The sequence below is a fragment of the Friedmanniella luteola genome (assembly GCF_900105065.1).
GTDB classification, from domain to species: domain Bacteria; phylum Actinomycetota; class Actinomycetes; order Propionibacteriales; family Propionibacteriaceae; genus Microlunatus; species Microlunatus luteolus.
In genome coordinates this window covers 4588869-4704211 of sequence record NZ_LT629749.1, presented here as the reverse complement: position 1 = coordinate 4704211, position 115343 = coordinate 4588869, and the positions used below count along the sequence as shown (strand labels likewise).

General features: G+C 74.1%; 102 protein-coding genes, 1 tRNA gene and 1 pseudogene (2 of these 104 cut by a window edge). 51 read left to right on the top strand and 53 right to left on the bottom strand.

All coding sequences use genetic code 11. The features are described from left to right. Positions 1 to 691: the 3' portion of an MATE family efflux transporter gene (locus BLT72_RS21930; RefSeq protein WP_091408350.1), read on the top strand. 635 nt of this gene lie to the left of the window's left edge; only the last 691 of its 1326 coding nucleotides appear in the window; its start codon lies off the left edge, out of view; its stop codon occupies positions 689 to 691. A gap of 32 nt (positions 692 to 723) precedes the next feature. On the opposite strand, the gene BLT72_RS21925 is transcribed toward BLT72_RS21930, so the two are convergent. The 7 genes from BLT72_RS21925 to BLT72_RS21895 all read right to left on the bottom strand — a co-directional run bounded on the left by BLT72_RS21925 (position 724) and on the right by BLT72_RS21895 (position 5621). Continuing rightward, on the bottom strand, positions 724 to 1281 hold the full coding sequence (locus BLT72_RS21925) for a hypothetical protein (RefSeq protein WP_091416314.1): 558 nt from the start codon (positions 1279 to 1281) through the stop codon (positions 724 to 726). A 127-nt stretch (positions 1282 to 1408) separates the two neighbouring features. After that, the gene (gene rplI, locus BLT72_RS21920; RefSeq protein WP_091416310.1) at positions 1409 to 1858 is read right to left on the bottom strand and encodes a 50S ribosomal protein L9; all 450 of its coding nucleotides are present in this window, start codon (positions 1856 to 1858) and stop codon (positions 1409 to 1411) included. Positions 1859 to 1872: 14 nt separating this feature from the next. Further along, positions 1873 to 2109, bottom strand: coding sequence for a 30S ribosomal protein S18 (gene rpsR, locus BLT72_RS21915; RefSeq protein WP_091416307.1), 237 nt, complete (start codon positions 2107 to 2109; stop codon positions 1873 to 1875). 102 nt (positions 2110 to 2211) lie between these two features. Beyond that, positions 2212 to 2817, bottom strand: a complete 606-nt coding sequence (locus BLT72_RS21910; protein ID WP_091416304.1) for a single-stranded DNA-binding protein — start codon at positions 2815 to 2817, stop codon at positions 2212 to 2214. Positions 2818 to 2991: 174 nt separating this feature from the next. Then, complete coding sequence (gene rpsF / locus BLT72_RS21905; protein WP_091416301.1) at positions 2992 to 3282, bottom strand: 30S ribosomal protein S6; 291 nt, start codon at positions 3280 to 3282, stop codon at positions 2992 to 2994. Positions 3283 to 3453: 171 nt separating this feature from the next. Further along, positions 3454 to 4668, bottom strand: coding sequence for an alpha/beta hydrolase-fold protein (locus BLT72_RS21900; RefSeq protein ID WP_231930223.1), 1215 nt, complete (start codon positions 4666 to 4668; stop codon positions 3454 to 3456). Then, on the bottom strand, positions 4665 to 5621 hold the full coding sequence (locus tag BLT72_RS21895) for a hypothetical protein (protein WP_091416298.1): 957 nt from the start codon (positions 5619 to 5621) through the stop codon (positions 4665 to 4667). The genes BLT72_RS21900 and BLT72_RS21895 overlap by 4 nt, the downstream gene beginning before the upstream one ends. A gap of 106 nt (positions 5622 to 5727) precedes the next feature. Between BLT72_RS21895 and BLT72_RS21890 the strand changes: the two genes are divergently transcribed. After that, entirely contained in the window at positions 5728 to 6003 is a 276-nt protein-coding gene (locus BLT72_RS21890; RefSeq protein WP_091416295.1) for a DUF4190 domain-containing protein, read from the top strand. 114 nt (positions 6004 to 6117) lie between these two features. After that, a complete protein-coding gene (locus BLT72_RS21885) occupies positions 6118 to 6918 on the top strand; it encodes a deoxyribonuclease IV (RefSeq protein WP_091416292.1) in 801 nt (266 codons plus the stop codon). 85 nt (positions 6919 to 7003) lie between these two features. On the opposite strand, the gene BLT72_RS21880 is transcribed toward BLT72_RS21885, so the two are convergent. Beyond that, the gene (locus BLT72_RS21880) at positions 7004 to 8521 is read right to left on the bottom strand and encodes a serine/threonine-protein kinase (RefSeq protein ID WP_172826154.1); all 1518 of its coding nucleotides are present in this window, start codon (positions 8519 to 8521) and stop codon (positions 7004 to 7006) included. A 113-nt stretch (positions 8522 to 8634) separates the two neighbouring features. Between BLT72_RS21880 and pta the strand changes: the two genes are divergently transcribed. The 5 genes from pta (at position 8635) to BLT72_RS21855 (ending at position 15333) form a co-directional block, all read left to right on the top strand. Beyond that, complete coding sequence (gene pta, locus BLT72_RS21875; protein WP_091416286.1) at positions 8635 to 10761, top strand: phosphate acetyltransferase; 2127 nt, start codon at positions 8635 to 8637, stop codon at positions 10759 to 10761. Then, positions 10758 to 11918 carry an acetate kinase gene (locus tag BLT72_RS21870; RefSeq protein WP_091416283.1) on the top strand — a complete coding sequence of 387 codons (1161 nt, stop codon included), beginning with the start codon at positions 10758 to 10760 and terminating at the stop codon, positions 11916 to 11918. Before pta ends, BLT72_RS21870 begins: the two co-directional genes overlap by 4 nt. A 108-nt stretch (positions 11919 to 12026) precedes the next feature. Next, on the top strand, positions 12027 to 12794 hold the full coding sequence (locus BLT72_RS21865; protein ID WP_091416280.1) for an SDR family NAD(P)-dependent oxidoreductase: 768 nt from the start codon (positions 12027 to 12029) through the stop codon (positions 12792 to 12794). Positions 12795 to 12882: 88 nt separating this feature from the next. Next, positions 12883 to 13563, top strand: coding sequence for a lysophospholipid acyltransferase family protein (locus BLT72_RS21860; protein ID WP_091416279.1), 681 nt, complete (start codon positions 12883 to 12885; stop codon positions 13561 to 13563). Between the two features lie 78 nt (positions 13564 to 13641). Further along, positions 13642 to 15333, top strand: coding sequence for an FAD-binding oxidoreductase (locus tag BLT72_RS21855; protein ID WP_091416276.1), 1692 nt, complete (start codon positions 13642 to 13644; stop codon positions 15331 to 15333). Positions 15334 to 15449: 116 nt separating this feature from the next. Here BLT72_RS21855 and BLT72_RS21850 read toward each other — a convergent pair whose 3' ends face one another. Next, the gene (locus tag BLT72_RS21850) at positions 15450 to 16367 is read right to left on the bottom strand and encodes a LysR family transcriptional regulator (RefSeq protein WP_231930222.1); all 918 of its coding nucleotides are present in this window, start codon (positions 16365 to 16367) and stop codon (positions 15450 to 15452) included. Between the two features lie 73 nt (positions 16368 to 16440). On the opposite strand from BLT72_RS21850, the gene BLT72_RS21845 reads away from it, so the two are divergent. The 6 genes from BLT72_RS21845 (at position 16441) to BLT72_RS21820 (ending at position 25110) form a co-directional block, all read left to right on the top strand. After that, complete coding sequence (locus tag BLT72_RS21845; protein WP_091416273.1) at positions 16441 to 17397, top strand: EamA family transporter; 957 nt, start codon at positions 16441 to 16443, stop codon at positions 17395 to 17397. Continuing rightward, positions 17387 to 19006, top strand: coding sequence for an FG-GAP-like repeat-containing protein (locus BLT72_RS21840; protein WP_091416270.1), 1620 nt, complete (start codon positions 17387 to 17389; stop codon positions 19004 to 19006). The genes BLT72_RS21845 and BLT72_RS21840 overlap by 11 nt, the downstream gene beginning before the upstream one ends. Positions 19007 to 19078: 72 nt before the next feature. Further along, positions 19079 to 19885 (top strand): FAD binding domain-containing protein, encoded by an 807-nt coding sequence (locus tag BLT72_RS21835; protein ID WP_091416268.1) that lies wholly within the window; start codon positions 19079 to 19081, stop codon positions 19883 to 19885. Beyond that, positions 19882 to 22674, top strand: a complete 2793-nt coding sequence (locus BLT72_RS21830; protein ID WP_091416266.1) for a molybdopterin-dependent oxidoreductase — start codon at positions 19882 to 19884, stop codon at positions 22672 to 22674. Before BLT72_RS21835 ends, BLT72_RS21830 begins: the two co-directional genes overlap by 4 nt. A gap of 85 nt (positions 22675 to 22759) precedes the next feature. Beyond that, complete coding sequence (gene pucL, locus BLT72_RS21825) at positions 22760 to 23668, top strand: factor-independent urate hydroxylase (RefSeq protein ID WP_091416263.1); 909 nt, start codon at positions 22760 to 22762, stop codon at positions 23666 to 23668. After that, positions 23665 to 25110: an amidohydrolase family protein gene (locus BLT72_RS21820; protein ID WP_091416261.1), complete on the top strand. Its 1446-nt coding sequence runs from the start codon at positions 23665 to 23667 to the stop codon at positions 25108 to 25110. Before pucL ends, BLT72_RS21820 begins: the two co-directional genes overlap by 4 nt. A 151-nt stretch (positions 25111 to 25261) precedes the next feature. On the opposite strand, the gene BLT72_RS21815 is transcribed toward BLT72_RS21820, so the two are convergent. The 6 genes from BLT72_RS21815 to BLT72_RS21790 form a co-directional block, all read right to left on the bottom strand. Continuing rightward, on the bottom strand, positions 25262 to 27010 hold the full coding sequence (locus BLT72_RS21815; RefSeq protein ID WP_091416259.1) for a peroxidase family protein: 1749 nt from the start codon (positions 27008 to 27010) through the stop codon (positions 25262 to 25264). A 384-nt stretch (positions 27011 to 27394) separates the two neighbouring features. Next, the gene (locus BLT72_RS21810; protein ID WP_091416257.1) at positions 27395 to 28063 is read right to left on the bottom strand and encodes a response regulator transcription factor; all 669 of its coding nucleotides are present in this window, start codon (positions 28061 to 28063) and stop codon (positions 27395 to 27397) included. 69 nt (positions 28064 to 28132) lie between these two features. Beyond that, complete coding sequence (locus tag BLT72_RS21805) at positions 28133 to 29122, bottom strand: hypothetical protein (RefSeq protein WP_091416255.1); 990 nt, start codon at positions 29120 to 29122, stop codon at positions 28133 to 28135. A gap of 284 nt (positions 29123 to 29406) precedes the next feature. Then, positions 29407 to 29886: a signal peptidase I gene (gene lepB, locus BLT72_RS21800; RefSeq protein WP_091416253.1), complete on the bottom strand. Its 480-nt coding sequence runs from the start codon at positions 29884 to 29886 to the stop codon at positions 29407 to 29409. A 12-nt stretch (positions 29887 to 29898) separates the two neighbouring features. Continuing rightward, the gene (locus BLT72_RS21795; protein ID WP_091416250.1) at positions 29899 to 31569 is read right to left on the bottom strand and encodes a multicopper oxidase family protein; all 1671 of its coding nucleotides are present in this window, start codon (positions 31567 to 31569) and stop codon (positions 29899 to 29901) included. Between the two features lie 308 nt (positions 31570 to 31877). After that, a complete protein-coding gene (locus BLT72_RS21790) occupies positions 31878 to 32291 on the bottom strand; it encodes a response regulator (protein ID WP_157720598.1) in 414 nt (137 codons plus the stop codon). Positions 32292 to 32612: 321 nt separating this feature from the next. Between BLT72_RS21790 and BLT72_RS21785 the strand changes: the two genes are divergently transcribed. Further along, positions 32613 to 33368, top strand: a complete 756-nt coding sequence (locus BLT72_RS21785; RefSeq protein WP_091416245.1) for a YcnI family copper-binding membrane protein — start codon at positions 32613 to 32615, stop codon at positions 33366 to 33368. A 1-nt stretch (position 33369) separates the two neighbouring features. Further along, entirely contained in the window at positions 33370 to 35055 is a 1686-nt protein-coding gene (locus BLT72_RS21780; protein ID WP_091416243.1) for a copper resistance CopC/CopD family protein, read from the top strand. Between the two features lie 8 nt (positions 35056 to 35063). Here the strand turns inward: BLT72_RS21780 and BLT72_RS21775 are convergent, their stop codons facing one another. From BLT72_RS21775 to BLT72_RS21765, 3 genes are read right to left on the bottom strand one after another with little or no spacing between them, the layout of a single operon-like run. Continuing rightward, positions 35064 to 36458 (bottom strand): sensor histidine kinase, encoded by a 1395-nt coding sequence (locus BLT72_RS21775; protein ID WP_091416241.1) that lies wholly within the window; start codon positions 36456 to 36458, stop codon positions 35064 to 35066. Continuing rightward, entirely contained in the window at positions 36455 to 37144 is a 690-nt protein-coding gene (locus tag BLT72_RS21770; RefSeq protein WP_091416238.1) for a response regulator transcription factor, read from the bottom strand. Before BLT72_RS21770 ends, BLT72_RS21775 begins: the two co-directional genes overlap by 4 nt. A gap of 52 nt (positions 37145 to 37196) precedes the next feature. After that, positions 37197 to 37766: an adenylyl-sulfate kinase gene (locus BLT72_RS21765; protein ID WP_091416235.1), complete on the bottom strand. Its 570-nt coding sequence runs from the start codon at positions 37764 to 37766 to the stop codon at positions 37197 to 37199. 77 nt (positions 37767 to 37843) lie between these two features. Here BLT72_RS21765 and BLT72_RS21760 point away from each other — a divergent pair, with 77 nt between their 5' ends. Continuing rightward, positions 37844 to 38947 carry an NADH:flavin oxidoreductase/NADH oxidase gene (locus BLT72_RS21760; RefSeq protein ID WP_091418127.1) on the top strand — a complete coding sequence of 368 codons (1104 nt, stop codon included), beginning with the start codon at positions 37844 to 37846 and terminating at the stop codon, positions 38945 to 38947. Between the two features lie 138 nt (positions 38948 to 39085). Here BLT72_RS21760 and BLT72_RS23410 read toward each other — a convergent pair whose 3' ends face one another. Together BLT72_RS23410 and BLT72_RS21750 are read right to left on the bottom strand one after the other, a co-directional pair. Beyond that, complete coding sequence (locus BLT72_RS23410; RefSeq protein ID WP_280949237.1) at positions 39086 to 41104, bottom strand: ABC transporter ATP-binding protein; 2019 nt, start codon at positions 41102 to 41104, stop codon at positions 39086 to 39088. Between the two features lie 194 nt (positions 41105 to 41298). Continuing rightward, on the bottom strand, positions 41299 to 42768 hold the full coding sequence (locus BLT72_RS21750) for a metallophosphoesterase (protein ID WP_091416232.1): 1470 nt from the start codon (positions 42766 to 42768) through the stop codon (positions 41299 to 41301). Positions 42769 to 43241: 473 nt separating this feature from the next. Here BLT72_RS21750 and BLT72_RS21745 point away from each other — a divergent pair, with 473 nt between their 5' ends. Beyond that, a complete protein-coding gene (locus BLT72_RS21745; RefSeq protein ID WP_091416230.1) occupies positions 43242 to 44123 on the top strand; it encodes an ABC transporter permease in 882 nt (293 codons plus the stop codon). Continuing rightward, positions 44098 to 44922, top strand: a complete 825-nt coding sequence (locus BLT72_RS21740) for an ABC transporter ATP-binding protein (protein ID WP_231930220.1) — start codon at positions 44098 to 44100, stop codon at positions 44920 to 44922. Before BLT72_RS21745 ends, BLT72_RS21740 begins: the two co-directional genes overlap by 26 nt. Positions 44923 to 44976: 54 nt before the next feature. Here BLT72_RS21740 and BLT72_RS21735 read toward each other — a convergent pair whose 3' ends face one another. The 3 genes from BLT72_RS21735 to BLT72_RS21725 are packed head-to-tail and all read right to left on the bottom strand — an operon-like array spanning position 44977 to position 46140. Beyond that, on the bottom strand, positions 44977 to 45414 hold the full coding sequence (locus BLT72_RS21735; protein ID WP_091416227.1) for a VOC family protein: 438 nt from the start codon (positions 45412 to 45414) through the stop codon (positions 44977 to 44979). Further along, positions 45411 to 45710 (bottom strand): ArsR/SmtB family transcription factor, encoded by a 300-nt coding sequence (locus tag BLT72_RS21730; protein WP_091416224.1) that lies wholly within the window; start codon positions 45708 to 45710, stop codon positions 45411 to 45413. Before BLT72_RS21730 ends, BLT72_RS21735 begins: the two co-directional genes overlap by 4 nt. Positions 45711 to 45750: 40 nt before the next feature. After that, the gene (locus BLT72_RS21725; RefSeq protein ID WP_091416221.1) at positions 45751 to 46140 is read right to left on the bottom strand and encodes a hypothetical protein; all 390 of its coding nucleotides are present in this window, start codon (positions 46138 to 46140) and stop codon (positions 45751 to 45753) included. Between the two features lie 181 nt (positions 46141 to 46321). Between BLT72_RS21725 and BLT72_RS21720 the strand changes: the two genes are divergently transcribed. Next, positions 46322 to 47359 (top strand): LCP family protein, encoded by a 1038-nt coding sequence (locus BLT72_RS21720; RefSeq protein ID WP_091416217.1) that lies wholly within the window; start codon positions 46322 to 46324, stop codon positions 47357 to 47359. 1 nt (position 47360) lies between these two features. Continuing rightward, entirely contained in the window at positions 47361 to 48683 is a 1323-nt protein-coding gene (locus tag BLT72_RS21715; protein WP_091416213.1) for an MFS transporter, read from the top strand. 53 nt (positions 48684 to 48736) lie between these two features. On the opposite strand, the gene BLT72_RS21710 is transcribed toward BLT72_RS21715, so the two are convergent. Together BLT72_RS21710 and BLT72_RS21705 are read right to left on the bottom strand one after the other, a co-directional pair. Beyond that, a complete protein-coding gene (locus BLT72_RS21710) occupies positions 48737 to 49645 on the bottom strand; it encodes a type IV toxin-antitoxin system AbiEi family antitoxin domain-containing protein (RefSeq protein WP_091416209.1) in 909 nt (302 codons plus the stop codon). A gap of 135 nt (positions 49646 to 49780) precedes the next feature. Next, the gene (locus BLT72_RS21705; protein WP_231930710.1) at positions 49781 to 51193 is read right to left on the bottom strand and encodes a CCA tRNA nucleotidyltransferase; all 1413 of its coding nucleotides are present in this window, start codon (positions 51191 to 51193) and stop codon (positions 49781 to 49783) included. 161 nt (positions 51194 to 51354) lie between these two features. Here BLT72_RS21705 and BLT72_RS21700 point away from each other — a divergent pair, with 161 nt between their 5' ends. The 7 genes from BLT72_RS21700 to trxA all read left to right on the top strand — a co-directional run bounded on the left by BLT72_RS21700 (position 51355) and on the right by trxA (position 60783). After that, positions 51355 to 53508, top strand: coding sequence for a DUF6049 family protein (locus tag BLT72_RS21700; protein WP_157720597.1), 2154 nt, complete (start codon positions 51355 to 51357; stop codon positions 53506 to 53508). Between the two features lies 1 nt (position 53509). After that, positions 53510 to 57238: a murein biosynthesis integral membrane protein MurJ gene (gene murJ / locus BLT72_RS21695; RefSeq protein WP_091416199.1), complete on the top strand. Its 3729-nt coding sequence runs from the start codon at positions 53510 to 53512 to the stop codon at positions 57236 to 57238. A gap of 51 nt (positions 57239 to 57289) precedes the next feature. Further along, positions 57290 to 57895, top strand: a complete 606-nt coding sequence (gene sigM / locus BLT72_RS21690) for an RNA polymerase sigma factor SigM (RefSeq protein WP_231930219.1) — start codon at positions 57290 to 57292, stop codon at positions 57893 to 57895. Further along, on the top strand, positions 57895 to 58374 hold the full coding sequence (locus tag BLT72_RS21685; protein ID WP_091416197.1) for a hypothetical protein: 480 nt from the start codon (positions 57895 to 57897) through the stop codon (positions 58372 to 58374). Before sigM ends, BLT72_RS21685 begins: the two co-directional genes overlap by 1 nt. A gap of 135 nt (positions 58375 to 58509) precedes the next feature. After that, a complete protein-coding gene (locus BLT72_RS21680) occupies positions 58510 to 59211 on the top strand; it encodes a cupin domain-containing protein (RefSeq protein ID WP_091416194.1) in 702 nt (233 codons plus the stop codon). A gap of 141 nt (positions 59212 to 59352) precedes the next feature. Continuing rightward, the gene (gene trxB, locus BLT72_RS21675) at positions 59353 to 60357 is read left to right on the top strand and encodes a thioredoxin-disulfide reductase (RefSeq protein WP_091416191.1); all 1005 of its coding nucleotides are present in this window, start codon (positions 59353 to 59355) and stop codon (positions 60355 to 60357) included. Positions 60358 to 60459: 102 nt separating this feature from the next. Then, on the top strand, positions 60460 to 60783 hold the full coding sequence (gene trxA, locus BLT72_RS21670; protein WP_091416188.1) for a thioredoxin: 324 nt from the start codon (positions 60460 to 60462) through the stop codon (positions 60781 to 60783). 81 nt (positions 60784 to 60864) lie between these two features. On the opposite strand, the gene BLT72_RS21665 is transcribed toward trxA, so the two are convergent. From BLT72_RS21665 to BLT72_RS23405, 5 genes are all read right to left on the bottom strand, one after another. After that, positions 60865 to 62112: a GNAT family N-acetyltransferase gene (locus tag BLT72_RS21665; RefSeq protein WP_091416183.1), complete on the bottom strand. Its 1248-nt coding sequence runs from the start codon at positions 62110 to 62112 to the stop codon at positions 60865 to 60867. 109 nt (positions 62113 to 62221) lie between these two features. Then, positions 62222 to 62704 carry an OsmC family protein gene (locus tag BLT72_RS21660; RefSeq protein WP_091416179.1) on the bottom strand — a complete coding sequence of 161 codons (483 nt, stop codon included), beginning with the start codon at positions 62702 to 62704 and terminating at the stop codon, positions 62222 to 62224. 20 nt (positions 62705 to 62724) lie between these two features. Then, positions 62725 to 63960: a saccharopine dehydrogenase family protein gene (locus BLT72_RS21655; RefSeq protein ID WP_091416176.1), complete on the bottom strand. Its 1236-nt coding sequence runs from the start codon at positions 63958 to 63960 to the stop codon at positions 62725 to 62727. Positions 63961 to 64072: 112 nt separating this feature from the next. Further along, positions 64073 to 64735 carry a GNAT family N-acetyltransferase gene (locus tag BLT72_RS21650; RefSeq protein WP_091416173.1) on the bottom strand — a complete coding sequence of 221 codons (663 nt, stop codon included), beginning with the start codon at positions 64733 to 64735 and terminating at the stop codon, positions 64073 to 64075. Next, entirely contained in the window at positions 64735 to 64866 is a 132-nt protein-coding gene (locus BLT72_RS23405) for a hypothetical protein (protein WP_280949236.1), read from the bottom strand. The genes BLT72_RS21650 and BLT72_RS23405 overlap by 1 nt, the downstream gene beginning before the upstream one ends. 98 nt (positions 64867 to 64964) lie before the next feature. On the opposite strand from BLT72_RS23405, the gene BLT72_RS21645 reads away from it, so the two are divergent. The 4 genes and pseudogenes from BLT72_RS21645 to BLT72_RS21630 form a co-directional block, all read left to right on the top strand. Continuing rightward, positions 64965 to 66362, top strand: a complete 1398-nt coding sequence (locus BLT72_RS21645; RefSeq protein WP_091416170.1) for an aminotransferase-like domain-containing protein — start codon at positions 64965 to 64967, stop codon at positions 66360 to 66362. A gap of 74 nt (positions 66363 to 66436) precedes the next feature. Then, the gene (locus tag BLT72_RS21640; protein ID WP_091418115.1) at positions 66437 to 67426 is read left to right on the top strand and encodes a D-alanine--D-alanine ligase family protein; all 990 of its coding nucleotides are present in this window, start codon (positions 66437 to 66439) and stop codon (positions 67424 to 67426) included. A 19-nt stretch (positions 67427 to 67445) separates the two neighbouring features. After that, a complete protein-coding gene (locus tag BLT72_RS21635) occupies positions 67446 to 68174 on the top strand; it encodes an SURF1 family protein (RefSeq protein ID WP_091416167.1) in 729 nt (242 codons plus the stop codon). A gap of 9 nt (positions 68175 to 68183) precedes the next feature. Next, positions 68184 to 68555: pseudogene (locus BLT72_RS21630) on the top strand (DUF3817 domain-containing protein); the annotation flags it as partial. A 2-nt stretch (positions 68556 to 68557) separates the two neighbouring features. Here BLT72_RS21630 and BLT72_RS21625 read toward each other — a convergent pair. The 10 genes from BLT72_RS21625 to rpmH all read right to left on the bottom strand — a co-directional run bounded on the left by BLT72_RS21625 (position 68558) and on the right by rpmH (position 77151). Beyond that, positions 68558 to 69526: a ParB/RepB/Spo0J family partition protein gene (locus BLT72_RS21625; RefSeq protein ID WP_091416161.1), complete on the bottom strand. Its 969-nt coding sequence runs from the start codon at positions 69524 to 69526 to the stop codon at positions 68558 to 68560. After that, on the bottom strand, positions 69523 to 70479 hold the full coding sequence (locus tag BLT72_RS21620; protein ID WP_425349252.1) for a ParA family protein: 957 nt from the start codon (positions 70477 to 70479) through the stop codon (positions 69523 to 69525). The genes BLT72_RS21625 and BLT72_RS21620 overlap by 4 nt, the downstream gene beginning before the upstream one ends. A gap of 477 nt (positions 70480 to 70956) precedes the next feature. Beyond that, entirely contained in the window at positions 70957 to 71565 is a 609-nt protein-coding gene (rsmG, locus tag BLT72_RS21615; RefSeq protein WP_091416157.1) for a 16S rRNA (guanine(527)-N(7))-methyltransferase RsmG, read from the bottom strand. Beyond that, entirely contained in the window at positions 71562 to 73013 is a 1452-nt protein-coding gene (locus tag BLT72_RS21610) for an aminobutyraldehyde dehydrogenase (RefSeq protein ID WP_091416154.1), read from the bottom strand. The genes rsmG and BLT72_RS21610 overlap by 4 nt, the downstream gene beginning before the upstream one ends. Further along, on the bottom strand, positions 73010 to 74383 hold the full coding sequence (gabT, locus tag BLT72_RS21605; RefSeq protein ID WP_172826152.1) for a 4-aminobutyrate--2-oxoglutarate transaminase: 1374 nt from the start codon (positions 74381 to 74383) through the stop codon (positions 73010 to 73012). The genes BLT72_RS21610 and gabT overlap by 4 nt, the downstream gene beginning before the upstream one ends. 99 nt (positions 74384 to 74482) lie before the next feature. Beyond that, positions 74483 to 75037 carry a Jag family protein gene (locus BLT72_RS21600; RefSeq protein ID WP_091418103.1) on the bottom strand — a complete coding sequence of 185 codons (555 nt, stop codon included), beginning with the start codon at positions 75035 to 75037 and terminating at the stop codon, positions 74483 to 74485. A 217-nt stretch (positions 75038 to 75254) separates the two neighbouring features. Beyond that, the gene (gene yidC, locus BLT72_RS21595; RefSeq protein WP_197677451.1) at positions 75255 to 76256 is read right to left on the bottom strand and encodes a membrane protein insertase YidC; all 1002 of its coding nucleotides are present in this window, start codon (positions 76254 to 76256) and stop codon (positions 75255 to 75257) included. A gap of 17 nt (positions 76257 to 76273) precedes the next feature. Further along, positions 76274 to 76648: a membrane protein insertion efficiency factor YidD gene (gene yidD, locus BLT72_RS21590; protein ID WP_091416149.1), complete on the bottom strand. Its 375-nt coding sequence runs from the start codon at positions 76646 to 76648 to the stop codon at positions 76274 to 76276. Next, positions 76645 to 76992 (bottom strand): ribonuclease P protein component, encoded by a 348-nt coding sequence (gene rnpA / locus BLT72_RS21585; RefSeq protein WP_091416146.1) that lies wholly within the window; start codon positions 76990 to 76992, stop codon positions 76645 to 76647. The genes yidD and rnpA overlap by 4 nt, the downstream gene beginning before the upstream one ends. 21 nt (positions 76993 to 77013) lie before the next feature. Further along, the gene (rpmH, locus tag BLT72_RS21580) at positions 77014 to 77151 is read right to left on the bottom strand and encodes a 50S ribosomal protein L34 (protein ID WP_091416143.1); all 138 of its coding nucleotides are present in this window, start codon (positions 77149 to 77151) and stop codon (positions 77014 to 77016) included. 586 nt (positions 77152 to 77737) lie between these two features. Here rpmH and dnaA point away from each other — a divergent pair. The 8 genes from dnaA (at position 77738) to BLT72_RS21540 (ending at position 86177) form a co-directional block, all read left to right on the top strand. After that, positions 77738 to 79312 carry a chromosomal replication initiator protein DnaA gene (dnaA, locus tag BLT72_RS21575; RefSeq protein WP_197677450.1) on the top strand — a complete coding sequence of 525 codons (1575 nt, stop codon included), beginning with the start codon at positions 77738 to 77740 and terminating at the stop codon, positions 79310 to 79312. Positions 79313 to 79997: 685 nt separating this feature from the next. After that, the gene (locus BLT72_RS21570) at positions 79998 to 80390 is read left to right on the top strand and encodes a hypothetical protein (protein ID WP_091416138.1); all 393 of its coding nucleotides are present in this window, start codon (positions 79998 to 80000) and stop codon (positions 80388 to 80390) included. Between the two features lie 151 nt (positions 80391 to 80541). Beyond that, positions 80542 to 81699, top strand: coding sequence for a DNA polymerase III subunit beta (dnaN, locus tag BLT72_RS21565; RefSeq protein WP_091416136.1), 1158 nt, complete (start codon positions 80542 to 80544; stop codon positions 81697 to 81699). Positions 81700 to 81833: 134 nt separating this feature from the next. Next, on the top strand, positions 81834 to 83006 hold the full coding sequence (recF, locus tag BLT72_RS21560; RefSeq protein WP_172826150.1) for a DNA replication/repair protein RecF: 1173 nt from the start codon (positions 81834 to 81836) through the stop codon (positions 83004 to 83006). Beyond that, a complete protein-coding gene (locus tag BLT72_RS21555) occupies positions 82999 to 83607 on the top strand; it encodes a DciA family protein (RefSeq protein ID WP_091416129.1) in 609 nt (202 codons plus the stop codon). Before recF ends, BLT72_RS21555 begins: the two co-directional genes overlap by 8 nt. Beyond that, positions 83600 to 85036, top strand: a complete 1437-nt coding sequence (locus tag BLT72_RS21550) for a hypothetical protein (protein WP_091416127.1) — start codon at positions 83600 to 83602, stop codon at positions 85034 to 85036. The genes BLT72_RS21555 and BLT72_RS21550 overlap by 8 nt, the downstream gene beginning before the upstream one ends. After that, complete coding sequence (locus BLT72_RS21545) at positions 85033 to 85608, top strand: hypothetical protein (protein ID WP_091416124.1); 576 nt, start codon at positions 85033 to 85035, stop codon at positions 85606 to 85608. The genes BLT72_RS21550 and BLT72_RS21545 overlap by 4 nt, the downstream gene beginning before the upstream one ends. After that, the gene (locus BLT72_RS21540) at positions 85605 to 86177 is read left to right on the top strand and encodes a hypothetical protein (RefSeq protein ID WP_091416121.1); all 573 of its coding nucleotides are present in this window, start codon (positions 85605 to 85607) and stop codon (positions 86175 to 86177) included. The genes BLT72_RS21545 and BLT72_RS21540 overlap by 4 nt, the downstream gene beginning before the upstream one ends. A gap of 7 nt (positions 86178 to 86184) precedes the next feature. Here BLT72_RS21540 and BLT72_RS21535 read toward each other — a convergent pair whose 3' ends face one another. Beyond that, positions 86185 to 86862, bottom strand: coding sequence for a hypothetical protein (locus tag BLT72_RS21535; protein WP_091416117.1), 678 nt, complete (start codon positions 86860 to 86862; stop codon positions 86185 to 86187). A 539-nt stretch (positions 86863 to 87401) separates the two neighbouring features. Here BLT72_RS21535 and gyrB point away from each other — a divergent pair. The 4 genes from gyrB to BLT72_RS21515 all read left to right on the top strand — a co-directional run bounded on the left by gyrB (position 87402) and on the right by BLT72_RS21515 (position 93840). Next, a complete protein-coding gene (gene gyrB, locus BLT72_RS21530) occupies positions 87402 to 89429 on the top strand; it encodes a DNA topoisomerase (ATP-hydrolyzing) subunit B (RefSeq protein WP_091418100.1) in 2028 nt (675 codons plus the stop codon). Positions 89430 to 89603: 174 nt separating this feature from the next. Beyond that, positions 89604 to 92261, top strand: a complete 2658-nt coding sequence (gene gyrA / locus BLT72_RS21525) for a DNA gyrase subunit A (protein ID WP_091416114.1) — start codon at positions 89604 to 89606, stop codon at positions 92259 to 92261. A 51-nt stretch (positions 92262 to 92312) separates the two neighbouring features. Beyond that, positions 92313 to 93671: a DUF3566 domain-containing protein gene (locus BLT72_RS21520; RefSeq protein ID WP_091416111.1), complete on the top strand. Its 1359-nt coding sequence runs from the start codon at positions 92313 to 92315 to the stop codon at positions 93669 to 93671. Positions 93672 to 93766: 95 nt separating this feature from the next. Then, positions 93767 to 93840, top strand: a tRNA-Ile gene (locus BLT72_RS21515). 89 nt (positions 93841 to 93929) lie between these two features. On the opposite strand, the gene BLT72_RS22855 is transcribed toward BLT72_RS21515, so the two are convergent. From BLT72_RS22855 to BLT72_RS22445, 3 genes are all read right to left on the bottom strand, one after another. Beyond that, positions 93930 to 94256: a hypothetical protein gene (locus BLT72_RS22855; RefSeq protein WP_197677137.1), complete on the bottom strand. Its 327-nt coding sequence runs from the start codon at positions 94254 to 94256 to the stop codon at positions 93930 to 93932. A gap of 257 nt (positions 94257 to 94513) precedes the next feature. Then, complete coding sequence (locus BLT72_RS21505) at positions 94514 to 95347, bottom strand: aldo/keto reductase (protein WP_091416107.1); 834 nt, start codon at positions 95345 to 95347, stop codon at positions 94514 to 94516. Positions 95348 to 95425: 78 nt separating this feature from the next. Continuing rightward, the gene (locus BLT72_RS22445; protein WP_231930218.1) at positions 95426 to 96532 is read right to left on the bottom strand and encodes a LuxR C-terminal-related transcriptional regulator; all 1107 of its coding nucleotides are present in this window, start codon (positions 96530 to 96532) and stop codon (positions 95426 to 95428) included. Positions 96533 to 97541: 1009 nt separating this feature from the next. On the opposite strand from BLT72_RS22445, the gene BLT72_RS21495 reads away from it, so the two are divergent. From BLT72_RS21495 to BLT72_RS21485, 3 genes are all read left to right on the top strand, one after another. Next, positions 97542 to 97814 carry a hypothetical protein gene (locus BLT72_RS21495; RefSeq protein WP_091416101.1) on the top strand — a complete coding sequence of 91 codons (273 nt, stop codon included), beginning with the start codon at positions 97542 to 97544 and terminating at the stop codon, positions 97812 to 97814. A gap of 378 nt (positions 97815 to 98192) precedes the next feature. Next, the gene (locus BLT72_RS21490) at positions 98193 to 100055 is read left to right on the top strand and encodes a putative bifunctional diguanylate cyclase/phosphodiesterase (RefSeq protein WP_157720595.1); all 1863 of its coding nucleotides are present in this window, start codon (positions 98193 to 98195) and stop codon (positions 100053 to 100055) included. Positions 100056 to 100154: 99 nt separating this feature from the next. Continuing rightward, positions 100155 to 101138: a magnesium transporter CorA family protein gene (locus BLT72_RS21485; RefSeq protein WP_091416094.1), complete on the top strand. Its 984-nt coding sequence runs from the start codon at positions 100155 to 100157 to the stop codon at positions 101136 to 101138. Positions 101139 to 101165: 27 nt separating this feature from the next. Here the strand turns inward: BLT72_RS21485 and BLT72_RS21480 are convergent, their stop codons facing one another. Next, a complete protein-coding gene (locus BLT72_RS21480; RefSeq protein WP_091416092.1) occupies positions 101166 to 102224 on the bottom strand; it encodes a DNA topoisomerase IB in 1059 nt (352 codons plus the stop codon). Between the two features lie 261 nt (positions 102225 to 102485). Between BLT72_RS21480 and BLT72_RS21475 the strand changes: the two genes are divergently transcribed. From BLT72_RS21475 to BLT72_RS21460, 4 genes are all read left to right on the top strand, one after another. After that, positions 102486 to 103652, top strand: a complete 1167-nt coding sequence (locus BLT72_RS21475) for an ice-binding family protein (protein WP_197677136.1) — start codon at positions 102486 to 102488, stop codon at positions 103650 to 103652. 298 nt (positions 103653 to 103950) lie between these two features. Then, complete coding sequence (locus BLT72_RS21470) at positions 103951 to 104490, top strand: matrixin family metalloprotease (protein ID WP_091416087.1); 540 nt, start codon at positions 103951 to 103953, stop codon at positions 104488 to 104490. Positions 104491 to 104558: 68 nt separating this feature from the next. Further along, positions 104559 to 104819, top strand: coding sequence for a DUF3072 domain-containing protein (locus BLT72_RS21465; protein ID WP_091416083.1), 261 nt, complete (start codon positions 104559 to 104561; stop codon positions 104817 to 104819). Between the two features lie 25 nt (positions 104820 to 104844). Next, positions 104845 to 105819: a TIGR03557 family F420-dependent LLM class oxidoreductase gene (locus BLT72_RS21460; RefSeq protein WP_091416080.1), complete on the top strand. Its 975-nt coding sequence runs from the start codon at positions 104845 to 104847 to the stop codon at positions 105817 to 105819. A 579-nt stretch (positions 105820 to 106398) separates the two neighbouring features. Here the strand turns inward: BLT72_RS21460 and BLT72_RS21455 are convergent. From BLT72_RS21455 to BLT72_RS21420, 8 genes are all read right to left on the bottom strand, one after another. Continuing rightward, positions 106399 to 107061 (bottom strand): pyridoxamine 5'-phosphate oxidase family protein, encoded by a 663-nt coding sequence (locus tag BLT72_RS21455; protein WP_091416076.1) that lies wholly within the window; start codon positions 107059 to 107061, stop codon positions 106399 to 106401. Positions 107062 to 107100: 39 nt separating this feature from the next. Then, a complete protein-coding gene (locus BLT72_RS21450) occupies positions 107101 to 108561 on the bottom strand; it encodes a glycoside hydrolase family 130 protein (RefSeq protein ID WP_091416073.1) in 1461 nt (486 codons plus the stop codon). Then, complete coding sequence (locus BLT72_RS21445) at positions 108558 to 109589, bottom strand: glycosyltransferase (protein ID WP_091416070.1); 1032 nt, start codon at positions 109587 to 109589, stop codon at positions 108558 to 108560. Before BLT72_RS21445 ends, BLT72_RS21450 begins: the two co-directional genes overlap by 4 nt. Then, the gene (locus tag BLT72_RS21440; RefSeq protein ID WP_091416066.1) at positions 109586 to 110746 is read right to left on the bottom strand and encodes a glycosyltransferase; all 1161 of its coding nucleotides are present in this window, start codon (positions 110744 to 110746) and stop codon (positions 109586 to 109588) included. The genes BLT72_RS21445 and BLT72_RS21440 overlap by 4 nt, the downstream gene beginning before the upstream one ends. 155 nt (positions 110747 to 110901) lie before the next feature. Continuing rightward, positions 110902 to 113361, bottom strand: coding sequence for an ABC transporter permease (locus BLT72_RS21435; protein WP_091416064.1), 2460 nt, complete (start codon positions 113359 to 113361; stop codon positions 110902 to 110904). A 1-nt stretch (position 113362) separates the two neighbouring features. Continuing rightward, positions 113363 to 114151, bottom strand: coding sequence for an ABC transporter ATP-binding protein (locus tag BLT72_RS21430; protein ID WP_091416061.1), 789 nt, complete (start codon positions 114149 to 114151; stop codon positions 113363 to 113365). Positions 114152 to 114257: 106 nt separating this feature from the next. Further along, a complete protein-coding gene (locus BLT72_RS21425) occupies positions 114258 to 114920 on the bottom strand; it encodes a response regulator (protein ID WP_091418097.1) in 663 nt (220 codons plus the stop codon). Then, on the bottom strand, positions 114920 to 115343 hold the 3' end of the coding sequence (locus tag BLT72_RS21420) for a sensor histidine kinase (RefSeq protein WP_091416058.1). 797 nt of this gene lie beyond the right edge of the window; 424 of the gene's 1221 nt are visible here — the last part of the coding sequence; its start codon lies beyond the right edge, outside the window; it ends in the stop codon at positions 114920 to 114922. The genes BLT72_RS21425 and BLT72_RS21420 overlap by 1 nt, the downstream gene beginning before the upstream one ends.

Genomic DNA, 115343 nt, shown 5'->3' with positions numbered 1-115343 from the left:
CCGCCGGATGCGGGCGGTGCACGCCCGGCCCCGCTTCGCGCCCGGCGGCGTGCTGCGGGCGGCCCGGTCCGGGACCTGGCTCGTGCTGCGCACCGCGACCCTGCAGGGCGCGGTCACCCTGACCACCCTGGTCGCCACCACGAGCGGGACCGTCGCGCTGGCCGCGCACCAGGTGGTCAACAGCCTCTGGGTGCTGCTGGCCTTCGCCCTGGACGCCCTGGCCATCGCCGGCCAGGCGATCATCGGGCGGGCGCTGGGCGCGGGCGAGGCGGAGCTCGGCCGGGCGATGACGCGGCGGATGGTCGGCTGGGGCGTGCTCGCCGGGGTGGTCTTCGGCCTCCTCGTCTGGGCGGCCCGCCCGCTCTACGTCGGGTTCTTCTCCCCCGACCCGCAGGTGCAGCAGCTGGTCGGCGCCGTGCTGCTGGTCGTCGCGGTGGTCACCCCGGTGGCCGGGGTGGTCTACGTCCTCGACGGCGTGCTGATCGGTGCGGGCGACAGCCGCTACCTGGCCCTCGCCGGGTTGCTCGCCCTGCTGGCCTACGCACCGCTGGCGCTGCTGGTGCGTGCGGAGGGCGCCGGTCTGGTCTGGCTCTGGGCCGCGTACGGGGTCTTCATGCTGGCCCGGATGACGACGCTGGTGCTGCGGGTCCGCACCGGTGCCTGGGTGCGGACCGGCGCGGCCGTCCGGTAGGTCGCCGGTCGGCAGGCCCCGGGACCCGCCGGTCAGCCGTTGAGGTCCGGCTTGGTCCAGTACCAGGTGCTGTCGAGCCGCTTCCGGGCCTCCAGCGCCCCGAGGACCATGACCACCCCGGCGACCAGCGCGAACACCCAGGCGACGCCCAGCCGGGAGGGGACGCCGGCCGCCTCGAGCTGGTTGTAGCCGGTGACCACGAGCACGGCGCTGGCGGCCAGCAGCCACCCGGACAGCAGCGCCAACCGGCGGACCCAGCGGCCCAGCGTGGCCGCGGCCAGCGACCAGAACGAGCCGAGCCCGGCCAGCAGGCCGATCTGCTGGGCAGCCAGCCCCAGGTAGGTGATGTCGAGGCCGAAGGCGAGCCGGCCGCGGTGGACCGCGCCGAAGCCCTCGGCGTCCGGCTGGGCGGCGACGAAGAAGCGGGTGGCGCCGATCAGCCCGCGCCCGTAGGCGTCGAAGGCCTGGATCCCGACGTGCGGGAGGACGGCGCTGAGGACCATGGACACCGCCGCGATGCCGGCGACCACGCCGCGGCGCTGGTAGCCACGGCGGCGGCGGAGGCGGGCCTCCTCGGTGGGCAGGATCACGGGCCGACCCTACGTGACGCGCAGCGGCGTCCACCGGACCCGGCGCCGCGGCCGGTACCCGCCCGCGGACAGCACGACACCCCGGGGCGCAGGGCCCCGGGGCGTCGTGGTCGAGCAGGTGCGTCGCTCAGGAAGCGGCGACGACGGCGAGCTGGACGTGCGCGGTGACCGCGTCGTGCAGCTTCACGCCGACGGTGTGGTTGCCGATCGACTTGATCGGCTTCCGGATCTCGACCGAGCGCTTGTCGACCGAGACGTTGCCGACCTTCTTGATGGCCCCGGCGATGTCGGCCGCCGTCACGGCGCCGAACAGCTTGCCGGTGTCACCGGCCCGCACCGGGAGCTCGACGCTCAGGCCCTCGAGCTGCGTCCGCACCTCCTGGGCGTGGTCGATGCCGCGGATCTCGCGGGCCGAACGGCTCCGCTTGATGCCGTCGATCTGCTTCTCGCCGCCACGGGTCCAGCGGATGGCGAAGCCACGCGGCAGGAGGTAGTTCCGGCCGTAGCCGTCCTTGACCTCGACCACGTCGCCGGCGCCACCGAGGTTGTCCACGGCAGCCGTCAGGATGAGCTTCATCTGGGCTTCCCTCCTCAGCGAGCCGTCGAGGCGTACGGCAGCAGCGCAACCTCGCGGGCGTTCTTGATGGCGATGGCGACCTTGCGCTGCTCCTGCACGGAGAGCCCGGTCACCCGGCGGGCGCGGATCTTGCCGCGCTCGGAGATGAACTTCCGCAGCGTGGCGGTGTCCTTGTAGTCGATGTGCTGGCCCTTGCGCAGCGGGTTCGACTTCTTCTTCGGTGCCCGCTTGGCGGGTGCGGTGCTGGCCATTGTGGTGCTCCTCTCGAGCCCGGCGCGAGTCTGTGCTCGATGGCCGGAATGTGCCGGATGGGGTGTGGGGTCCTGGATCGGCTCAGCGGGGAGCCGGGCCGATCAGAACGGGGGCTCGTCGCTCTGGGGCGTCGCCCAGGGGTCGGAGCCTTGGGTGCGGTTTCCGCCGCCGCCGCCGCCGCTGCCGCCGGTGGCCCAGGGGTCCTCGCCCCCGCCGCCGCCGGCGTTGCCGCCGCCGCCGCTGCCGCCGTAGCCGCCGCCCCCGGAGGGTCGGCTGCCACCGCCGCCACCGGCTCCGCCGCCGTAGCCGCCACCGCCGCCCTGGCCGCCGCCGCCACCACTGCTCGTGGTGCGGGTGACCTTCGCGGTCGCGTAGCGCAGCGCCGGGCCGATCTCGTCGACGTCGACCTCGAACACGGTGCGCTTCTCACCCTCGCGGGTCTCGTAGCTCCGTGACTTCAGGCGGCCCTGGACGATGACCCGCATGCCCTTCTGGAGCGACTCGGCGACGTTCTCCGCAGCTTGGCGCCAGACGGCGCAGTTGAGGAACATCGCATCGCCGTCACGCCACTCGTTCGACTGGCGGTCGAAGGTGCGCGGTGTGGACGCGACGGTGAAGTTCGCGACCGCGGCACCCGAGGGGGTGAAGCGCAGCTCCGGGTCGGCGGTGAGGTTGCCGACCAGGGTGATGGGTGTTTCGCCTGCCATGGGGTCTCCTGGGTTGAGATGCGACGTACGAGCGAGCGGTGGGCGGAGGTCCTCAGCGGTCCCGGTCAGCCACGGCGACCACCTTGCCAGCCCGGGCTGACAGGCCCGAGAGCCGAGGGCGGGCTGTGGACGCAGCCGCGGACGAGGACGAGCCTGTGGACGGCCCGCGCCTGCTCAGTGGGCGTCGGTGCGGATGACCTTGGTGCGCATGATCGACTCGTTGATCGAGAACTGGCGGTCCAGCTCCTTCACGTCGACCGGGTTGGCCTGCATCGTGATGACGGCGTAGATGCCCTCGGACTTCTTCTGGATCTCGTACGCCAGCCGGCGACGACCCCAGATGTCCAGGTTCTCCACGGTGCCGCCACCCTTGGTGATGACGGTCAGGAACTGCTCGAGCGTGGGTTGGACGGAACGCTCATCGGTCTCAGGGTCGAGGATGACCATGACCTCGTAAGGGCGCATGCGCGAACTCCACCTCCTCTGGTCTCAGCGGCTGCAGGCGGGTCCCGCAACAGGAGGGCGAATGCCGGCCGGTCCCACACGGGTGGGTCCGACCTGGGCTGCGGCCGGAGCCGCAGCACAGCGCGCCACTCTACCCGGCCCGCGGCGCCCCGGGCCAATCCGCCGCCGGGCTCACTCGTAGACGAACATCGCCTCACCGGGCAGCACCCAGCTGAGGCCGTCCTGCAGCCGGTCCCGCCAGGACTCCCAGTTGTGGCCGTCGCGGGACTCCACGTACTCCACGTCCATCCCGGTGGCACCGAAGACGGGGACCATCGACCGGTTCGCGACGATGAGGTCCTCGTAGACACCGCAGGAGACGAACAACCGGTCGGCGACCCGGGTGGGTCGGGCCCGGTAGCGGTTGACGAAGCGGACGACGGGGTCGAAGGCCTTGTCCTCACCGTGGTCGGCGCCGATGTCGGTGAACACGAAGGACCCGGACTGCAGCAGCAGCGAGCCGAAGGTGCCGGGGTGGCGGACCGCGGTGGACAGCGCGGCCACCGCGCCGAAGCTGGAGCCCATCAGGGCGCGCGCGGCCGGCCCCGGGGCCAGCGGCAGCTCCTGCTCCAGGTGGCCGAGCAGCTCGGTGGCCACCCAGCGGGCGTGGGCGCTGGAGTTCGGGTACTCCACCAGCCGGTCCCCGGGGTGGGTGAAGGCCACCACCGTCTCGGCGACGTCGAGCCGGTGGATGAGGTTGTCCAGCACCGTCTTCATGGCGGCGTACTCGAGGTAGTCGCCGCCGTCGTGCACGACCAGCAGCGGGTAGCGCGCGGACCGCCGGAAGCGCGCCGGCAGGTAGAGGGTGACGCGGTTGTCGCGTCGCTGCGCCGTGCTGCGCACCCAGGTCTCCACGAGCTCGCCGGGTCGGGCGTCGGGGTCGGGCACGGCCCAGGCGGGGGTCGTGTAGCCCGCGCTGTGCAGGACCGAGGAGCTGCCGAAGGGTCCGCGCGCCTGGTGCGGGTTGCCCGGGTCGTTGAAGCGCTCGTGGCTCTCGCCCCGGCGGACCTCGAACTGGTACTCCACCCGGGAGTCGGGCGGGATCTCCACGACGACGTACCAGACGTCGGTGCCGGCGAGCCGGCGCAGGGCCAGCGGGTCGGCCAGCCCGACCACCCGGTGCCGCAGCGTGACGGCGTCGGCGTCGGCGACCCGGACGGCGAAGGTGCACCGCAACCCCTCCACCACGGGGAAGTCCTGCCGGTCGAAGAAGCCCTGCACGACGGCCTCGGGCGGCTCGCCCTCGGCCGCCGCGCGGCGGATGCGGTCCCGCAGCCGGTTGACCGGCAGCCGGCTGCGCCGCCCCCCGGGCCCGGCTCCGGAGCCCGCGGTGCCGGGGGTGCTCACCCGGCCACCCCCGTGCCGACCAGCCCGGTCGCGTCCAGCCGGGGCGCCGAGCGCGGCAGCACGCCGTGGCCGAGGTCGAACCGGGCGCCGTCGGGGAGCAGGACGGCCCGGGACGGGGCCAGCCGACGGGCGAGCAGGGCCATCCGCTCGGGCTCGTCGAGGCGCAGCCGGCGGCGGGCGTGCGGGAAGGGCACCACGCCGGCGTAGAGGCCGAGCCCGTCGGCGTGCACCTCGGGCGGGCGCTCCCCGCGGGGCGGGTGGTCGTGGAAGAGGACGACGCGCTCGGCGAGCGCCATGGCTCCCGCGGACCAGGTGATGACCGGTCCGGTGACCACGTCGGCCACCGCGAACAGCTCCAGCACGTGCAGCAGGACGCCGACGTGCCCGCCCGTCACCACCAGGCCGGCGCTGTCGGCGAGCAGCCCGGCCACCTCCGAGCGGTGCTGCGCCACCGCCGGGTGCCGGGCCAGCCCCACGTCCTCCTGGTGCTCGACGCGCAGCTGCCGGCCCCGGGCCAGGTGCCACCCGTCCAGGGCCCGGAGGGCCGCCAGGGCGTCGGCGTCCGCCTCCTCCGCGACGGAGGCGTCCCGCACCTGCCGGCGGACCGCCCGGACCGCGTCCAGGGCCGGGCGGAGCCGCACCCGGTAGGCGGTGCGGAGCGCGTCCAGCCGGTCGGCCAGCCGCTGCTCCGCCTCGGCCAGGGCGGGGTCGGTGTCGAGCAGCTGCTGCCAGCGACGGTGCAGCTCCAGGTTGACCAGCCGGCCCCCCAGCACGTCGTCGAGCTCGCCGGTGTCGGACTCCCGCTCGCGCCAGCCCGCGTTGACCGCGGCGACCGGGCCGTCGGGGATGATCTCGGCCACCGCCGTGCGGGCGCCGGCCGCAGCGCGCTGGGGACCCAGCAGCGTCACCCGGACGGCGTCGCCCGGAGCGCCCGGACCTGCGCGCCGCTCCACGCCCGGATGCTACCGACACGGTTGCGTCACGAAGACCCGACTCTGGCCTGGGCGGAGGCTACGCTGCCTGCGCCATCGACCTCGGGCCACCGCAAGGAGAAACCCCATGTCCCAGTACCCGCCCGGCGCCTACCCGTCCGGACCGGCGCCCCAGGCCGGTCCGCTGCCCGGCAAGACCCTCGGCATCGTCGGGCTGGTCCTCGCGATCTTCTGCAGCCTGATCGGCGCCATCGTCAGCTTCATCGCCTACCGCCAGTCCGCGGCGGCCGGGTGGAAGAACAACGTGGCCCTCGCCGGCATCGTCGTCGGCGTCGTGCTGTTCGTCCTCAGCATCGTCTACAACGCCTCGACCGGCACCTTCGGCCGGCTCGCGAACATGTGACCTGAGCGCTCCCCGAGGGGGCACCGACCAACCGGTCGGTGCCCCGTCGCACGTCCGGCCCCGGCGCGCGGCGGCGCCGGTGCGCTGTCAGCGGTCGTCGCTAGGGTCACGGGCATGACGACGACGCTGGCGATCGGTGGGCACGGCGAGCAGGCGGACCCGGTGGCGGAGGCCCGGGCCCGCGACGCGACCCTCGCCCAGTTCTTCCTCGGCGACCCCCAGGGCTGGAAGGGCCCCGAGTTCGCCCACCCCGGCGGCGCCGCCGGTCTGCGGGCGGACGCCGAGGAGGCCGGCATCGCCCTCTACGTGCACGCGCCGTACGTGCTGAACGTGGCCACCAGCAACAACCGGATCCGCATCCCCAGCCGCAAGTTCCTCCAGCAGTACCTGCACGCCGCCGCCGAGGTGGGCGCGGCGGGCGTGGTGGTGCACGGCGGGCACGTGCTCAAGGACGACGACCCCGAGACCGGCTTCGACAACTGGCGCAAGTGCGTCGAGCGGCTGGAGATGCCGGTGCCGCTGCTGATCGAGAACACCGCGGGCGGGGACAACGCGATGGCCCGCCGGCTGGAGCGGGTGGCGCGGCTGTGGGAGGCCGTCGGCGACGCCCCCGGCGGGGACACCGTCGGCTTCTGCCTGGACACCTGCCACGCCCACGCCGGGGGCGAGGAGCTGGTCGGCCTCGTCGACCGGGTCCGCGCGATCACCGGCCGGATCGACCTCGTGCACGCCAACGACTCCCGCGACGGCTTCGACTCCGGCGCCGACCGGCACGCGAACTTCGGGGCCGGCCAGGTGGACCCCGAGGCCCTCGCGGAGGTGGTCCGGGTCGCCGGCGCCCCGGTCGTCGTCGAGACACCGGGCGGCCGGGAGGGCCAGGCCGGCGACATCGCCTGGCTCCGGGAGCACGTCTGACCGGAGGACCGGCCGTGCTCGGCCGAGGCCGGCGCACCGCACGAGCCCGCGGGTGCCGAGCCACCCCCCGAGCTGACCCGGGGCCTCAGCCCGCGGTGAGCTCCACCGGGGCGTCCCGGTCGCCGCGGCCGAACAGGCAGCGGTAGACCCGGTCGCTGCCGTCGGCCTCCTGCGGCGGCAGGGCCAGCACCTCCCAGTCGGTCTCGCGGTCCGCGTCGGTGAGCCTCCGGTCGAGCACGTCGGCGTCGCAGATCTGCCGGACCGCCCGCAGCTCCTCCAGCTGGGACTGCCGGCGCACCTCGACGTCCAGCGGGCCCGCCGCGAAGGTCTGGTAGACGTGCGTCTCGTCGCAGTCCCGGGGGGTGCCCAGGGAGGGCAGGTCGAACACCGAGATGATGCCGGCCCAGCACTCCGGCTCGGTCGGGCAGTAGCTGGTCCCCCCGAGCTCCGCGGAGCAGTCGTCGTAGCCGGCGGGCAGCGCCGCGCCCCGGGTCGGTCCGGCCGTCGTGGGCGACGGGGACGGGTCCGCGCCCGGCGGGGTGGAGGAGCCGTCGGTCGTGGGCTCGGGCGCCGCGCTCGAGCCGACCGGGGGCGGGGTGGCGGCCGGTGCGGCGGTGCCGGGACCGCGGTCGACCAGCAGCAGCCCGGCCACCAGCAGCGCGACCAGCACCAGACCGACGAGCGGCAGCACCAGGGCGCGCGTGCGGCGGCGGCCGCTGTCCGGTTCGGTGCCGGTGTCGGCCTGGGCGACGACGGCGCTCGGCTCGTCCCCGTCGGGGGTGTCCCCGCTGAGCGGCAGGGCGGCCAGCCGGTCCCGCAGCCCGGCGGCCGTGGGCCGGGCGGCGGGATCGAGGTCGAGGGCCTCGCCGAGCACCGCCATCAGACCGGGGTCGACGTCGGGCAGCGGCGCCAGCGGTTCGCGCTGCGCCGCGACGACGTCGGCGAGCCCCGGGGTGGGGCCCGCGGGCCAGCGCGGCGGCCGGCCGGCGAGCAGGGCGTAGAGCGTCGCCGCGAGGGAGTAGACGTCCCCGGCGGGCGTGGGCGGCCGCCGCAGCAGCGCCTCGGGGGCGGTGTAGGCGGGCGTCACGCCCTCGAACGCCTCGGCGCGGGACGTGTCGGGGCCGGGCAGCGCGGCCAGCCCGAAGTCGGCCAGGCCCACCCGGTCGTAGGCGTCGACGAGGATGTTGGCGGGTTTCACGTCGCGGTGCAGCACGCCCCGGGCGTGGGTGGCGGCCAGGGCGTCGGCGATCCGCACGCCGATCTCGCGCACCCGCTCCTCCGACGGCCGGTCCGCCGCCGCGAGGTAGCGGGTGAGGGAACCACCCGGGCAGAGCTCCATGACGATGTAGGGCCGGTCGTCGGCCAGGATGCCGGCGTCGTGCACCGTGACGATCCCCGGGTGCGCCGACATCTGCCCGGCGGCCCCGGCCTCGCGGAGGAACCGCAGCCGCTCCGACTCGACGTCCAGCCGGCGCTGGTCCACCTTGACCGCGACCAGCCGGTCCAGGGTCGCCTGCCGCGCCTCCCAGACCACCGCGAAGCCACCCCGGGCGAGCGGACGCCAGTCCGTGAGCCCCGGGATCTGCGGGGGTTCGATCGCCACGCCCACACCCTAGGCGGGCGGGCCGAACCCTGCGGGGGAACGGGTGCACCGGCGAGCGTCGCGGCCGGGGCGACGGCCGTCGCGCCGTCGCCGTCGGCCGCTACCCTGCCCGCATGAGCCGGAGCGTGTACGTGGCCTCGCCCGAGGGCCTGACGGGCAAGTCGGCGGTGGCCCTCGGCCTGCTGGACGCCCTCGTCCGGGAGGTCGGCTCGGTCGGGGTCTTCCGGCCGGTGACCACCGCCTTGCACTCCGGTGACGACGACGTCGACCTCATCGTCGACCTGCTGGTCAGCCAGCCGGGCGTCGAGCAGGACTACGCGGAGGCCCTCGGGGTGACCTACGACGCCGCCCGCACCGACCCCGACGAGGCGCTGCACGTCATCGTCGAGCGCTTCGGGCACCTGGCCGACCGCTTCGAGGTCATCCTGGTGCTGGGTTCGGACTACACCGACGTCTCCACCGGCACCGAGCTCTCGCTGAACGCCAAGATCGCGGCGAACCTCGGCTCCCCCGTCGTGCTCGTGGTGCACGGCCGCGAGCGGACGCCGGAGCAGATCCGCGCGGCCGCCGACGGCGCCATCGCCGAGCTGCGCGCCAACCACGCCCAGACGGTGGCCGTCATCGCCAACCGGGTCGAGCCGCCCGAGATCGAGGCCACGATGGCGGCGCTCGCCACCCTCGCCCCCCTCGTCGTCGCCGCCATCCCCGAGAGCCCCGTGCTGTCCGCCCCGACCTTCCGCGCCCTGGTCGAGGCCGCGGACGGCGCCCTGACCCTGGGCAGCGAGAGCTGGATGGACCGCGAGTCGCTGGGTCTGATCGTGGCCGCCATGAGCCTGCCCAACGTGCTGGCCCGGCTGCGCCCCGACGTGACCGTGATCGCCCCGAGCGACCGCACCGACCTGATCCCCGGGCTGATGCTCGCCCACCAGTCGGGCACCTTCCCGACGCTCGCCGGCATCCTGCTCACCGGCGGCTACCCGCTGCCCGACACCATCCGGCGGCTGTCCGACGGCGTCCAGCAGGACCTGCCGATCGCCCTCACCGACCTCGGCACGTTCACCACCGCCGAGAGGCTGATGCGGGTGCGCGGGCCGATGACCAAGGTCTCCACCAGCAAGGTCGAGACGGCACGGCGGCTGTTCGCCGAGCAGGTGGACCAGGCGGCGCTGCTGGCGGCGGTCGACGTGCCGGCCAGCGAGGTGCGCACCCCGCTGATGTTCGAGTACCAGCTGGTCGAGCGGGCGCGCGCGGACCGGCAGCACATCGTGCTCCCCGAGGCCACCGACGACCGGATCCTCGAGGCGGCCGCGATCCTGCTCCGCCGCGGCGTCGCCGACCTGACCCTGCTGGGGGAGGAGACGAAGGTGCGGGCCCGCGGCTCAGCGCTGGGGCTCGACCTCGACGCGGCCACCGTCGTCTCCCCCACCGACCCGGAGCTGGTGGAGCGCTTCGCGGCCGCCTACGCCGAGGCCCGCGCGCACAAGGGGATGACCCTGGAGAAGGCCCGCGAGCGGGTCACCGACATCTCCTACTTCGGCACGATGATGGTGCACCTCGGCCTCGCCGACGGCATGGTCTCCGGCGAGGTCAACACCACCGCGCACACCATCCGGCCGGCGCTGGAGTTCGTGAAGACCCGGCCCGGGGTCGACACCGTCTCCAGCGTCTTCCTGATGTGCCTGGCCGACCGGGTGCTGGTCTACGGCGACTGCGCCGTCATCCCCGAGCCGACGACCGAGCAGCTGGCCGACATCGCGGTGTCCTCGGCCGACACGGCCCGCCAGTTCGGCATCGACCCGCGGGTGGCGATGCTGTCCTACTCCACCGGCAGCTCGGGGGCGGGCGCGGAGGTGGAGAAGGTGCGCGCGGCGACGGCGCTGGTCGCGGAGCGCGCGCCCGAGCTGCCGCTGGAGGGGCCGATCCAGTACGACGCGGCCATCGACCCCGGGGTCGCCCGCACCAAGCTGCCGGACTCGGCGGTGGCCGGCCGGGCGACCGTCTTCATCTTCCCGGACCTCAACACGGGCAACAACACCTACAAGGCGGTGCAGCGCAGCGCCCACGCGGTGGCGATCGGACCCGTCCTGCAGGGCCTCCGCAAGCCCGTCAACGACCTGTCGCGAGGAGCCCTGGTGGAGGACATCGTCAACACGGTCGCGATCACCGCCGTCCAGGCGCAAGGGGTCCAGCAGCACGGGGTCCGGGAGCAGGGGGTCCGGGAGCAGGGGGTCCGGGCATGACCGACGGCCCGGTGCTGGTCCTCAACGCCGGCTCGTCCTCGCTGAAGTACCAGCTCGTGGTGCCCGGCAGCGGGGAGGTGCGGACCAAGGGGCTCGTCGAGCGGATCGGCGAGGACGGCAGCGACGTCGCCGACCACGCGGCGGCGGTCGAGCAGCTGCGGCGCCGGCTGGTCGAGGACGGCGTCGACCTGGACGCCGTCGGCCTGCGCGCCGTGGGGCACCGCGTGGTGCACGGCGGGCCGGACTTCTCCGACCCGGTGGTGCTCACCGACGCGGTGGTGGACCAGATCCGCGACCTCAGCCCGCTGGCCCCGTTGCACAACCCGGGCGCGGTGGCGGGCATCGAGGCCGCCCGGGCCCGGCTCGCCGTGCCGCACGTCGCCGTGTTCGACACCGCCTTCTTCACCACCCTGCCGGCCGCCGCCTCCACCTACGCCCTCCCCCGGGAGCTGGCCGAGCAGCACCGGATCCGCCGCTACGGCATGCACGGCACCTCCCACCGCTACGTCTCCCGCGCCGTCGCCGCCCTGGTCGGCCGGCCGCTGGAGGAGCTGGACCAGGTCGTCCTGCACCTGGGCAACGGCTGCTCGGCCTCCGCGGTGCGCGGCGGGCGCGCGGTCGACACCTCGATGGGGCTGACCCCGCTGCAGGGCCTGGTGATGGGCACCCGCTCGGGCGACGTCGACCCGGGCCTGCACTCCTACCTCCACCGGGAGGCGGGGCTGTCGGTGGAGGAGGTCGACGACCTGCTGAACAAGCGGTCCGGCCTCAAGGGCCTGAGCGGCGTCAACGACTTCCGGCAGCTGCAGGAGCTGCGCGCCGGCGGCGACGAGCACGCCGCCCTGGCCTTCGACGTGTACGTCCACCGGCTCAAGCACTACCTGGGCGCCTACCTGGTCCAGCTGGGCCGGCTGGACGTGCTCACCTTCACCGCCGGCGTCGGGGAGAACAACGCCGCCCTGCGGGCCGCCGTGGTCGAGGGCCTCGACGGCCTCGGGCTGTCCGTCGACGCGGAGCGCAACGGGTCTCCCGGCCGGGAGGCACGGGTCATCTCCCCCGACGGCTCCCCGGTGACCGTCACCGTGGTCCCGACCAACGAGGAGCTGGAGATCGCCCGGCAGACCGTCGCCCTGCTCGAGACCGGACCCGCCGGCTGAGCTCCCCGCCGCGTCCCGAGCCTGTCGAAGGGTCCCTCGACCAGCTCCGGCGCCGCGGCGCGAGGACGGGCTCGGGGCGGCCGGCGCTCAGCCCCTAGGGTGGATCTCATGGCGACAGCACTGGTGACGGGCGGCACGTCGGGGATCGGCGCGGCGTTCGCGCGCGCCCTGGCGGCCCGGGGCGACGACCTCGTCCTGGTCGCCCGCGACGCCGTCCGGCTGGAGCAGACCGCCGCCGACCTGCGCGCGCGGCACGGCGTCGACGTCGAGGTGCTGCCCGCCGACCTGGCGGTCCGGGCCGACGTCGACCGGGTCGCCGCCCGGCTCGGCGACGCCGCGCGCCCCGTCGACCTGCTGGTCAACAACGCCGGCTTCGGGATCCGGCAGCGGCTGACCGCGGAGGACCTGTCCGCGTTCGAGCACGGCTTCGACGTGATGGTGCGCGCCGTCATGGTGCTGTCCGGTGCCGCCGCGCGGGCCATGACCACCCGCGGCCACGGCGCCGTCGTCAACGTCGGCAGCACCGCGGGCTACGTGACGATGGGCGGCTACTCCGCCCTCAAGTCCTTCGTGGGCGTCTACACCGAGGGGCTGGCGAACGAGCTCGTCGGCACCGGCGTCACCGCCACGGTCCTCTGCCCCGGCTGGGTGCGCACCGAGTTCCACGAGCGGGCCGACATCGGCACCGGCTCGATCCCCTCCTGGATGTGGCTGGACGCCGACGCCCTGGTCGCGGAGTGCCTCCGGGACGTGGCCGCCGGCAAGGTGATCTCGATCCCGTCGCGGCGCTACCAGGCGCTGATGCTGGCCGCCCGGCTCGCGCCGCGGCCGCTGGTCCGACGGGCCTCCCGTGCCCTCTCCTCCAGCCGGCACTGAGCCCGGCCGCGCCGTCCCGGCGAACGACGCGCGTCGCCGCGGTGCCGACGGGGTGAAGAGCGTCTGACGGTTCCGATACTGTGGCGGCGTGTCCAGCCGCAGCCGTTACACCTCCCCCGTGCACGCCGGGGCGCGGTTCGTCGCGCAGCGGCTGATCCTCAAGCCGGCGATCTGGCGGATGACCACGGTCACCGTCCTGGGCGAGGAGAACCTCGCGGGCGTCTCCGGGCCGTACGTCGTCGTGTCCAACCACAGCTCGCACCTCGACGCCCCGCTCATCATCACCGCGCTGCCCCGGAAGCTCTCGCGCTACGTGGCCGCGGGGGCCGCCGCCGACTACTTCTTCGACGTGTGGTGGCGCAAGGGGCTGACCTCGCTGTTCTTCAACGCCTTCCCCGTCGACCGGACCGGCCTCCGCGGCCGCAAGGGGCTGGCGACCAGCCTGCTCGACGACGGCGTGCCCCTGCTGCTCTTCCCCGAGGGGACCCGGTCCCGCACCGGTGAGATGGGCTCGTTCAAGCCCGGCGCCGCCGCCCTGTGCATCAGCCGCGACGTACCCTGTCTGCCGGTGGCCCTCGTGGGGGCCTCCGAGGCCATGCCGCACGGCCGCAACTGGCCCGACCGCGGCCGTCCGCCGGTCTACGTCACCTTCGGTGAGCCGATGCGTCCGGAGGAGGGCGAGAAGGTCGCCCAGTTCTCCGAGCGGATCGCCAAGGCAGTGCGGAGCCTGTACGACTACACCACGAGCTATCGGGACGACCACGCCTGACCGACCCGCGCCGACCGACGTCGGCGCAGCCGGTGGGCAGACCGGGACCACCCCGGGACGACGAGAGGGAGTGCGGCCATGCCTGCCGTTCAGCACATGAAGTGGTACGGCTGGGGCGTCGAGGGCGTCAGCTTCCACCACGAGGACAAGCCGGGCCTGCGGCCCTTCGTGCTGGAGATCATCGACCTCGACCTGGACACCCCGCCCGGCCGGCAGACCCAGCTCTCCGACCTCGACATCCCGACCCCGCTGATCGGGGACGAGCTGCTCGGCCGGCTCCGCGCCGTCGTCGGCGACGAGAACGCCGTCAGCGAGGACGAGGACCGGGTCGTCCACACCTACGGCAAGAGCATCCGCGACCTGATGCGGCTGCGGGGCAACGACCTGCCCCGGGTGCCCGACGTGGTCGTCTACCCCGCCGACGAGGCCGAGGTCCAGCAGGTCGTCGACGCGGCGATCGCCGCCGACGCGGTGCTGATCCCCTTCGGCGGCGGCAGCAACATCGCCGGCAGCCTGCAGGCCCCCGAGGCCGAGACCCGGCCCGTCATCAGCCTGGACCTCGGTCGGCTGACCCGCGTGCTCGACGTCGACGAGGAGGCGGGGCTGGCCCGGATCCAGGCCGGCGCGCTCGGTCCCGACCTGGAGGAGCAGCTCAACGCCCGCGGCTGGACGCTCGGCCACTTCCCGGACAGCTTCACCCACTCGACCCTCGGCGGCTGGGTGGCGACCCGCTCGTCCGGCATGCAGTCGGACAAGTACGGCGACATCGCCGACATCACCCGCGGCCTGCGGATGGTCATGCCCGGCCGGGTGCTCGTGCTCCGCGGCCTGCCCAGCACCTCCAGCGGGCCCAGCGTCCGCGAGATGGTGCTCGGCTCCGAGGGCCGGCTCGGCGTCATCACCGAGGTGACCGTCCAGGTGCACCGGATCCCCGAGGAGCGGGTGATCCTCGGCTACCTGTTCCCCTCCTTCGAGGCCGGGGTCGCCGCCATGCAGGAGATCTCGACCAGCGACGCGTCGCCGTCGGTGACCCGCGTGTCCGACGCCGGGGAGACCCGGTTCTCCTTCTCCACCCGCAAGAAGAGCAAGGGCGTCTCCGTGTCCGGCCTGGTCAGCAAGGGCCTGTTCAAGGTCCTCGAGCGCCGCGGCTGGGACCTCGACGCCGTCTGCCTCTCCTTCGTGGGCTACGAGGGCGGCCCGGAGCACGTGGCGCGGCAGAAGGCGATCGTCAAGAAGATCATCGGCAAGCACGGCGGCATCGGCCTCGGCAAGGGTCCGGGCGAGCTGTACGACCAGAAGAAGTTCGACACCCCCTACATCCGGGACTTCCTGCTGGACCGGGGCGCCGCCGCGGACGTGTCCGAGACGGCCGCGCCGTGGTCGCAGCTGGTGCCGATGTACGACAACGTCACCGCGGCGGCCCGCAAGGCGTTCGCGCAGATCGGCGTGCAGGGCTGGGTCATGTGCCACCTGTCGCACAGCTACCACTCCGGCGCCTGCCTGTACTTCACCTTCGCCTTCCGGCACGACGACCAGGAGCCGCTGGCCCGCTACGACGTCGTGAAGTCGGCCATCCAGCAGGCCTTCATCGACACGCACGGCACGCTCTCGCACCACCACGGCGTCGGCACCGAGCACGCGCCCTGGCTGGAGCAGGACATCTCCGCCGCCGGCGTGCAGATGATGGAGGGCCTCTTCGCCGGCGTCGACCCGGGCCGCAACCTCAACCCGGGCAAGATCACCGTCACCCCGCTGACCTCCCGCGCCTGACCACGGACCCCGAGCCTGCCGACCACCGCGGCCTGAGCTCGTCGACCACCGCGGCCTGAGCCTGGCGGAGGCCCTTCGACAGGCTCAGGGCACGGATGGCTCAGATCACGGACGGCTCAGGGAGCGACGACCGCCCCCGCCTCGGCGACCAGCTCGTCGACGACCAGCCGGACCACCCACCGGGCGTGCCGGTCGGGTCGGAGCAGGGCCTCGACCAGCCGGCCCGCCCGGAGGTCGCGGAGCGGGACCAGCACCAGCCCCGCCGGGGCGTGCTCGCGGGTGGTGTACCGGGGCAGCAGCGCGACGCCGTGGCCGCGGGCGACCAGCAGCTCCGTCAGCGGCAGGTGCGTCGTCCGCCGCACCACCCGGACCGGCGCGCCGGCGCGGGCCGCGATGGCGCTGAGCACCCGGTCGATCGGGAACTCCGCCGGCGGGGCGATCCAGTCCTCCCCGATGACGTCGGCCGGCGTCACGTGCGCCCGGGTGGCCAGCGGGTGGTCCGCCGGCAGGGCGACGTCCATCGGCTCGCGGAGCAGCGGCACCACCACGAGGTCCTCCCGCGCGGGCGCCGCCACGTCGTCGGAGCGGTGGGCGACGACGACGTCGTAGTCGGCGGCGAGCGCGCCGAAGTCGTCCTGCGCGACGTCCTCGTCGGAGGTCTCGAGCACCAGGCCGGGATGCGGTCGCAGCCGGTCCAGCAGGCCCGGCACCAGCAGCTCCCCAGCGGAGTGGAAGCAGGCGAGCCGGACCGTCCCGGTCGCCGAGCCCTGGAAGCGCTGCCAGGAGGCCTCCGCCTCGGCCAGCGCGGTGGCCACCCCCACCGCACTGCGGGCCAGCGCGGTCCCGGCGTCCGTGAGCTGCAGCCCCCGCCCCGACCGCGCCACCAGCGGCACGCCCAGCTCGCGCTGCGCGGCCTTCAGCTGCTGCGACAGCGCCGACGGCGTCTTGTGCAGGGCCGCCGCGACAGCGGCCAGGCTGCCGCGGTCGTGCAGCTCGCGGAGCAGCTCCAGATGCTCCACCGTCGGTCTCGACACATGAGCGACGCTACACCGTGACGTGAGCAGAAGTCGTTTGTCCTTCACCGTCAGGGCCGCGAGGATGGTCGTCGTGCCTCCCCGCGACCAGCTCCGCGCCCTGCTCGTCGCCGTCGTCTGGGGGCTGAACTTCCCGGCCACCGCCATCGCCCTCGAGCACTTCCCGCCGCTGCTCATGGTGGCGCTCCGCTTCACCCTGGTCGCCGTGCCGGCACTGCTCCTGGTCCCCCGCCCGCAGGTGCCGCTGCGCTGGCTGCTCGGGGTCGGGCTCGGGATCGGGCTGCTGCAGTTCGCGTTCCTCTACCTCGGCATGGCCGCCGGCATGCCGAGCGGTCTCGCGTCGCTGGTGCTGCAGGCCTCGGCGCCGTTCACCGTCCTGATCGCCGGCGTCTGGCTGCGCGAGCGGATCACCCGCCGCCAGGCGGTCGGCATCGCCGTCGCCGTCCTCGGGCTGGCCGTCATCGCCGTCCACCGCGCCCAGGTCGCCGCCCTCCTGCCGGTGGTGCTGACCCTCTGCGGCGCCCTCGGCTGGGCGTTCGGCAACGTGTGCAGCCGGCAGGCCCGGGCCCCGAAGCCCCTCCACCTGACCCTGTGGATGTCGGTCGTGCCGCCGCTGCCGATGCTGGTGCTCTCGCTGCTCGTGGAGGGCCCGGACCGCGTGCTGACCGCCCTGCGCACCGCCCCCACCCTCGACGCGCTGCCCTCGGTGCTCGGGCTGCTCTACATCGTCGTGGTGGCCACCCTGCTGGGCTACGGGATCTGGAACGCGCTGCTGTCCCGGCACCCGGCCGGCGTGGTGGCCCCGTTCTCGATGCTCGTGCCCGTGGTCGGCGTCCTCAGCTCGTGGCTGCTGCTCGACGAGCGCGTCGACCCGACCGAGCTGGTGGCCGGTCTGGTGGTCGTCGCGGGCGTGCTGTTCGCCTCCCGGCCCCCCAGCCCGGCACCCGCCGGACCACCGGCCCCGCAGGCACCCGTTCTGACCACTGGTGCCGTCGGGGCCGGGGCGCGACGATCCGGAGATGGACGATGACGTTCGACGCCCGGCGCACGACCGGCGGCTGACCGGTGCGCTCGCCCGGTCCCTGACGACGGGCTGCGCGCTCGTCCTGCTGACGACCGGCCTGGCCGCGGGACCGGCGTCGGCGGCCACGGACTGCGCCGGCGCCGTCCGGGGCGACGTGAACGGCGACGGCCACGCCGAGGTCGTCGTCGGGGAACCGGGCTACGCCCGGGGCGCGGGCGCCGTGCACGTCTTCTACGGCTCCACAGCCGGCCTCCGGGCCACCCCGGCCGGGACGGCGCGGGACGACGAGTACGTCAGCCAGGACACCCCGGGGGTGCCCGGCACGGGCGAGGCCGGGGACCACTTCGGCAGCAGCGCCGTGCTGGCCGACTTCGACGGCGACCAGTGCGCCGACCTCGCCGTCGGGGCGCCCGGGGAGAACACCTCCCGCGGCGCGGTGACCGTCCTCTACGGCTCCCCCACGGGCCTGAGCACTGCGCGGGCCGCCAGCTGGACGCACGACGACCTGCTCGGCGCCGGGGCCGGCGGACCGAAGGGCCGCTTCGGCGAGACGCTGGCCGCCGGGGACCTGGACGGCGACGGGGTGGCCGACCTCGCCGTCGGGGCACCCTTCGACCGGGTCGGCGGTTCCTCCGGCGGGTCGGTGGTGGTGCTGCGCGGCGGGGCCGCCGGGCTCGGGGGCGCCGGCCGGACGTCGGCGGTCAGCCAGGCCACCGCTGGGGTGCCCGGCACGCCGGAGGACGGCGACGGCTTCGGCACGGCGCTGGCCGTCGGCGACTTCGACGGCGACGACGTCGACGACCTGGCGGTCGGCGTCGACGGTGAGAACGCGGGCGCCGGCGTCGTCGCCGTGCTGCCCGGGCGGTCCGGCGTCGGGGTGGGTGCGGGACCGGCGCTGGCCCTCGGCCAGGCGAGCCCCCGGGTGCCCGGCGCGGCCGAGGAGGGCGACCGCTTCGGCGGCGCCCTGGCGGCGGGCGACGTGACCGGGGACGGCCACGACGACCTGGCCGTCGGCGCACCGGGGGAGAACGGCGTCGGCCCGGACCGCCGGTCCGGGGCCGGGTCGGTCACGTTCCTCCGCGGCTCGGCCACCGGGATCACCACCACCGGCAGCCAGGGCTGGACCCAGGACTCACCGGGGGTGCAGGGCGTGGCCGGCCCGGACGACGCGTTCGGCTCCGCGCTGGCGATGGGCCACCTCGACGGTGGTCCCCTCCTCGACCTGGCCGTCGGCGCCCCCCGGGACGCGGTCGGCTCGGTCGGCCGGGCCGGCTCGGTGACGGTGCTCGACGGCAGCCCCGCCGGCCTCACCACGGCCGAGAGCGGGGGGACCCGGTTCCACCAGGACGTCGACGGCCTGCGCGGGGTCCCCGAGCCGGGCGACGCCTTCGGCTGGTCGGTGGCCGCCGCCCCGGTGCAGACCCCCGACCTGGACAGCCTGGTCGTCGGGGTGCCCGGGGAGAGCGTCGGCGCCGACCGCGACGGGTTGGTGCAGCAGCTGTCGACCTTCGAGTTCGGGCCCAACCCGTTCGGCAGCCGCACCCTGCACCAGGGCACGCCGGGGGTGCGCGGCACGCCGGCCGACGCCGACGCCTTCGGCCGGGCGGTGCGCTGAGCCGGCGGAAGGTGTAACGCAGCCGCAACGCGCACGGCGTGAAAACGGCGGTCCGCCGGGTGAGAGTAGAGCGTGGACCTCAACACCGTGACCGCCGTGCGAGCCGCCCGGACGCGCGCGGACCTGGCCGCCCTGGACCACCGCACGGCGGTGCTCGCCGGCGGGTCCTGGTTGTTCGGCGAGCCGCAGGACCACCTGACCGGCCTGGTGGACATCACCACGCTGGGCTGGCCGGCGGTCACCGTCCGCCCCGACGGCGGCCTCAGCCTGGCGGCCACCTGCACGCTGGCGGAGGTCGCGACGCTCTCCGACCGGCTCGACGGACCGGCCGCCCCGCTGTTCCGGCTGGCCTGCACGGCGCTGCACGGCTCCACCAAGGTGTGGGCCGTCGCCACGCTGGGCGGCAACCTCTGCACCTCGCTCCCCGCCGGCCCGATGACCAGCCTGGCCGCCGGGCTGGACGCCGACGTCGTGCTCTGGCGTGCCGACGGCACCGACGCGGTGCTGCCGGCCGCCGCCTTCGTCACGGGCAACACGACCAACGCGCTCGGCCCGGGCGACGTGCTGCGCTCGGTGGAGGTCGGTCCGGCCGCGCTGGCGTCCCGGACGGCGTTCCGCCGGACCGCGCTCTCCGCGCTGGGCCGCTCGGGCGCGGTGCTGGTCGGCCGCCGCCCCGCCGACGGCGGCTTCCTGCTGACCATCACCGCCGCCACCGTCCGACCCGTCCAGCTGCGCTACCCCGCCCTGCCGGACGCGGCCGCGCTGGCCGCCGACGTGGCCGCCGTCGACGGCTGGTTCAGCGACCCGCACGGGGCCGCGGACTGGCGGCGCGCCGTCAGCGGGCTGCTGGCGCAGGAGATCCGGCAGGAGCTCCGGTGAGGTTCCACGTCGACGACGTGCCCGTCGAGGTGGAGCCGCGGCCCGGCCAGTGCCTGCGCACGCTGCTGCGCGAGCAGGGCCACCACGCCGTCAAGAAGGGCTGCGACTCCGGGGACTGCGGCGCCTGCTCGGTGCTGCTCGACGGGACGCCGGTGCACGCCTGCATCGTCCCCGCCGGCCGGGCGGAGGGCCGCTCGGTCACCACAGCCGCAGGGCTGGGCACGCCCGAGCAGCCGAGCCCGGTGCAGCAGGCCTTCGTCGACCACGCGGCCTTCCAGTGCGGCTTCTGCACACCGGGGATGGTGGTCACCGCCTCGACGCTGACCGCGGACGACCTGCCGGACCTGCCGCGGCTGCTCAAGGGGAACCTCTGCCGCTGCACCGGTTACCGGGCCATCCGGGAGGCGGTCGGCGCCGCGGTCACCGGCACCCCGCCGGCACCTCCCGCCGAGGCACCCGACGCCGCCGCCGTCGGCCGCTCCCTCGGCGCGCCCGCCGGTCGCCGGGTGGTCGGCGGCCGCGAGCCGTACACCCTCGACGTCACGGTCCCCGGGCTCACCCACCTGGCGGTGCTCCGCAGCCCGCACGCCGCCGCCCGGGTGCGCGGCATCGACACCCGGGCCGCCGAGGCGCTGCCCGGCGTCGTCGCGGTGCTGACCGCGGCCGACGCCCCGACCACCCCGTTCTCCACCGGGCGGCACGCGGACCGGCTGGACGACCCCGACGACACGTACGTGCTCGACACCGTGGTCCGGTTCCGCGGTCAGCGGGTCGCCGCCGTGGTGGCCGAGACCCTCGCCGTCGCGGAGGCCGCCTGCCGGCTGCTCGTCGTGGACTACGCGCTGCTGCCCGCCAACTTCGACCCGGAACGGGCGCAGGACCCGGACGTGCCCGCCCTGCACGGCGACAAGGACCCCACCACCACCCGGATCGCCGCCCCCCGGCGCAACGTCGCCGCCGAGCTGCACGGCGAGCACGGCGACGTGGACGCCGCCGTGGCCGCGGCCGACGCGGTGGTGCGGGGGCGCTGGCGCACCCAGCGGGTCAACCACGGCCACCTGGAGACGCACGCGACGATCGGCTGGCGTGACGACGACGGCCGGCTGGTGCTGCGGACCAGCTCGCAGGTGCCGTTCCTGGTCCGGGACGAGATCGCCCGGCTGTTCGACCTCGAGCGGAGCGCGGTCCGGGTGTTCACCGCCCGGGTCGGCGGCGGCTTCGGCGGCAAGCAGGAGCTCCTCACCGAGGACCTGGTCGCCCTGGCCGTGCTGACCACCGGGCGGCCGGCGCAGCTGGAGATGACGCGCACCGAGGAGCTGACCACGGCGCCCTGCCGGCACCCCTTCCGCGTCGACGTCACCCTCGCCGGCACCCGGGACGGCCAGATCACGGCCCTGGCGCTCGACGTGCTCACCGACACCGGCGCCTACGGCAACCACTCCGCCGGGGTCATGTTCCACGGCGTGTCGGAGTCGGTGGCCATCTACCGGGTGCCGAACAAGCGGGTCGACGCCGCCGCCGTCTACACGAACAACCTGCCCTCCGGCGCCTTCCGCGGCTACGGGCTGGGCCAGGTCATCTTCGCCCTCGAGTCGGCCCTCGACGAGCTGGCCGCCGAGCTGGGGGTCGACCCCGTCGAGCTGCGCCGGCGCAACGTCGTCCGGCCCGGCGACCCGCTGGTGGTCACCCACGTCGAGGGCGACGACCTCGTGTTCGGCTCCTACGGCCTGGACCAGTGCCTGGACCTCACCGAGGCGGCGCTGGCCCGGGGCAACGGCGTGGAGCCGCCCGTCGGGGAGCGCTGGCGGGTGGGCCAGGGCGTCGCCATGGCGATGATCGCCACCATCCCGCCCCGCGGCCACCCGGCGGAGGCGAGCGTGACGCTCGACCGCGACGGCGGGTGCACCCTCGGCGTCGGGACCGCGGAGTTCGGCAACGGCACCACCACCGTGCACACCCAGATCGTGGCCAGCGTGCTGGGCACGACGGCGGACCGGGTGCGCGTCCACCAGTCCGACACCGACGCCACCGGCCACGACGTCGGCGCCTTCGGCTCGACCGGCACGGTGGTCGCCGGTCGGGCCGTGCACACGGCGGCGACGGCCGTCCGGACCGCGCTGGCCGAGCGGGCCGCCGCCCTCACCGGCACCGACCCGGACCGCTGGCGGCCCGGCCCCGACGGGCTCTCGGACGGCACGACGGTGCTCGGCTTCCCCGCCCTGCTCGGCGACGCCCCGTCCCTGCGCCGCGAGGCCGCCGCCGACGGCGCCGTCCGCTCGCTGGCCTTCAACGTCCACGGTTTCCGGGTGGCGGTCGACACCGGGACCGGGGAGGTGGCCGTCCTGCAGTCGGTGCAGGCGGCCGACGCCGGCTTCGTGATGAACCCGGCGCAGTGCCGCGGGCAGGTCGAGGGCGGGGTGGCCCAGGCGCTGGGCACCGCCCTGTGGGAGGAGCTGGTCCTCGACGAGGGCCGGGTCACCACGGCCGTGCTGCGCAACTACCACCTGCCGCAGATGTCCGACGTCCCCGACACCGAGGTCTACTTCGCCGACACCAGCGACGCCCTCGGCCCCTACGGGGCCAAGTCGATGAGCGAGTCGCCCTACAACCCGGTCGCCCCCGCCCTGGCCAACGCGGTGGCCGACGCCCTCGGCGTCCGGCCCCGGGAGCTGCCGATGTCCCGGGACCGGCTGTGGCGGCTGCTGCAGACCGCCGGCCCCGACCCCGCGCCCCGCCCGGCGCCGCGGACCACGGCCGCGGGAACGGCCACGGCGACGCGAGCCGCGTAACGCCGCAGCCGCCGCGCCGACCCCGGTCCGTCACCGGGGCTGCCTAGGATCGGCGCGACCCACCAGCGCGACCGGGAGGACGGCCATGGGCATCGTGCTCGGCACCCACCAGTACGGCAAGGCGGAGAACCGCGTCGTCCGGATCTACCGGGACACGCCCCGGCACGAGATCCGCGACCTCAGCGTCTCGACCGCGCTGCGCGGCGACTTCGGCCTGGCCCACACCGCGGGTGACCAGGCCGCGGTGCTGCCCACCGACAGCCAGAAGCAGACGGTGTACGCCTACGCCCGGGAGAAGGGCCTGCGGACCGTCGAGGACTACGCGCTGGCGCTGGCCCGGCACTTCGTCGACGACGTCGAGCCGGTCGCCGGCGCCCGCGTCGAGGTGGAGGAGTTCGCCTGGGAACGGGTCGTCGTCGACGGCGCGGAGCACGACCACACCTGGGTGCGGAAGGGCCAGGAGGTGCGGACGGCCGCGGTGACCGTCGAGGGCACCGGCGCGGACCAGCAGGTCTGGGTGACGGGCGGGTTGAAGGACCTGACCATCCTCAAGTCGACGGGCTCGGAGTTCACCGGGTTCCGCACCGACCCCTACACCGTGCTGCAGCCCACCACCGACCGCGTGATGGCCACCTCCCTGGTGGCGCGCTGGCGCTTCACCGAGCACGCCGGCGTCGACTGGGACACGACCTACGCCGGCATCCGGCAGCTGCTGGTCGCGACGTTCGCGCAGGTGCACTCCCTCGCCCTGCAGCAGACCCTGTTCGAGATGGGCCGGGCCGTCCTCGAGGCCCACCCGTTCGTGGCGGAGGTGCGGCTGTCGGCGCCCAACAAGCACCACTTCCTCTACGACCTCAGCCCCTTCGGGCTGGAGAACCCGGGCGAGGTCTTCCACGCCGACGACCGGCCCTACGGCCTCATCCAGGCCCAGGTCACCCGCGACGACGCCCCGGACGCCGGCCCCGCCTGGTACGGCTACACGGGCCTGGTGTGAGGCCGGCAGCCGGGCCGGAGCCGACCCCGGCGGGGGCTCGACTGGTCGTCCGCGGCCACGTCTTCCACGTCGCCGGGGACGCCACCCTGGCCACCGCCCGCGAGCAGCTCGTCTCGCTGCCCGACGGCGCCCTGGTGATCGCCGCCGACGGCACGATCGCCTGGCTGGGCGACCACGCGGACCTGCCCGCGGAGCACGCCCGCACGCCCGTCCGCCGCGCCGACTTCGTGCTGCCGGGGTTCGTCGACACCCACCTGCACTACCCGCAGACCGCCACCGTCGACGCCCACGGCGGCGGCCAGCTGCTGCACTGGCTGCAGCACTGCATCTTCCCCGCGGAGGCCCGGCTGGCCGACCCGGAGGTGGCCACCGCGCTGGCGACCGCCTTCGTGCGGCAGCGGGTGGCCGCCGGCACGACGGCCGCGCTCGTCTTCGGCTCGGCCTTCCCCGCGGCGCAGGACGCCCTGTTCGCCGCGCACCAGGAGGCCGGGCTGCGCCTGGTCAGCGGCCGCGGCATCCAGACCGTGGGGTCCGCCGCCGCAGCCCCGCTGCTGACCGGCGAGGACGAGGCGCTGGCCCTCGTGGCGGAGGAGATCGAGCGCTGGCACCTGGCCGACACCGGCGACCCGGCGACCGCGCGGCTGCAGGTCGCCGTCGTGCCCCGGTTCAGCCTGTCGGTCACCCCGACCACGCTGGCCGGGCTGGGCGAGCTCTACGCCGGGGTGCGCGAGCGCGGCGTCTACTTCCACTCCCACCTCTCCGAGAACGACACGCCCGGCGTCGGCGAGGTGGCAGCCGTCCGCGCGGCCTACGGGGTCCGGGACTACCTCGACACCTACGACGGCCGCTTCCGGCCGGGCTCCGCCGTCGGCGGGGAGAGCCTGCTGGGCCGGCGCAGCATCCTGGCCCACGCCGTGCACTGCACCGACGCCGAGCTGGCCCGGCTGGCGGAGACGGGCAGCTCGGTGGCGCACTGCCCCACCTCGCAGCAGTTCCTCGGCTCCGGCACGATGCCGTGGCGGCGCACCACCGCGGCGGGTGTCCGCGTCGCGCTGGGCACCGACATCGGCGCCGGCGACGAGTGGCTGGTCAGCCGGGTGCTCAACGACGCCTACAAGGTGCACCTCTCCGAGCCCGGTGACGCCGCCGTCGCGCTGCACCCGGCCGAGCTGCTCTACACGGGCACCCTGGCCGGGGCCCAGGCGCTGGACTCCGACGCCCGGTTCGGCAACCTCGACGCCGGGAAAGAGGCCGACCTGGTCCTCGTCGACGCCTCCGGCTGGCCACCGCTCGCGACTATCCTCGAAGGCGTCGCACGAACGACCGACGAGCGCTCCGCGGCGGACTCCACCCTCTTCGCCCTGCTGATGGGCTTGCGGGAACCCGCCGTCTCCGGGGTCTTCGTCGGTGGCCACGAGATTAGTTCGGGTCCAGTACGGTGATGTCAGTTCCGGGGGGTCCCTGACGCCCGGGATAGGCCGAACGCATCCGGCCTGGTCCGCGTTCCCCGCGCGGCCAGGTCCATCCCCTGTGCGGGTGCCTATCCCGGGTCCGGAACTCCCGTCGCCGCCCCCACCGCGACCCGGGCACCGCTCAGACGTCGCCGGGCAGCGGGATCACGGCCTCCGGGTCGATCTCCTCGTCCGGGTCCAGCGGCACCGGCTCCAGCTCCTCCTCGGGCACGTCCGGCTCCTCCGGCACGTCCGGCTCCTCCGGCAGCTGCGGCTGGGGCAGCCCGCGCGGGTCGAAGGCGCCCGCCTTGAGGATGAGGTCCCCGACCGTGAAGCCGGCGCCCGGGTCGAAGCGGGGCCGCAGCGTGAAGTAGGACGTCGGGTCCATCGCCAGCAGGCCGAGGAACACCTCGGCGACGATCCGGCCGCCGACGGGGCCGAGCCGCTGCCCACCGCCGAGCTCGGCCTCCTTGAGCACGTAGTACCAGAGCGGCGCCTTCTTGCTCCAGCCCGCCTCCGGCAGCCCGCCCAGCTGCGCGTTCGTCAGCGGCTTCAGGCCCATCGCCGCCGCCACGTCCTGGCCGCACGGCAGCCCCAGCCGCTTGCCCCGCAGCAGGTTCCGCTCAGCCAGGGCGAGGATGGCCCCGGCGGTCGGCGCCACCACCGTGGGCGGCAGCGTCGAGAGCGGCAGGGAGATCTGGGTGTCGATGCGCCGGCCCATGTTCCGGTCGTCCGGCGAGCTGAGGCCCGGGATGTCGAAGAAGTAGTTCCAGTCCACCCACAGGTCGTGCGGGATCGGTCGGCTGCCGCGCAGGTCCTCGTAGCCGTCCTGGGCGAACAGCGGCACGGTGTGCTGGTCCTGCATCTCGTACTCGGCCCGGATCATGGAGTGCCCGTAGCGGTAGGCGGCGCCGGAGAACTCCACCGGCATGTAGGGCTTCGCCGCGTTCCGCGGCTTGTAGAAGGACGTCCGCGCGGTCAGCGTGCCGTCGGCCCGGCGGGCCAGGATCGCGTCGACGACCCCCTGGCCGACCAGCCGGGGGAGGAAGTCGTGCACGATCAGCCACTGGAAGTGGAACCGGGCCTGCTGGCGGGCCTGCTCGAAGGTGAGCCCGGAGTCGCGGAGCGTGTTGTGCAGCCGCAGGAACACGGTGTGCAGCTGCGCCACGATCAGGTTCTCGTCGTTGCGCGGGTCGCCGAGGAAGGCCGCGCCGACGGCGTCGCGCGGCAGGTCGACGATGCCGTCGTGCTCGCTGACCAGCAGGTAGCCCGGCCGCGCCGGGTCGTACAGCTCGGGGTTGGCGGTGGGCCCGCCCCCGTACACGCTGCCCAGGTCGAAGCGGGGTGAGTCGTAGTTCGTCGCCCCGCGGGGGTCCTGCTGCTGCAGGGTCAACGGCGTCTTGTCGAGGGTGATGTCGTGGTCGGCGAACTGGCCGAAGTAGATGTAGCCCGCGGGCATCGAGGTGTCGCTGTCCGGGTCGCTGAACCGCACGTCCGACAACGGGGCCTTGCCGTCGTCCATCCGCCGGGCCAGCGTCTTGAGCAGGGCGTCGGAGGGGGCGTAGGCCGGCAGCTTCTTGAACATCAGCCCGAAGCGGGCCTCGCGGTCGCGACCCAGCTTGGCGGCGACGTCGAGCCCGCGCAGGCTCTGGCCGTGGGTGCCGCGGAGCGCCCGACGACCGGCCGCGGCCGCCCGGACCGCCCCCAGCGGGCCCGCCTGCAGGCCGCTCGCGACGAGGGCGGCGACGGCGGCCCCGAGGACGGTCCGACGCCGGACCTCCCGGCGGGCCGGGTCGGCTCCCCGGTGGTCCCCGGCCGGCGCCGGCGAGGCGGACGGTGCGGCGGTCCGCCCGGTGAACGGGCAGGTGGCGGTCTGGGCGCGGTGCGGCATGGTCGGTTCTCTCCCCCTGGTGGACGCGACTGCCCCAGCCTCGCGGCCCCGCGCTCCGCCCGGCAGCCGCTCCTGAGGGGTGCACCGGACCCCTCACGTGGGGGGGCGCCGCCGGGGCGTGCGTCGTGCGAAGAGGGCCTGCCGCGGGGAACGGCAGGCCCTCGACGGCTGCTGGCGCCAGGGCCGCTGCCAGGGGGTGACGGCAGCGGCCGGTGCGACCGAGCAGCCTCGCAACCGCGACGGGCGCGGAGGGGACGTGGGGCCCACCGCACCGCCGGTCCAGCGGTTGCTCGCAGGACGATCCTGGGCGCGTCCCCGGGCGGCGCACCACGCCCAGCCGGGGGAACGGCCCACCCCCCAGATGGGGGGTCGGGTCGAGGGTTGTCAGTCGTCGAGCAGACCGAGCTCGCGGGCCTTCAGGACGGCCTCGAGCTGGCTGGTCGCGTTCAGCTTCTGCCGCACCGACTTCACGTAGCCGCGGGCGGTGTTGAGGGTGATGCCGAGGGCCGGGGCGAGCTCCTTGACGGCCGTGCCGTCGGCGAGCAGCCGCAGCACCTGCACCTCCCGCTGGCTCAGCTCCGGGAGGTCGGCCGGCGGGGCCCCGCTGGTCACCACCCGGAACGCCGAGGGCGCCACCACCAGCTGCCCCCGCTGCAGCCCGGCCAGCACGTCGAGCATCTCCTGCAGCGAGCCGTTCTTGGGCACGAACGCCGAGGCGCCGGCCTGGGCGGCACGGCCGACCCACTCCGGCGACGCGTGCGCGGTCAGGACCGCGACGAGCGCGTCGGGAGCGACCTCCCGGACCCGGCTGGTCGCCACCAGGCCGTCCTCCCGGGGCATCTGGATGTCCATCACGACGATGTCGGGCTGCAGCTTCCGGGCCAGGGCCACCCCCTCGGCGGCGGAACCGGCCAGGCCGACGCAACGGAGCCCGGGAGCCCCGTCGAGGGCCGCGGCCAGCATCTCGGCGAACGAGCGGTGGTCGTCGACCACCAGCACCGTCCGCTCCTGGCCGTCGCCGTCCACCGGCGGACCCTCGTCGGCAACCGTCACGTCGACCTCCTGCAGCTCTGCATCTCGGAGGCCCGATCGTGGCACAGACCAGCAGGTCCGGCAGCCGGTTCAGAGCCCGGTCGGCAGCAGGGCTCCCAGGGCGAGCAGGGCGACCAGGACGACGGCCTCGCCGGCGACGAGGGCGAGCAGCAGGACCGCACGGCCCTCGGCCACGACGTCGACCGTCCGGCGGCGGTGCCGGTACCCGACCGCGGCCACCAGGGCGACCCCGGCCAGCTGGGCGGCCCCGACCACCAGCGAGGTCCGCGCCTCGGTGGCCAGCAGGCCGGCCAGCACCCCGGTGACGCCGGCCAGCAGCGCGACCACGGTCGCCAGCGTGCCGTAGCGGATCAGGTGGTGACGGAGCAGGTAGGGCGGGGTGCGCAGGTGCCCGACGGCCAGCAGGGCGCCCAGCCAGCAGGCCAGGGCCAGCACCTGGACGGCCCCGACCACCGCGACGACGGAGTGGGCGGTGTCGGCGTGGCCGTGGGCCAGCGCCGGGTCCACCGGCATCCCGGCCACCAGCGCGGTGCCGGTGAGGACGAGCAGGGCCGAGGACTCCCGCCAGCCGCTGAGCCGGGTCGCGAAGAGGGCGACCAGGAGGGCGACCCACAGCACCCCCAGCCCGGAGCGGACCGTCTCGCTGCGCGAGGCCACCAGGACCAGGTGGTCGGCGCCGACGAGCTGGCCCAGCGTCACCCCGGCGAGACCGCGCAGGGTGTGCAGCAGGCCGGCGGCCGTCGCGGCCACCCACACCCACGCCCACCGGCCCGCCCAGGTCATCAGGTGGTGGCCGGCGACGGTGCGCATCCGGCCACCCACGACCGCCCGGAGGGCGATCAGCCCCAGCACCGGGACCCCGGGCAGCAGGAACAGCGCCTCGGCGGGCGGCAGCTGCCAGCTGAGCGGCACCGCCGTCGTCTGCTGCCACCAGCGCAGGGCCAGCAGCGCGGCGAGGGCGAGCAGCGCCGCCGCGGTGGTCAGACCCGTGAGGCCGCTCGTCCAGAGCCGGACGCGGGTGCGGGTGTCGAGGACGGCACGCTGGGCGAGGTAGGACATCGGAGCTCCTGGTGCGAGGTGGTGCGCGGAGGTGTGGAGGTGATGGACCCGAAGCCGACCAGCGCCATGGAGGTTCGCGACAACGTGGCTGCCGGGGTTCCCGTGGCCACCAGCCTCGGACGTCCCAGCTCCCCGCAGGACCCTCACGGGTGGGGGGCCGACGACCCCCCAAACACGGGGGTGGGGGCTCCGGCAGCCCCCGACGGGGCCGGTCGGAGCACCGTCGGCCCGGGTCGGCGACGACGTCCCGGGCTGTCTGCCGGTCGACGGGTCGGGCCGGTCGGTCAGCAGGCCGACCAGAGACGTCCGGAGAGCCGGCCGTCCACGGTGTCGAGCGGGACGGGCCCGAAGGCCCGCGAGTCGACCGACAGCTCGCGGGCGTCGCCCATGACGAAGACGGTGCCCGCGGGGACGAGCACGGGGCCGAAGTAGACGCCGTCGATGGTCGCGAGGTCGACGTAGGGCTCCTCGACCTCCCGGCCGTCGACGACCAGCTGGGCGTCGGCGATGCCGACCCGCTGGCCGGCCACCGCGACGACCCGCTTGATCTGCTCGGTGCCCTCGGTCGGGGAGCGGAAGGTGATGATGTCGTCGACGGCGACGCCGCGCCGGGGAGCGAGGTGGTCGATGACCACCAGGTCCCCGGTGCAGACCGTCGGCGCCATGCTCCCGGAGGAGACCCGCACGGGATCGAACACGCTGAGCCGAGCCCCCGCCACACCGGCGATCAGCGCAGCGACCGCCGCGACGCCCTTCCAGCGCATCACGTTCCCGGCTCAGTCGTCGTCGGTGGCGGGGTCACCCTTGATCGGGTCGTTCCCGTCCTCGTGCTCGGAGTCCAGGCCCACGCTGAACTGGTGCATCATGTCGTGGTCCTCGTGCGGCAGGTTGTGGCAGTGCATCATGTACTTCCCGCGGTGCGGCCCGAACTTCATGATCACCCGGACGACCTCGTTCTCCCCGACGTAGACCACGTCCTTCGGGCCGAGCTCGTAGGGGAAGGGCGGCTTGCCGTTGCGGCTGAGGATCTTGAAGTCGATCAGGTGGATGTGCACCGGGTGGAACCAGCCACCGGACTTGTTCTCGATCTCCCAGATCTCGGTGTCGCCGAGGCCCGGGTCGGCGACCACCTTCGTGTACTCCGACTCGACGATGTCGTTCCACGTGTCGCCGTTGATGCTCCACTCGTTGGTGACGTCGTCCTTCTGGACCCGGATGTTGCGGACCTTCAGGTTCTTGGTCGGCGCCAGGTCCATCACCTCGCTGTTGACCAGCGGCTTGGTCGGGTCGTCGGTCAGCCGCTTCTCCCCGGTGGCGGGGTCGACGGTGACGCGGAACTCGGTCGGGATCTTCCAGTTCTTGACGGCGTCCGGCACCGCGTCGCCGATGACGTCGAAGGCCATGATCTTGCCGGTGTGGTCGTAGTCGCGGTTGTTCGGGTTGCTGAGGTTCTTCAGCTCGATGCGGGTGCCGGGGGCGTAGCTGCGGAAGTCGACCAGGAACTCGTAGCGCTCGGCGCTGCCGTGCCGCCACTGCGTGACCTTCTGGACCTTGGGCATCATCCCGCCGTCGGTGGCCACCATGTGCACCGAGGCACCGTTCGAGAGGCTGGGCCGGTAGGAGCGCGAGATCGAGGCGTTCAGCAGCCGGAACCGGTAGACGGCGCGCTTCACGGGCATCACCGGCCACGGGGTCCCGTTGACCATGATCACGTCGCCCCACAGGCCGGAGTGCGAGCGGTCGTCGTACATCAGCGAGCCGTCCGCCTTGAACATCGCGTCCGACAGCGTCAGCGGCACGTCGTACTCACCCTGCGGCAGCGCCGCGCGCTCCACCGCGTCGTGCAGGTGGTACTGCGCGGCCAGACCGGAGTAGGCGTTCTGCGCGGTGTAGTGCTGCGCGTGGTCGTGGTACCACAGCGTCCGGGCCGGCTGGAAGTTCGGGTACTGGTAGTACTTCTTCTGCCCGTTGAGGGTCAGGTCCCCGGCGTAGCCGTCGTACTGCGGCAGCGACGCCGACCCGTGCAGGTGGGTCGAGATCGGGCTCGGGGTCTTGAAGGTCGCCGTGCTGGCCCCGAGCGCGTTGCGCACGATCAGCTGGACCGTCTGACCCTGCTCGACGTCGATGCGCGGGCCCGGGATCGAGGCGTTGTAGCCCAGCATCGTGGTGCTCAGCTTGGGCAGGATCTTGCCGGCGGGGACGGTGGCGGTCCTCGCCGTGACCTCGTAGTACTTCCGGACGACCTTCCCGCCCTCCTCGACCACCGAGGTCGGCGCCAGCACCGGCGGGAGGGTGAGGGGCTTGGCGTAGCGGCCCGGGAAGTTCCCGCTGCTGAGCAGGCTGGGCGTGCTGGCCTCCACGGACCGGCCGAGCGGCAGGGCGAGGCCTGCGGAACCGATGGCGGCGAGCCCGCCGAGCTTGAGTGCGTCGCGACGCGAGAGCTTCATCTGTTGTCCCCCCGGACGTGTGATCGTGAGGCGGGTCAGCGCTCCGGGGCCCCTGGTCCCCGGAACGGTTCCGCGGGCGGCTGGCCCGGGTTTCCCGTTGCCGCAAGCCTCGTGCCTCGGGGTCCCCCGCAGGACCCTCACGGGTGGGGGAGCGGCGACCCCCCAAACACGGGGGTCGCGGTCCCCGGGAGAGCCTCTCGACCGGTCGGTCGGTGCGCGGGCGAGCGCGCCGACGGCCGTCGGTCGGTGCGCGCTCAGCCGGGCCGACGGGCACCCGACGCCCCCGGCGTGGGGCCGGGTCGCCAGGCTCAGACGGCGGTGGAGAAGCCGGCGGCGACGTCCTCCGGCCAGGCGGTCCCGCCGCGGGCGACGTGGCGCACGGCGTCCAGCACGTGGGCCCCGTCGGCGCCCTTCACCAGGTAGCCGACCGCCCCGTTGGCCTCCGCGGCGGCGCGGTTGGTGCGGACGGGGTCGGAGCTGAACAAGATGACGCGGGCGGAGGAGCCGGCCCGCTGCAGGTCGGCGGTGGCCTCGAGCCCCGACCGGGTGGTCATCCGCACGTCCATCAGCACCACCTCCGGGTCCAGCTCCGCGACGGCGGCGGCCACGGTCGCCCCGTCGGCGCACTCCCCGACGGCCACCAGGTCGCCGCTGGCGTTGACCAGCTCGACGAGTGACCCGCGGAAGAAGTCGTGGTCGTCCACGACCAGCACGCGTGTCATGCGGATCCCCTCTGAGGCGGGCGGCGGACGGTGGCCCGCCACCCCAGCATGAACACCGGGAGGGGAAAAATCCACCCCCGGCGCGTGAGGACGGCACCCCCTGGATGAGGGGGCCGGTGGCCGGCCCCCCCGTTCGGGGGGGCCTCCCCTCCCCCTCGTGAGGCTGCTCGCGGCACCGCGCCGGCAGCAGGCTGAGGGCACCATCGCGGGCCGGCCCACGGCTCCGGGGCCGGTGTCCAGCCGTCTCCCGGTCCCGGCCCAGGCCCGCGCGACCGAGCACCAGCAGCACGGGCCCGTGACCGGGTCCTCAGGGGGAACACCATGACCAGCACCCGTACCACCGCCCGGCTCGCCGCCATCGGCGCCGCCGCCGCGCTCGCCGCCGTGGCCCTGCCGGGCTCGGCCTCCGCCCACGTCTCCGTCACCGCCGACACCACCGCCGCCGGCAGCTACGCGGTGCTCACCCTCGCGGTCCCGCACGGCTGCGACGGCTCGCCCACCACGCGGGTCGCGGTCCGCGTCCCGGCCGGGATCGAGTCGGTGACCCCCACCGTCAACCCGGGGTGGACGGTGGCCAAGCGCACCGAGGAGCTCGCCGCACCGGTCACCACCGCGCACGGCAAGGTCCTCACCGAGCGGGTGTCCGAGGTGGTGTGGACCGCCCGCACCCCGCTCGCCGAGGGCTACCGGGACACCCTCTCGCTCCAGGTGTCGCTGCCCGAGGACGCGGCCGGCCGCACGCTGGTCTTCCCCACGGTGCAGACCTGCACGGAGGGTGAGACCGGGTGGACCCAGGTCCCCGCCGCCGGCCAGGACGCCGACGCCCTCGAGCACCCCGCTCCCTCCGTGACGGTCACCGACGCGGCCGCCCACGGCCATGGTCATGACGCCGCGGCGGCACCGGCCGAGGAAGCCGAGGCTGCCGAGGGAGCCGTCGCCACGGCCACGGTGCCGGCCGGCTCGACCACCGGCGCGGCCGACCTCGGCGGCCTGGTGCTCGGCGCCCTCGGCCTGGCTGCCGGCCTGACCGCCCTCGTCCGCGGCCGCTCGGCGCGGACCCGCCCCGACCAGGCCTGAGGTGCGCAACCGCCGCCGCTGGGCCCGCGCGCTCGGACTGCTGGCCGCGCTCCTGCTCGGCGCCGTGCTCGGCGCCCCGTCCGCGTCCGCGCACACCCGGCTGGTCGACACGGTGCCCGCCGACGGCACCGTGGTCGCCGCCGCGCCCGGCACCGTCGAGCTCCGGTTCAACGAACCCGTCACCGTGGTCGAGGGCGGCTTCGCCCTCTACGACAGCACGGGCCGGCACACCGTCGACGGCGTGCCCAGCACCGTCGGCGTGAGCAGCCGGGACCGCGTCGTCACCGCGGCGCTGCCGACCGGGCTCGCCCGGGGCAGCTACCTGCTGGGCTGGCGCGTCGTCTCGGCCGACGGCCACCCCGTGGGCGGGGCCGTCGCCTTCGCCGTCGGGGCTCCTTCGGCGACACCACCCTCGGCCCCGGACCTCGACACCCGCGGCGGGGCCGTCGCCACCCTGCGGACGTCCCTGCAGGTCCTCAGCTGGCTCGGCCTGCTCGGCGGCGTCGGGCTCTGGGTCTTCCGCCACCTGGTGCTCGCCCCGGGGACCTGGTCCGGCCGCGGCGGACGGCTCGTCGTCGGCGGCCTGGCGCTCGCCGTGACCGCCACCCTGCTGCTGGCCGGCACCAGCGCGGTGGAGCAGGCGGGTGGTCCGGTCTCCGACCTGGCCGACGGCTGGGCCTGGCAGGAGGGCCTCGGCTCCGGCTCGGGGGCCGGCGCCGCCGTGGCCCTCGTCACCGCGGGCGCCCTGCTGCTGCTGGTCGCCGGGCGGCTGCCCGCCGCAGCCGCCCGGGGCGTCGGGCTGCTGGGGTCGCTCGTCGCCCTGTCCTCCGTGCTGGCGACCGGGCACACCCGCACCGTCGGCCCGACGTGGGTGATGGCGCTGCTCGACCTGGTGCACGTCAGCGCCGCCGCCGTCTGGTCCGGTGGGCTGCTCGGGCTCGGCCTGCACCTGCTGGCCGCGCGCCGCCGGCCCGAGGAGGCGGTGGCCACCGCGGCCGTCGTCGTCCGGTTCTCGGCGCTGGCGGGCGTGCTGGTCGGCCTGCTCGGCGTGAGCGGCCTGGCCATGGCCACCCTGGTGCTGGAGCGGCCCGCCGACCTGACGGGCACCGGCTGGGGCCGCGCCCTGCTGGCCAAGCTGGCCCTGGTGGCCGTCGTCGGCGTGCTCGCGGCCTGGAACCGCTACTCCCTGGTCGGTGCGGTCCGCCGTCGCGGCGCACCGGCCGAGCAGTGGCGGCGGCTCCGCGCCGCCGTCGTCGACGAGGCGGCCGTCGTCGTCGTCGCCCTCGCCGTCACCGGCGTGCTCGTCGGGCAGAGCCCCAGCGCGCCGGCCGAGCCCGGCAGCCCGGCGGCAGTCACCGCGGCGTCGGCGCAGCGGGCCGAGCTGGGCACGGGGAGCGTGCAGCTGAGCGTCGCCCCGGGCGGGGTGGGCACGCGGACCGCGGAGCTGACCCTGCGCGGTCCGGACGGCGCCCCGCTGGTCATCGACGAGCCGCCGCGGGTCTCGCTGTCGCTGCCGGAGCAGGGCCTCGGCCCGCTGCCGGCCACCGTGCGACCGCTCGACCAGCCGGGACGCTACGCCGTCTCGGCGGCCCTGCCGGTGCCCGGCGCGTGGCAGCTGCTGGTCAGCGCCCGGACGAGCCGGTTCGACGAGCCCACCGCGGTCCTGGTCGTCCCGGTGAACGGCTGAGCGGGGTCTCAGCCCGGCAGGCCCCGGCGGGCCGCGGAGTCGACCGGCAGCTCCACCTCGACGGAGGTGCCCCGGTCCGGTCCGGTCGCGACCACGAGCCGGCCACCGAGGCTCTCCACGCGGTCGGCGAGCAGCCGGAGGCCCAGGTGGCCCTCGGCGCGCTTGTCCAGCCGGGAGGGGTCCACCCCCACGCCGTCGTCGGCGACGACGAGCCGGACGCGGGCGGTCTGCGGGTCGGTGGCGTCGGGCGCGACCGGGCCCAGCGAGATGGTCACGGTGCTCGCCTGCGCGTGCTTGACGACGTTGGCCAGGCTCTCCCGCACCACGCGGTACAGGGTCGTCACCTGGTCCTCGGCCAGCTCGGGCACGTCGGCGAGCTGCAGGTCGACCGCGAGACCCTCCGCCCGGACGTTCGACGCCAGCGCGCCCAGCGCCTCGACGAGGTTGCCGTCGCGCAGGTCGGGCGGGTACAGGTCGGTCATCAGGGTGCGCAGGCTCTGCACGGAGCGCTGGAGGGCCTCCTGGACCCGGGCCATCAGCGGGGCGTGCTTCGGGTCGACCGACGGCGCGACCGCTCCCAGCGCGTAGCCGATCCCGGCCAGGTCCTGGATCGGACCGTCGTGCAGGTCGGCGGCGAAGCGGACGCGTTCGGCGTCGGAGCTCGAGAGGGCGCGCTCGAGCAGCCGCGCGCGCTCGTCCTGGTGCCGCCGGAGCCGCCGGGCCAGGGAGACGGCGATCGGGATCTGGATCGCCTGCAGGACCAGCAGCGGCCCCAGCACCAGCGGCAGGGTCTGCCGGAGCAGGCGGTCGGCGACGTCCTCGACCCGGTGGTAGTCGTAGTAGGCCTCGAAGGCCATCGGCGGGTACCCGGGCATGACGAGCGGGGTGTAGACCTCGACGTAGCGGCTGGGCCCGCGGTCCTCCTCGACACCGGCCGGGGCGCCCGCGCTGGGCAGGGCGTCCGCCTCGGGCGGGTCGTCCTCGAAGTCCGACGTCGTGCGGCCCGCGATGGCGTCCTGGACCTCGATCGGGACCGGCTCCACCAGGTTGCCGACGTCCTCGGCCTTGTTGCTGAACAGGACCATGCCATCGGCGCCCCACACGGTCACCTCGGTCAGGTAGCCGTCGGACATCCGGTTGGCGAGGGCGCGCCGCAGCTCGTCGGCCTTCGCCTCGTCGTACTCCAGGTAGCCCGGCAGTCCCGGCTTGATCACCAGGTTGGCCAGCCGCACCGTCATCCGTTCGGCGTCGTCCAGGGCCTGGGTCTGCGCGACCCGTTGGCTGGCGAAGGCCGCGCCGAGGCCGATGGCCAGCATCACGGCCAGCCCCAGACCGACCAGCAGCGTCAGCTCGCGCCGCGCGCCGATGCGGATGACCCGGACGCCCGACGCCCGCTTGCTCACGAGTCGAGGAGCTGCAGCTGGCGGGCGCGGTTGACGGCCTCGATCCGGCTGCTCACGTGGAGCTTCGCGTAGACGGTCTTGATGTAGCCCCGGCAGGTGTGCACGCTGATCCCCATCACCCGGGCCACGCTCTTGGCCTGCAGGCCCTGGCCGATGTAGCCCAGCACCTCGAGCTCACGGGCGGTCAGCGCGTCCGGCGCCCCGGCCGCGGTGGATACCGGCGCGGTCCGGCGGAGCGACGGCGCCACCACCATGCGGCCCGGCCGGGCACTGCGCAGCAGGTCGACCATCTCGGCGAGCGTGCCCCCCTTGGGGATGAAGGCCGAGGCGCCGGCCTGCGCGGCACGCGCCACCCACTCGGCGTCGGTGTGCGCGGTGACGACGGCGACGGCGGTCGCCGGGCTCGCCTGCCGCAGCCGGCGGGTGGCGGCCAGGCCGTCGGTGCCCGGCATCTGGATGTCCATGACGACGACGTCGGGCCTCAACCGGCCGGCCAGCTCGACCCCCTCGGCCGCGGACGAGGCCGTGCCCAGGCAGCGGAAGCCCGGGACGGCCGCGAGCGCGGCCGTCAGCAGATCGCTGAAGCACTGGTGGTCGTCCACCACCAGCACCGTGGTCTCGTCCCGGACCTCGCTCGGTCGGGGCGCCGTCAGCGCCGCCCCATCAGTGTTGCCACCGTTCGACATCTGTCCCCCCGGAGAACGTCGTGGTGGAGCCACGATAGGCCGGGTGGCGCTGTCAAGCGCGTGAAACGTCAAACCCGTCCGCTGACGGAGCACATTTCTGTGCGACCCAGCCCGCCGCCCGCAGCACCGCGTCGGCCACGGCGCCCCGGGACAGCCCGTCCACCCGCACGTCGGCGTCGGCGACGGCGGCCGCGTCCAGCACGGCGTCCAGCTCGCCCCGCCGGTGCAGGTGCCAGGCGAGCCCCTCCGGGTCGTCGGAGTGCCGCGCCCGCAGCCGGGGTTCGACGACGGCGGCGGCGCCGAGCAGCCGCACCACCTGCAGGGGGACGCCCAGCGCCCCGGCGTAGCGCTCCCGGTCGTCGCGGCTCTCGGCCACGCCGGCCAGCACCAGCCGCACCGCGCCGGCCGCCCGGTAGGCGCGCGCGACCGCCGCCAGGTTCCTCAGCTCGAGGGCGGTGTGGAAGGGGTCGCCGGCCGGGGCCGGCCAGCAGCGGCGCAGCTCGTCGAGGTCGACGACCGCGTGCGGCACCCCCTGCTCCCGCAGCCGGTCCCCCACCGCGTCGGCCGTGGTGGTCTTACCCACCCCGACGGTGCCGGTCAGCAGCAGGGCTCGGCAGGTCATGGCGGCGAGGCTAGGCGACCCGTGTGACCGAGCGCACGCCGACGGTGCGGAATCGGGCCTGGTCCCGCCCGGTTGCCCTGGACATGCCCGCGCTCTTCACCCCCCTGACCCTGCGTGACCTCACGATCCCCAACCGCGTCTGGCTGGCACCGATGTGCCAGTACTCCGTGCTGGCCGAGGACGGCGTGCCCACCGACTGGCACCTCGTTCACCTCGGCTCGCGAGCCCAGGGCGGGTTCGGTCTGATCATCACCGAGGCCACCGCCGTCGTGCCCGAGGGCCGGATCAGCCCGCAGGACACCGGGCTCTGGAACGACGAGCAGCGGGACGCGTGGGCCCCCGTCGTGGACTTCGTGCACGCCCAGGGCTCGACGATCGGCGTGCAGCTGGCGCACGCCGGGCGCAAGGCCTCCACCTACCGCGGCTTCCCGGGCGAGCCCACCGGCACCGTCGCCGAGGACGAGGGCGGCTGGACCTCCGTCGGCCCGGGCACGGACGCGTTCCCCGGCTACTCCGCCCCCCGCGCCCTCACGACCGCGGACCTGCCCGGCGTCGTCACGGCCTTCGCCGACGCCGCCCGCCGGGCCGACGAGGCCGGCTTCGACGTCGTCGAGGTGCACGCGGCCCACGGCTACCTGCTGCACCAGTTCCTCTCGCCGCTGTCCAACACCCGCACCGACGGCTACGGCGGCGGCTTCGCCGGCCGCACCCGGCTGCTGCTCGAGGTCGTCGACGCGGTCCGCGCCGTCTGGCCCGACGGCAAGCCGCTGTTCGTGCGGATCTCCGCCACCGACTGGACCGAGGGCGGCTGGGACGGCGACGACTCGGTCCGGCTCGCCGGGGTGCTCAAGGACCGGGGCGTCGACCTGGTCGACGTCTCCACCGGCGGCAACGTGACCGCCGACATCCCGGTCGGCCCGGGCTACCAGCTGCCGTTCTCCGCGGCCGTCCGCAGCCAGGCGGGCGTCCCGACCGGCGCCGTCGGCCTCATCACCACCCCGCAGCAGGCCGAGGAGGTGCTGGCCTCCGGCCAGGCCGACTCCGTGCTGCTGGCCCGCGCCGCCCTGCGCGAGCCGTCCTGGCCGCTCCGGGCCGCCGCGGAGCTGGGGCTGACCTGGCGCGAGGCGCCCTACCCGGCCGCCTACGCGCGGGGCACGTGGGACGACGTCCGCGCCGCCTGATCGTCGGGTCCAGCAACGCCACAGCTCGCCGGTCCGCTGTCCTCGGCCCACGCCCGGGAGCCTCGTCGCACCGCGCGCGGAGCTGCCGCTCCCCTGAGCCTGTCGAAGGGCCTTCGACAGGCCCAGGCCGCGGTCTGCTCAGAGGCTGACGTCGGCCCGCTGACGGCCGCGGCCGTCGCAGACCGTGCTGCCGTCGCTGAACAGGACGCCGTCGGCGAAGCGGGCCTCGACGGCGCCGCCGCTGAACTGCTCGGTGTAGAGCCGGGCGTACAGCCCGCCGCGGGCCAGCAGCTCGGCGTGGCTGCCCTGCTCCACCAGCACCCCGTCCTCGAGGCCGAAGATGACGTCGGCGTTCTGGATGGTCGAGAGCCGGTGGGCGATGGCGATCGTGGTCCGGCCGCGGGTGGCCCGCTCGAGGGCGTCCTGCACCAGCCGCTCCGTCTCGGTGTCCAGCGCTGAGGTCGCCTCGTCCAGGATCAGCACCCGCGGGTTCATCAGGAACACCCGCGCGATGGCGAGCCGCTGCTTCTCCCCGCCGGAGAGCCGGTAGCCCCGCTCGCCGGTGATGGTCTCGTAGCCGTCGTCGAAGCTCATGATCCGCTCGTGGATGTTGGCGTCGCGCGCCGCCTGGTGGATCTCCGCCTCGGTCGCGTCGGGCCGGGCGTACGCGATGTTGTCGTAGATGGTGCCGTGGAACAGGTACGGCTCCTGGGTGACCATCCCGACGGCCTCGGCCAGGGAGTTCATGGTGGCGTCCCGCACGTCGACGCCGTCCACGAGCACCGCGCCCTCGCTCACGTCGTAGAAGCGCGGCACCAGGTAGGTCATCGTCGTCTTGCCCGACCCGGACGGGCCGACGATCGCGGCCAGCTGCCCGGGCCGGACCGTGAGGCTGAGGTGGCGCAGGGTCCAGCCGTCCCCCGCGGGCCGCTCGGGCTCCACGGGCGCCTCCGGGTCCACGACCGCCTCGGGCCGGGCGAAGCGCGCCGCGCCGGCGCGGCCGCCGGTCAGCTCGCGCGGCTCCGGGTAGCGGAACCAGACGTCGCGGAACTCCACCGAGCCACCCTCCGCGCCCCCGGGCAGGTCGCGGGCCCCGGCCCGTTCCTGGACGGCGGGCACGAGGTCGAGGTACTCGAAGATCCGCCGGAACAGGGCCAGCGAGGTCTGCACGTCCAGCGTCACCCGCATGAGCTGGATGAGCGGCATCTGCAGCCGCGCCTGCAGGGTGGTGAACGCGACGAGGGTGCCGGCGGTCAGCCCGGACCCGCCGCCCAGCCGACCGGTGATCATGAACCCGGCGACCAGGTAGATCAGCGCCGGGGTGATCGCGAAGAAGGTCTGCACCAGCGCGAAGAACGCCCGGCCGGTCATGGCCTGCTCGACCTGCAGCCGCGTCTGCCGCCGGTTCTCCTCGCGGTAGCGGGCCACCTCGGAGTCGGCCCGGTTGAACACCTTGGCCAGCAGGATGCCCGAGACCGAGAGCGACTCCTCCGTGATCGCCGTCATCTCCGACAGCGACTCCTGGGTGCGGCGCGCCAGCCGCTGGCGCCGCCGGCCCACCCGGACCTGGAGGACGACGAACAGCGGCATCAGCACCAGCGTCAGGACCGTCAGCTCCCAGGACAGCAGGACCATCGCGATGAACGCCGAGATGACGGTGACCGAGTTCTGCAGGATCGTCGTCGCGGTGTCGGTCAGCACCGTCCGGACGCCGCTGACGTCGTTGGCCAGCCGGGACTGGATGGCGCCCGTCCTGGTCGCGGTGAAGAAGGCGAGCTCCATCTTCTGCAGGTGGGCGAAGAGGGTGCTGCGGAGGTCGGCCATCGCCGAGTTGCCGATGGTCGCGGTCAGCAGGTTCTGGCCGATGCCGATCAGCGCGCTCAGCACCGGGATCACGCACAGCCCGGCGACCAGCCACGCCAGCAGCCGGAGGTCGGCCGGTCCGCCGTCCACCCGGAAGAGCGCGTCGTCGAAGACGGCCCGGGTGAGGAAGGGGGCGACCGAGGTCAGCACCGCCGCGGTGACCACCGCCACCGCGACCAGCAGCATCTTCGCCTTGTACGGCGCGAGAAGCCCGGCGATCCGGGAGAGCACCCGGTCGTCCGGGGCCGGTGGGGTGGCCGTGGCCGGGGCGGTGGGTGCGGGGGCCGTGGTCACGGGCGGCGTGCCGGAGCGGTGGTGCGACGGGCCTGGTGCCTCATGCGCCGAGCCTAGGTCAGCAGCGCGCACCCCCGGGACGCAGCAACGGCGGGCCGGGTGGCCCGCCGTGCTGCTCCTGCCCGGCGGTCTCCCCTCTCCCCCGATCGGGAGGGAGGACTGCGGCGCGTTGACCGCCGGGTCGGGGGACGGGGTCAGACGAAGTCGACGGCGACGGTCTGGTCGTAGGCGTGCCAGGTCTTGTTGTCGAAGGGGGCGTAGATCGTGCTGGAGACCGTCCCCTTCGTGGTGTCCACGCTGAGCATCCGGACCGGGTTGGTGGTGCCCTCGTGGAAGGTGGTCAGGAAGGAGTAGACCTTGTTGCCGGCCTTGCCGGTGTCGACCCGGGCCTTGGCGGCGTAGCCCACGTGGCCGGAGAAGACCATCTTGATGTTCGGGTACTGGCTGACCAGGTTGTCGAAGACGTACTTGCCGGACGCGTCGCCGTAGCCACCGTTGCTGGTGGAGATGGTGTTGTTCCCGTTGAGGTAGAAGTGCGTGGAGATGATGACGTTGTGGTCGGGGTGGCTGGCCACGACGGAGCGGGCCCAGGCGACGGCGGCCTTGCGGGGCGCGAACTCGAGCGTGAGGACCATGAACTTCTTGCCGCCGGCCTGGTAGGTCGCGTAGACGTTGTCGATCTTGCCGGGCTCGAACGCGCCGGCCACGTTGCCGAAGTCCTCGGCGGAGAAGTAGTGGTTCAGCGTCCGGGTGTCCCGGACCAGCTCCCAGGTCTTCCCCGGCCGGGCGCTGCCGCCGACGCCGGTGGCCATCGAGTCGTGGTTGCCGACGGCGACCGTGTACGGGGTCTGGTTGGCGGTCAGCACGCCCATCCCGACCTTCGCGCGGTCGTACTGCTCGTGGGCGTCGGTGTCCCAGTTCACGAGGTCGCCGGTCTGGGCGACGAAGGCCACCTTCTGGTTGACCAGCCACTGGTTGCGCGCCTTCATCCGGGCGTCACCGGCCTTGAGCACCTCGAGCTGGGTGTCGGGCACGACCGCGAACTGGAACGGACCGGCGGACGCGGCGGGGCTGGAGGGCGTGGGGGTCGGCGTGGGCGTCGGGGCCGGGGTCTCGGGTGCGGCCGGGTCGGCGCCCTTCGTGGCGACGTAGAAGCGGACCCCCTCGAGGGTCCAGCCGGCCTTCGTCATGGTGGCGCTCTCGCCGGTCAGCGTGGCGACCCGGTGCTGGGTGCCCTTCACCAGCCGCGGCATGCCCACCCGGCAGCCGGTCGCGCCGGTCGGCGAGACGTAGAAGCTGGTGCCCTGGTCGACGTAGCCCTTCGCGCTGACGGCGGACCCGATCTCGGTGCTGCTGATGGAGAAGAGGAAGTCCTGGGTCTTGGCGTTGTACAGGCGGTGCACGCCGACCAGGCCGGCGGCCTTGACGGTGGAGCCGTAGAAGACGACGCCGCGGTCGGCGGTGAAGCCGTGCTTCGCCGCCTTGGTGACCTCGCCGGCCCACGGGGTCAGCAGGCTCGAACCGACCTTCGGGTTCACGACCTGGTAGATGGGGTCGTCCAGCGCCGAGCAGGTGGGTGAGGCCGCCGAGGCCGCCTGGACACCGGCGCCGGCCAGCAGGGCGATGCTGGCACCGGCCGCTCCGATGATCTTGATCGACTTCATGGTGCACCTCGGGATCGTTGGAAGGTGGTGGATTTCCTGGTCGAACCCCGAGTGACCACGACCCTAGGAAGGCGCGGGCGGGCACCGCTACGGGCGGGAGCGGAGTCGGGACCTTCGCCTGCGGAACCGCGCGGGGTGTGCCCGAAGGCCCTCCCCGCCCCGGTGACGAAAGGCGTCCGGGGACGGGACTTCGGTCCCGGTGGACGACCCGGGCCCCCTCGACGGGCGTGCCGGGCCGCCGGCGGTCCCCGGGCCTAGGGTGAGCGCGTGAGGTGGTGGTCGCTGGGCGTGCCCGGTCCGTCGCCGCGCCGGCACCGCGCGCGGGCGTCCCGGCTGAGCGGGCCGGAGGTCGGGCTCGTGGCAGACTGTCCACCCAGATCGGGCAGCCGGGAGCCGGCCCCGGACGCCACACGGACCCGGACCGACGGTCGTGACCACGGACGAGCAGGAGTCGGAATGGAGACGGTGCGGCCATGACGGCGCCCACCCGGGACAACGAGACGGAGTTCGAGCCGGTCTACCACCGCTACGGCCCGCACCGTGCCGGGCTGCCCCCGCTCGTCCCGTACTTCCGCGAGCTGTGGCACCGCCGGGAGTTCGCCGCCGAGATGAGCCGCGCCACGATGCGCAGCGCCAACGTCTCCACCTTCTTCGGCCAGGCCTGGCTGGTGCTGAACCCGCTGCTGACGGCGGCCGTCTACTACCTGCTGGTGACGATCATCCGCGGTCGGCACGACCCGGCCTTCTTCACCCACCTCACCCTCGGGCTGTTCGCGTTCAACCTCGTCTCGACCTCGATCACCTCGGGCGCGACGTCGGTCACGACATCGGGCCGGCTGCTGATCAACACCGCCTTCCCCCGCCTGCTGATCCCGCTCTCGGCGGTGCGCACCGCGTTCTTCCGGTTCCTGCCGACGATCCCCGTCTACCTCTTCTTCCACGTGCTCTTCCTCCGCGACCAGTGGAGCTGGCAGATGCTGCTGGGTGGCTACTTCCTGGTGACGATGATCCTGTTCGGGATGGGCATGGCCGCGTTCTTCTCCACGCTGCAGATCTACTTCCGCGACACCTCGAGCTTCCTGCCCTTCTTCGTCCGGCTCTGGATGTACCTGTCGCCCGTGCTCTGGCTCCCGGAGGCGATCTTCAACAGCGACTTCCCGCGCTGGATGCTCACCCTGATCCAGATCAACCCGATGTACTCGATGCTCGGGGGCTACTCCGACGCCATCCAGGAGGGCCGGGTGCCCGACCTGTCGATGTGGGTCACCTCGGCCGTCTGGGCGGTGGCCGTCGCGGTCCTCGGCTTCCTGTTCTTCATCTCGAGGGAGCGTGAGTTCGCTGTCCGCCTCACCTGAGTCCCCCGCCCCCGTCGTCGTGCCGACGGACCCGCCCTACGCCGTCCGGGTGGAGAACCTGTCCATCACCTACCGGACGACCTTCGAGCGGAAGCCCACCCTGAAGCAGGCCCTGGTCCGCTTCGGCCGCGGCCAGCGCGCGGTCCGCGAGGTCGAGGCGATCAAGGACGTCAGCTTCGACGTCCGCACCGGCACCGCGCTGGGCATCATCGGCTCCAACGGCGCCGGCAAGTCGACGCTGATGCGGGCGATGGCCGGCATCCTGCCCCCCACCAGCGGGTCGATCGAGGTGTGGGGCAAGGCCAGCACGCTCCTCGCCCTCGGCGTCGGCTTCAACAAGGACCTGTCGGGCCGGGAGAACATCATCCTGGGCGGTCTCGCCTCCGGGCTGTCCCGCAAGGACGTCGAGGAACGGGCCGACGACGTCGCCGAGTGGACCGAGCTGGGCGAGTTCATCGACATGCCGATGCGCACCTACTCCTCCGGCATGTCCGCCCGCGTCGGCTTCTCCGTGGCCGTGCACATGAAGCCCGACATCCTGATGATCGACGAGGCGCTCTCCACCGGCGACGCGAAGTTCCGCGAGAAGGCCAACGCCAAGATGGCCGAGCTGCGGCAGAGCGCCCGGGCGATGTTCCTGGTCAGCCACGGCCTCGGCTCCATCAAGGAGATGTGCAACGAGGCCATCTGGCTGAACCAGGGCCAGCTGATGATGCGCGGCGAGCCCGAGGAGGTCGTCAACGCCTACATGCGCTTCGTCAAGGTCAAGCGCACGGCCGTCACGGACGAGGACATCTAGCGGGCTCGATCCCCGGGAGGAGCCGCCGACGCTGCCCCCGGCCCACGCCGGAGGCTAGGAGCCCTCTCCGCGGGTGAGCGGAGCGAGCGCCGACGGCGCCGTCAGCTGCAGCAGGTTCCCGCAGGTGTCGTCGATGACGGCGGTGACGACCGGGCCCATCTCCGTGGGTGGCTGGACCACCCGCACGCCGCGCGCCTCGAGCACGGCCACGACGGCCCGCACGTCGTCGACGGCGAAGGAGCCGCTCGGGATGCCGTCCGCCGTCAGCGCGGCCTGGTAGGCCCGGGCCGCCGGGTGGTCGTCGGGCTCCAGCAGCAGCTCGACGCCGTCGGGGTCCTGCGCGCTCACGACGGTCAGCCAGCGGTGCTCGCCCAGCGGGAGGTCGTGCTTGAGCCGGAAGCCCAGCACGTCGGTGTAGAAGGCCCGGGCACGGGCCTGGTCGTCGACGTGGATGCTGGTCAGGACGATCCGCGGGGCGGGTTCGGTGGTCATGGGGTCTCCTCGGTGGGCAGCGGCCAGCGCTCCAGGACGGCGCGCAGGGGTGCGGTGGAGAGCGTGTGCAGCTTGGTCCGCCCGCTCCGCCGCGTCCGCACCAGACCCGCCGCCTCCAGCACCGCGAGGTGCTGGGACACCGCCTGCCGGGACGAGGTGACCTGGTGCACCACGGCCAGCCGGGTGCACAGCTCGAACAGCGACTGGTCGTCGCGCTCGCGCAGCTCGTCGAGCAGGAGACGCCGGGTCGGGTCGGCCAGCGCCCGGTACAGGCCGGCCTCCGCCTCGTCCTCCATCTCCTGCACTATAGGCAAGTCATGGCTTGCCTTTCAAGGGTCAACCCGCGTCGAGCCGCCACTGCAGGAAGTCGGTCAACGAGCCCGACTCCCCGTCACGGCCGCCCTTGCCCACCACCAGCGGCGGCGGGCTGGGCTGCAGCCGCACCCCGGACAGCCGCTCGCGCAGGCCACCGGGCACCGTCAGCACGTAGTAGGAGCCGTCGTCGCCGATGGCCAGGCTGCGGTTCTTGCGCAGGTACCAGCCGGTCTTGTCCGTCCGCACGGACTGCCCCGTGAACAGGACGGCCCGCAGCGGCTCGGGGGCCAGCCCGCGCGCCCGGGCCTCGGTGACGAACGCGTCGACGAGCTTCTGGGCCTGCACCGACTCCCCGCGCTCCTGCGCGGCGGCCAGCTCGGCGCGGCGGGCGGCTTCCTCGGCGCGCGACATGAGGCCAACCTAGCGCCGGCCGGGCCCCGCCGGTCGGCGCGGTGCGGTCCCGGGCCGCCGTCCGGGCTCGATCGGGCCGGCTCGTGCGTTGAGCGACGCGGGACGCCGGCCTGTCGCAGCCCCGTCCCCGGCGGACCCCGCCCGTAGACTGCGCTCACCTTCCAGCCGAGGACCCATCTGCATGCCCGAGACCCCAGCGCCCGCAGGCCCCGACGCGGGGAGCGCGAGCACCCCTGTCCGCACCCGCCGGCGGCGACGCCTCTGGCCACGCCTGCTGGCCGTGGTGGCCGGGGTCGTGGTGCTGGCCCTGGTGGCGGTCGGCGTCTACGCCTGGCGCGTCGACAGCGGCCTGACCAGCAACATCAACCGCGGCATCGACCTGCCGGGTGACGCCCCGTCCGGCGAGTCGGCCCGGCCGAGCGCCGAGCCCGAGACCGGCACCCTGAACTACGTGCTGCTGGGCTCGGACAGCCGCGACCCCGAGGACGAGGGCGACGGCCGCAGCGACTCGATCATGGTCGTCCACCTGAACAAGGAGCGGGACCAGGCCTCGATCATCTCGTTCCCCCGGGACATGTACGTCGACATCCCGGGCCACGGCAAGAGCAAGATCAACGACGCCTACGCGTTCGGCGGCCCGGCCCTCGCCGTCCGGACGCTGGAGCAGCTCACCAACGTGCGGATGGACCACGTCGTCCTCGTCGGGCTCGAGGGGTTCATCGGCCTCACCGAGGACCTCGGGGGCGTCACCGTCACCAACAAGACGGCCTTCAGCTCGCACGGCTTCGACTACCCCAAGGGCAAGGTCACCCTCCAGGGCGAGAAGGCCCTGTGGTTCGTCCGGGAGCGCCACTCGCTGCCGAACGGGGACCTCGACCGGGCCGAGAACCAGCGCAACGTCATCAAGGCCATCGTGGCGAAGGGGCTCAGCGCCGACGTCATCTCCGACCCGGCGCGCTTCACCGGCTTCATCACGAACCTGGCCAAGCACCTCACCGTGGACAACAGCCTCACCGACGCCGAGATCCGCCGGACGGCGCTGTCCCTGCGCCTCCGGGCCCAGGACATCACCCTGCTGCAGGCGCCCCTGAGCGGGTTCGGCACCACCGCCGGCGGCCAGAGCATCGACGTCGTCGACACGACGAAGCTCGCGGAGCTCTCGGAGGCGCTCAAGAAGGACACGATGGAGGCGTACGTCAAGAAGTACCCCGAGGGCTGAGGTGGAGTTCCTCCGCAGCCTGCGGCGCCTGTGGCGGCACCAGCTGTTCCGGAGGCTGCTCGCGGTCCGGGTGGCCACCCAGTCCTGCGACGGCCTGCTGCAGATCGCGCTGGCCTCGTTCGTGCTGTTCTCCCCCGAGCGGCAGCCCGACGCCGCCTCCATCGCCACCGTCCTGGCCATCACCCTGCTGCCGTTCTCGGTGCTCGGCCCCTTCGTCGCGGTGGTGCTGGACCGCTTCTCCCGGCGCCAGGTGCTGGTCGTCGTCGACCTCGGCCGCTCGGTGCTCTGCCTCGGGCTGGCGGCCCTGGTGGCCACCGGGCTGCGGACGCCGGCCGTCGAGGCGGTGTTCTACGGCCTCGTCCTGCTGGCGATGAGCCTCAACCGCTTCCTGCTCGCCGCGCTCTCGGCGTCGCTGCCGCACACCATCGAGCCCGACGAGTACATGGTCGCCAACTCGGTGGTGCCCACGGTCGGGCCGGCCGGGGCACTGGTCGGCGTGGGGGTCGGGACGGGGCTGCGCCTGCTGCTCGGCCAGTCGATGCCCGACTTCACCGCCAACGCGGTGCTCTTCACCGTCGCCGCGGCCGGCTTCGTGCTGAGCGTCAGCCTGGCGCTGCGGATCCCGCGGGACCGGCTGGGTCCCGACGTCGAGGAGCCGACCCGGGCCGGCGACGTCGTCGCCGGTCTGGTCGAGGCGCTCCGGCACCTGCAGCAGCGCCCCGCCGCCGGGATCGGGCTGCTGACCATCGGCGCCCACCGGGTGGTCTACGGGATCGTCACGGTGGCGACGATCCTGGTCTACCGCAACTACTTCCACACCGTCGACGAGGTCGACGCGGCGATCGCGGACCTGGGGCTGCTGGTGGTGGTCACCGGGGCCGGGTTCGTGGTGGCCGCCGCCGTCACCCCGCCCGGGACCGCGCGGCTCGGCGTCCGGCGCTGGCTGGTGGTGAGCCTGGTGGCCTCGGGCGTCCTGCAGGTGCTGCCGGGGGCCATCTACGCGACGGTGCCGCTGCTGGTGGCCGCGTTCCTGCTGGGCGTGACCGCGCAGAACGTCAAGATCTGCGTCGACACCCTCGTCCAGGCCCACGTCGACGACGAGCTCAAGGGCCGCGTCTTCGTGCTCTACGACATGGTCTTCAACATGGCCCTCGTCGTCGCCGCGGTGATCGGCGCGCTGGTGCTGCCGGCCGACGGCAAGTCGGTCCTGGTGCTGGTCGTGCTGGCCGCCTGCTACCTCGTCACCGCCGCCGTCTTCGCCGCCGTGACCCGCGGGCTCGCCATGGACCGCGGCACCGAGTCCCTGCAGGCCCAGCCGGTCTGACCCCGCTGCGGCCGATCGGTCGTCCCGCGCCCGTTGCAACGGGCGCAGGAGCATCAACGGGCCGTACGACGGAAGGCGCGGTGCAACCGGTCGGCCAGCACGATCTCCCGGTCCAGATCGGCCCACGTCCAGCGGACGATCTGCCAGCCCAGGTCACGGAGCGCGTCCTCACGCAGCTTCTCGGCCCACAGCACGTCCTCGGCACGCTGGCCGGGCCGCAGCAGCCGGCCGTACTTCACCCGGCCGTCGAACTCGCCGAGCGTCCGCTGCTCCTCCCAGACGAAGTCGCAGCGCCCGACCAGTGCCCCGTCCGCCGAACGCACCTCGTGCTGCAGCCCCGACGGTGGCAGGCCCAGCCGGTGCAGGACGACCCTGCTCAGCGACTCGCCGGCGCTCTCGCTCCGGCCGTCCAGCGACCGGCAGGCCCGGCGCGCTGCGGCCAGGCCGGGCCGGCCGGCGGAGCTCGCGAGCACCGACTCGACCTCCTCGACCGAGGTCCCAGCCCTCAGGGCGGCGTCCCCGGCAGCGACGGCCGGACCGAGCGGCAAGGTGCGGGCGAGGTCGACCACCGTCCGGGCCGGCGTCGTCACCTGCCAGCCGTCGACGCTGGTCACCTCGTCGTCGGGCAGCGGCGCCGCCCGGAGGTGCACGGCTCCCCGCACCTTGCCACTGGTCACGCTCGACCGGGTGATCTCCACCCGTCCCAGAGCGCCGACGACCGGCAGGCCCAGCACCACCGCTGCGGAGCGATGGCTCAGCACGGAGTCCGGAGCCAGCAGCGGTACGGTGGCGAGCAGCAGCTGGCGGTGCCGGGTCTCGGCATCGGGCTCGAGGTCTGCAGCGGTCCGGTAGGCACCTCGGCGGAGCCGGACCAGCTCACCCGAGCGGACGAGCCGGGCCACCTCCGCAGGAGAGTAGCCGGCCGCGAGCAGGTCACGGGTGAGCACGGGGTGGTCGGACATGGCCCTAGCCGACCAGATCGGGCGCCCGTCGGACCGCCCACGCAAGGGATCTGTGGACAACGCCCGGTCCTGCGGCCGTTCGACGCTCCTGCGCCCGCTGCAACGGGCGCAGCAGCACCCGGGGGCCGCACGAGCTCAGCCCGGCGCCTGCTCCGCCCACCAGGCGCGCAGCGCCTCCTCGGCCCGCTCGGGACCGAGGGGTCCCTCCTCGATCCGCAGCTCCAGCAGGTGACGGTAGGCCTGGCCCACCAGGGGGCCGGGCGGGACGTCGAGCAGCGCCATGATCTGGCGGCCGTCGAGGTCGGGCCGCAGGGACGCCAGCTCCTCCTGCTCGGACAGCACGGCGATGCGGTCCTCGAGGTCGTCGTACGCCGCCCGCAGCCGGGCCGCCTTGGCCTGGTTGCGGGTGGTGCAGTCGGCGCGGGTGAGGATGTGCAGCCGCTCCAGCTGGTCGCCGGCGTCGCGGACGTAGCGGCGGACAGCGGAGTCGGTCCAGCTGCCCTCGCCGTAGCCGTGGAAGCGCAGGTGCAGGAACACCAGCTCGCTGACCGCCTTGACCTCGTCGCTGGAGAAGCGCAGCGCGGTCAGCCGCTTGCGGACCAGCTTCGCGCCGACGACGTCGTGGTGGTGGAAGGAGACCTTGCCGCCCTCCTCGAACTTGCGCGTCGCCGGCTTGCCGACGTCGTGCAGCAGCGCGGCCAGCCGGTTCACCAGGTCGGGCCGCGACGGCAGCCGACCCTCCAGCTCGATCGCCTGCTCCAGCACGGTCAGGCTGTGCTCGTAGACGTCCTTGTGGCGGTGGTGCTCGTCGCGCTCCAGCCGCAGCGCGGGGAGCTCGGGCAGCACCCGGTCGGCCAGCCCGGTCCGGACCAGCAGGTCCAGCCCCGGCCGCGGACGGTCGGTCAGCAGCAGCTTGGTCAGCTCGTCGCGCACCCGCTCGGCGGAGATGATGGCGATCCGGTCCGCCATGGCCGTCATCGCCGCCACCACCTCCGGCGCCGGGGTGAAGCCCAGCTGGGCGGCGAAGCGGGCGGCCCGCATCATCCGCAGCGGGTCGTCGCTGAACGACGCCTCGGGCGTCCCGGGCGTCCGGATCTGCCCGGCGGCCAGGTCGGCGAGCCCGCCGTACGGGTCGACGAAGCGGTTCTCGGGCAGCGCGACCGCCATGGCGTTGACGGTGAAGTCGCGCCGGACGAGGTCGCCGGCGAGGGTGTCCCCGAACTGCACGACCGGCTTCCGGCTGTCCGCGGCGTAGGCGTCGGAGCGGAAGGTGGTGACCTCGACCACCCAGCTGGTGCCCTGGTCCTCGACCTTGCAGCCGATGGTCCCGAACTCCTTGCCGATCGTCCAGACCGCCGGGGAGAAGCGGCGCAGCAGCGCCTCGACGTCGTCGGGCCGCGCCGAGGTGGTGAAGTCGAGGTCGTGGCCGAGGCGGTCCAGCAGGGCGTCGCGGACGCTGCCGCCGACGAGGTACAGCTCGTGCCCGGCCTCGGCGAAGAGCCGGCCGAGCCGGCCGGCGACCGGCGCGATCCGCAGCAGCTCGGCCACCGCGTTGGCCTGGGCCTGGTTCAACGTGGGCGTGGACACGCCGACCCACTCTACCGGCGCGGCCCGGCCACGGCCGCCGTCCCGACGCCCGCCGTCGGGAGCGCAGCGGGCTGCCCGTGCGTTGTCCGGCTCTAGGATGAACCGGTGAGGAGGCAGCGCGCATGAGGGCTCTCCGCGTGCTGCTGGCGCTGCTGGCCGGGTGCGCGGCGCTGCTCGGGCCCCTCGGCCCGGCCCCGTCCGCGGCCGCCGCCGAGCCCGAGGCGCTCGTGCGGATCACGCTCACGGCCATGACGCCCGCGCTCCCGGAACGGGACGGCACCATCACCCTGACCGGGCGGGTGGAGAACGTCACCGACGAGCGGCTGTTCCGCCTGCAGGCCATCTTCTGGCGCGACCAGGCCCCGATCACCGGCGCCGAGGGCGTCGAGCAGGCGCTGGCCTCGGAGTCCAACGTCCCGCTGGGCAACCGCCACACCCCCGTCTACCAGGACCTCTACACCCCCGACGACCCGTACCTCCAGCCCGGCGCGACCGCCGACTTCACCCTGACGGCGCGCGTCGCGGACCTCCAGCTCTCCCCCGCGGACGGCCTCTACCTGATCGGCGTCCACGTGCTGCAGAACGGCAACACCACCGCCGTCGGCCGCACCCGGACCTTCGTCCCCGTGCTGGCCGAGCCCCCGGGCGCGAGCCTGCGGATGACGTCGCTGGTGGTGCTCGGCTCGCGACCGTCCCAGCTCCGCCGCGGGGTGCTGACCGACGACCACCTCGCCGACGAGGTGCGTCCCGGGGGCCGGTTGAGCGCCCTGCTCGCCGCGGCCGACAGCGACGCGGTGAGCTTCGCCGTCGACCCCGCGCTGGTCGAGGAGCTGACCACGATGCGCGCCGGCTACGCCGTCCAGACCGGCGACGGCAGCACGGCCCCGGGCCGCGGCCAGGCCGACGCCGCCGCCTGGCTGCAGCGCTTCAGCCGCGTGCGGGACGACCGCGACGGCTTCCGCCTGCTCTACGGCTCCCCGGACATCGCGGCGCTCGTGCACGACCGGCAGACCCGCGTGCTCGACGCCGCCGCCGCGGCCAGCCGCCGGGTGGAGGCCACCGCCTCGCTCCCGCTGCTGGTGCTGCCCGCCGACGGCCTGGCCGACGAGGCCACCCTGCGTGCGGCCGAGCGGCTGGAGCCGGCCGCCGTCGTCCTCTCCGACCGGTCCGTGACCGACGGCGACGAGCCGCTGCTGGGCGGCGGCGACCGTCCCCCGGTCGTCCGGTTCAGCAGTGCCGCGTCCGGCGGCGGTCCCGGACCCGACCCCCGCAACACCCCTGTCCAGGTGCGCCAGCGGTCGCTGGCCGACACCTGGGTGCAGGCGAGCGAGGCCACCGACGGGGTGACCCGCGGCCGGGTGCGGTTGGTCAGCGCCACCAACCAGGTGCAGGGCGAGGACCCTGGCGTCGCCGCGCCGTGGATCAGGCGGACCACCCTCAGCGACCTGCTCAGCGGCACCCCGGCCCGCTGGGACGGCCGGCTCAGCTACCCGGCCGAGGCACGGGAGGCCGAGCTCACCAGCGGCCAGCTGGCCACCCTGCGGGGCTTCGCGGCCAGCTGGTCGACCTACGCCGAGCTGCTCGTGGACGGTGACGCGGTGGAGATCGCCGGCCAGGCGGCCGTCGCCCGGGCCGCCAGCACGGCCTGGCGGGACGAGGAACGCCTCCGCAGCCCCTGGCTCGAGACCCAGCAGGACGCGCTGGACGCGACGCTGGAGGACCAGCTGCTGATCAGCACCAACCCGAAGGTCAGCACCATCGCCCAGGACGGCGTCGTCTTCCCGATCACCGTCGAGAACCAGCTGCCCGCCGACCCGGACGACCCCGAGGCCGGGGCCGTCCGCCTGCGCCTGGTCTTCGTCTCCGACAACCGGCAACGGCTGCGGATCGCCCCGATCGAGCTGGGCGACGTCCGCGACGGCGTCCGGATGATCCGCGCCGGCGACAGCTACACCGCGAACGCGCAGGTGAGCGCCAAGGCCAACGGCACGGTGCCCGTGCGGGCCCAGCTGCAGACCCTGGACGGCACCCCGGTCGGCCGGCCGCAGCGGATCGACGTCCGCGTCACCCAGAACGGCACCACCGGCTGGGCGATCGCGGCGGCCGCGCTGGTCGTGTTCGCCGGGAGCACGGCGCTGCGGATCCGCCAGGTCAACCGCACCCGGGCCCGGGCGGCCGAGCTGGCCGCCGCCGCGCCCCCGGCCCCCAGCGGGCTGACCTCGGCACCGCCGCCCGAGGCCCCGCCCGCCAGCCGCCCCGACCCGACGGACGCCTGAGATGACCGACACCTCCACCAGCCCCACCTCCACCCCCACGCCGGCCCCGCCGGACCGGGGCGGCGCGGGCCGCACCTCGGCGCTGGTCTCGGCCAGCGCGCTGATGGCGGCCGGCACCCTGCTGTCGCGGCTGCTCGGCTTCGGCCGGCTGATGCTGCTGGTGTACCTGTTCGGCAACGCGACCCGGCAGGCCGACATGTTCACGGTGGCCAACACCGTGCCGAACAGCATGTACATCCTGCTCGCCGGCGGGGTGCTGAACACCGTGCTCGTGCCGCAGATCGTCCGCGCCATCCGGGGCGACGCGGACGGCGGCGAGGCCTACACCAACCGGATCATGACGGCCGGCCTGCTGGGGCTGGGCCTCATCACCGTGCTGCTGACCCTCGCGGTGCCGGCGGTCATCTGGCTCTACTCCGCCGACTCCTGGCGGGCGCCCGGCCTCGCCGCGCAGTACGACTCGATGGTCGTGCTCGGCTACTACTGCATGCCGCAGGTCTTCTTCTACGGCGTGCACGTGCTGGCCGGGCAGGTCCTCAACGCCCGCGACCGCTTCGGCCCGATGATGTGGGCGCCCATCGCCAACAACGTCGTCTCCATCGGCGTGCTCGGCCTGTTCCTCGGGGTCTTCGGCCGCGGTGACACCTCCGCGCCCTTCACCTCCGGCGAGGAGCTGCTGCTGGGCCTCGGCTCGACGCTCGGCATCGCCGTGCAGGCCGCCGTGCTGGTGCCGTTCCTGCGCCGCGCCGGCTACCGGTTCGCCCCCCGCGTCGACTTCCGGGGCGTCGGGCTCGGCAAGACGCTCCGGCTGGCGAAGTGGACGCTGGGCTTCGTCATCGTCACCCAGCTGGCCCTGGTGGTGGTCTCCCGGCTGGCCACGGGGGCGACGGCCGGCGGCGCCGGTGGCGGCATCACGGCCTACTACAACGCCTACGCGGTGTGGATCCTGCCGCACTCCCTCGTCACCGTCTCGCTGGCCACCGCGATGCTGCCGGCCGCCTCCCGGATGGCCGCCGCCGCCGACCTGGACGGGGTGGCCGCCGAGACCGTCCGCGCCGTCCGGCTGGCCCTGACGGTCCTGCTGCCGGCGTCGGTGGCCTTCGGCGTCCTCGGGGTGCCGCTGGCCCAGCTGGCCTTCGGCTTCGGTCGCGGCGCGGGCGACGCCGCCGCCCCGGGCTGGGCCCTGATGACCCTGGCCCTCGGCCTGGTGCCCTTCACGATCCAGTACCTCTGCCTGCGCGCCTTCTACGCCCTCGAGGACACCCGGACGCCGTTCTTCCTGCAGATCGTGATCTCGGCCGCCAACGTGGTGCTCGGGCTGGCCGCGGTCTCGCTGGTCCGCTCCCCGGGCCTGGTGGCCGCCGCCCTCGGCCTCGCCTACTCGCTCTCCTACCTGGTCGGGGTGCTGCTCTCGCTCACCCGGCTGCGGCGCCGGCTGCCCGCGCTCGACCTCTTCAGCCTGGTCCGGCACTGCGTGCGGCTGCTGCTCGCCGTCGCCCCGGCGGCGGTCCTCGCCGTCCTGCTCACCTGGTGGCTGGGCCGCGACGTCGACTCCCAGCCGGGCCGGGCGCTGGTGCTCGCGGCCGCGGGCGTCCCCGCCGTCGTCGTCTTCCTGGTGGCGGCCCGGCTGCTCGGGATCGCCGAGGTCAACGCCCTGGTCACGACCCTGCGCGGCCGCCGGGGCGGACCCGGTCCCGACGCGGCGCCCGAGGAGGCTGCTCACGATCTGGCCACGGCCGGCGATTCGGACACCCTTCTGCGTCCGCCGTCTCCTACCATCGAGCCACCACCCACCGCCGGTCCTGCGTCCCAGCTGCGGCCCGGCACGAGCGAGAACGCTGACTCCATGGCCCACACGGCAGTCGTCCGTAGGCACCCTGGGGGCGAGGCCGATCTGGGGGACGCCTCGACCCAACTGCACCCGACGCATCAGCACGCGACCGACCAGCAGGACGGTGCCGGCGCGGGCCCGCACTGGTCCACCACCACCACGAAGGCGGCGACGCTGCCGGCGGGCACCGTCCTCGGGACCCGCTACCGGCTCGAGGAGCTGCTGGCCGGCTCCGGCCCGGCCATCACCTGGCGGGCCTTCGACCAGGTGCTCTCGCGCTCGGTGCTGGTCCACCTGCTCGCCCCGGGCGACCCCGCCGAGGCGCAGCTGATGGCCGCCGCCCGGCGGGCGTCAGTGGCCACCGACTCCCGTTTCCTGCGGGTGCTCGACGCCGTCCCGGGCGGTTCGGCCGCCGGGCCGGGCGGGGACCCCGAGCTCGGCTCCTACATCGTCTGCGAGTACGCCACCGGCCAGTCGCTGGAGGTGATCCTCAGCCAGGGGCCGCTGTCCGGGCTGGAGGCCGGCTGGGTGGTCCGGGAGGTCGCCGACGCCCTGTCCGGGGTGCACAGCCTCGGGCTGCACCACCGGCGGATCAGCCCGGAGACGGTGATCGTCACCCCGACCGGGAACGTCAAGATCGTCGGCCTGCTCATCGAGGCGGCCCTCCGGCCGGCCGCCACCGAGCCCCTGCACGGCCCCGAGGAGCCCGAGCTGGTCGACGTCACCGACCTGGGCCGGCTGCTCTACGCCGCCCTGGTCTGCCGCTGGCCCGGCGGGCCGGCCTACGGGCTGCCCGACGCACCGACCACCGGACGCCGCTGGCTGACCCCGCGGCAGGTCCGGGCCGGGGTGTCCCCCGCGCTGGACGACGTCTGCGACCAGGTGCTGGGCGACCCGCCCCGGCACCGCGCGGCCCCGGTCACCGACGCGAACGCCCTGGTCAACGCCCTGACGAAGGTGCTGGGCGCCGCCGACGCGTCCGGCGACCTGGAGCGTCGGCTGCGCCAGCCGATCCCCCGGGTCGGCGCCCACCGGCCCAGCCCCTCCGCCCCGGTCTCCACGCTGCTCGACCAGCCGACCGAGCCGACCCCGGTGGTCCACGACGACGGCCCCGACCTCAGCCGGGCCGCCGCCGCCGACGCCGCACCGCTGCGGGTGACCCGGTCGGTGCCGGCCGCACCGGCCCCGGCCTCGGCCTCGGCCAGCACCACCGTCATCCGGACGCCCGTGCCCGACCGGCCGCCGGCCCCGCCGCGCAAGCCGCCGCGGCAGCCGCGGCGCTGGATCGCCCTGCTCGTCGGCCTGGTGGTGCTGCTGTCCGGCGTCGGCCTGGTCGCCGGCCTGGTGCTGAGCGACCAGCTCGGCGCCACCCCCGAGCCCGGCCCCAGCGCGACGCCCGCCCGTCAGCCCGCGCCCACCCCGACCTCGGCGGTGCTGCCCGTGCGCACCGCCCGCGACTTCGACCCCCAGGGCGCCGACGACCAGCGGGAGAACCCGGGCGAGGTGCGGCTGGCCTACGACGGCGACCCGTCGACCCGCTGGCGCACCGTCGCCTACATCGGCAACCCCGAGCTGGGCGGGATCAAGCGCGGCGTCGGCCTGGTGCTGGACCTCGGCTCGGCGCAGCCGGTGGCGTCGGTCAAGGTGACCCTGAGCGGCGACGGCACCGACCTCGACCTCCGGGTCCCCCGCACCGACCCGGCCGGGACCACCCGGCCGCCGCTGGGCTCCGACGCCCAGTGGGACGCCGTGGCCGAGCAGGAGGGGGCGAAGCGGACGGCGACCCTCACCCCCGCCAGGCCGGTGACCACCCGCTTCGTGCTCGTGTACCTGACCTCGCTGCCGAGGGAGGGGGGACGCTACCGCGGCGGCATCAGCGAGGTCGAGGTGCGCCGGTGACCGCTGGTCACCCCCACCTCCCCCGCCCCGTCGTCGGCTCCCCGGTCCGCTGTGCCTCCTGACCACGTCCTGCCCGCCGACCCCGACGACGCCGGCCTGCCCGACGCCGAGCTGCTGCGTCGGCACGTCGCCGGCGACCCGGACGCCTTCGGCACCCTGGTGGGCCGGCACCGGGACCGGCTCTGGGCGGTCGCGCTGCGGACCATGCGCAACCCCGAGGACGCCGCCGACGCGCTGCAGGACGCCTACATCTCCGCCTTCCGCCGGGCCGGCACGTTCCGCGGCGAGTCCCAGGTGACGACCTGGCTGCACCGGGTCGTGGTGAACGCCTGCCTCGACCGGCTGCGCCGGATGCGCACCCGGGCGGCCGACCCGCTGCCGGAGGACCTGGACCGCGCGGGCATGCTGGCCACCGCCCCCGGCGCCGACCCCCTCGAGCAGCAGCAGCAGCGCAGCGACGTCGCGGCCGCCCTCGCCCAGCTCAACCCCGACCAGCGGGCCGCGCTGGTGCTGGTGGACATGCAGGGCTACTCGGTGGAGGAGGCGGCGGGCATCCTGCGCTGCGCCCCCGGCACGGTGAAGAGCCGCTGCGCCCGCGGCCGCGCCCGGCTGGTCCCGCTGCTCGCCGACCTGCAACCGACGGCGGGGAGACGCTGATGGCCCACCCGCTGGAGCTCGCGTACAACTGGCGGACACCGGCCCTGTTCGCCTCCGTCGGCGCCGTCGTCTGCCTGGGCGTCGTGCTGCGCGGGGACGCGGCGGGCAAGGTCGGGGTCGCCGTCGTCCTCGTCGTCCTCTGGGCCGGCTGCCTCACCCTGGTCTGGGCGCGCACGCGCGCCCACCTGGAGGTCGACGGCGCCCGGCTGACCGTCCGCCGCGTCCGCGCGCTGCACACCGTCGACGCCGGCACGGTGGTGGCGGTGCGGCAGCAGGCCTCCGCGTCGGGCCCGGTCTTCGCCCTGGTCTGCCGGGACGCCGACGGCGGCACCCGCCGCGTCGTCGCCCCCGTCGCCCTCCTCCGCGGCGGCACCTCGACCCTCTTCCGCTGGATACTGGCGCACGCCCCGCAGGCCGAGCTCGACCGCGGGTCCCGGCGCACGGTGGAGCAGCTGCAGACGGCGGGGCTGCTCCCGTGACCGCCCGGGGTGCGACACCGCCGGTCGGCCGGTCGGGGGAACCGGGAGGGGGGTGCGGTGCGTCCGAGTCCGGGGCCCCGCCCGGCGTCGCCGCCCCGGACGCCCTCCGCTGGCCCGAGCACCGAAGGACACCCCGTGGCTGACCACCCCTCGATCGACGACCTGGCGGACGCCGCCGAAGGTCTGCTCGACCCCGGGCGCAGCCGCTGGGTCGCCGACCACGTCCCCGGCTGCGCGTCGTGCCAGCGGACGGTCGCGGCGCTGGGCCAGGTCAGCGCGACCCTCGCCGCCGAGCCCGCCCCCACCATGCCGCCGGCCGTCGCCGCCCGGCTGGCCGCCGCGGTCGCCGTGGAGAGCGCGCACCGGGCCGCGGTCCCCGTCCTCGCCCCCCGGACCGTGCGGCCCCAGCCACGGCACAGCCTCGGACGCTTCCTCGACCACGCCCCCCGACCGCCGTGGTGGCGCCGGTGGGTTCCCGCCCTCGGGGTCGTCGTCGCGGCGGGCGCGGTCGGGCTCGGCGGCTACGTGCTCAGCGCTGCCGCGGGGCTCAACGAGCCGCCCGTGGTCGCGGCGGCCGTCAGCACCGACGACCTCGCCAGCGAGGCGCGGGCCCTGCAGAGCGCCCGCGACCTCGACCCGCACCGCTTCTCCCAGGCCTGGTTCTGCGGCCGCTCGGTCACCGACGGCCGGATCACGGGCCTGGTCCGGGCCCGCGTCGACGGCGCCCCGGCCCTGCTGGTCTACACCCGCGAGGACGGCTCCGCCCACGTCACCGTGGTCACCGGCTGCCGGACCCCGGTGCCCTCCTCGACCGCCTCCGCGGTGCTCGGTCGCTGACCCGCGGCCCCGGAATACGGCACACCCCGGCCCCGTTGAGCGGGGGTAGGGTGAGGCCCCGGCGGGCCTCCCGCCCCAGGGTCACCGGCTCCGGCCGGCCCCGGGGACACCCGTCGAGCAGCACAGCTGAGAGGGAAACGAGTGAGCGAGACGTTCGACAAGCAGGTGCGCGACGTGATCGTCGTCGGCAGCGGCCCCTCGGGGTACACCGCCGCGATCTACGCCGCCCGGGCGAACCTGCACCCGCTGGTCTTCGAGGGCTCCGTGACCGCTGGTGGCGCGCTGATGAACACCACCGAGGTCGAGAACTTCCCCGGCTTCCCGAGCGGCATCATGGGCCCGGAGCTGATGGACAACCTGCGCGAGCAGGCCGAGCGGTTCGGCGCCGAGCTGGTCAGCGAGGACATCGTCGCGATGGACCTGACCGGTGAGCTGAAGACCGTCACCGACGGCTACGGGAACACCTTCACCGCCCGTGCCGTGATCCTGGCCATGGGCTCCAGCTACCGCAAGCTCGGGCTGCCCGACGAGGACCGGCTGTCCGGCCACGGCGTCTCCTGGTGCGCGACCTGCGACGGCTTCTTCTTCCGCGACAAGGACATCGCCGTCGTCGGCGGCGGCGACTCCGCCGTCGAGGAGGCCACCTTCCTCACCCGCTTCGCCCGCTCGGTGACCCTGGTGCACCGCCGCGGCGAGCTGCGGGCCAGCAAGATCATGGCCGCCCGCGCCGAGAAGGACCCGAAGATCCGCTTCGCCTGGAACTCCGCGGTCAGCGCGGTCAACGGCGGCCAGTCGGTGGAGTCGGTCACCCTGACCGACAGCCACGACGGCAGCACCCGCGAGCTGCCCGTCTCCGGGCTGTTCATCGCCATCGGCCACGACCCGCGCTCCGAGCTCGTCCGCGGCCAGGTCCAGCTCGACGGCGAGGGCTACGTGATCACCGACGGCAAGTCCACCCGGACCAACCTGCCCGGCGTCTTCGCGGCCGGCGACCTGGTCGACCACACCTACCGGCAGGCCATCACCGCGGCCGGCACCGGCTGCTCCGCGGCCCTGGACGCCGAGCGCTACCTGGCCGACCTCGACGACCTCGGCGACGTCGAGCTGGCCGAGGCGCACAGCGAGCTGATGGGCGCCGGTAGCTGACCTCCCGGCGGGGTGGCGGCTGCCGGCCGCTCACCCGCCGTCCTGTCAGACCCCGCTGGCATCCTCGCCCCCACCCACCCCCCGACCCGCAGGAGCACTCAGATGGGCGCAGTATCCGACGTCACCGACGCCGACTTCGACAAGGTCGTCCTCCACTCCGACAAGCCCGTCGTCGTGGACTACTGGGCCGACTGGTGCGGCCCGTGCAAGCAGGTGGCCCCGATCATCGAGGAGCTCGCCACCCAGCACGGCGACAAGGTGACCTTCGTCAAGATGGACACCAACACCAACCCGGTCACCCCGGCCAACAACCACGTGCTCGGCCTGCCGACGATCCAGGTCTACGTCGGCGGCGAGCTGGTCAAGGCGTTCAAGGGCGCCAAGTCCAAGTCGGTGCTGCTGAAGGCGATCGAGGAGTACCTCTGAGCCGTCGGTGACGGCCCGCTCGACGGCCGCCGTCCGTGCCCTCCCGGGCCGGACGGCGGCCGTCGCCGCGTCCGGACCCGGTCAGAAGTAGTCGCGGCAGAACGGCTTCCGCGACCAGGAGAAGCCGAGGCTGAGCGCGGCGACCGCGCCGGGGGTGCGCTCGTGCAGCAGACCGGCGCGGTGCAGCTCCGCGGCCGGTGTGCCGCCCAGGTAGAGCGTCCCCAGCTCCCGGACGTCCAGCTCGACGTCGGCGGGCGTGTCCACCCGCTGCACCGACGCCCCGTCCGGCCCGCCCTGCAACCGGTAGCTCCCGGCGTTCTGCGGGAGCAGGGCGTCCCGCACGCCGAGCACGAGGTCGACGTCGAGGGCGTAGCGGCGGGCCTCGAGGGCGCGCGCGACGTCGACCACCCGCACGTAGGTGCCGTCGGTGGACGTCGCGCGCACGGACGCCGGGTCCGCCACCAGGTGGCGCAGGGGCTCGTCGAGCGCCGCAGGCCCCTCGAACCGGCGGACGAGGTCCAGGTCCAGGGCGAACCGCCACAGGCGTGCGTAGCCGCGGAGGTCGCTCGCGTCCAGCGCCGCGACCCGGACGGTGTGCCCGGGGCCCGGGTCCGCGGTGCCCGCCGAGCTCAGCCGGAAGGTGAGGTAGCCGTCAGGCCGGCCCCGGGCGTCGAAGTGCAGGGCGTAGCGGGCGGCCGCGCCGCCGTGCCGACGGGACGGGTGGTCGAAGAACACCGCGTCCCACCAGGCGCTCGGACGGTCCAGGGCGCCCGGACGGTCGGGCAGCAGCCGGGCGTGCAGCCCCTCCACCACCCGGCGGCACTCCTCCCGGTCCACCTCCCCCACCGAGCCGGCCCCGAGGTCGACGTCGGACCGGAACGCCGTGTCCAGCGTGGCCCCCTCCAGCTGCACGAGCGGCGTGGCGGGACCGTAGCCGTAGCGGCCGTAGATCGCGCTCTCCGAGGCCCAGAGCAGGGCGACCGGCTCCCCGTGCTCGGCCAGCCCGCGCAGCTGGTGGGACATCATCTGGGTGAGCAGACCCCGGCGGCGGTACCCCGGGTTCACCGTGACGAAGGTGACGGCAGCCGTCGGCACGGTCCCGCCCGGCACGGTCATCACCCGCGTGTAGGACCCGCAGGTGGCCATCCAGCGACCGTCGACCGCGTACCCGAAGCACCGCTCCGGCTCCAGCACCCCCCGGGCCGCCCGCGCGGCGTCGGCGTCGTAGTCCTGGTGGAACCCCCGCGTCGTCGCGGCCAGGAAGTCCTCGGCACCCTCGGCCGGGAGCGGGCTCAGCTCGAGGTGGGCCAGGTGCGGGGCGGTCGCCATGGGCACAGTCTGCCGTGCGGGGCGGGCCGGGCCGGTCAGCGCCGGCGCGGCTCGACCACCGGGACCGCCACGCCGGGCCGCCGGGAGGGCCGGGGGCCGGCCACGGCCGTCAGCGCGCCAGCTCCTCGCCGCGGAGCAGCGGGCGCACGGGCGTGCCCAGCTCGACGGTCCGGCTCACCGTGCACAGCCGGTCGTGGGACATGGCCACCGAGCGGGCCAGCACCGACTCGGCGGCCCGGCCCCCCTCGGTGTCGGGGAAGGTGATCCGGAAGTCCAGCGTGACCCCCGCCAGGTGGTTGCCGTCGGCGTCGCGGACCTTGTCGGCCTCGGCGACGACGTCGAACTGCGCGGGGTCGGACCGCTTGCCGGTGATCGACTCGACGTCGACGGCGCTGCAGCCGGCCAGCGCGACCAGCAGCAGCTCGACGGGGGTGAAGTCCGCGGTGTCGCCGGAGCCGAGGTCCAGCGTCGTGCCCCGGCTGTTGGTGGCCCGCAGCCGCAGGGGTCCCGTCCGGGTCAGGTCGACGCGGCGGTGCGGGTCACGGGTGGCTGGGGTGGGGGACGAGGGCGTCGGGGACGCGGCGGCGGTCACCGGACCACCCTGTCACAGCGCTACCGGGACGGCTCCCGCTCCTCCAGCCCCCAGGGGGAGCCGTACCCCTCCGCCAGCAGCTCGAGGAACGGGACGGCGTCGAATGCCTCCGGACCCAGCACACCGGTGCCCGACCAGGCACCCGTCGCCAGCAGCTCCAGGGCCACCACGGGGTTCACGGCGGTCTGCCAGACCACGCACTGGGCGCCGTACTCACGCATGGTCGTCGCGTTGTCGACGACGTGGTGCAGGTACACCTCCCGGGGCCTGCCGTCCTTGCCGGTCCCGGTCACCCACAGGCCCGCGCAGGTCGAGCCGTGCATCGCGTCGCCCAGGGTCGCCGGGTCGGGGAGGCAGGCGGCGACGACGTCGCGCGGCGAGACGGCGACGCCCTTGACGTCCACCGGCTCCGTGCGGTCCAGCCCCAGCTTGCGAAGCGTCCGCAGCACCTCGATGAACTCCGCACCGAGGCCGTACTTGAACGTCACCCGCCGGGCGTCGAGCCAGCGGGGCATCAGCAGCACCTCCTCGTGCTCGACGTTGACGCACTCGACGGGGCCGATGCCGCCCGGGAAGTCGAACATCTCCGGCTCGCTGAACGGCTCCGTGACGAACCAGCCCCGGTTCTTCTCCCACACCACGGGCGGGTTGAGGCACTCCTCGATGGTGGTCCAGATCGAGAAGGAGGGCGCGAAGTCGTGGCCGTCGACGGTGAGGTTCGAGCCGTCGCGGGTGCCGAGCTCCTCGACCCGGGAGAACAGGTGGTCGCAGGCGTAGCGGGCGAACACGTCGGACAGCCCCGGCTCGACGCCCATCCCCACCAGCGCCAGCCGGCCGGCGGCCTCCCAGGGGGACGCCTCGGCAAACTGCTCGTCGCCGAGCATGACGTGGGTGCGCCGGTAGGGGTCGTCGGGGTCGCGGACCGAGAGCGACATGGCCATGTCGAGGTAGTCGGCGCCGGCCGCGAAGGCCCCCCGGAAGATCGGCATCACGAAGCGGGGGTCGACGGCGTTCATCACGTGCGTGGCGCCGTGCTCCCGGGCCAGGGCCTCGACCGAGGCGGGGTCGGCGGCGTCGACGCGGGCGGCGACGAAGCGGTCGTCGTGGCCCCGCCAGCCGTTCACCGCCGCGACGGTCCGCTCGGCGCGGGCCACGTCGTGGTCGGCGACCACCAGGCGCTCGAAGAACGACCGCCGGACCGCGATCTTGGCGAAGGCGTCCCCGACGCCCCCCGCACCCACCAGGACGATGCGCATGCGCTTCCTCTGCTCGCACCCCTCCGGCGGACGGGTCGTGCTCGCACTCTAGGACCTGTCCCCCGGTCCGTGGCCGATCGCGGGCGAGCGGCGCGGAGCGGTCCGGGCGAGGTCAGGCGGGGGTCGTCGGCAGCGGGTCGGTCGTGTCGCGGTGGGCGTAGGTGGCCGGCTCGGCGGCCGGGGGCTGGCTGACCAGGCCGGTCAGCCGGCTCCAGGCCGCGCCGAGGTCCGGACGCCAGCGCACCGTGGTCTGCAGGTCCATCCGCAGCCGCGGCGTGACGGGGTGCGGCCGGACGACGGTGAAGCCCACGCTCTCCAGCCAGCCCACGGGCAGCATGCAGGACGGGCCCTGGTGGTAGGTGCCCACGGCCTCGAGCGCGCGGATGTCGCGGCGGGCGACCAGGGCGGCCGCCGTCTGCACGAGGTGCCGGCCGACGCCGTGACCGCGGTGCTCCTCGGCCACCCGGACGGAGGTGACGACGGCGGCGTCCGGGCTGACCGGGGTGCTGGCGAACGCCCCGAGCCGGGGGACGTGACCGGCGGGGGCCAGCGTCAGGTGGCCGATGAGCTCGGCGTCGTCGTAGGCGGCGACGCCGCAGTAGCCCCAGTGCCGGGTGACCGCCTGGGCCCACTCGCGCTTGGTGGCGCTGCGGCGCTGGTCGGAGGACGAGGTGGCGAGGTCGGCGAGGCTCGACTCCCAGAAGGTGCAGCCGGCGCACGGCTCGGGCAGCTCGGGGAGGTCGCCCGCGGTCATCGGGCGGTACCGGCGCGCCATCAGGCCGCCCGCGCCCGCGGCCGGGCGAGGCCCAGCCCGAAGCCGACGACCAGGCCCACGACGGCGCCCCCGGTGAGCCAGAGCGACCACCGCACGGGGCGCAGCCACCCACCCGAGGAGGCACTGCGCATGCGCCCATCGTAGGCGGCGGACCCGGGGTTGGCGACGGGCGCCCCGGCGCGGGCCGCCGTGCGCCGTGCGGGTGGGACGGCGTGCGCCGTGCGGGCCGATGAGGCACCCTTGGGGGGTGAGCGTGCCACCTCTCCCCTCGACCGGCCCCGGGGTGACGCACGGACCTGCCGGCGGGGTCGCTCGGCCGGCGCGCCGGGACACCCGGCTGGACCCCTACGTCGACCGCTACGCCGCCCGCACGCACGGCATGACGGCGTCGGCCATCCGGGCCCTCTTCTCGGTGGCCAACCGCCCGGAGGTCGTCTCCCTGGCCGGCGGGATGCCCAACATCGCCGACCTGCCGCTCGACGTCGTCGGCTCCGTCCTCGAGGACCTCGTCACCACGACCGGCATGCGCGCCATGCAGTACGGCTCCGGGCAGGGGGAGCCGATGATCCGCGAGGCGATCTGCGAGGTCATGCGGCTCGAGGGCATCCAGGCCCACCCCGACGACGTCACCGTCACCGTGGGCTCGCAGCAGGGGCTGGACCTGGTCACCCGCATCTTCTGCGACCCCGGCGACGTGGTGCTCTGCGAGGCGCCCAGCTACGTCGGCGCGCTGGGGGTGTTCCGGGCCTTCCAGTGCGACGTCGCCCACGTCGCCATGGACGAGCAGGGGCTGGACCCGCAGGCGCTCCGCGAGGCGGTCGCCGCCCTGCGCGCCGCCGGCCGGACCGTCAAGTTCCTGTACACGATCCCCAACTTCCAGAACCCTGCCGGGGTCACCCAGTCCCTGGAGCGGCGGGCCGAGATCCTCCGGGTGGCCGAGGAGGCGGACCTGCTGGTCGTCGAGGACAACCCGTACGGGCTGCTGGGCTTCGACGGCGAGCCCACGCCCGCCATCCGTGCGCTCGACGAGGACCGCGTCGTCTACCTCGGCTCGTTCTCCAAGACCTTCGCCCCGGGCTTCCGGGTGGGCTGGGTGCTGGCTCCGCACGCCGTCCGGGAGAAGCTGGTGCTGGCGCAGGAGTCGGCCACGCTGTGCCCGCCGGTGTTCTCCCAGTTTGCCATCGCCGCCTACCTGGCCAACCACGACTGGCGCGGCCAGATCAAGGTGTTCCGGGAGATGTACCGCGAGCGTCGCGACGCCCTGCTGGCGGGCCTCGCCGACCACATGCCGGCGGGCATGTCCTGGACGGTCCCCACGGGCGGGTTCTTCGTCTGGGCCACCCTGCCGCCCGGCCTGGACTCCCACGCCATGCTCCCGCGCGCGGTGACGGCCCGGGTGGCCTACGTGCCCGGTACCGCCTTCTACGCCGACGGCTTCGGCAGCCGCTACATGCGGCTCTCCTACTGCTTCCCGACGCCCGAGCGGCTGGTGGAGGGCACCCGTCGGCTCGGCGAGGTGCTGGCGCACGAGGCGAGCATGCTGGCCACCTTCGGCCCCGCGCTCGGCGGTGGCGCCGACCGCCTGCCGATGCCCCCGTACGAGGCGCCCGGCGCCAACCAGGCCTGAGCCGCCACCCCTGGCCGGCCAGGACCCCACGAGACGACCGAGGACGACACCGCGTGAGCACAGCAGAGGCACCCCTGGCCGACCTCCCGGGCACCGTCGTGGTGCTGGCCGGCGGGCTCTCGCACGAGCGCGACGTGTCGCTCCGGTCCGGTCGCCGGGTCGCGCAGGCCCTGCGCTCCCAGGGCGCGGACGTCGTCGAGTCCGACGTCGACTCCGCGCTGGTGCCCCGGTTGACCGAGCTGGCCGACGCCGTCGTCTTCCCCGTCCTGCACGGCGAGGCGGGCGAGGACGGCGCGCTGCGCGAGGTCCTGGCGCTGCTCGGCGTCCCGTTCGTCGGATCGGTCGGCGCCGCGTCCCGGGTCGCCTTCGACAAGTCGATCGCCACCACGGTGGTCGCCGAGGCCGGGCTGCGCACCCCGGCCCAGGTCGCGCTCCCCCACGAGATCTTCCGCGAGCTGGGCGCGGCGGCCCTCGTCGCCGCGCTGGGCCAGCAGATCGGCTTCCCGATGATGGTCAAGCCCTCCCGGGGCGGCTCCGCGCTGGGCTGCAGCAAGGTGTCCCGGGCCGAGGAGCTGCCGGCCGCGATGGTCGGCGCCTACGCCTACGGGGCCGTCGCCGTCGTCGAGGAGTTCGTCGAGGGCACCGAGGTGACGGTGGCCGTCGTCGACCGGGGCGCCGGCCCCACCGCGCTGCCCGCCGTCGAGATCCGCCCCGACTCCGGCGTCTACGACTACACGGCCCGCTACACCGCCGGCGCCACCCGGTTCCTCTGCCCGGCGGAGGTGGAGCCCGAGGTGGCCACCCGCTGCGCCGCGCTGGCCCTGCAGGTGCACGAGGAGCTCGGCCTGCGGGACCTCTCGCGCACCGACCTGATCGTCACGGCCGAGGGCGAGCCGGTCTTCCTCGAGGTGAACGTGGCGCCCGGGATGACCGAGACGTCGGCGGTCCCGCTGGCCATCGAGGCCGCCGGCTGGAGCCTCGGCCGGATGTGCGCCGACCTGGTGCGGACCGCCGCGGCCCGCGGGGCCACGTCCGGGGCGGCCGGGCCGCGGGTGCCGGCGTGAGCACGGAGGGCCTGCGGCCGTGCGCCTGATCCGCCTCCGGCAGGCCCTGATCGTCCTGGTCGGGCTGGGCGTGGCCGCGGTCATGGTGGTGCTCGGGCTCTGGCAGCTCGACGTCTACCACAGCCAGGGCCGGGCGGAGGCGGACCGGCGGGCCGCGGAGCCGGCCGTGGAGGTCGGCGCCGTCGCGCGGGCCGGGCAGCCCGTCCCCGACGGCTACGGCCGGACCGTCCGCTTCCGGGGCGCCTACCTCGCCGACACCCAGGCGCTGGTCCCCGTCGAGGACCGGCCCGGCTCCTACCGGGTGGTGGCCGCGCTCCGGCTCGACAACGGCGACGTCCTGCCCGTGGTCCGCGGGGTCACCGACGCGCCGAGCGCCCCGCCGACCCCCCCGGGGGTCCAGGCCGCGACCGGCTTGCTGCTGCCGTCCGAGGAGGCCCCGGCCGGTGCGCTCCCGGCGGGGCAGATCAGCTCGGTCCGGCTGCCCACGCTGGCCCAGACCTGGCCGGGTCCGCTGGTGGGCGGCTTCGTGACCCTCAGCGCGGCGGAGTCGGCCGCGCAGGGGTTGCAGCCCGCCGCGGTGGTGCTGCCCGAGGGCAGCGGCCGGCTGCGCAACGGCGCCTACGCCCTGCAGTGGTGGGCGTTCGCCGCCTTCGCCGTCGGGCTCGCCGTCCGGATGGCGCGGGACCAGGAGCTGGGTGGCGTCGGGGTGGCCGATCTCACGCCCGAGGAGCCGGCCCGCGCCACGTAGGCTCGGCCCATGCGCAACGCCCTCCTCCGCTACCGGGTGATGGCCTACCTCGTGGGCACCCTGCTGATCGTCCTCACCCTGGTCGGGCTGCCGCTCAAGTACTGGTACGGCGACGACCGCGTGGTCACGTGGACGGCCATCCCGCACGGCTGGCTGTACATGATCCTCATCATCACCGCCGTCGACCTCGGCCGCCGGGCGGGCTGGTCGTGGCGGCGCCTGCTGCTGATCGCCCTCGCCGGCACGGTGCCCTTCCTCTCCTTCGTGGCGGAGCGGTCCGCGACCCAGGACGTGCGGGCCAAGCTGGCCGCCGAGGAGGACCCGACGGTCCCGGCGGTCTCCGCGGTCGACCGGCCGGTGGCACCATCGGCTGAACAATAGATCTACATGTCGACTTGTTGATTCTGACCGGCCATCGCGTCGACGATGCGCTGGAGGTCGTCCGCCGTGGCGAAGTCCACGACGATCCGGCCCTTCGACCGGCCCATCTCGACCCGCACCCGCGTGTCCAGCCGGTCGGAGAGCCGGCTGGCCAGCTCGGTCGCGAGCGCCGGCGCCTCCCGTCGCTCCCGCCGACGCGGCGCGTCGTCCGACCCCGTCTCCCCCAGGGCCACCAGCTCCTCCACGGCGCGCACCGACAAGCCCTCGGCGACGACGCGCTGAGCCAGCCGCTCCTGCCCGGCCGGGTCCGGCACGGCCAGCAGCGCCCGGGCGTGCCCGGCGCTCAGCACGCCGGCCGCCACTCGGCGCTGGACGGTCGGCGGCAGCCGGAGCAGCCGGATGGTGTTGGAGATCTGCGGCCGTGACCGCTTGATGCGGGTCGCCAGCTCGTCCTGGGTGCAGCCGAAGTCCTCGAGCATCTGCTGGTACGCGGCGGCCTCCTCCAGCGGGTTCAGCTGAGCCCGGTGCAGGTTCTCCAGCAGCGCGTCCCGCAGCAGGTCGTGGTCCTCGGTGCGCCGGACGATGGCGGGGATCTGGCTCAGGCCGGCAGCCTGGGAGGCACGCCAGCGTCGCTCCCCCATCACCAGCTCGAAGCGCTCGCCGCCCACGGGGCGGACCACGACCGGCTGCAGCAGGCCCACCTCCCGGATGGATCCCGTCAGCTCCTCCAGGGCCTCCTCGTCGAAGACGGTGCGGGGCTGCCGGGGGTTGGCCGTGATCGTGGCGATGTCGAGCTCGGCGAAGTACGACCCCTCCGGCACCGGGTGCGGGGGCGGCACGACCGACCGGGCCGCGGCGTCGTCACCGGGCCCCGCGGCCGGCCCCGCCGGTGCCTCGGTCGGCTCGGTGCGCTGGAAGAGCTCGCCGAGGCCGCGGCCCAGGCCTCCTCGACGGTCGGTTGCGGTGCTCATCGGTTCTCCTGGGTGGTCGGGGCGGCGCCGCGCAGGGCGATCTCCTGCGCAGCCTTGAGGTAGGACACGGCGCCCGCGGAGTCCGGGTGGTAGGTGAGGACCGTCTGCCCGTAGCTGGGCGCCTCCGAGATCCGCACCGACCGCGGGATGACGCTGGGCAGCGTCTCGGCGGCGAAGTGGGTCCGCACCTCCTGGGCGACCTGCGCCGCCAGGCGGGTCCGGGCGTCGAACATGGTCAGCACGACGGTCGTCAGCCGCAGGTCCTGGTTCAGCTCGCCGGTCACCAGGTTGATCGTCCGCATGAGCTGCGAGACGCCTTCCAGCGCGTAGTACTCGCACTGGATGGGGATGAGGATCTCGTTCGCCGCGACGAGGGCGTTGAGGGTGAGCAGGCCGAGCGACGGCGGGCAGTCGATGAAGACGTAGTCGGTCGGGTGCCCGGCCAGGTAGGTGCGGAGGGCCCGGAGCAGGCGGTTCTCGCGCGCGACCACCGAGACGAGCTCGATCTCCGCGGCGGCCAGGTCGATGGACGCCGGCAGCACCTGCAGCCCGGGCGCCTCGGGCGAGGGGACGACGTGCTCGGCGATCGCCGAGCCGCCGATCAGCACCTCGTAGGTCCCGGGCGTGCCGGGGGAGTGCTCGACCCCCAGCGCGGTCGACGCGTTGCCCTGCGGGTCCAGGTCGATCACCAGCACCGAGAGCCCACCGAGCGCCAGCGCGGCAGCCAGGTTCACCGAGGTGGTCGTCTTGCCGACCCCACCCTTCTGGTTGGCCACCACGAACACGCGGGGTGCGGCGGGGGCGGGGAGGCTGGCCACGGCGCGTGTTCCACGTGGAACACCGGCGGGTGACGGCTCCGCGACCGGCGGCAGGCCCTCCTCCGCCTCGTCGAACTTGGCGCGGCGCGGGCCCGGGGGGCGGACGAACGCTTTGGTGGACGCGTCGGCCCTCAGGACCGAGGAGCCGCTGGGGCCGGGCTGAGCCGGCGGCGGCGGCTCCGGCTGCGACTGCGGTTGGTCGTCCGGTTCTCCCGGCGGTTCTGGGTCGACCCTGAGGTCCGGCTCGACGGGTCCGGCCGGTTCGCCGTGCGACGGCGAGGGAGCGGGATCCTCCACCAGCGGCTGGGCGGGCGTGCCCTCCACCGGCCCGGGCTGGCCACCGTCCACCGTGCGGACCTCCCACGGCCAGGTGAGTGTTTCACGTGGAACACGCGGCCACCCGACGTGCGGGTCGGGCACGACCTGCTGGGGCCACCCGAGTCCCGGGACCACGTCGTGCTCGCGTACTGGACCGACCGTCATGCTCTCCCCTGTCCGGATTCGACGACTCACGGTACAAGGCCCGGGCCGGGCTCCCGCACTCCGCCACGCTCCGGGCCGTCGTCACCACCCGACTCACGACCGAGCAGCACCCCGGTCAGCCGGCAGCGGTCAGCGGGAGGACCGCACCCGCACGACCGACGTCGGCTCGACCGCAGGGTGGGCTCGTACGGTGAGGACCTCACCCACGAGGCCCCGGCGCTCGAGGTCACGCCGTGCCGCGGCCAGCTCGTCCGGCGCGGTGCGCCCCTTGAGCGCGACGATGACGCCGTCCGGCTGGCGCAGGGGGTCGCACCAGGAGATCAGGCGGGGGAGAGGAGCGAGGGCCCGGGAGAGCACCACGTCGTAGCGGCCGTTGTGGTCCTCGGCCCGGGAGCGCACCACCTCGACGCGGTCGCCCAGGCCGAGCTCTTCGACGGCCTGCTCCAGGAAGGTCGCCCGGCGCAGCAGCGGCTCGACGAGCACCACGCGCAGGTCCGGCCGCAGCAGGGCCAGCGGGATGCCGGGCAGCCCGGCGCCGCTGCCCACGTCAGCGACGGTGGCGCCCTCGGGCAGCAGCTCCGCCGGGGCGACGCTGTTGAGGACGTGCCGGTCCCAGAGCCGGTCGCTCTCCCGCGGACCGATCAGACCCCAGTCGATGCCCCGCGTCGCCAATATATCGACATATCGACTAGCCGACTCGTAGCGTGTGCCGAAGACCTCCTCCTGGATCCCGCTCACCCGAGCGAGCTCATGACGTGCTTCACCCGCGTGTAGTCCTCGAGGCCGTAGCCCGAGAGGTCCTTGCCGTGGCCCGACGCCCCGAAGCCGCCGTGCGGCATCTCCGCGACCAGCGGGATGTGGGTGTTGACCCAGACGCAGCCGAAGTCGAGGTCCCGGGACATCCGCAGAGCCGTCGCGTGGTCGCGGGTCCAGACGCTGGAGGACAGCCCGTAGGGCACGCCGTTGGCCTTGGCCAGGGCGTCCGCCTCGTCGGAGAAGCCCTGGACGGTGATCACCGGCCCGAACACCTCCTGCTGGACGATCTCGTCGTCCTGCTCCAGCCCCGTGATGACCGTGGGCTGGAAGTAGAAGCCCTCGGTCCCGTGCTGCCGGCCCCCGGTGCGCACGGTGGCGCTCGCCGGGATCCCGTCCACCAGGGCCTGCACCTTGGCGAGGTGGCCCGCGTTGTTGAGCGGGCCGTAGGCGGCGTCGTCGTCGTCGTGACCGCCCGGGCGGGTCTGCTCCGCCTGCGCCACCAGGGCGTCGACGAAGGCGTCGTGCACGGTGTCGGCCACGAGGACGCGGGTGGCGGCCGTGCAGTCCTGCCCGGCGTTGAAGAAGGCGGCGGTCGCGATGCCCTCGGCGGCGGCCTCCAGGTCGGCGTCGGCGAAGACCACCACCGGCGCGTTCCCGCCCAGCTCGAGGTGCGCCCGCTTGAGCCCCTGGGCCGCCGACACGGCGACCGCGATGCCGGCCCGCACCGAGCCGGTGATGGCCACGAGCGCGGGCACCGGGTGCTCGACGAGGGTGCGACCCGTCGCCCCGTCGCCGTTGACCACGTTGAGGACACCGGGCGGGAGGATCTCCCCGGCCAGCTCCGCGAGCCGGACGGTCGACTCGGGCGTGGTGTCGCTGGGCTTGAGCACCACGGTGTTGCCGGCGGCCAGCGCGGGGCCGATCTTCCACAGCGCCATCATCAGCGGGTAGTTCCAGGGGGTCACCTGGGCGACGACGCCGATCGGCTCCCGTCGGACGCTGGAGGAGAGCCCTTCGAGGTACTCCCCGGTGGCCTTGCCCTCGAGGGTGCGGGCGGCGCCCGCGAAGAAGCGCAGCTGGTCGGCCCCGACGGCCACCTCCTCCGAGGCGATCAGGGACCGGATCTGGCCCGTGTTCCGGCTCTGGAGCTCCACCAGCTCGTCGCTGTGCGCCTCCAGCGCGTCCGCCAGCGCGAGCAGGGCCGCCTGCCGCTGCGACGGGGTGGTCCGGCGCCAGGTCACGAAGGCCCGTTCGGCCGCCCGGACCGCCGCGTCCACCTCCTCGGGGGTGGACTTCGGTGACCGCCCGGTGACCTGACCGGTCGTCGGGTCGACCAGCTCGGTGAACTCGGTGGCGTCGGAGTCGACGAGCTTCCCGTCCACGTAGTTCTGCACGGTGCGCGGGACGTCGAGGGGCGGGGTGGCGGTCATGAGGTGGTCTCCTGGTCGAGGACGCGGGCCACCGGGCGGTCGCCGCTCTCGGCGAGCACGGCGGCGAGGACGTCCAGGGCTTCGGTGAGCAGCTCGTCGGTGATGGCGAGCGGGGGGAGCAGGCGGAGCACGTTGCCGTAGGTGCCGCAGGTCAGGACGATGACGCCCTGCCGGTGCGCGGCGGTGGCGACCGCCTGGGTCAGCAGCGGGTCCGGCTCGGTGCCGCCGGGCCGCACCAGCTCGACGGCGACCATCGCGCCGCGTCCGCGGACGTCCCCGATCCGGTCGTCCTCGGCCTGCAACCGTTGGAGCCGGGGGAGCAGCACCCCCTCGATCTCCGCCGCACGCTCCAGCAGGCGTTCCTCCGTGATCGTCTCGATCACCGCGAGCGCGGCGGCGCAGGCGAGCGGGTTGCCCCCGTAGGTGCCGCCGAGCCCGCCCCGGTGGGCGGCGTCCATGATCGCGGCCCGGCCCGTGACCGCCGAGAGCGGCAGCCCACCGGCCAGGCCCTTGGCGGCCACCACGAGGTCGGGCACCACCCCGAAGTGCTCGGAGGCGAACCACGCGCCGGTGCGGGCGAGACCCGACTGCACCTCGTCGGCGATGAACACGACGTCGTGCTCCCGGCACCACGCCGCCAGCGCCGGCAGGAAGCCGTCGGCGGGGACGATGAACCCGCCCTCGCCCTGGATCGGCTCGATCAGCACCGCCGCCAGGTTGGCGGCCCCCACCTGCTTCTCGATGATGTCGATCGCCCGCCGGGCGGCGGCCGCGCCGTCCAGGCCCGCCTCGTCGCGGTAGGGGTAGGAGAGCGGCGCCCGGTACACCTCGGGCGCGAAGGGGCCGAACCCGCTCTTGTAGGGCATCGACTTGGCCGTCAGGGCCATCGTGAGGTTGGTCCGGCCGTGGTAGGCGTGGTCGAAGGCGACCACGGCCGACCGGCCGGTGTGGGCACGGGCGATCTTCACCGCGTTCTCCACCGCCTCGGCCCCGGAGTTGAACAGGGCCGTCCGCTTCTCGTGGTCCCCGGGGGTCAGCCGGTTGAGCGCCTCGGCCACCTCCACGTACCCCGCGTACGGGGTGACCATGAAGCAGGTGTGGGTGAACGCCTCCACCTGGCGCTGCACCGCGTCGACCACGCGGGGTGCGCTGCTGCCCACCGTCGTGACCGCGATGCCGGAGCCGAGGTCGATGAAGGAGTTGCCGTCGACGTCGACGACCACGCCGCCGCCCGCCTGCGCGGCGAACACCGGCATCGTGGTGGAGACCCCGGCGGCGACGGCGGCCGCGCTCCGCGCCATCAGCTCACGCGACCGGGGCCCGGGGACGTCGGTGATCAGCAGGCGACGCTGCTCCAGGGGTGGCGGCACGGGGCCATTCTGCACCTGAACGGCCGGTGCGCCGGCCCCCCGACGCAGAACCCCGCCCGGACCAGGTCCGGACGGGGTCCTCGCGATCGCGGCTGCGGGTCAGGCGGGCAGGACGACGACGTGCCGGCGCGGCTCCTCGCCCTCGGACTCGCTGCTCAGGCCCGCGGCGGCCACCGCGTCGTGCACGATCTTGCGCTCGAACGGGTTCATCGGCTGCAGCGGCACCCGCTCGCCGGAGGTGCGCGCCTCCTCGATCGCGTCCGCGGCCAGGGCGGACAGCTCGGTGCGCCGACGCTCGCGGTAGCCCGCCACGTCCAGCATCAGCCGGCTGCGGTCGCCCGTGTCGGTCATCACCGCGAGCCGGGTGAGCTCCTGCAGCGCGTCGAGCACCTCCCCGTTGGCCCCGACCAGCACCTGCGACTCGCTGACGATGGACACGTGGGCCCGGTCGCCCTCGATGTAGGTGTCGATGTCGCCGTCCAGGTCGGCGATGTCGAGCAGCTCCTCCAGGTAGTCCGCGGCGATCTCGGCCTCGGTGTCCAGGGGGTTGTCCGACGCGGCCTCGTCCTCGTCGGCCTCGTCCTCGTCGGCCTCGTCCTCGTCGGCCTCGTCCTCGTCGGCCTCGTCCTCCTCGGCCGCGACCGGGGTCACCACGGGCTCGGCCGGTGCATCCGTCGGGGCGTCGTCGGCCACCACGGTGCTCGCCGCGCCGGCCTCGGTCACGCCCTCCTCGGCGCCCGCGGCCTCGGTGCTGGGGTCACGTTCGTCGTTCACAGGTCCTCCTCGCCGAGCGCGTTCCGCGGCTCGTCATTGGTTCCCGGCCGACGGACGGCTCGGGGAAGTCGGGGGCGCCCGGGGCGCCGGCGCTGCGTCAGACCCGGCGCTGCGAGCGCGTCTGCTTGCGGGGCTGCTGCCGGATCACCTTGGAGACGCTGGTGCCGGCCGCCTCGGCCTCCACCTCCAGGTCGGAGACGATCGCCTCGTGGAGGTCCTTGCCCTTGGCCCGGCGGCGCTCTTCCCAGGCGTCGTACGCCGGGGTCCCGGGTGCGGGGTTGCGGCGGATGACGTAGAACTGCTGGCCCATCGTCCACAGGTTGGAGGCGAACCAGTAGATCAGCACGCCGACCGGGAAGTTGATGCCACCGATCGCGAAGATCAGCGGGAACAGGTACAGCATGATCTTCTGCTGCTGGGCGAACGGGCCGGTCAGCGCGTCGGCCGGCATGTTCTTGCGCATCAGCTGCAGCTGGGTGATGAACAGCGTCGCCGTCATCGCGATGATGAGCACCAGCGTGACGATGTGCACGCTCGTGATGCCGTTCGCGAAACCGACCTTCATGAACGTGTCGGAGATGCGGGCCCCGAGCAGGGTCGCCTGGTTCAGCGAGAGCAGCAGGTCGGGGTTGACCACCAGCCAGTGGCCGCGCGCGATGGGCAGACCCGTCGAGGGGTCGATGCGGGCGGCGCCGTCGAGCACGCGGAACAGCGCGATGAAGATGGGCGACTGCAGCAGCAGCGGCAGGCAGGAGGCCAACGGGTTGGCGTTGTTCTCCTTGTAGAGCTTCATCGTCTCTTGACCGAGCTTCTCCCGGTCGTGGCCGTACTTCTTCTGCAGCTCGCGCACCTTGGGCTGCAGCAGCTGCATGGCGCGCGACGACTTGATCTGCTTCACGAACAGCGGGATCAGGGCCACGCGGATGACGATGGTGAGGCTGACGATGGACAGCGCCCACGTCCAGCCGGAGTCGGCGCCCAGCAGCGGCGCCCACAGGGAGTGGAAGAGCACCAGGATGCCCGACACCACCCAGTACAGCGGCGTCATGATGGCGCTGCCGATGGCGATGAAGGGGTCCCAGATGCTCAGCGGGAGCATCAGCGGAAGAAGGTCCATCAGTTCACACCTCGTCGTGACGCGATCTCCGCGTCGTGGTCGTGGGCTTGCGGGTCATGCCCTGCTCGTGCGTGGTGCGGTCCGGGGTGCTCGTGGAGTGCGCCTGCCCCCAGTGTTCCTGCTGCGCGGGCCTGCTCACGCTCTTCCTCGGCGAACTCGGGCGTGCCGGGCACCGGGTCGTAGCCGCCGGACGCCCACGGGTGGCAGCGCAGCAGCCGGCGCCCGGCGAGCCAGCTGCCCTTGACCGCCCCGTGCACGCCGACCGCACGCAGGGCGTAGGCCGAGCAGCTGGGGTGGTACCGGCAGACGTCCCCGTAGAGCGGGCTGATGACCAGCCGGTAGACCTTGAGCAGCCCGATCAGCAGGTACTTCACGAGCGGTCGCCCAACCTGCGGAGCGCCGCGGTCCACGCCGACGCCAGGTCCTGACCGAGACCCGTCCCCGCGCTGCCCGCCGGGGGCAGGGCACGGACCACCACGTCGGTGCCGGCCGGGGTGCGACCGATCTCCGCCGCCGCCAGGTGCCGCAGGCGACGCTTGACGCGGTTGCGGGTCACCGCGTTCCCGACCGCCTTCGAGACCACCATCCCGACCCGCACGCCGTCAGACCCCGAGGGGCCGACGTGCACCACCAGCGTGGGTCGTCCGACACGGACGCCCCGCCGGATGGTCGAGCGGAAGTCCCCCGAGGCGTTCAGCCGGGACCCGCGCGGCAGCACCGCTGACGCTCAGCCGCAGGCTCAGGCCGACAGCTCGTTGCGACCCTTGCGGCGACGAGCCGCCAGGATCGCGCGACCTGCGCGGGTGGCCATGCGGTGACGGAAGCCGTGGGTACGGCTGCGACGCCGGAGGCTGGGCTGGAAAGTGCGCTTGCTCACGGGAGAGCTCCCTAGATCTTCGAAGGCGTTCGGTTGACTCTGGTGCTGCTCCACGAGGTGACGCGGGCGCAGCCGACAGCGGTCGCTGGTGCACAGCGACCTGCCAACGGTACGGGGGCGTACCGGAGGGGTCAAACCAGCGGTGTCCCACGCCCGTCGGAGACGTGTGCACCAGAGTACGTGGGCCCGTCCAGCCGACACGCCGACCGCCGGCGCGAATGTTGCCGATCCGCTTGCGCCGGTCCGGACGGGTTGCTAGCGTCCCGCAGGCCACGAGGTTCCACGGGTGGCCCGACGAGCATCTGAGACGACTGATCTGAGCCAGGCTGCCGCTGCCGACCCCCGGGGTCGCGCGGCCCGGCCCGGCCTCTCGTCCACCACTTTCTGCACAAGGTGTGGATAACTATGTGGAATGGCTAAGGTGTAGCCATACCCCCGAACCGCAAGACACGCCGTGCCGCGTGGTCAGCGGGCCTTCCCGGCCCGTCGTCCACAGCGCCGGTTGGCCTGCACGAGACGCAGCGGAGAACGAGTGAGCGAACCTGCTGACGGCGCAGACGACGAGACCCGCAGGGCCTGGGAGCACATCTACTCCTCCGCGCCCCCCGAGCTCCGGCGCTGGCTGGGCACCGGGAAGCCGGTGGCTCTGCACCAGGACCTGATGATGGTCGCGGTGGCCAGCAACTTCACCCGCAACCTCCTCGAGGGCCGCTTCCGCGGTGTGATCGAGACCGAGCTGCACACCTTCTTCGCCCGTCCGGTCCAGCTCGCGGTCATCGTCGACGAGACCCTGGTCCCGGCCGACGAGTCGTCCGACGAGCCGACCGGGGAGTTCGAGCGTCGGGACGGCTTCGCGGCCCCGGGCGAGGGCGGCCACCCCCCGCTGAGTCGGGACGAGTTCGCCCGCACCGACCACTACGAGAGCCCGGACTTCCGCTCGCCCCCGGAGTTCGACGCGGACGGGTACGACCAGCACGGCCGCGACCGCAACGGCTTCGAGCCGGGGGAGTTCGGGGCCAGCAGCTTCCGGACCGGGGACGCCGGCCCGCACCTGCCGCCGGGCGCACCCGTCGACGGCTTCGCCGCCCACAGCGGTGACCCCAACCGGCCTCGGCGCGAGACCGACGCGCGCCTCAACCCGAAGTACTCCTTCGAGACCTTCGTCATCGGCAGCTCCAACCGCTTCGCCCACGCCGCTGCGATCGCCGTCGCCGAGAACCCGGGCAAGTCCTACAACCCGCTGACCATCTACGGGGAGTCCGGGCTGGGCAAGACCCACCTGCTGCACGCGCTCGGTCACTACGTGCGCAACTACTTCGACCGGGTCCGCGTCCGCTACGTCTCCACCGAAGAGCTGACCAACGACTTCATCAACGCGATCAGCCAGAACAAGGGTGCCGAGTTCCGCCGTCGTTACCGCGACATCGACGTGCTGCTCATCGACGACATCCAGTTCCTGGAGGGCAAGGAGCAGACGCAGGAGGAGTTCTTCCACACCTTCAACACGCTGCACAACGCCCAGAAGCAGATCGTCATGACCTCGGACCGGCCGCCGAAGCTGCTGGAGAACCTCGAGCCCCGGCTCCGCAGCCGGTTCGGCTGGGGACTCATCACCGACGTCCAGCCGCCCGACCTCGAGACCCGGATCGCCATCCTGCGGAAGAAGGCCGCGCAGGAGCGGCTCACCGCCGGCCCCGACGTGCTGGAGTTCATCGCCAGCAAGATCCAGACCAACATCCGCGAGCTCGAGGGGGCGCTGATCCGCGTCACCGCCTTCGCCAGCCTCAACCGGCAGCAGGTCGACATGAGCCTGGCCGAGGTCGTCCTCAAGGACCTCATCCCCGAGGGCGGGGAGACCCAGATCAACACCGGCATGATCATGGCCCAGACCGCCGCCTACTTCGGCCTGACGATCGACGACCTCTGCGGGCAGAGCCGCACCCACGTCCTGGTCACGGCCCGGCAGATCGCCATGTACCTCGTGCGCGAGCTCACCGACCTGTCGCTGCCCAAGATCGGCCAGCAGTTCGGCGGCCGCGACCACACCACCGTGATGCACGCGGACCGGAAGATCCGCACGCTCATGGGCGAGCGCCGCAGCGTGTTCAACCAGGTCACCGAGCTCACGAACCGGATCAAGCAGCAGGCGTCGCAGCGCTGATCCCCCGCCTCGCCTGAGCGCTCCTCCGCTCCCTGAGCTCGTCGCCGTGCCCTGAGCTCGTCGAAGGGTCGCTGCGGTCGGACCCGGGCAGGGTGGGATCCTGGGCGCCGGGCAACCTCCGCCCGCGCCGGCTGTCCGCGTGCTCGGCCGGCCGTGCGCGTGCTCCTCCCGCCAGGCCCGTCCCCGTCCGGCGCCTCGGTTCCCTCCGTGTCCTCGATCGGACGCCCAGCTCCCCGTTCCCCGACCTCGTCGAAGGGCGCGGAGAAGAGGGTCCAGCACCCTCCTCGAGGTCTTCTTCCCCCGGTGTCACGTTCCGATGTCGAGACGTGCACAGCTGGGGAGAACCTTGTGGACAACTGTGGACGTCGCGGGGGACGGCGGGGATGGTGGTGTGGGGGTCACCCGGAGGGCTGCTGCTCGTCCGCAAATACTCCCCGTGTGGTTTCGAGTGCTCCACAGCCCGGCCGCGTGTCTTTTGTCATTCCCACGGGGGGCGATGGCGGTTGTCCACAGGATCCACACCACCTACGACTACGACGAACTGAACTATCGAATGACAAGAGGCCTAAGTCTGTGCGGGGGTGGACCTGTGCACAACGGGTCGGACGCCCCGTCAGGACGGTGGGGGAGCAGCAGGCATGATCGACGGAGCCGCAGAGAGGCTGTCGACCGGTAGGAGGAGCTCGTGGGATTTCTGGGGAAGCTGTTCGGACGGGACCGCGACGACGACGAGGGGTTCGACGCGCCCGTCTCGCTCGACCTCGCGGTACGGCGCCCGCAGCTGCAGCGGCTGGAGACGGCCCTCGACGCGCTGGCGGAGCAGATGCGGGTCGCCCAGAGCGTCGACAACCCCGGTTGGCGCGGTCGGGTCAACGAGTACAGCCGGCTGGCGGGGGAGGCTGCGACGTTGCGCCAGGGCGTGCCGACCCGCGAGCAGCTGCTCGACCTGGTGTTCGAGATCCGTCCCGTCTTCACCGGACCGGTGCCGCCCGGGCTGGAGAGCCTGGTCCCGCTGCAGGACCAGGTCGTCGCGGCCGCCGAGGACCTCCGCGAGCTGCTGCCGCAGGAGCGCGGCTGAGTGGCGGAGACCGGCCGTCGGCGACGGTCCGACGATGGCCTGGCGGCGGGGCCACGCGTCGGTATGATCGTCGAGCCCGTCCAGGGCACGTCCTAGGGCGGGCTGCCCCGAGCCCGTCCTGACCGACCTCGTCAGGGGTGAGGGAACAGCTGTGAAGATCCGACTCGAGCGCGACACCTTGGCCGAAGCCGTCCAGTGGGCTGCGCGCAGCCTGCCGATGCGGCCGAGCGTGCCGATCCTGGCCGGGCTGCTGGTCCGGGCGGACGCCGAGGGGGTCACCTTCTCCAGCTTCGACTACGAGACCTCCGCCCGGATCACGGTCGCGGCGACGGTCACCGACGAGGGGACCGTGCTCATCTCGGGCCGGCTGCTCGCCGACATCTCCCGCAGCCTGCCGGCCAAGCCGGTCGACATCACCGCCGACGACTCCAAGATGGAGCTGGTCTGCGGCAGCGCCCGCTTCACCCTGCAGACCCTGCCCGTCGCGGACTACCCCTCGCTGCCGAGCATGCCGGAGGCCACCGGCACGGTGCCCAGCACGGTCTTCGCCCAGGCGGTCTCGCAGGTGGTCGTGGCCGCCGGCCGCGACGAGCTGCTGCCGGTCTTCACCGGCGTCCGGGTCGAGATCGAGGGCGACACCATCTCGCTGCTGGCCACCGACCGGTACCGGATGGCGCTCAAGGAGCTCAGCTGGAACCCCAGCTCCACCCAGATCTCGGCCACCGCACTGGTGCCGGCCAAGGTGCTCAACGAGACCTCCAAGTCGATGACGGCGGGCGAGGAGGTCACCCTCAGCCTGGCCGGCGGCTCGGGGGACGGGATCATCGGGTTCGAGGGCCACGGCGCCTCGGGCGAGCGGCAGACCACCACCCGGCTGCTGGACGGCGAGTTCCCGAAGGTGCGGCACATCATGAACACCGCGGCGGTGATGAACGTCCGGGTCAGCACCGCCGAGGCGATCGCCGCCGCCAAGCGCGTCGCCCTGGTCGCCGAGCGCAACACCTCGCTGCGGATGCTGATCGGCGACGGCGTCGTCACCCTCGAGGCCGCCACCGGCGACCAGGCCCAGGCCTCCGAGAGCATCGAGGCGACCGTCGACCAGCCCGGCGGCGGGGAGCTGGCGGTCACCGCGGCCGGCTTCAACCCGACCTACCTGCTCGACGCCCTGGGCGCCTTCGACACGCCCTACGTCAACTTCGCCTTCACCGCCCCCAGCAAGCCCTGCCAGCTGACCGGCGTGCCCGAGCTCGACGGCGAGATCCGCACCGACTACCGCCACGTCATCATGCTGATGCGCCTGCCGGGCTGATCTGCCCTCGCTCCCTCGGGCGCGGAGCGTGCTCCTGGCCGCCCGCTCCGGGTGCCTGGTCGGGGGCATCGACACCCCGACCAGCCACCGCGCCCTGAGCTCGTCGAAGGGCTCTCGACGAAGGCGCGCCGCCGATGAGCCGGTCTGCGGCCGGTAGGCTCACCCCCGTGTTCGTCGACCACCTCCAGCTGGCCGACTTCCGCTCCTACACCGCTGTCGACGTGCCGCTCGGCGCGGGGGTCACGACCTTCGTCGGCGCCAACGGGCAGGGCAAGACCAACCTCGTCGAGGCCATCGAGTACCTCTCGACGTTGAGCTCGCACCGGGTCTCCACCGACCAGCCGCTGGTCCGCTTCGGCGCCGAGCGGGCGGTGGTCCGGGCCCGGGTGCAGGCCGGTCTCGAGGACACCCGCCAGCTGCAGCTCGAGGTGGAGATCACCCCCGGCAAGGCCAACCGGGCCCAGCTCAACCGCTCGCCGCTGCGCCGGCCCCGCGAGCTGGTCGGGGTGCTGCGCACCGTCGTCTTCTCCCCCGAGGACCTCGCCGTCATCAAGGGCGACCCGGGCGAGCGGCGCCGGTTCCTGGACGACCTGCTGGTCACCCGGTGGCCCCGGATGGCCGGCGTCCGCGCGGACTACGACCGGGTGCTGCGGCAGCGCAACACCCTGCTCAAGTCCCTCAGCGGGCGCAGCCGCGTCGGCCCGCCCCCACCGGAGGCCGCCTCGACCCTGGAGGTGTGGGACACCCACCTGGCGGCGGCCGGTGGCGAGCTGCTCGCCGCCCGGCTGAGCACGCTCGCCGACCTCGGCCCGCACATGGCGAAGGCCTACGCCGACATCGCGCCCACCAACAACGAGGCCGCGGCCGAGTACCGGTCCTCCGTCGACCTCGCGGGCCGGCTCAGCCGCGACGAGCTGGCCGAGGCGCTCCGCGACGCCATGGCCGAGCGTCGCCTGGAGGAGGTCCAGCGGGGGATCTCCCTGGTCGGCCCGCACCGCGACGACCTCGTGCTCAGCCTCGGTGTGCTGCCGGCCAAGGGCTACGCCAGCCACGGCGAGTCGTGGTCGTTCGCCCTGGCGCTGCGGCTGGGCAGCTTCCACCTGCTGCGCTCGGACGGCATCGAGCCGGTGCTGGTGCTCGACGACGTGTTCGCCGAGCTCGACGTCACCCGCCGGGAACGGCTGGCCGGCGGGGTGAGCGCCGCCGAGCAGGTCCTGATCACGGCCGCCGTACCGGCCGACGTCCCGGCGGTGCTGCAGGGACGGCGCTACGCCGTCCGGGCCGGGGAGGTGACCCCGGATGAGTGAGCCCCCGCAGGGCGGGCCGGCCGAGGGTGGCGACGGCGAGGCAGCCGACGTCGAGCCCGCGGCCGCCGCCGAGCAGCGGCCGGCTCCCGCCGAGCCGCACGACCCGAGCGGGCTGGGCCTGGCCCGCTCCGTCGCCGCGTCCCTGGGCGCGACCGCCCGCAACCGGCCCCGTCGCCGGACCCGTCCCCGCACCGAGCGGGTCGTGGGACCCGGCCCGCAGGTCTCCGGCGCGCACCCCGACGACCGCGACCCGCAGCGGCTCGGCGCCGCGGTGGAGCGGCTCGTCGACAGCAAGGGCTGGACGACGGAGGTCGACGCCCGCAGCCTGCTGGCCCGCTGGCCCAGCCTCGTCGGGCCGACCAACGCCGCCCACTCGCACCCGGAGGCGTTCGCCGACACCGTCCTCACCGTGCGCACCGACTCGACGGCGTGGGCGACCCAGCTGCGGATGCTCGCGCCGCAGCTCGTCGCGCTGCTGAACGGGGCCCTCGGCGACGGTACGGTGACGCGCGTGGACGTGCGGGGCCCGGACGGGCCGACCTGGAAGAAGGGTCGGTTGTCCGTCCGCGACGGACGGGGCCCGCGGGACACCTATGGCTGAGCCGGCCGCCCCGACCACGTCCCGTCCGCCGGCCCCCCGACTGACCGCGGCGGACGCCGGCCGGGCCGAGCTGGTCGGGCTGCTGACCGACCTGCGGATCCTCGTCGTGGACAGCGGACGGGTCTGGTGGCGGCTGCTGCCGCAGCTGCTCGGCCTCTACCTGCTGGGCTGGCTGGGCTCGCAGCTGGCGCTGCGGCTCGCGGTCGCCGCGGGTGAGGTCAGTGCCTGGCTGGCCCTGGTGCTCTTCTCGTTCAACTTCGTCAGCCTGCTGACGGCGCTCGTCCTGATCCTGCAGCTGGTCGGCCGCGAGCTCGGCATCCGGACCCTGATCCCCGCGGAGGAGGCGGCCGTCGACGGCCGGGACGAGAGCGTCGGTCAGCTGCTCGCCGTCACCCTGCTGCCGTTCCTCGGCCTCTACGCCGCGTTCGGCCAGGTGACCGAGGCGGCGAGCGACCTCACGGTGGAGCAGGGCCTGCGCAGCGGCTTCGGCGCCGACGGCAGCGTCCTGGGCGTGCTGAACGACGCGAGCCAGCAGCACCCGTGGCGGCTGCTCGCCCTCGTGGTGGGCGTCTACGTGCTGCGGCGGGTCATCGACGCCCTCCACGAGCGCACCGGCCGTCAGGTCCTGGGCCTGCTCGTCGCGCTGGTGGAGTCCTTCTTCATGCTGCTGGTCATCCTGGGCGGCATCCGGCTGTTCCAGCTCGCGATGCTCTGGCTGACCGACCGGGCGTTCATGGGCTGGGGCGCGGCCGTCCGCGACGCCGTCGGCGCGTTCCTGGCGCGGTTCGCCATCGACCTGCCCGCGGTCCTCGAGACCCTCACCCGGGTCGTCACCGAGCAGGTCTGGCCGGTGGCCTGGGACGTGGTCTCGCAGCCGATCATCTGGCTCGCCGTCGCCGCGCTGATCTACGGCTCCCAGGTGCTGTCGCTGGCCGAGCTGTGGCGCAAGGGCCAGACCTACGCCGACCGGATCCCCGGCGCCGGCACCTTCGCGCGATACCGCGACAAGCAGGCGCTGCGCCGCATCGGCCCTCCCCCGCGCGGCGTGCAGCGGGTGGCCCGCGAGGCCAAGGAGGCCTTCCTGGGCGACGTGGACGACAAGTACCTGCCCACCTTCCACTCGCTGCGGCTGGTGCTGCGGGCCGGGCTGGTCTTCCTCGGCTCCTTCGTCCTCGTCCACGCCGTCCTGGAGGCCGTCCGCAACTACGCCTCCACCGCGCTCGACGCGCTGCTGGGCGGGCACACGGTGGACTTCTGGACCGTCTGGGGACCGTGGGTCGACCTGGCGTCCACCCTGCCCTTCGAGCCGCTCCGGCTCTGCCTGCTGGCCGTGGCCTTCCGCCGCTGCCTGGAGCTGTTCCAGCAGCGCTCGCACGCCGCCGCAGCACCCGTGCTCGCGCCGCCCGCGACGGTCGGGGTGGGCGGGTGAGGGTCCGCCGCTCCCGGCTCGTCGCCCTGCTGAGCGCCATCGCCTGCGTCGCCCTGGCCGCCACCGCCGTCCAGGTGAGCGAGGCCCGGCCCGACCACGAGTACCTCCGCGGCCAGGTCGGCCGCCCGGTCGCCGTCGAGGACGGCGAGGTGCTGGTGGACGACGTCCGGGTCGGCACCCAGCTCACCCGCTCCGGTGAGGTCATGGACACCACCCCGGGCGCCTTCGTCGTCGTCGGGGTGACGGCGTCGGCCACCGGGCACCGCGAGGTGCTCTTCGGCAGCAGCCGGCTGGTCACCCGCGGGCCCCGGGTCTACGACGCGTTCACCTCCCAGAGCGTCCGGGCCGCCCCCGGCTTCGCGGAGCGGCTCGACTACGTCTTCGAGGTCGACCCGACCGCGGTCGAGGACCTGACGCTGGAGCTGTGGCGGGTCGAGATCATCAGCGGCTACCAGGCCCGGGTGCAGGTGCACCTCGGCATCACGGCCGACAACGCGGCGCAGTGGCGCGAGGCCGCGGCCGGCCGTCGGGTGGAGATCGACACGAACCGCACCACGAGGGCGCTCGGGTGACCGCCGTGCTCGACCCCGCGCCCGCCGCGGTGCCCCGGCCGGCCGCGCGACGCCGGGCCTGGCTGCTGACCGCCGCCGGCGCGCTGGTGACGCTGCTCTACCTGCTCAGCTGGTCGGTCTACGCCCTCGCGCACACCGGGGACGACCGCTACCGCGCGGTCGCGCCCGGCGCCCCGGCCCGGGCGCTGTCCGCCGAGTGGCGGCTGCTCGGCCTGGTCCGGACGCCCCGGCTGGTCGCCTCGTCCGGCGAGCCGGGCCTCGCCGGCGCCGGTGCCACCTACGTCGTGGCGGAGCTCGAGCGGACCCCGGTGGAGGTCACCGACTTCGCGTTCTGCACCACGGCGCTGCTGGGTCCGGGGGGCCGGGTCTGGGAGCCCGGCGACCGCGGGTCCGGCGTGCCGTCGCGGGACACCCCCGGGTGCAGCTCCGAGGACCGGGAGGTGGGCCGGGCCTACCGCTTCGAGGTGGTCTACCTCGTGCCCACGGCCTTCGTCGACCAGGTGGTAGGCGTCGCGCTGCCCGACCGCACGACCGCCGCCCGGACGCCCGTGCTGCGGCCGCCGGCCTGAGCACCGCTCAGCTGGTGGCCGGCGGCAGCACCTCGACCGGCAGCTCGAACCGGCTGCCGGCGTCCGCGTTGCGCCACTGCGGCTCCTGGTCGCCCAGCAGCGAGCTGTCCCGGAACTCGAGGTCGAACACCACGAAGCTGAGGGTGTCCCCCGGCTGGTAGGTGCGGGGGAACTCGAACTCGACGCGGAAGGGCTGCAGCGGCAGCCCCGGCGTGAAGGCCTCGGAGCTGACGAAGCCGCCCGGGCGGAACGACTGGGTCTCGGGGGTGCGCACCTCGCCGCTCGCCACGTCCTTGGCCACGAACATGCCGTCGTCGCCGCTGTGGTCGGGCGCGATGGTGACGTCGCCGGTGGTCCGGCCCTCCCCGACGGCGGTGACCCGCCAGACGACCCGGTCGTCGTAGGTCGTCCGCTGCTGGGCGGTGGCCCCGGTGAAGCGGAGCTCGTAGGGCCCGGTGCTCACCAGGGTGCCGACCGGGGTCGCGCGCAGCAGGTCGGTGCGCCGTTCGAACCCGCCGAGCGCCCAGGTGAGGACCAGCAGGCCCGCCAGGGCCGCGGCGACCAGCCCCCACGCCGCTCCGGGCGGGAGGGGTCGGCCTCGCACCGGGGTGGACGGTGCCGACCAGCGCGGGCTGACCTCCCCCTCGTCCAGCCAGACCCGGCTGACGGCGGTCGGCTCAGGCACGCGGTCAGTGTAGGGCCGGCCCGGGCCCCGGGTCCGGACCTCGCGGCGGGGGACCGGGTGCTGGCCGCCAGAAGCCCTCAGAAGCCCGTCGCGGGCCCGGGGTGCGTATCGGGAGTCTCCGGAGACCTCCCGGTTCGTCCAGATGCCCAGCCAGGGCCAGCCAGATGCATCGGGCCGTCCCCGGACACCCCACCAGGATGCGGGATCTGCGCTCGTGCGCGCTAGAATGGGCAGGTCCGGTTCGCACCGGCCCGCCCCCGGTCTCGTGCCGTCGACGGACGTGTGCCTGCCGGAGGTGGTCGGACCGCCCGGTCCGGCCGCAACGGTCCAACGTGCCGCCTGCTCCCCGTCCCGCCCGGCTCTCACTGCCGCGCGGCCCGGCCCGGGCGGCGCCTGTGTGACAGGAGCCCGTGCCGGTGCCGGACGAGACGCCCGACCAGTCCCCCGAGACCCCCCTCGACGCGACCGCGCCCGAGGCCGCCGAGGCCCTCGAGAGCTACCTCCGTTCCGACGACGTCGAGACCGGCGAGGTCGACGGCGTGTCGATCGGCCCGGAGTCCTCCGAGGAGCTGCCGGCCGACCGCACGGTCGAGGCGCCGCGGAACACCAACAGCAACAACCCCGGGGCCTACGACTCGGAGTCGATCACCGTCCTCGAGGGGCTCGAGGCCGTCCGCAAGCGCCCGGGCATGTACATCGGCTCCACGGGCGAGCGCGGTCTGCACCACCTCGTCCAGGAGGTCGTCGACAACTCGGTCGACGAGGCCATGGCCGGCTACTGCGACACCATCGACGTCCGCGTCCTGGCCGACGGCGGCATCCGGGTGATCGACAACGGCCGCGGCATCCCGGTCAAGCTGCACCCGAAGGAGGGCATCCCGGCGGTCACCGTCGCCCTCACCGTGCTGCACGCCGGCGGCAAGTTCGGCGACGGCGGCTACAAGGTGTCCGGCGGCCTGCACGGCGTGGGCGTCTCGGTGGTCAACGCGCTCTCCACCCACCTCACCGTGGACGTCTACCGCGACGGCTACCACTGGACGCAGTCGTTCTCCCTCGGCGTCCCGGACGGACCTCTCGAGCAGCTCGAGGCCACCGACCGCACCGGCACCACGGTCACCTTCTACGCCAGCAGCGAGATCTTCGAGACCACGGTCTACACCTACGACACGCTGGCCACCCGGTTCCGCGAGATGGCCTTCCTCAACAAGGGCCTGACCATCTCCATCACCGACGAGCGGCCCGACCGCGTCGATGACCAGGGGCGGCCGCTCACCGACACGTTCTGCTACGCCGACGGCCTGGTCGACTACGTGAAGTACCTGATCGGCACCAAGGAGACCATCCACGGCTCGGTCATCAACGTCGAGGCCGAGCGCCCCGAGGCCGGCCTGAGCCTCGAGCTGGCGATGCAGTGGAACACCTCCTACAACGAGTCCGTGCACACCTTCGCCAACGCCATCAACACCCACGAGGGCGGCACCCACGAGGAGGGCTTCCGGGCGGCACTGACGCTCACGGCCAACAAGTGGGCCGAGACGTGGGGGCTGGTCCGGAAGAAGGAGGACCGGCTGTCCGGGGAGGACATCCGGGAGGGGCTGACGGCGATCATCTCGATCAAGCTCGCCGAGCCGCAGTTCGAGGGCCAGACCAAGACGAAGCTCGGCAACACCGAGGCACGCTCGTTCACCCAGACCGTGGTCAACGACATGCTGGGTGCCTGGTTCGAGCAGAACCCGGCCGAGGGTCGGCAGATCATCCGCAAGGGCCAGGCCGCTGCCATCGCGCGGGTCGCGGCCCGCAAGGCGCGCGACGCCGCCCGTGACCGCAAGGGCCTGCTGGGCCGCAGCGGCCTCCCCGGCAAGCTCAGCGACTGCCAGTCGACGAACCCCGAGGAGTGCGAGGTCTTCATCGTCGAGGGCGACTCGGCCGGCGGCTCCGCCAAGGGCGGTCGCGACCCCCGGATCCAGGCGATCCTGCCGATCCGCGGGAAGATCCTCAACGTCGAGAAGGCGCGGATCGACCGGATCATGCAGAACAACGAGGTCCAGGCGATCATCTCCGCCCTCGGCACCGGCGTGCACGACGACTTCGACGTCGAGAAGCTGCGCTACCACAAGATCGTGATGATGGCCGACGCCGACGTCGACGGCGCCCACATCCGCACGCTGCTGCTGACGCTGATGTTCCGCTTCATGCGCCCGCTCATCGAGGCCGGCCACGTCTACCTGGCGCAGCCGCCGCTGTTCAAGATCAACTGGAGCAACTCCGCGCACGAGCTCGCCTACACCGACTCCGAGCGGGACGCCCTGCTCCGGGTCGGCGGCGAGGAGGGCAAGCGGCTGCCGCGCGACAACGCGATCCAGCGCTACAAGGGCCTCGGCGAGATGAACCCCGACCAGCTGTGGGAGACCACCATGGACCCCGACAACCGGGTGCTCCTGCAGGTCACCCTCGACGACGCCGCCCGCGCCGACGAGATGTTCTCGATCCTGATGGGCGAGGACGTCGAGCAGCGCAGGAACTTCATCCAGCGCAACGCGAAGGACGTCAGGTTCCTTGACATCTGAGCAGTCCCGATCGCGCCCGGCCGCACCCTCCAGCTCCTGTCCTCCTCCTCGTCCGAGACGGACGCAGAGCGGGTCCGCCGCTCACGCGTCGTCCCGACCGGACCCGGGCGCGACCTTCCCGACGCTCGCCAACTCGGACGCTGATCCGGGTGCTCATCTCCGAAGGAGCAACACATGAGTGACCAGACGCCCGAGGGTCCGGTGACCGACCGGCGGGAGCCGGTGGACCTCCAGGAGGAGATCCAGAAGTCCTACCTGGACTACGCCATGAGCGTGATCGTGGGGCGGGCGCTGCCGGACGTCCGGGACGGGCTGAAGCCCGTGCACCGGCGGGTGCTCTACGCGATGTTCGACGGCGGGTACCGGCCCGACCGCGGGTGGAACAAGTGCGCCCGGATCGTCGGCGACGTGATGGGGCAGTACCACCCGCACGGGGACTCCTCGATCTACGACACCCTCGTCCGGCTCGCCCAGCCGTGGGTGATGCGCTACCCGCTGGTCTCGGGCCAGGGGAACTTCGGCTCGCCGGGCAACGACCCCGCGGCGGCGATGCGCTACACCGAGTGCAAGATGGCGCCGCTGGCCATGGAGATGGTCCGCGACATCACCGAGGACACCGTCGACTTCAAGCCCAACTACGACGGCAAGGAGTCCGAGCCGGTCGTCCTCCCGGCCCGGTTCCCGAACCTGCTGGTCAACGGCTCGACCGGCATCGCCGTCGGCATGGCCACCAACATCCCGACGCACAACCTCCGCGAGGTCGCGGCGGCCGTGCAGTGGTCGCTCGAGCACCCCGAGGCCACCGCCGAGGAGCTGCTCGCCGCCGCCATGGAGCGGGTGAGCGGTCCCGACTTCCCCAACGGCGCGCTCATCGTCGGCCGGCAGGGCATCGAGGACGCCTACCGGACCGGCCGCGGCTCCGTCACCATGCGGGCCGTCGTCGACATCGACGAGGACCGCTCGGGGCGCACGAACCTCGTCATCACCGAGCTGCCCTACATGGTCAACCCGGACAACCTGGCGCTGAAGATCGCCGAGCTGGTGAACACCGGCAAGCTCTCCGGCATCTCCGACATCCGGGACAACACGTCGTCCCGGACCGGTCAGCAGCTGGTGATCGTCCTGAAGCGCGACGCCCAGCCGCGGGTGGTGCTGAACAACCTCTACAAGCACACGCAGCTGCAGGACACCTTCGGCTGCAACATGCTGGCTCTCGTCGACGACGTCCCGCGCACGCTGCGGCTCGACCAGTTCATCTCGTACTGGATCGAGCACCAGGTCGAGGTGATCCAGCGGCGCACGCGGCACCGTCTCGCCGACACCCAGGCCCGCGCCCACATCTACCGGGGCCTGGTCAAGGCGCTGGACGCCCTCGACGAGGTCATCGCCCTCATCCGGCGCAGCCCCAGCACCGACGAGGCGCGCGAGGGCCTCAAGACGCTGCTGGACATCGACGACCCCCAGGCGACGGCGATCCTCGACATGCAGCTCCGCCGGCTGGCGGCCCTGGAGCGGCAGCGGATCATCGACCAGCTCGCCGAGTACGAGCGGATCATCGCCGACCTCGAGGACATCCTGGCCCGGCCCGAGCGGCAGCGGACCATCGTCAGCGAGGAGCTCGCCGAGATCGTCGACAAGTACGGCGACGAGCGGCGCACGCAGATCATCTCCGCCGACGGCGACCTGTCGAACGAGGACCTGATCCCCGACTCCGACGTCGTCGTCACCATCACCCGCGGCGGCTACGCCAAGCGCACCCCGACCGGGCTGTACCGGGTGCAGAAGCGCGGCGGCAAGGGCGTCCGCGGCGCCACGCTGCGCAGCGACGACGAGGTGGACCAGCTGTTCGCCACCACGAACCACCACTGGATCCTGTTCTTCACCAACAAGGGCCGGGTCTACCGCGCGAAGGTGTGGCAGCTGCCCGAGGCCAACCGGGACGCCCGCGGTGGGCACGTCGCCGGGCTGCTGTCCTTCCTGCCCGACGAGGAGATCGCCCAGGTGCTGGCGGTGCGGGACTACCAGACCGCCCCCTACCTGCTGCTGGCCACCAAGCGCGGCCTGGTCAAGAAGACGGCGCTCTCCCAGTACGACTCGCCCCGGCAGGCGGGCATCATCGCCGTCAACTTCCGCGACGACGACGACGAGCTGATCGGCGCCCAGCTGGCCAGCACCTCCGACGAGGTCCTGCTGATCTCGCGCAAGGGCCAGTCGATCCGCTTCCCGGCGCACGACGAGGAGCTCCGGCCGATGGGCCGGGCGACGTCCGGCGTCACCGGGATGAAGTTCCGGGCCGACGACGAGCTCCTCAGCCTCTCGGTCATCAAGGCCGGGGAGAACGAGGACGACCACTTCGTCTTCACCGTCACCGACGGCGGGTTCGCCAAGCGGACCGCGGTGGCGGAGTACCGGCAGCAGGGCCGCGGCGGCCTGGGCATCAAGGCCATGCGGCTGAACGACGACCGGGGCGCCCTGGTCGGCGGGCTGGTGGTCACCGAGCGCGACCAGGTCATCGCCATCAAGGCCAGCGGGCAGATCACCCGGAGCGCCGTGGCCGAGGTGCCGGTCAAGGGCCGTGACACCATGGGGGTCAAGTTCGTCGGAGTGGGCGGGAACGACTCGGTGGTCGTGATCGCGCTCAACCCGGAGACGACCGCCGAGGCTGCCGTGATCGACACGGCCGCGGTGGACGACACCGAGGTGCCGGTGGACGGCTCCGTCGCGTCGGCGACAGAGCCTGGTGTGCAGGAGGACGAGGGCCCGACGGCCGCGTCGGCCGAGGACACCGCCCTCGAGGGTGACCGGTCCTCGAGGCACGGCGAGGAGGAGTGAGCAGTGAGTGAAGGCAACCAGGGACCCAGCGGTCCCGCGCGCCGGACTCCGGTGACCGAGGATGACCGGCCGACCGCCCAGATCCCGGCGGTCCGGCCGGGTGACGGCGCCGAGCGCCCCGCGGCGACCCCTCCCGCTCCCCGGGGTCCGGCCAGCGCCAGCCCGTCGAAGACCCGGACGGCCCAGAGCCAGTCCGAGCCGGGCACCACCAGCGGGAACGGCAGCCAGGGTGCGCACGCCCCGGGCAGCCCCCGGGCCGGCGCCCCGGCCCAGCCCGCCCCCGGCGCCACGCGGCCCTCCGGTCCCCAGCCGAGCGCCTCCGGGTGGACCCCGCCGCCTCTCGGCGGACGGCAGACCCCGCAGCCCCCGGCGGCCCCGCCCGCTGGTTCGGCCCGCCCCGGCCCGGGCGCGACCACCGCGGGTCCGCCGGCCGGCCGGCCCGCCCAGGCCCGCCCCGCCGGCGGACGCCCCGGTTCCGACGTGGCCGGTCCGGCCGCGACCAACCCGAGCGCCGCCCCGCGGACCGCCGCCGCGGCGGGTGCCGCCACCGCGGCAGCGAAGCCGGCCGCGCCGACGACCGCCGGCGGGCCGAAGGTCCCGCTCTGGCAGCGGCTGACCGACGCCCTCGGGATCGAGCGGAAGTCCGACGACCACGCCCCGGCCGACGGCGCCGAGGCGGACGGGTCGGCACCCGCCGCCGCCACCGGTGTCACCGCTCCGGCGGCCCGGACGGCTCAGCCGGCCTCGCCCTCCACGGGGGCTGCCGGCCCGCGGCCGGGCGTCACCGCGACGGCCCCGGTCACGGCCGCACCCTCGGCCCCGGCCCACCCCGGTCCGCAGCAGTACCGGATCGGCGAGCGACCCCAGCCCGCGTCCGCGCCGGCGTCGCGCCCGGGCGTGCCGGCCGGTGCGGCCACCACCGGCGCGGTCGCCCCGACCAGCTCCACCGCCCTGCTGCCCACGACCACGCCGGCGGGCGGCCCGAAGCCGGCCGAGACCCTGGCCGCCGGCCCGGCGCCCGCGGCCACCCCGGCCCGGCGGACCCGCAAGGCCCGGCTCCGGCTGAGCCGGCTGGACCCGTGGTCGGTGATGAAGACGTCCTTCCTGTTCTCCATCGCCGCCGGCATCATGCTGGTCGTCGCCGTCTACGCGGTCTGGGCCGTGCTCAGCGCGTCGGGCCTGTTCGCCTCGGTCAACGACATCGTCGCCAGCGTCGTCTCGACGCCGGGGGACACGACGCCGTTCCGGGTGGAGGACTACATCAACACCCAGCGGGTGATGGGCATCGCCGCGCTGCTCGCCTGCGTGGACGTCGTCATCTTCACCGCGCTGGCCACGCTGGGGTCGTTCCTCTACAACCTCGCCGCCACCATGCTCGGCGGGCTGGAGATCACCCTCGCCGAGGACTGAGCCCGCCGGCCGCGGACCGATTTGAGGCGGTCCGCGGCCATGGGCTAACCTTGCGAGTCGCACCGGCCACCCGGGGCGCACCGCGGAAGTCTCGCGGGCCTATAGCTCAGTCGGTTAGAGCGCTGCCCTGATAAGGCAGAGGTCAGTGGTTCAAGTCCACTTAGGCCCACCCACCCCGAATCCTCGCTGACCAGGGCGAGGGCTAGGCCGCTTCCGGCAGGTCTTCCGCAGCCCGTCGGCCTCGGGGGCGTGCGGGACTCACCGGGACCCTTCTTCTCGCAGCTCGACCACGTATGGCGGTCGGCTCACCCGGCTCCTCAGCAGCGCATGCAGGCGATCGACCGCCTCATCCGACCCGTCCTCGAAGAGACCGCCGTAACGGGTCAGCGTGAAAGCGACGTTGTCCGGACTGCCACGCCGAACATCACGAGGTGAATGACGCGGACGGCGAGCAGTGCAAGCCCGAAGACGAGGACCCCAGTGCTGAACGCGGTCGGGAGTGCGCTCGCTGCCAGCGTCAGCCAGCACCAGCTCGGTCACCTGCGACATGGCGTAGACGAACACGAGGTCGAAGAACAGTTCCAAGTCGCCGACCGACCCGCCGCCGTCGTCCTGAGCAGCGGGCTCGGGTCCCGGTTCGGGATCTTCTGGCCCGCGCGACGTGATCCTCGGGCAGCCCTGAAGTTGTCACCGCGCCCGAGGTGCTGGTGTGGTGGACCAGGTCAAGGCGTGTACCGGGTCAGGAAGAGGTGACGAGCTGACTCGGCCCGATCTCCCGACCCGGGGTTTGACGCCGGGGGCTTCCTGGTCCTCGTGCGGACCGGGCTGCACCCTCCGGCAGATCACAAGATCTCCAGTGGCCGCGGTCCGTTCGGCGGCGGGAACGCACGGTCGAGAGCATCCAGGTCCTCGCGGGTCAGCTCCGCGTCCAGGGCCGTGGCGTTGTCGCGCACGTGCTCCGGGTTGCTCGCCTTGGGGATGGTGCAGAGCGAGTCGCGGCGCAGCACCCAGGCCAGGGCCGCCGCCGCCGGGCTGATGCCGTGCCGGGCCGCGACATCGCCCAGCGTCGCGTCGCCCAGGATGCGGCCCTGCTCGATCGGCGAGTACGCCATCACCGGCAGCTCGTGGTCGGCGCACCAGGGCAGCAGGTCGTACTCCGGCCCCCGCCGCGACAGGTTGTACAGCACCTGGTCGGTGGCCAGCCCGCCGCTGCCCGGCAGGTCCAGGAGGTCGGTGAGGGCGAGGTAGTCGAAGTTGCTGACGCCCCAGTACCGGATCTTCCCGACGTCGACCAGCTGTTGGAAGGCCGCGAGGGTGTCCTCGAGCGGGTGCCCGCCCTGCCAGTGCAGCAGGTAGAGATCGATCCGGTCGGTGCGCAGGCGCTCCAGGCTGCGCTCGCAGGCAGAGATCGTACCGGAACGCGACGCGTGCGACGGCAGCACCTTGCTGACCACGAACGCCGAGTCGCGGCGACCCGCCAGTGCCTCACCGAGCACCTCCTCCGCGCCGCCGCCGGCGTACATCTCGGCAGTGTCGACCAGGGTCATGCCCAGGTCCAGGCCGGTGCGCAGAGCCGCGACCTCGTCGCCGCGGCGACCGGGGTCCTCCCCCCAGCCCCAGGTGCCCTGGCCCAGCACGGGGACGGACTCCCCGCTCGGCAGCGCGATCCGTCGCATCTGCGATCCCTTTCCTTCCGTGTGCTGCGGTGGGACGCGGGCCGGGACATCCCGGGGACCCCGCATCCCGCCATCCTCCTACCCGGCGGCGGGCCTCGGCACAGGCGCGACCTTCCGGACGTCCCCGAGGCTCCTCCGTTCACCCAGATCAAGGACGTCCGGGTTCTTCGGTGTTTGTCGAGGGGTTCGCTCTCGGCTCTGGGGTGGGCTGGTCGTGCATGCCAGGAGTGTGGGTGGGATGTAGAGCCCGCGTCGTTGGGCGCGGACGGCGGCGAGTGCTCGGGTGTCGGCGTCGAGCTTGATGAGGATGTGTTCGATGTGGGTGGCGATGGTGCGCTGGGTGACGGCGAGGCGTTGAGCAGCCTCGGCGTTGTGGCAGCCGGCGATCAGCAGGCCGAGGACCTCGAGCTCGCGGCGGGTCAGCGCTTGCAGGTCGCCGCACGGTGAGAGCACGACGATCGCGCTCAGGTGGGGCGGGGCGTTGTCGGGCCCGTCCAGGGCGGTCACACGCAGATAGCCTCCGGGCTCTGCCGGTGCGGGGTGCAGGAACGAGGTCTGCGGCCCGTCGAGCATCTCGTGGGCCGCGGCCAGCACGGGGGAGCCGGGGCGCAACGCGGCGTGATCGGGCAGCCCGGGCAGCGCCTGCACGCCGCCTGTTCGGGTGAGGATCACCGCGGCGGTCGCGCCGTGCACCAGCTGCACCGCTGCTGCGGCCGAGCGCAGGGGGTCGATGGCCCGGGCCAGCGTGGGGCCGAGGGCGGCGAGCAGGTCGCGGGCGGCGTCGGACGGGGCGGTGGGGGTGCCGGTGAACAGGCCCAGCAACCCCAGGTGCCGACCGTCAGCGGAGAACAGGCACAGGCCCAGGCCTTCGCGGAAGCCGGCCGGCAGCAGGCACTCGGCCCAGGCGCGCATCTCGGTAACGTGAGTGGGGGAGTCGGCGACCCGGAGCGGGGTGCGGGAGTGGGTCATCCCGAGTTGTTCGATCTCGTCGACCAGGACCGGTCCGTCCAGGTAGGCGGCGGTGCGCTGGTCCCAGCCGAGGCTGACCAGTGGGCGGTGTCCGCGGCGCTGCTCGTCGCGCAGCGCCAGCCACGCCCCGTCGAACGACAGCAGCCGGTGCAGCGGCTCGAGCAGCGCTGCAGCACGTTCAGCCGGGCTGCCCGGCGTCGCCGCGATCTGCGACACCTCGGTCGCGATCCGCCCTGCGTCCGCTGATGGTTTCATCGGGCCCCCCACCCCGCGCCGCCCGCGCCACCTGGCCTGATCGGCCGTTCTGCCGATGCGCCGGGGTGCAGCCTGAGTGTTGGATATCGCTGCTGGTGCCCGCGGTACCTCACGATCGGACTGCGGACACACAGATCTGGGCTTGCAGCAGATTTCGGGGGAGCGGCGACGATCGGGAGGGATCGAAGCCGCGGGCTCGACCTCCGGCCGTAAGCCAGCCCCGGGCGTCGCGGGCCTGACGCGGCGACGTCCGGGGGTTCTCCCGCGCCGGTCCCGGCGCACGCTTCCAGGTCGAGCGCCCCGTAGGTGTCGTCGGCTCCGGTCACCGGCAGGGACAGGCTGGTGCCGACACCAAGCTCGGTGGCGACGCGGGCCCTGCAGGGCCACCGATCGGCCGCCCGGGAAGCGTCCCCGACCTGGGCCACCGTCCGGGCCTGGCAGGCGTCCGGGCAAGGGCCTGCGTTGTCTCGGTACTGGATCTGGTCGACACCCCAGGACACGCCGTCGCTGGCGAACACTGTGACCGGCCCTGACCCGGGCGGCCGAAGCTTCGGCAAGCTCGCATTCTTCGAGCTGTTCACCACCCACGTAGACGGACGGTCGAGATTCTCCAGACGAAGCGGTCCCGCGCAGAGCGGACATGGCATGAGCAGCCCCTTGAGGCCTGTGGCGTCGATGTGGACCACGTGGTTGAAGCCTCGACGTCGGCTTGAACGCTACTGCCGGCCCTCGGTTGCCGTGAGGCGACCCCCGGCCCGGTTGCGCGCAGCCGGGACGAGCTCCCCTGGCGGGCGTCTCAGCGGCCACAGGACAAGCGGCCCCGGGCAGCGGTCCAGGACCCTGGAGGCACAGGGCCCAGGGCGTGCACTGCTGCGTCTGGCTCTTCTAGATCAAGGGCCTCGCTACGCTCGGCCGACGGCGCGTGTCCTCGCTTCGCTGCGGGCCGCGCCGCCCCGCGTAGCGTGTGGACGTGGTTCGCAAACCACCGAACGTCGAAGGGCTGGGCTTCACCGATGAGCAGTCCACTCTGCTGAACCACCTGGACGTGGTGGGAAACAACGGCTGGGCTCGAACGAGTCAGACCGAGGCGATGCTGCCTCCCCTCCTGGCGGAACTAGAGGCCACAGGTGTGTCTCTAGCGCAGATCCAGCAGGCCATGGCATCGGTCGGGTACGACGAGTCCGACCTTCACCAGCTTGCTCGCTGGGACTCGAAGCGAAGGACCGGTCGGTTCGGTCGCTGATGCCTCAGCCGTGCTTCCTAGGCCCGCAACGCAAGGCACTGCATCGAGCCGCTGCGTGACGACGTGAGTGACTACCAGGTCGCCTGACCGCCGACGCGCCTGGACCACGGTGGCCCGACACCACGCTCACAACTGGCTGGCTCCGCCCGTCGAGGTCGACCTGATGAGGCAGAGGTCAGTGGTTCACGTCCACTGAGGCCCACCCCTCCTGTCCCACCTCGCCGCAGCGCGCTGCCCGGCCTCGGTCGTCGGGGTCGGCCGTCCCGTGTGGCTATGATCGCCGGACGCACTCCTCGGGGGATGGCAGCTCGACCAGCGCGCCAGGTGCGTCGAGGACCGGTCCCGGCACTTCCGTGGGCCGTCGACGGACGGAACCCGATGACCGCAGGGGCGACCACCGAGCAGGCCCTGGTGCCGCCGGCGCTGACGGCCCTGATGTCGTTCGACGAGGCGTCGGAACGCGTGCTCGACTACCTGCGGACCCTGATCCCGATGAGCTTCTGGGCGGTCACGGCCCACGACGCCGAGGGTGACCGACAGGTCTACCTGCACCTGCGCGACCAGAGCGGCCGCGCCGCGGTGGGCGACTCCAACGCGTGGTCGGAGTCCTTCTGCCAGTACATGGTCGCCGGGCTCGCCCCGCAGCTCGCGGCCGACATCAGGGCGGTGCCCCGGTATGCCGCCCTCAGCGCCGCTGCCGGCCTGGCCGTCGGCGCCTACGTCGGGGTGCCGATCCGGACGGGCGACGGCGAGCTCTTCGGCACGCTGTGCGCGTCCGACCCGGACCGGCAGGAGAGCGCGGTCCTCGAGCGGCATGCTCCCCTCCTGCAGCTGCTGGCCACGCTCCTGGGGCAGATCCTCACCGGTGAGCGGCTGCAGCTGGACGCCCGGGAGCGGGAGGCCACCCTCCGCTGGCGGGCCTTCCACGACGAGCTGACGAGCCTGCCGAACCGTGCCCTGTTCTACGACCGGCTCGAGCACGCCCTCGCCCTGCACGCGCGCGACCAGCGCCCGGTCGCCGTCCTGACCCTGGACGTCGACGACTTCAAGGCGGTCAACGACGCCTTCGGCCACGGCGGCGGGGACGCGCTGCTTGTCGGGCTCTCCCGGCGGCTGCAGGCGGCGGTGCGGGCCGGGGACACGCTCGCCCGGATGGGGGGCGACGAGTTCGCCGTCCTCCTGGAGCCCAGCGGCGGTCGAGGAGGTCTGCAGGGAGCCCAGCGGGTCGCCGAGCGGGTCATGGCGGCCCTCGACGAGCCCTTCCAGGTCGGTGGCCAGCGGATCAAGGTGGGGGTCAGCGTGGGCGTCGCCGCCCTCGAGCCCGGGACCCACGGCGTCGGGGCGGAGGTCCTCCTCACCCAGGCCGACGTCGCGCTCTACACGGCGAAGAGGGGCGGGAAGTTCCAGTCCACCGTCTACCAGCCGACGATGCGGCTGCCCGAGGCGCGCGACCTGCAGCTCCGCGAGCCCCTGCGCGAGGCCATCGAGAACGGTGAGATCCAGGAGGTCTACCAGCCCGTCGTCGCCCTGGACACCCTGACCGTGGTCGGGGTCGAGTGCCTGGCGCGGTGGACCCACCAGGGACGCCCGGTGGGCCCCGACGTCTTCATCCCGTTGGCCGCCCGCAGCCGGCTGCTGCCGGCGCTCACGACGCTGATGGTCGGCCGGGCGTGCGCCCAGCTGCGGCAGTGGCGCCGCACGCTGGGCCACGACCGGCTCCGGGTCGCGGTCAACGTCCCGCCCGGGCTGCTGAAGGACCCGGCCTTCCCCGGTCAGCTGACCGCTCAGGTGCTCGGGGCCGGGGTCCACCCCCGTCAGCTGACCCTCGAGATCACCGAGGACGCCCTGCTCGACGACCCGGACGCCGCGGCCGTCATCGCCGAGGAGCTGCACGCAGCGGGGTTCCGGCTGGCCCTCGACGACTTCGGCACGGGCTACTCCTCCCTGCTGCACCTGCGGACGATCCCCCTCGACGTCGTCAAGATCGACCGCGGGTTCACCTCCGACGTCGACACGAACCCGCGCACCCGGCGGTTCATGCAGGCGCTGCTGACCATGGGCCACGAGCTGGGCCTCCGGGTGGTCGTCGAGGGCGTGGAGCGCGTGAGCCAGGCCGACGTGCTGCGCGAGCTGGGCGCCACCCACGCCCAGGGCTACCTCTACGCCCGCCCGGCGCCGGCCGACCAGCTCGACCTCTCGACCCTGCGACCACGCCCGACCCCGGAGCCCGCTGCGTCCTGACCACCACCGCGGCCCGGGTCCGGCTCGCGGTGCGCGAGCCGGACGTGCCCGCTCCTCGCCGCCCTGGTGGCGGGACGCCCCGTGGCGCAGGATGGCCGCATGGAGCTGCGCTGGGTGAGTCCCGACGGCGCCCGCCTCTGCGACCCCGGCGAGCTCCACGAGCTCCGGCAGCGCGACGGCGGCTTCGTCTGGCTGGACATCCCCGTCTGCGACGACGACGCCGAGCGGATCCTGCTGGCCGAGCTCGGGTTCCACCCGATGGCCGTCGCCGAGGCCCGGCAGCGCAACCACACGCCCCGGGTGCACGTCTACCCCGACCACCTGTTCGTCGCCCTGCACGCGCCCGAGATCGGCACCGGTGGCCACGTGCACTACCTCGAGCTCGACCAGTTCATCAGCGAGCACCTGCTGGTGACCGTGCACGGGCCGCTCAACCCGGTCGTGCCGCTGGACCGCGCGCTGGCCGAGACCCGCCAGGTGACCGCCCGCCTGGAGGCCGGCCGGCTCCGGCCCGTCTCGCCGTTCGCCCTGGCCTACGCCGTCGTGTCGGCGATCGCCCGGCGGGAGGAGGCGCTGGTCGGTGACCTCGCCCGGCAGGTGGGGCTGCTGGAGCAGCGGGTGATGGGGGCGGCGGACGAGGAGCCCCAGGCCTTCCTCACCGCCCTGTTCACCGCCCGGCACGAGCTGCTGACCATCCGGACGATGGCGTCGCAGAGCGCTGAGATCTACAAGCGGGCCATCAGGCTCGCGACCTTCGTGCCGAGGGAGGGACGGGCGCTGCTGAAGGACCTCCTCGACCAGTACGAGCGCGTGTCCCGGATCAGCCAGAGTCAGCTGGACTTCCTGACGGGCGTGACCGAGTTCTACCGGGCCCGGACCGACACCAAGATGACGATCGCGGCCGAGCGGCTCGCGGTGATCGCCGCCGTCACGCTCCCGGTCACGGCGCTCTCCTCGATCGTGGGCATGAACGTCATCGTCAACGACCGCACGCTGTGGTGGCCGCTGGTCATCCTCCTCGCGGCGATGGTGTCCCTCTCCCTGATCCTGCTGCGCTGGGCGAAGCGCCAGGGCTGGTGGTGAGCCGGGGCCGGCCCCGGACCCGCCGGCTCAGGCGGCGGCAGCCCTCCGGAGCTTCCTGATCTCGCTCTTCGGGGTCTCGAGCAGCGCCAGGACGGCCTTCTCGACCTTGCCGTGGGTGGCGCCGTCGGAGAGGTCGGCGTTCTTGCCGACCAGCGAGGGGGTGATCGTCGCGCCGTCGTTGAAGAGGTCCACCAGGCGGGGGTCGACGTAGGAGGCGCGGGCCACCGTCGGGGTGTTGCCGAGGTAGAGCGACACCTCCTTCATGGCCGCGGACACCGCGCGCTTGCGCGCGCTGGCCGTCGTCGCGGTGCCGTTGGCCCGGGCCAGGGCGACGGCGGCGATCACCGTGCCGTGCCAGGTCCGGAAGTCCTTCGCCGACACCTCGCCACCCACCACCTGCTTGACGTAGCTGTTGATGTCGGTCGAGCCGACGTCCTTCCACTCCCCGTCCTCGGTCTGGTAGGCGAGCAGCTCGGGTCCGCCGCCCTCCCGCTCGAGCAGCACCGAGACGGAGGCGCGCACCAGCTCGTCCCCCAGGGTGATGTAGCGCTCCTTGCCGGACTTGGCGATGTAGTCGAAGACGACCGAGCGGCCCTCGAGGGAGACGTGCTCCTTCTGGATGGTCGCGAGGCCGTAGCTCTGGTTCGCCTCGGCGTAGGCCTCGCCGCCGATCCGGAAGAAGCCGAGGTCGAGGAGGCGGAACGCCGTCCCGAGGGCGCGCTCGTAGGGCATCCCCGGCAGCCGCAGGTGCTTGGCCACCCGTCGTCGGGCGATGGGCAGCTTGGCGGCCACCTCCAGCACGCGGTCGTGCTTGGACTGGTCGCGCTTGCGGCGCCACTCCTCGTGGTAGAGGTACTGCCGCCGGCCCGCGTCGTCGGTCCCCACGGCCTGGATGTGCCCGTTCGGGACGGGGCAGATCCACACCTGCTGCCAGGCCGGGGGGATCACGAGCAGCTTGCAGCGCTCGGCGTCCTCCGCGGTCAGCCGCTGACCGTCGTTGTCGAGGTAGATGAAGCCCTTCCCGGCCCGACGCCGGGTCCACCCGGGGTCGCGGGGGGAGACAGTTCTCAACCGTGGCACGGTCATCCTTCTACCCGCGGGAGCCGGGAAGATGCGGCACCGGCGGGACGACCTGCCCCGGGGCGACCCGAGCGCCTCCACCCAGCTCGTGGTCCGGCAGCGACGATGCGAGGTTTGGGAGGACCACGGGCTACGCTGCCCCCGGCAGTCAGACCGGTCGTCCGGTCCGATGCCGGGCCGCGGGGGCGGTGAGCAGCCCCGGAGGCACCGATGAATCCCAGCACCTCGCGCGCGCAGACCAGTCGGAGCCCAGGCCAGCCACAGCTCGTGGTCACCACCGCCCTGATCGGCCTGCTGGTCGGCCTGGTGGTCCTGGCCACGGCGCTGGGCTCGGTCCGCGCCTACGCCGCGGCCGACGGCGCCGTGCTGCTGGGCACCACCGAGAGCTACTCCGTCCTGGGTGCGACGACCGTGACCAGCACCGGGGAGACCGAGCTCTCGGACGACCTCGGGGTGAGCCCGGGCCTGGCGATCGTCGGCTTCCCGCCCGGACGCGTCGGAGGGGCGACCAACGCGGGCAATGCCGCCGCCGCTCAGGCGCAGTCCGATCTGACGATCGCCTACGACGACGCCGCCGGCCGGGACCCCACGGGGACGCTCTCCGGCTCGCTCGACCGTTCAGCCCCCTTCGTCGCCGGGGTCTACCAGGCCTCGTCGTCCGCACTGCTGACCGGCACGCTGACCCTGGACGGGCAGGACGACCCGAACTCCGTCTTCATCTTCCAGATCGGTTCCGCCCTCACCACGGCGACCAACAGCACGATCGCCCTGGTCAACGGCGCGCAGTCCTGCAACGTGTTCTTCCAGGTCGGCAGCTCCGCCGACCTCGGCGTGGACAGCGAGTTCGTCGGGACCATCCTCGCCCTCACGTCCATCACGGTGAAGTCGGGCGCCACCGTCGACGGCCGGGCCCTGGCTCGCAACGGTGCCGTCACCCTCGACGACAACGTATTCACCTCGTCGGCCTGCCTGGAGCCCAGCGCCAGCCCGAGCCCCGACGACGAGCCCAGCGCGAGCGACGGCCCGAGCCCGAGCGGTGGCCCCGGCCCGAGCGACGGTCCCAGTGCGAGCGACGGTCCCAGCGCGAGCGACGGCCCGAGCCCGAGCGACGGTCCCAGCGCGAGCGACGGCCCGAGTCCCAGCGCGTCCAGCGCGCTGCCGACGACGGTGCAGACCGAGTTCGAGACCGAGGGACCGAGCGCTGAGGCGACCGCGACCTCCATCGAGCGGGAGAGCCAGGAGGGGTCGGCCACCGACACCGCCACGGCCGTGAGCGGCTCCGGCCGCTCCGGTGGCGACGGAGGCGCACTGGCCCAGACGGGCAGCAGCGGCCTGACCACCGCGCTCGGCCTCGGCGGCGGCGTCCTCGTGCTGGCCGCCGCGGGCGTCCTCGTCGTGGCCCGGCGGCGGGCTCAGGCCGGTCGGCACGAGTAGCCGCCCCGACCGCAGCCGACGCCGGCCCCCCGTTCGTCCGTCCCACCTCGGTGGCCGGGTCGACCGGGGGGCCGTCGTCGCCGTGGCTCCGCCGGCCCCGTTCGTCGGGTCGCGCCGGCGTCCGGCGGCGGCGTCCGCGGTGGCCCCGAGCCGGCGCTGAGCAGAACCTGACCCGTCGGTCGCCCCTCGCGAACTCCTGACCCTCCGCGGGGTCTGCGCCCCCCGGAACCCCGAGGTCGGCGCACCAGACTCCTGATCGCAGAGCGGTCCCGCTCCTGCGGATCCCCCAGGAGCCCTCGTGCGCACCTCCCTCGTCGCCCTCGCCTCCTTCCTCACGGTGCTGGCGTCGTCGCTCCTCACGACCCCGGGCGCGGAGGCGGCGATCACCTCCGTCTACTGGCCGGAGGACGTGGTCTACGTGCAGGACCTGACCGCCGGGCTGAGGACGGCGGACGGTTCTCCGGTCTGGCCGGTCAAGGCCGCGGCCGAGCGCTGGGACGACGCCAACCCCGTGGACTTCCGCTACACCACCAAGGCCTGCCCGACGGGTGCGCAGTGCGTGGTGGTGCGGCAGGCCGAGCTCGCCGCCCCGGTCGTCGGCTCGGGCGCCACCGGCCGGTCGGGTCCCGACATCGTCTCGGCCGCGGTGGTCCTGGACACGACCTTCGGCCGGACGAACGGCCCGACGCGGCGGCGGAACGTGGTGTGCCACGAGCTCGGCCACACGCTCGGTCTGCAGCACAGCCCGGGCTCCTGCATGACCTCGCACGTGACCGACGAGCGCTACCCGAGCAAGGCCGACATCAAGAACCTGGTCGCCCTGTACGGCCACCGCTGAGGCTCCTCGCCCGCCACGGACGGGCGGACCGGCGGAAGGCTGTCGGAGGCTGCGCATACGGTGTGGCCATGAGCGAATTCCAGTCAGAGACCACCCAGGCCGCGCAGGAAGAGGGCACCATCGGCGCCAAGGCCGAGACCGAGAACCCGGCCCTGGAGAAGGACCCCAGCGACTGGGTCAGCGGCGACGACCCCATGACCCCGTCCCAGAAGAGCTACCTCGACACCCTGGCCAAGCAGGCCGGGGAGGAGCTCCCCGCCAACCTGAACAAGGCCGAGGCCTCCGAGCACATCGACCGGCTGAAGACGGCCCAGTCCGGCCAGTCCTGACCGGGGTGGTGAGGAGGAGCGGCTCATGACGCGGTTCGGCTACACGCTGATGACGGAGCAGAGCGGCCCGAAGGCCCTGGTGCAGTACGCCACCGCGGCCGAGCAGGTCGGCTTCGACTTCGAGGTGTCCAGCGACCACTACTCGCCGTGGCTGGTGTCGCAGGGTCACGCGCCCTACGCCTGGACCGTGCTGGGTGCCGTGGCGCAGGCCACCTCGCGGGTCGAGCTGATGACCTACGTGACCTCGCCGATCCAGCGCTACCACCCGGCGGTGGTGGCGCAGAAGGCGGCGACGCTGCAGCTGCTCTCCGACGGCCGCTTCACGCTCGGCCTGGGCTCGGGGGAGAACCTCAACGAGCACGTGACGGGCGAGGGCTGGCCACCGGTCGACCAGCGCCAGGACATGCTGGTGGAGGCCGCCACGATCATCCGCGAGCTGCACACCGGCGAGCTGACGACGTGGGAGGGCAACTACTTCCGGGTCGACTCCGCCCGCATCTGGGACGTCCCGGAGGGCGGCGTGCCGATCGGCATCGCCGTGTCCGGTCCGAAGTCGATCGAGCACTTCAGCCCGCTGGCCGAGCACCTCATCACCACCGAGCCCGACGCCGAGCTGCTGCAGGCCTGGGACCGGGCCAAGGGGGACACGTCGTCCCGCAAGATCGGCCAGATCCCGATCTGCTGGGGCACCGACCGCGATGCGGCGGTGGCCAAGGCGCACGACCAGTTCCGCTGGTTCGCGGGCGGCTGGGCGGTCAACGCCGACCTGCCGACGCCGGCCGGCTTCGCCGGGGCCAGCCAGTTCGTCCGACCCGAGGACGTCGCCGAGCAGATCCCCTGCGGGCCCGACCTCGACGCGGTCGTCGAGGCGGTCAAGCCCTTCTGGGAGGCCGGCTTCACCGACATCGCGCTGGTGCAGGTGGGCGACGAGGGTCAGAGCGCGTTCCTCGAGCAGGCCGCCGGCCCGCTGCTGGAGAAGCTCCGGGCCGCCTCGGCCTGAGGCCGTCGCGAGGCGGGGGGCCGGTCCGGCACGACCGGTCGAGCCCTCCGCCCGGCGTCCCCTCGCGACGACGTGGTCCGCCGCCGCTCGGGACCGCGCCCCGTCGGTGCCTCCCGCGCCGCTCGCCCTCGCGAGGGCTCGTCCCGGCCGGGGTCGGTCCGTCCCCGGCACCCCGGTCCGTCCCCCACTTCACACCCCTGCGGTGGTCTTCACACCCCGTGCAGGGGGTGTGAAGCACGTCCACGGGGTGTGAAGTGGGGGTGCTGGCGCGGGACCGGCCGCGCGAGGCGTCCCACGCCTGATGGACCGCGCGGTCACGCGACGTCACCGCCCCACGCGACGCGTGTGCTCGCCCTCGTCGGCCGTTCGTCAGCTCAGCGCCGGCGTGCGTCCGCCACTTCACACCCCTGCGGTGGTCTTCACACCCGCTGCACCGGGTGTGAAGCACCCCGACGGGGTGTGACGTGGGGGGTCGGACCGAGCCACGCCCGGGGGTACGGGCGGACGCCGGTCCGAGCCACACCCGGGGATACGGCTGGACGCCGGTCCGGACCCCGGAGGGCGGACGGACGGCGGCGCTCAGTCCTGGGCCGCCCAGGCCCGGACGTGCTCGGGGACGGGTGCCTCCGCCAGGCCGGGAGCGGCGACCGGCTCGCCGCGCCGGACGGACAGCGGCAGCACGCCGGTCCAGTGCGGCAGGTCCAGGTCCTCGGGGTCGTCCGACGGCGGCCCGCTCCGCGTCTTGAGCGACACCTCGCGCAGGGGCAGCCGCAGCAGCGCCGTGGCCGCGAGCTCGCGACGGTCCGCGGGCCGCGAGCCGGACGAACGGCCCGGCACCACCGACTCGACCAGCGCCGCGAGGACGGCCGCCTTGTCCTGCTCGTCGCGGACCAGCTCCGCCCGCCCCTGGGCGACGACGGAGCGGTAGTTGACCGAGTGGTTGAACGCCGAGCGGGCCAGGACCAGGCCGTCGATCAGGGTGACGGTCACGCACACCTCGAGCCCGCCCTCGGCCGCGGTCCGCAGCGCCCGCGCCCCCGTCGAGCCGTGCAGGTAGAGGTCGTCGCCGACCCGCACGTGCAGCTGCGGGAGCACCACCGGCCGACCGTCGACGACGAACCCCACGTGGCAGACGGTGGCCTCGTCCAGCACGGCGTGCACCGCCGCCCGGTCGTAGCCGACGCGCTCGCGCAGACGGCTGGGCGTCGTCCGGTCGGTCGGGGGGTAGGCGTCGGCACTCATGCCGCCCAGTCTGGCGGCGCGGCCCCGCGCCGTCAGGCGTCAGGCCGTCAGCCGGGCCAGCAGCGCGGGCAGGTCGACGAAGGCGAAGCGGATCGAGGAGTCGCTGCAGCCGTACGGCAGGACCAGCCGGTCGCCGTGCACCAGCGCCCCGCAGGAGTAGACGACGTTGGGCACGTAGCCCACCCGCTCGTCCTCGTCCGGCAGCAGGAGCGGCTCCGCCAGCACGCCCCGGAGGACGGTCGGGTCGTCGCGGTCCAGCAGCGTGGCGCCGATCCCGTAGCGGCGGACGGGCCCCACCCCGTGGTTCAGGACCAGCCAGCCGGCCTCGGTCTCGATCGGCGGTCCGCAGTTGCCCAGCTGGATGAGCTCCCACGGCTCCGCGGGCTGCTGCACGATGACGGCCGGGTCCCACCAGCGCAGGTCGCGCGACCGGGCGACGCCGATGCTCTCGCGGTCCCACCGGACCAGGGCGGCGTAGTCGCCGTCCAGCCGGCGCGGGAACAGCGCCATGCCCTTGCTCCTGGACGCCGGGCCGAGCAGCTGACGGACGTCCAGCCGGCGGAAGTCGGTGGTGCTGACCAGGTGGGACGCGATGGCCGTGCCGTCGTAGGCGGTGTAGGTGGCGTGGAAGGCGACGCTCCCGTCGTCCTCCACCAGCCGGGTGAGCCGCGCGTCCTCGACCCCGCGGAGCTCGTCGGGCGCCACGGGGAACAGCGCCGTGTCGGTCGCCGGGACACCCGGGTCGACGTCCAGGCCGTAGTCGCAGCGGAAGACCCACCGGACCTGCTCCGCCACCACCGCACCCCGGACGCGGTCGAGGTAGTCCCGGCGGACGGCTTCGAGCACCTGCTCGAGGTTGTCCCCGTCGACGTGCGGGGGCAGCACCCGCGCCAGCTCGTCCACCGGGTTCCCGGTGCGGTCCGCCACCGCGGCCAGCAGCACGTCACGGCTCAGGGTCGCCGACCGGTGCGCCGGCGTCCGGGGCCGGCCCGGGTCGTCCACCCGGAGGTCGGCCGGACCGCTCCCGAGCACGCCCGAGCGGAACTGGATGCTGGAGACGTGCCCCTCGCCGACGGAGCGCACCGTCATCAGGAAGCGCAGCTCGCCGGGGGCCAGGCCGGCCTGGTCCGGGTGGACCACCATCGACGGGTTGAACAGCGCCGCTGCCTCGAGGGCGTACTCCTGCGTGAAGTAGGCGCCGATGAGCGCGGCCCGCTCGGGTGGCAGCACGCCGGTCCCGGCCCGGTCGGCGACGGCGGCGAAGTGCGCGGCGAAGACGCCGTCCAGGTCGTCGTGCCGGTCGCCGAAGGCGGCGCGGGTGGCGACCAGGGTGGCGGTCACGTCGGCGTCCGCCATGGCCTGGACGCGGTCGACCACGGCGTCGACGCGGGCCCGGCCGTCCGCGAGCAGCTCCTCGCCCGGGAGGAACGGGCGGGCGATGACGCGGGCCGGGTCGGGCCGGAGGACGAGCGGGCTGCGGACCAGCAGGCCCGCGCTCACGTCCGCGCGGCCGTCACCGCGGCACTGCGCTGCAGGGTGGAGATCAGCGCGAGCGTCGACTCCGCACCCTGGTTCTCGTTGCGCCCGTGCCGTTCGAGCCCGTCGTACCCACCACCGCTGATCACGTCCAGCAGCATGACACCCGTGTCGTTGGCGCCGTGGAACCACCGCCGGCAACGCTCCAGCCCGACGGCCCACCGCGGGTCCCCGGTCACGTCGAGGGCGCGGGCACAGGCGTCGGCAAGCGCGGCGACCTCGATCGGCTGCTGGTCGTAGCCCGGCCGGGGCTCGCCGCGCGCCCAGCCCCCGACCGGGGTGAGGGAGAGCTGGTCGCCCGAGGTCTCGACGTCCAGCAGCCAGGTCAGCATCCGCAGGCCCGCCTCCAGCAGCCGGGCGTCGCCCAGCAGGTGCCCCGCCGCGACCAGCACCTCGGGGAGGCTGCCGTTGGCGTACCGCAGCCGGGGCTCGGGCCACGGCCAGCCGGGCTCGGTGGGTCGGGCCAGCAGGCGGTCCGCCGTCGCGGTCAGCAGCCGTCGCGCCGCGCGGTGGCCGGGCCGGACCGTGAGCACCTCGGCCGCGCCCAGCGCCGCGAAGACGTCCGCCCGCAGGTGGGGGGAACGGTGCCGGGCGCCGCGCTCGAAGTGGCGCAGCGCCACCCCGGCCTGCGCCTCGTCGCCCCAGCGGGCGGCCACGCTGCCCAGCCCCCACAGCGCCCGTCCCCAGCAGTCGTCGAGGGTCGGGGCGTCGGTCCAGCGGCCCTCCAGGCTCCGGCGGTTGTGGAAACGGCCGTCGTGGGCCTGCGCGTCGACGACCAGCCGCAGGTAGTCCCCGCCCAGCCGCCGGAGCGGGGCGGCGGGCGACGGCTCCCGTGCCAGCACCACGAGTCCGCGGGCGAGGTCGTCGACGCAGTAGCCGTGCTCCGGACGGGGCGTGGTCAGCTCCGCGTGCTCGAACAGGCCGCCGTCGTCGGTCAGGCGGAGCAGGTGGTCGAAGGACACCGCCGGACCGAGGACGGGGACGGCGGTCACGCGGTGGCCAGGACCGACCGGCGGGGCACCACGGCCGCGGCGACGGCGCGGTACCGGTCGGCGACGGCGGGCCACAGCAGGCCGGGTGCGATCCGCTCCGCCTCCGCCGCCATGGCGGTGCCCAACCCGGGCTCGGTGAGCACCCGGCGCAGGGCGGCGGCGATCCCCGCCGGGTCCTGCCGGTCCACCAGCAGACCGGCGCCGCTCGACAGCAGCTCCACGGCGTGCGGGAAGGCGGTCGAGACGACGGGCTTGCCGGCCGCGACGGCCTCGATCAGCACCCCGGAGGTGACCTGCTCGCGGGAGTCGTAGGGCAGCAGCACGATGTCGGCGGCCTGGACGATCCGGTGCAGCTCGGCGGTGCTCAGGTAGCGGTCGTCGAAGTGCACGGCACCGCTGCCGCCGGCGGCGGCGCGGGCGATCAGCCGCTCGCGGTAGACCTCCCCGTGCTCGGCCCGCACCTTGGGATGGGTCTGACCGACGACGTGGTACTCCGGCCGCGGGTCGAGGTCACCGAGCAGCCCCATCGCGTCGACCGCCCACTCGATGCCCTTGCCCTCACCCAGGAGTCCCCAGGTCAGCACCGTCGCCGGCCGGCCGGCCGCGCGGGGCCGGCGGTGCAGCTGCGGCGGCGGGACGTCGGCGCCGTGCGGGATGACCGTGACCTTGCTGCCGTCGACGGCGTAGTGCTCCAGCAGCCGGTCGTGGCCGGTCTGCGTCATGGTCACCACCGCGCTGGAGGCGCTCACGAGGGTCTCGAGGATGCGCCGCTGGTTGGGCGACGGCGTCACCAGGACGGTGTGCAGGACGGTGACGAGGGGGACGCGGAGCCGGCGGACCACGTCGAGGACGTCCTCCCCGTCGGGACCCGGGAAGATGCCGTACTCGTGCTGGAGCACGGCGACGTCGAAGGCGTTGAGCGCGGCGGCGGCGCGGCGGGGTCCGCGCGCCTCGCCCCGCACCCAGGTGCCGTCGGCGGGCTGGCCGGTGCTGCTGCGTGCGCCGCGCCGGCCGGGCAGCTCCGCCGCATCGGCCACCCGGACCACGCCCACCAGGTCCTGCGGCGACTCCAGAGCCGTGACGAGCGCGCGGCTGAAGGTCGCCAGCCCGCACTGCGTGGGCGGGTAGGTGCTCAGCACCCCGTAGGAGATGGTCATGCGACATCCTTCCCGCGCCGTGGCCGTCAGGGATGCCCCGGGCTCGGGACGGCCGGTCGACCCGGGCAGGGCCGACGCTAGCAGCGCTGTGTGTCCCCCAGGTTTCACGACCGCGGGGGTGCGGCACACCACCCGCAGGGGTGGATGGCTGCCCGTCACCGGTCGGCCAGCGCCTCCGTCGGGGTGGCCATCGCCGCGCGGCGGGCCGGCAGCACGGAGGCGAGCGCCCCGGCGAGCGCGACGACCGCCACCACGCCGAGCGTCTGGAGCACGGGCACGGCCAGGTGCAGCCTCCCCATGTCGGTCTCCTCCGCCAGCGCTACGGCACCCACCCCGCCGAAGGCGATCCCGACCACGACGCCGACGGCCGCCCCCACCAGGGCGAGCAGCACCGCCTCCACGGTCAGCATCCCCCGCAGCTGGCGCCGCTGCAGGCCCAGCGCCCGCAGCAGGGCGGACTCGCGCGTCCGCTCCAGCACCGACAGGCCCAAGGTGGTGCCCACGCCGATCAGGGCGATCAGCACAGCGACGGCGAGCAGGCCCGTGGCCACCGCCAGCAGCCTGTCGAGCACCCGGACGACCTCGGCGGCCTCGGTCAGCGAGCCGTCGACCCGCAGCCCGGGCTGGCTCACGGTCGCCTGCCGGACCGCCGCGACGACGGCCCGGGCCTCGTCGCGGTCCGCGGCGGCCGCCCACAGCTCCGAGGTGGGGGCGGTCGGGGCCAGCGCGGCCAGCGCGGCGTCGGTCACCGCCACCCCGCCCGAGCGCGGGATCTCGCTCGACCGGAGCACGAAGGTGCCCCGCCGTCCCTGGTACGACAGCTCCAGCGGGTCCCCCGACCGGGCGCCGAGCATCTCCAGGGTGAAGTCGTCCACCAGGGCGTTGCGTCCGGTGAGCTGGTCCAGCCCGGTCGGGACGACCCGCTCCACGCCGGCCCCCGGCGCCGAGACGGTGAGCTCGGCCACGCCGTCGTCACCGGCTCCCGGGAGGCCGGCCCGGACGCTGCGCACGGGCACCGTCGCCGTGACACCCGGGACGCCGGCGACCGCCGTCGTCACCGTGGTCGAGAGCGGGCCGTCGGGGTTGACGACCACCAGGTCGACCGGGAACTTCGCGTCCAGGGCGTCGTCGAGCGTCGCGCCGACCGTGGCGGAGCCCACCTGGAGGGTGACGATCAACCCCACGGCCAGCATCAGCGCGGTGCAGGTCGCCGCCGACCGGCCCGGGTTGCGGACCAGGTTGGCCGCCGCCAGCCGGGCGGTGGGACCGCCGCGGCGGGCGAGCAGGCCGACCCCGCGCAGCAGCGCGGGGACCACCACCACGGCGAGGGCCAGGACGCCGACCGCCGTGATGGCCGCGCCGGCCACGGCCAGCACGACGTTGTGCGCATCGGCGGTGAGCGCCACGACGATCACCGCCACCCCGAGCAGCGTGCCGAGCCCGCCGGCGACGACCCGCAGCCGGCCGTGGCGGTGGCGGTCCGCCTCGGGCGCGACCGGCCGCAGCGCCTCGAGCGGGGCGACCCGGCTGGCCCGGCCGACCGGGACCAGCGACGCCAGCACGGTGACCACGACCCCGCCGACGAAGCCCAGCCCGACCGCCAGCGGCGGCACGGCCAGGCCGGCGCCGATCCCGCCGGTCACCGTCGCGACCAGCGCCGCCACGCCGGTGCCGAGCACGACGCCCGCGGCGGACCCGAGCAGGCCGGTGAGCAGCGCCTCGGCGAGCAGCATCCGCCGGACCTGGCGGGTGGAGGCGCCGACGGCCCGCAGCAGGCCGATCTCCCGGCGCCGCTGGGTCAGGATGATCACCAGCGTGTTGAGGACGGTCATCGAGCCGACGAGCACCGCGATCGAGCCGAAGACGAGCACCAGGTAGCCGAACAGGTCGGCGACCCCGGTGGCCTCGTGGAGGGCGGCGGCGCCGGCCTCCGCCGAGGTCTGGACGGTGCCCGCCTCGCCGACGACGGGCTGCAGGGCGGCGGCCACCGCGCCGGGCTCGGTCCCGGGCTGCACCCGGACCAGGACCGTCCCGGAGCGGTCCCCGGGGGCGGTGGCGGCGGCGAAGGCCGGGGCCACGACGCCGGAGTCGCCGAGGTCCGCGAACAGCGCGCGGCCCTCGTCCAGCAGCCCGGTCACCACCAGCCGCCGGGCCGGACGGTCGCCCAGGGGCTCCAGGGTCAGCACGTCCCCGGGGCCCACCGCGTAGGACCGCGCGGTCCCGGGGCTGAGCACCACCTGGTCGGCGGTGGTCGGCCAGCGGCCGGTGCCCAGCTCCGACCAGCGGAACTCCGGCCGGTCGGGCAGGGTCTGCAGCTCGATCGGCCCGGGCCCGGCGGCGGTGCTGAAGGCGGCGTAGGTGCGGGCGGAGGTGGAGACGGCGGCGACGCCGGGCAGGGCCGCGGCCGCGGCGGCGACCGGGGCGGGGTCCCCGCCCAGGTCGACCAGCACGTCGCTGGTGGAGGACGGGGCGCTCAGCCGTTGGCCGACGCCGCGGGTCTCGGTGGCCACGAAGACCAGGCAGGCGACGACGAAGGCGACGCTGACCACCACGGCCAGGCCGACCGAGACCGTCCGGTCCGGGTGGGTGCGGAGCTCGCGCCACGCGCGCCGCACCTCAGGAACCCAGCCGGGTCAGCGCGGCAAGCAGGTCGTCGGTGCCGGGAGCGTCGAGCTCGTCGACCAGCGCGCCGTCGGCCAGCAGCAGCACCCGGTCGGCGTGGGCGGCGGCCGCGGGGTCGTGGGTGACCAGGACGATGGTCTGGCCCAGCTCCCGGCTGGCGCTGCGCAGCTGGGCGAGCAGCTGCTGCCCCGTGCGGGAGTCGAGCGCGCCCGTCGGCTCGTCGGCGAAGACGACGTCGGGCCGGGTGATGAGCGCGCGGGCGATGGCGACCCGCTGCTGCTGGCCGCCGGACAGCTCGCTGGGCCGGTGGGCCAGCCGGTCCTGCAGCCCGAGCGCGATCGCGGTGGCCTGCAGCAGGCCCGGGTCGACCTCCGTGCCGGCCAGCTCCAGCGGCAGGGTGATGTTCTGCGCGGCGGTGAGGGTGGGCAGCAGGTTGAACGCCTGGAAGACGAACCCCACCTGGTCGCGGCGGACGGTGGTGAGCTCGCGGTCCGCGAGGCCGGAGATCTCCCGGCCGCCGAGGAACACCTGCCCGCTGGTGACGGTGTCGAGGCCTGCCAGGCAGTGCATCAGCGTCGACTTGCCCGAGCCCGACGGGCCCATCACCGCGGTCAGCTGGCCGCGGGTGATGGCGACGCTGACGGAGTCCAGGGCCCGGACGGCGGTCCGGCCGCTGCCGTAGGTCTTGACGAGGTCGACGGCCCGGACGGCGGCGACGTCGCCCGGACGGGTGGTCCGGGGCGCCGGGCCGGGGCCGGTCGACGGCTCGAGGGTGGTGCGCACGGAGAAGTCCCTTCGGTCGAGGTGTCGGCTTCAACCTAGGAACGGGCGCCGGGCCCCCGCATCGGAGCGCGGGCCCTGCAGGAGGGGCCCGCGGTCCGACCGGCGGTCAGCGCGGGGCGACCCCGGTCTCGTAGGCGAACAGCACCAGACCCACCCGGTCCCGGATCTCCAGCTTGGCGAGCAGCCGGCCGATGTGGGTCTTGACCGTGCCCTCGGCGAGGTACAGCCGCGAGCCGATCTCGCTGTTGCTGGCCCCGGCCGCGATCTCCACCAGCACGTCGAGCTCCCGGGCGGTGAGCAGGGCCAGCCGTGGGTCCGGGGTGTGCTCGGTCGGTCGGCCGGGCAGCGTCGGCACGACCTGCGCGAGCAGCCGGCGGGTGGCGCTGGGGGCGACGACGGCGTCCCCCGCCGCGACGTCACGGATGGCGCTCAGCAGCTCGGCGGGGCGCGCGTCCTTGAGCAGGAAGCCGCTCGCCCCGGCCTTGAGCGCGGCGAACACGTACTCGTCGAGGTCGAAGGTGGTCAGCACCAGCACGCGGGCCGGGTGGCCGGCCGCGGTCAGCCGCTGGGTGGCCTCCACGCCGTCGACGACGGGCATCCGGATGTCCATCAGCACGACGTCGGCCGACACCTTGGCCAGGGCCTGCACCGCCGCCTGGCCGTCGGCCGCCTCGCCCACGACCACCAGGTCGTCCTCGGCCTCGATGAGCATCCGGAAGCCGCTGCGCACCAGCGCCTGGTCGTCGACCAGGAAGACGCGGACCGGCATCAGCGGCCGGTCCACGCGGACGGACCCGGCTGCGCGGCCGGCGCGGCGGTGAGGGGGAGCGAGACGCGGACGCTGTACCCGCCGGTCGGCCGCGGCCCGGCGGTCAGGGTGCCGCCGTGCAGAGCGACGCGCTCGTGCATGCCCCGCAGGCCGTGGCCCCGGCCGTCGCCGGTCGCCGCAGCGCCCCGGCCGTCGTCGGACACCTCGATCTCGAGGGCGCTCCCGGTGAACGCGAGGGTGACCTGAGCGGTGGCGGCGGGGCCGGCGTGCTTGAGGGTGTTGGTCATGGCTTCCTGGACGATGCGGTAGGCGGTCAGGCCGAGGGCCTGGCTCACGGGTGGCGCGGTGCCGAACGTGGCGAGCCGGGCGGTGGCGCTGGTCTTGCGGACCAGGTCGGGGATGTCGTCCAGCCCTGGGGTGGGC

Bases quoted from the DNA above. Each gene is read 5' to 3' on its own strand.
- recF (WP_172826150.1), top strand. From the start codon at position 81,834: ATGAGCCGGTCTGCGGCCGGTAGGCTCACCCCCGTGTTCGTCGACCAC.
- BLT72_RS21745 (WP_091416230.1), top strand. From the start codon at position 43,242: ATGACGGCGCCCACCCGGGACAACGAGACGGAGTTCGAGCCGGTCTAC.
- rpsF (WP_091416301.1), bottom strand. From the start codon at position 3,282: ATGCGCCCTTACGAGGTCATGGTCATCCTCGACCCTGAGACCGATGAG.
- BLT72_RS21855 (WP_091416276.1), top strand. From the start codon at position 13,642: ATGCCTGCCGTTCAGCACATGAAGTGGTACGGCTGGGGCGTCGAGGGC.
- BLT72_RS21865 (WP_091416280.1), top strand. From the start codon at position 12,027: ATGGCGACAGCACTGGTGACGGGCGGCACGTCGGGGATCGGCGCGGCG.
- BLT72_RS21885 (WP_091416292.1), top strand. From the start codon at position 6,118: ATGACGACGACGCTGGCGATCGGTGGGCACGGCGAGCAGGCGGACCCG.
- BLT72_RS21465 (WP_091416083.1), top strand. From the start codon at position 104,559: ATGAGCGAATTCCAGTCAGAGACCACCCAGGCCGCGCAGGAAGAGGGC.
- BLT72_RS21870 (WP_091416283.1), top strand. From the start codon at position 10,758: ATGACCGACGGCCCGGTGCTGGTCCTCAACGCCGGCTCGTCCTCGCTG.
- BLT72_RS21625 (WP_091416161.1), bottom strand. From the start codon at position 69,526: ATGAGCACCGCAACCGACCGTCGAGGAGGCCTGGGCCGCGGCCTCGGC.
- BLT72_RS21685 (WP_091416197.1), top strand. From the start codon at position 57,895: ATGGCCCACCCGCTGGAGCTCGCGTACAACTGGCGGACACCGGCCCTG.
- BLT72_RS21555 (WP_091416129.1), top strand. From the start codon at position 82,999: ATGAGTGAGCCCCCGCAGGGCGGGCCGGCCGAGGGTGGCGACGGCGAG.
- pucL (WP_091416263.1), top strand. From the start codon at position 22,760: ATGGGCATCGTGCTCGGCACCCACCAGTACGGCAAGGCGGAGAACCGC.
- BLT72_RS21765 (WP_091416235.1), bottom strand. From the start codon at position 37,766: ATGACCTGCCGAGCCCTGCTGCTGACCGGCACCGTCGGGGTGGGTAAG.
- rpsR (WP_091416307.1), bottom strand. From the start codon at position 2,109: ATGGCCAGCACCGCACCCGCCAAGCGGGCACCGAAGAAGAAGTCGAAC.
- BLT72_RS21550 (WP_091416127.1), top strand. From the start codon at position 83,600: ATGGCTGAGCCGGCCGCCCCGACCACGTCCCGTCCGCCGGCCCCCCGA.
- BLT72_RS21750 (WP_091416232.1), bottom strand. From the start codon at position 42,768: ATGAAGTCGATCAAGATCATCGGAGCGGCCGGTGCCAGCATCGCCCTG.
- gyrA (WP_091416114.1), top strand. From the start codon at position 89,604: ATGAGTGACCAGACGCCCGAGGGTCCGGTGACCGACCGGCGGGAGCCG.
- BLT72_RS21805 (WP_091416255.1), bottom strand. From the start codon at position 29,122: ATGTCCTACCTCGCCCAGCGTGCCGTCCTCGACACCCGCACCCGCGTC.
- BLT72_RS21840 (WP_091416270.1), top strand. From the start codon at position 17,387: ATGGACGATGACGTTCGACGCCCGGCGCACGACCGGCGGCTGACCGGT.
- BLT72_RS23405 (WP_280949236.1), bottom strand. From the start codon at position 64,866: ATGCGCAGTGCCTCCTCGGGTGGGTGGCTGCGCCCCGTGCGGTGGTCG.
- BLT72_RS21455 (WP_091416076.1), bottom strand. From the start codon at position 107,061: ATGAGTGCCGACGCCTACCCCCCGACCGACCGGACGACGCCCAGCCGT.
- yidC (WP_197677451.1), bottom strand. From the start codon at position 76,256: ATGCTCCCGCTGAGCATCTGGGACCCCTTCATCGCCATCGGCAGCGCC.
- BLT72_RS21460 (WP_091416080.1), top strand. From the start codon at position 104,845: ATGACGCGGTTCGGCTACACGCTGATGACGGAGCAGAGCGGCCCGAAG.
- trxA (WP_091416188.1), top strand. From the start codon at position 60,460: ATGGGCGCAGTATCCGACGTCACCGACGCCGACTTCGACAAGGTCGTC.
- BLT72_RS21505 (WP_091416107.1), bottom strand. From the start codon at position 95,347: ATGCGACGGATCGCGCTGCCGAGCGGGGAGTCCGTCCCCGTGCTGGGC.
- BLT72_RS21735 (WP_091416227.1), bottom strand. From the start codon at position 45,414: ATGACCACCGAACCCGCCCCGCGGATCGTCCTGACCAGCATCCACGTC.
- BLT72_RS21485 (WP_091416094.1), top strand. From the start codon at position 100,155: ATGGAGCTGCGCTGGGTGAGTCCCGACGGCGCCCGCCTCTGCGACCCC.
- BLT72_RS21610 (WP_091416154.1), bottom strand. From the start codon at position 73,013: ATGACCGCCACCCCGCCCCTCGACGTCCCGCGCACCGTGCAGAACTAC.
- BLT72_RS21785 (WP_091416245.1), top strand. From the start codon at position 32,613: ATGACCAGCACCCGTACCACCGCCCGGCTCGCCGCCATCGGCGCCGCC.
- BLT72_RS21725 (WP_091416221.1), bottom strand. From the start codon at position 46,140: ATGTCGCGCGCCGAGGAAGCCGCCCGCCGCGCCGAGCTGGCCGCCGCG.
- BLT72_RS21440 (WP_091416066.1), bottom strand. From the start codon at position 110,746: ATGACCATCTCCTACGGGGTGCTGAGCACCTACCCGCCCACGCAGTGC.
- BLT72_RS21480 (WP_091416092.1), bottom strand. From the start codon at position 102,224: ATGACCGTGCCACGGTTGAGAACTGTCTCCCCCCGCGACCCCGGGTGG.
- rplI (WP_091416310.1), bottom strand. From the start codon at position 1,858: ATGAAGCTCATCCTGACGGCTGCCGTGGACAACCTCGGTGGCGCCGGC.
- BLT72_RS21710 (WP_091416209.1), bottom strand. From the start codon at position 49,645: ATGTCCGACCACCCCGTGCTCACCCGTGACCTGCTCGCGGCCGGCTAC.
- BLT72_RS21770 (WP_091416238.1), bottom strand. From the start codon at position 37,144: ATGTCGAACGGTGGCAACACTGATGGGGCGGCGCTGACGGCGCCCCGA.
- BLT72_RS21815 (WP_091416259.1), bottom strand. From the start codon at position 27,010: ATGCCGCACCGCGCCCAGACCGCCACCTGCCCGTTCACCGGGCGGACC.
- BLT72_RS21910 (WP_091416304.1), bottom strand. From the start codon at position 2,817: ATGGCAGGCGAAACACCCATCACCCTGGTCGGCAACCTCACCGCCGAC.
- BLT72_RS21655 (WP_091416176.1), bottom strand. From the start codon at position 63,960: ATGCGCATCGTCCTGGTGGGTGCGGGGGGCGTCGGGGACGCCTTCGCC.
- BLT72_RS21645 (WP_091416170.1), top strand. From the start codon at position 64,965: ATGAGGCACCCTTGGGGGGTGAGCGTGCCACCTCTCCCCTCGACCGGC.
- BLT72_RS21890 (WP_091416295.1), top strand. From the start codon at position 5,728: ATGTCCCAGTACCCGCCCGGCGCCTACCCGTCCGGACCGGCGCCCCAG.
- BLT72_RS21665 (WP_091416183.1), bottom strand. From the start codon at position 62,112: ATGGCGACCGCCCCGCACCTGGCCCACCTCGAGCTGAGCCCGCTCCCG.
- BLT72_RS21790 (WP_157720598.1), bottom strand. From the start codon at position 32,291: ATGACACGCGTGCTGGTCGTGGACGACCACGACTTCTTCCGCGGGTCA.
- BLT72_RS21490 (WP_157720595.1), top strand. From the start codon at position 98,193: ATGACCGCAGGGGCGACCACCGAGCAGGCCCTGGTGCCGCCGGCGCTG.
- BLT72_RS21720 (WP_091416217.1), top strand. From the start codon at position 46,322: ATGCCCGAGACCCCAGCGCCCGCAGGCCCCGACGCGGGGAGCGCGAGC.
- BLT72_RS21795 (WP_091416250.1), bottom strand. From the start codon at position 31,569: ATGAAGCTCTCGCGTCGCGACGCACTCAAGCTCGGCGGGCTCGCCGCC.
- lepB (WP_091416253.1), bottom strand. From the start codon at position 29,886: ATGCGCTGGAAGGGCGTCGCGGCGGTCGCTGCGCTGATCGCCGGTGTG.
- murJ (WP_091416199.1), top strand. From the start codon at position 53,510: ATGACCGACACCTCCACCAGCCCCACCTCCACCCCCACGCCGGCCCCG.
- pta (WP_091416286.1), top strand. From the start codon at position 8,635: ATGAGCCGGAGCGTGTACGTGGCCTCGCCCGAGGGCCTGACGGGCAAG.
- BLT72_RS21730 (WP_091416224.1), bottom strand. From the start codon at position 45,710: ATGGAGGACGAGGCGGAGGCCGGCCTGTACCGGGCGCTGGCCGACCCG.
- BLT72_RS21700 (WP_157720597.1), top strand. From the start codon at position 51,355: ATGAGGGCTCTCCGCGTGCTGCTGGCGCTGCTGGCCGGGTGCGCGGCG.
- BLT72_RS21650 (WP_091416173.1), bottom strand. From the start codon at position 64,735: ATGGCGCGCCGGTACCGCCCGATGACCGCGGGCGACCTCCCCGAGCTG.
- BLT72_RS21425 (WP_091418097.1), bottom strand. From the start codon at position 114,920: ATGCCGGTCCGCGTCTTCCTGGTCGACGACCAGGCGCTGGTGCGCAGC.